The organism is Ruminococcus sp. OA3 (assembly GCF_022440845.1).
GTDB lineage: Bacteria > Bacillota > Clostridia > Lachnospirales > Lachnospiraceae > Ruminococcus_G.
This window is the reverse complement of sequence record NZ_JAKNTO010000001.1, coordinates 172377-287719: the sequence shown is the minus strand read 5'-3', so window position 1 is coordinate 287719 and position 115343 is coordinate 172377. Positions and strand designations below refer to the sequence as shown.

At 45.5% G+C, this 115343-nt stretch carries 111 protein-coding genes, 1 pseudogene, 4 CRISPR repeat arrays and 1 riboswitch (2 of these 117 cut by a window edge); of the genes and pseudogenes, 88 read left to right on the top strand and 24 right to left on the bottom strand.

Annotated elements, in window-relative coordinates; translation table 11 throughout:
- The 3 genes in view from cas4 (MCG98_RS01415) to cas2 (MCG98_RS01405) are tightly spaced (at most 19 nt apart) and all read left to right on the top strand, a layout consistent with a single transcriptional unit that may run on beyond the window.
- On the top strand, window positions 1-263 hold the 3' portion of the coding sequence (cas4, locus tag MCG98_RS01415) for a CRISPR-associated protein Cas4 (RefSeq protein ID WP_240300092.1). 232 nt of this gene lie to the left of the window's left edge; 263 of the gene's 495 nt are visible here — the last part of the coding sequence; its start codon lies beyond the left edge, outside the window; its stop codon occupies window positions 261-263.
- Window positions 264-282: 19 nt separating this feature from the next.
- Window positions 283-1281, top strand: coding sequence for a type I-B CRISPR-associated endonuclease Cas1b (gene cas1b, locus MCG98_RS01410; RefSeq protein ID WP_240303359.1), 999 nt, complete (start codon window positions 283-285; stop codon window positions 1279-1281).
- Entirely contained in the window at window positions 1281-1571 is a 291-nt protein-coding gene (gene cas2, locus MCG98_RS01405) for a CRISPR-associated endonuclease Cas2 (protein WP_240300091.1), read from the top strand. Before cas1b ends, cas2 (MCG98_RS01405) begins: the two co-directional genes overlap by 1 nt.
- A gap of 180 nt (window positions 1572-1751) precedes the next feature.
- Window positions 1752-4709: direct repeats of the CRISPR family, unit length 30 nt; unit sequence GATAAACCACAACATAAGATGTTTTGAAAT.
- A 199-nt stretch (window positions 4710-4908) separates the two neighbouring features.
- Here the strand turns inward: cas2 (MCG98_RS01405) and MCG98_RS01400 are convergent.
- Window positions 4909-6150: pseudogene (locus MCG98_RS01400) on the bottom strand (IS256 family transposase).
- Window positions 6151-6445: 295 nt separating this feature from the next.
- Between MCG98_RS01400 and MCG98_RS01395 the strand changes: the two are divergent.
- A complete protein-coding gene (locus tag MCG98_RS01395; protein ID WP_240300090.1) occupies window positions 6446-7654 on the top strand; it encodes an IS110 family transposase in 1209 nt (402 codons plus the stop codon).
- A 401-nt stretch (window positions 7655-8055) separates the two neighbouring features.
- On the opposite strand, the gene MCG98_RS01390 is transcribed toward MCG98_RS01395, so the two are convergent.
- The 6 genes from MCG98_RS01390 to MCG98_RS01365 all read right to left on the bottom strand — a co-directional run bounded on the left by MCG98_RS01390 (window position 8056) and on the right by MCG98_RS01365 (window position 15854).
- On the bottom strand, window positions 8056-8238 hold the full coding sequence (locus MCG98_RS01390; RefSeq protein WP_240300089.1) for a hypothetical protein: 183 nt from the start codon (window positions 8236-8238) through the stop codon (window positions 8056-8058).
- A complete protein-coding gene (locus MCG98_RS01385) occupies window positions 8239-8544 on the bottom strand; it encodes a transposase (RefSeq protein WP_345891701.1) in 306 nt (101 codons plus the stop codon).
- A 289-nt stretch (window positions 8545-8833) separates the two neighbouring features.
- Window positions 8834-9439 carry a restriction endonuclease gene (locus MCG98_RS01380; protein ID WP_240300087.1) on the bottom strand — a complete coding sequence of 202 codons (606 nt, stop codon included), beginning with the start codon at window positions 9437-9439 and terminating at the stop codon, window positions 8834-8836.
- Window positions 9440-9704: 265 nt separating this feature from the next.
- Window positions 9705-12191, bottom strand: a complete 2487-nt coding sequence (locus MCG98_RS01375; protein ID WP_240300086.1) for a restriction endonuclease-like protein — start codon at window positions 12189-12191, stop codon at window positions 9705-9707.
- On the bottom strand, window positions 12166-15231 hold the full coding sequence (locus tag MCG98_RS01370) for a DUF3578 domain-containing protein (protein ID WP_240300085.1): 3066 nt from the start codon (window positions 15229-15231) through the stop codon (window positions 12166-12168). The genes MCG98_RS01375 and MCG98_RS01370 overlap by 26 nt, the downstream gene beginning before the upstream one ends.
- A gap of 137 nt (window positions 15232-15368) precedes the next feature.
- A complete protein-coding gene (locus MCG98_RS01365; protein ID WP_240300084.1) occupies window positions 15369-15854 on the bottom strand; it encodes a GNAT family N-acetyltransferase in 486 nt (161 codons plus the stop codon).
- A gap of 212 nt (window positions 15855-16066) precedes the next feature.
- Here MCG98_RS01365 and MCG98_RS01360 point away from each other — a divergent pair, with 212 nt between their 5' ends.
- The 6 genes from MCG98_RS01360 to MCG98_RS01335 all read left to right on the top strand — a co-directional run bounded on the left by MCG98_RS01360 (window position 16067) and on the right by MCG98_RS01335 (window position 22241).
- Window positions 16067-17098, top strand: a complete 1032-nt coding sequence (locus tag MCG98_RS01360; protein WP_240300083.1) for a helix-turn-helix transcriptional regulator — start codon at window positions 16067-16069, stop codon at window positions 17096-17098.
- A gap of 379 nt (window positions 17099-17477) precedes the next feature.
- Window positions 17478-18659, top strand: coding sequence for a toll/interleukin-1 receptor domain-containing protein (locus MCG98_RS01355; RefSeq protein WP_240300082.1), 1182 nt, complete (start codon window positions 17478-17480; stop codon window positions 18657-18659).
- 24 nt (window positions 18660-18683) lie between these two features.
- A complete protein-coding gene (locus tag MCG98_RS01350; protein WP_240300081.1) occupies window positions 18684-20705 on the top strand; it encodes a DUF262 domain-containing protein in 2022 nt (673 codons plus the stop codon).
- A gap of 28 nt (window positions 20706-20733) precedes the next feature.
- Window positions 20734-21186: a YaiI/YqxD family protein gene (locus MCG98_RS01345; RefSeq protein ID WP_240300080.1), complete on the top strand. Its 453-nt coding sequence runs from the start codon at window positions 20734-20736 to the stop codon at window positions 21184-21186.
- Window positions 21187-21263: 77 nt separating this feature from the next.
- On the top strand, window positions 21264-21803 hold the full coding sequence (locus MCG98_RS01340; RefSeq protein WP_240300079.1) for a carbonic anhydrase: 540 nt from the start codon (window positions 21264-21266) through the stop codon (window positions 21801-21803).
- 171 nt (window positions 21804-21974) lie between these two features.
- The gene (locus MCG98_RS01335) at window positions 21975-22241 is read left to right on the top strand and encodes a CD3324 family protein (protein WP_240300078.1); all 267 of its coding nucleotides are present in this window, start codon (window positions 21975-21977) and stop codon (window positions 22239-22241) included.
- Between the two features lie 236 nt (window positions 22242-22477).
- Here the strand turns inward: MCG98_RS01335 and MCG98_RS01330 are convergent, their stop codons facing one another.
- Genes MCG98_RS01330 through MCG98_RS01320 form a run of 3 tightly spaced genes read right to left on the bottom strand, consistent with a single transcriptional unit; the run spans window position 22478 to window position 25695 of the window.
- Complete coding sequence (locus MCG98_RS01330) at window positions 22478-23416, bottom strand: DMT family transporter (RefSeq protein ID WP_240300077.1); 939 nt, start codon at window positions 23414-23416, stop codon at window positions 22478-22480.
- A gap of 14 nt (window positions 23417-23430) precedes the next feature.
- Window positions 23431-24255 (bottom strand): AraC family transcriptional regulator, encoded by an 825-nt coding sequence (locus tag MCG98_RS01325; protein ID WP_240300076.1) that lies wholly within the window; start codon window positions 24253-24255, stop codon window positions 23431-23433.
- Between the two features lie 39 nt (window positions 24256-24294).
- Window positions 24295-25695: a Sapep family Mn(2+)-dependent dipeptidase gene (locus MCG98_RS01320; protein ID WP_240300075.1), complete on the bottom strand. Its 1401-nt coding sequence runs from the start codon at window positions 25693-25695 to the stop codon at window positions 24295-24297.
- Window positions 25696-25930: 235 nt separating this feature from the next.
- Between MCG98_RS01320 and MCG98_RS01315 the strand changes: the two genes are divergently transcribed.
- From MCG98_RS01315 to MCG98_RS01275, 9 genes are read left to right on the top strand one after another with little or no spacing between them, the layout of a single operon-like run.
- Entirely contained in the window at window positions 25931-27139 is a 1209-nt protein-coding gene (locus MCG98_RS01315) for an ABC transporter substrate-binding protein (RefSeq protein WP_240300074.1), read from the top strand.
- A 10-nt stretch (window positions 27140-27149) separates the two neighbouring features.
- Entirely contained in the window at window positions 27150-28217 is a 1068-nt protein-coding gene (locus MCG98_RS01310) for a uroporphyrinogen decarboxylase family protein (RefSeq protein ID WP_240300073.1), read from the top strand.
- A gap of 36 nt (window positions 28218-28253) precedes the next feature.
- Window positions 28254-29132, top strand: a complete 879-nt coding sequence (locus MCG98_RS01305) for a branched-chain amino acid ABC transporter permease (protein ID WP_240300072.1) — start codon at window positions 28254-28256, stop codon at window positions 29130-29132.
- A 16-nt stretch (window positions 29133-29148) separates the two neighbouring features.
- On the top strand, window positions 29149-30153 hold the full coding sequence (locus MCG98_RS01300; RefSeq protein WP_240300071.1) for a branched-chain amino acid ABC transporter permease: 1005 nt from the start codon (window positions 29149-29151) through the stop codon (window positions 30151-30153).
- A complete protein-coding gene (locus MCG98_RS01295; protein ID WP_240300070.1) occupies window positions 30146-30913 on the top strand; it encodes an ABC transporter ATP-binding protein in 768 nt (255 codons plus the stop codon). The genes MCG98_RS01300 and MCG98_RS01295 overlap by 8 nt, the downstream gene beginning before the upstream one ends.
- 9 nt (window positions 30914-30922) lie before the next feature.
- The gene (locus MCG98_RS01290; RefSeq protein ID WP_240303358.1) at window positions 30923-31624 is read left to right on the top strand and encodes an ABC transporter ATP-binding protein; all 702 of its coding nucleotides are present in this window, start codon (window positions 30923-30925) and stop codon (window positions 31622-31624) included.
- A 15-nt stretch (window positions 31625-31639) separates the two neighbouring features.
- A complete protein-coding gene (locus MCG98_RS01285; RefSeq protein WP_240300069.1) occupies window positions 31640-32671 on the top strand; it encodes a Gfo/Idh/MocA family oxidoreductase in 1032 nt (343 codons plus the stop codon).
- Between the two features lie 3 nt (window positions 32672-32674).
- Window positions 32675-33721, top strand: coding sequence for a Gfo/Idh/MocA family oxidoreductase (locus MCG98_RS01280; RefSeq protein WP_240300068.1), 1047 nt, complete (start codon window positions 32675-32677; stop codon window positions 33719-33721).
- A complete protein-coding gene (locus MCG98_RS01275) occupies window positions 33718-34992 on the top strand; it encodes an L-serine ammonia-lyase, iron-sulfur-dependent, subunit alpha (RefSeq protein ID WP_240300067.1) in 1275 nt (424 codons plus the stop codon). The genes MCG98_RS01280 and MCG98_RS01275 overlap by 4 nt, the downstream gene beginning before the upstream one ends.
- 66 nt (window positions 34993-35058) lie before the next feature.
- On the opposite strand, the gene MCG98_RS01270 is transcribed toward MCG98_RS01275, so the two are convergent.
- Window positions 35059-35943, bottom strand: a complete 885-nt coding sequence (locus MCG98_RS01270) for an AraC family transcriptional regulator (protein WP_240300066.1) — start codon at window positions 35941-35943, stop codon at window positions 35059-35061.
- A gap of 264 nt (window positions 35944-36207) precedes the next feature.
- Between MCG98_RS01270 and MCG98_RS01265 the strand changes: the two genes are divergently transcribed.
- The 12 genes from MCG98_RS01265 (at window position 36208) to MCG98_RS01210 (ending at window position 47664) form a co-directional block, all read left to right on the top strand.
- Complete coding sequence (locus MCG98_RS01265) at window positions 36208-37593, top strand: glycoside-pentoside-hexuronide (GPH):cation symporter (RefSeq protein WP_240300065.1); 1386 nt, start codon at window positions 36208-36210, stop codon at window positions 37591-37593.
- A gap of 84 nt (window positions 37594-37677) precedes the next feature.
- Window positions 37678-38466, top strand: coding sequence for a TIM barrel protein (locus MCG98_RS01260; protein WP_240300064.1), 789 nt, complete (start codon window positions 37678-37680; stop codon window positions 38464-38466).
- Between the two features lie 21 nt (window positions 38467-38487).
- On the top strand, window positions 38488-39624 hold the full coding sequence (locus tag MCG98_RS01255) for a Gfo/Idh/MocA family oxidoreductase (protein WP_240300063.1): 1137 nt from the start codon (window positions 38488-38490) through the stop codon (window positions 39622-39624).
- A 13-nt stretch (window positions 39625-39637) separates the two neighbouring features.
- Entirely contained in the window at window positions 39638-40705 is a 1068-nt protein-coding gene (locus MCG98_RS01250) for an alcohol dehydrogenase catalytic domain-containing protein (RefSeq protein WP_240300062.1), read from the top strand.
- 17 nt (window positions 40706-40722) lie between these two features.
- Window positions 40723-41586, top strand: a complete 864-nt coding sequence (locus MCG98_RS01245) for a transketolase (protein ID WP_240300061.1) — start codon at window positions 40723-40725, stop codon at window positions 41584-41586.
- Window positions 41587-42534, top strand: coding sequence for a transketolase C-terminal domain-containing protein (locus MCG98_RS01240; protein WP_240300060.1), 948 nt, complete (start codon window positions 41587-41589; stop codon window positions 42532-42534). It abuts the gene before it with no gap.
- A gap of 17 nt (window positions 42535-42551) precedes the next feature.
- A complete protein-coding gene (locus MCG98_RS01235) occupies window positions 42552-43706 on the top strand; it encodes an iron-containing alcohol dehydrogenase (protein WP_240300059.1) in 1155 nt (384 codons plus the stop codon).
- Between the two features lie 153 nt (window positions 43707-43859).
- Entirely contained in the window at window positions 43860-44678 is an 819-nt protein-coding gene (locus MCG98_RS01230) for a MerR family transcriptional regulator (RefSeq protein ID WP_240300058.1), read from the top strand.
- Window positions 44675-45490 carry an ABC transporter ATP-binding protein gene (locus tag MCG98_RS01225; RefSeq protein ID WP_240300057.1) on the top strand — a complete coding sequence of 272 codons (816 nt, stop codon included), beginning with the start codon at window positions 44675-44677 and terminating at the stop codon, window positions 45488-45490. The genes MCG98_RS01230 and MCG98_RS01225 overlap by 4 nt, the downstream gene beginning before the upstream one ends.
- A complete protein-coding gene (locus MCG98_RS01220; protein ID WP_240300056.1) occupies window positions 45487-46206 on the top strand; it encodes an ABC transporter permease in 720 nt (239 codons plus the stop codon). The genes MCG98_RS01225 and MCG98_RS01220 overlap by 4 nt, the downstream gene beginning before the upstream one ends.
- Window positions 46207-46324: 118 nt before the next feature.
- Entirely contained in the window at window positions 46325-46948 is a 624-nt protein-coding gene (locus MCG98_RS01215) for a CatB-related O-acetyltransferase (RefSeq protein ID WP_240300055.1), read from the top strand.
- Between the two features lie 17 nt (window positions 46949-46965).
- Window positions 46966-47664 (top strand): conjugal transfer protein, encoded by a 699-nt coding sequence (locus MCG98_RS01210; RefSeq protein ID WP_240300054.1) that lies wholly within the window; start codon window positions 46966-46968, stop codon window positions 47662-47664.
- Between the two features lie 26 nt (window positions 47665-47690).
- On the opposite strand, the gene MCG98_RS01205 is transcribed toward MCG98_RS01210, so the two are convergent.
- Window positions 47691-48251, bottom strand: coding sequence for a uracil-DNA glycosylase (locus tag MCG98_RS01205; protein WP_240300053.1), 561 nt, complete (start codon window positions 48249-48251; stop codon window positions 47691-47693).
- 400 nt (window positions 48252-48651) lie between these two features.
- Between MCG98_RS01205 and thrS the strand changes: the two genes are divergently transcribed.
- Together thrS and MCG98_RS01195 are read left to right on the top strand one after the other, a co-directional pair.
- A complete protein-coding gene (gene thrS, locus MCG98_RS01200; RefSeq protein WP_240300052.1) occupies window positions 48652-50574 on the top strand; it encodes a threonine--tRNA ligase in 1923 nt (640 codons plus the stop codon).
- Window positions 50575-50635: 61 nt separating this feature from the next.
- Entirely contained in the window at window positions 50636-51340 is a 705-nt protein-coding gene (locus MCG98_RS01195) for a DUF434 domain-containing protein (protein ID WP_240300051.1), read from the top strand.
- Window positions 51341-51649: 309 nt separating this feature from the next.
- Here the strand turns inward: MCG98_RS01195 and MCG98_RS01190 are convergent, their stop codons facing one another.
- Both MCG98_RS01190 and MCG98_RS01185 read right to left on the bottom strand, forming a co-directional pair.
- Window positions 51650-52417: a hypothetical protein gene (locus MCG98_RS01190; protein ID WP_240300050.1), complete on the bottom strand. Its 768-nt coding sequence runs from the start codon at window positions 52415-52417 to the stop codon at window positions 51650-51652.
- A gap of 6 nt (window positions 52418-52423) precedes the next feature.
- Window positions 52424-52624 carry a helix-turn-helix transcriptional regulator gene (locus MCG98_RS01185; RefSeq protein ID WP_240300049.1) on the bottom strand — a complete coding sequence of 67 codons (201 nt, stop codon included), beginning with the start codon at window positions 52622-52624 and terminating at the stop codon, window positions 52424-52426.
- A 236-nt stretch (window positions 52625-52860) separates the two neighbouring features.
- Here MCG98_RS01185 and MCG98_RS01180 point away from each other — a divergent pair, with 236 nt between their 5' ends.
- The 25 genes from MCG98_RS01180 (at window position 52861) to MCG98_RS01060 (ending at window position 75456) form a co-directional block, all read left to right on the top strand.
- A complete protein-coding gene (locus MCG98_RS01180; protein ID WP_240300048.1) occupies window positions 52861-53574 on the top strand; it encodes a LytTR family DNA-binding domain-containing protein in 714 nt (237 codons plus the stop codon).
- Window positions 53571-53825, top strand: coding sequence for a hypothetical protein (locus tag MCG98_RS01175; protein ID WP_240300047.1), 255 nt, complete (start codon window positions 53571-53573; stop codon window positions 53823-53825). The genes MCG98_RS01180 and MCG98_RS01175 overlap by 4 nt, the downstream gene beginning before the upstream one ends.
- A 39-nt stretch (window positions 53826-53864) precedes the next feature.
- Entirely contained in the window at window positions 53865-54908 is a 1044-nt protein-coding gene (locus tag MCG98_RS01170) for a sensor histidine kinase (protein ID WP_240300046.1), read from the top strand.
- A 366-nt stretch (window positions 54909-55274) separates the two neighbouring features.
- The gene (locus tag MCG98_RS01165) at window positions 55275-56075 is read left to right on the top strand and encodes a hypothetical protein (RefSeq protein ID WP_240300045.1); all 801 of its coding nucleotides are present in this window, start codon (window positions 55275-55277) and stop codon (window positions 56073-56075) included.
- A gap of 210 nt (window positions 56076-56285) precedes the next feature.
- Window positions 56286-57398: a site-specific integrase gene (locus tag MCG98_RS01160; protein ID WP_240300044.1), complete on the top strand. Its 1113-nt coding sequence runs from the start codon at window positions 56286-56288 to the stop codon at window positions 57396-57398.
- A gap of 171 nt (window positions 57399-57569) precedes the next feature.
- A complete protein-coding gene (locus MCG98_RS01155; protein WP_240286086.1) occupies window positions 57570-58049 on the top strand; it encodes a hypothetical protein in 480 nt (159 codons plus the stop codon).
- Between the two features lie 26 nt (window positions 58050-58075).
- Window positions 58076-58327: a hypothetical protein gene (locus tag MCG98_RS01150; protein WP_240286084.1), complete on the top strand. Its 252-nt coding sequence runs from the start codon at window positions 58076-58078 to the stop codon at window positions 58325-58327.
- Window positions 58328-58381: 54 nt separating this feature from the next.
- Window positions 58382-58627 carry a penicillin-binding transpeptidase domain-containing protein gene (locus tag MCG98_RS01145; protein WP_240286082.1) on the top strand — a complete coding sequence of 82 codons (246 nt, stop codon included), beginning with the start codon at window positions 58382-58384 and terminating at the stop codon, window positions 58625-58627.
- Between the two features lie 2 nt (window positions 58628-58629).
- The gene (locus MCG98_RS01140) at window positions 58630-58977 is read left to right on the top strand and encodes a penicillin-binding transpeptidase domain-containing protein (protein ID WP_240286080.1); all 348 of its coding nucleotides are present in this window, start codon (window positions 58630-58632) and stop codon (window positions 58975-58977) included.
- A gap of 260 nt (window positions 58978-59237) precedes the next feature.
- A complete protein-coding gene (locus MCG98_RS01135; protein WP_275891353.1) occupies window positions 59238-59474 on the top strand; it encodes a zinc-binding dehydrogenase in 237 nt (78 codons plus the stop codon).
- Window positions 59471-60046: a hypothetical protein gene (locus MCG98_RS01130; RefSeq protein WP_240286078.1), complete on the top strand. Its 576-nt coding sequence runs from the start codon at window positions 59471-59473 to the stop codon at window positions 60044-60046. The genes MCG98_RS01135 and MCG98_RS01130 overlap by 4 nt, the downstream gene beginning before the upstream one ends.
- Complete coding sequence (locus MCG98_RS01125) at window positions 60015-60362, top strand: AraC family transcriptional regulator (protein WP_240300042.1); 348 nt, start codon at window positions 60015-60017, stop codon at window positions 60360-60362. Before MCG98_RS01130 ends, MCG98_RS01125 begins: the two co-directional genes overlap by 32 nt.
- Window positions 60363-60778: 416 nt before the next feature.
- A complete protein-coding gene (locus MCG98_RS01120) occupies window positions 60779-62083 on the top strand; it encodes an MFS transporter (RefSeq protein WP_240300041.1) in 1305 nt (434 codons plus the stop codon).
- A gap of 145 nt (window positions 62084-62228) precedes the next feature.
- On the top strand, window positions 62229-62804 hold the full coding sequence (locus tag MCG98_RS01115; protein WP_240300040.1) for a TetR/AcrR family transcriptional regulator: 576 nt from the start codon (window positions 62229-62231) through the stop codon (window positions 62802-62804).
- Window positions 62801-63313: a GNAT family protein gene (locus MCG98_RS01110; protein ID WP_240300039.1), complete on the top strand. Its 513-nt coding sequence runs from the start codon at window positions 62801-62803 to the stop codon at window positions 63311-63313. Before MCG98_RS01115 ends, MCG98_RS01110 begins: the two co-directional genes overlap by 4 nt.
- A gap of 251 nt (window positions 63314-63564) precedes the next feature.
- On the top strand, window positions 63565-63981 hold the full coding sequence (locus tag MCG98_RS01105; RefSeq protein ID WP_240300038.1) for a YjdF family protein: 417 nt from the start codon (window positions 63565-63567) through the stop codon (window positions 63979-63981).
- Between the two features lie 575 nt (window positions 63982-64556).
- Entirely contained in the window at window positions 64557-65120 is a 564-nt protein-coding gene (locus MCG98_RS01100; RefSeq protein ID WP_240300037.1) for a hypothetical protein, read from the top strand.
- Window positions 65121-65247: 127 nt separating this feature from the next.
- Window positions 65248-66317: a CRISPR direct-repeat array (repeat unit 19 nt; unit sequence GCTCCCGCGAAGGAGCGAC).
- Window positions 66318-66732: 415 nt separating this feature from the next.
- Window positions 66733-68883 (top strand): CRISPR-associated helicase Cas3', encoded by a 2151-nt coding sequence (cas3, locus tag MCG98_RS01095; RefSeq protein WP_240300036.1) that lies wholly within the window; start codon window positions 66733-66735, stop codon window positions 68881-68883.
- 29 nt (window positions 68884-68912) lie between these two features.
- Window positions 68913-69572, top strand: a complete 660-nt coding sequence (gene cas5c / locus MCG98_RS01090; protein WP_240300035.1) for a type I-C CRISPR-associated protein Cas5c — start codon at window positions 68913-68915, stop codon at window positions 69570-69572.
- The gene (gene cas8c, locus MCG98_RS01085; protein WP_240300034.1) at window positions 69569-71344 is read left to right on the top strand and encodes a type I-C CRISPR-associated protein Cas8c/Csd1; all 1776 of its coding nucleotides are present in this window, start codon (window positions 69569-69571) and stop codon (window positions 71342-71344) included. The genes cas5c and cas8c overlap by 4 nt, the downstream gene beginning before the upstream one ends.
- 3 nt (window positions 71345-71347) lie before the next feature.
- A complete protein-coding gene (cas7c, locus tag MCG98_RS01080) occupies window positions 71348-72238 on the top strand; it encodes a type I-C CRISPR-associated protein Cas7/Csd2 (RefSeq protein ID WP_240300033.1) in 891 nt (296 codons plus the stop codon).
- A gap of 5 nt (window positions 72239-72243) precedes the next feature.
- The gene (gene cas4, locus MCG98_RS01075; RefSeq protein WP_240300032.1) at window positions 72244-72912 is read left to right on the top strand and encodes a CRISPR-associated protein Cas4; all 669 of its coding nucleotides are present in this window, start codon (window positions 72244-72246) and stop codon (window positions 72910-72912) included.
- On the top strand, window positions 72909-73940 hold the full coding sequence (gene cas1c / locus MCG98_RS01070) for a type I-C CRISPR-associated endonuclease Cas1c (protein WP_240300031.1): 1032 nt from the start codon (window positions 72909-72911) through the stop codon (window positions 73938-73940). The genes cas4 (MCG98_RS01075) and cas1c overlap by 4 nt, the downstream gene beginning before the upstream one ends.
- Before the next feature lie 120 nt (window positions 73941-74060).
- On the top strand, window positions 74061-74351 hold the full coding sequence (gene cas2, locus MCG98_RS01065; RefSeq protein ID WP_240300030.1) for a CRISPR-associated endonuclease Cas2: 291 nt from the start codon (window positions 74061-74063) through the stop codon (window positions 74349-74351).
- 170 nt (window positions 74352-74521) lie between these two features.
- Window positions 74522-74866: direct repeats of the CRISPR family, unit length 21 nt; unit sequence GTCGCTCCCGCGTGGAGCGTG.
- Window positions 74867-75210: 344 nt separating this feature from the next.
- Window positions 75211-75456, top strand: coding sequence for a hypothetical protein (locus MCG98_RS01060; RefSeq protein ID WP_240300029.1), 246 nt, complete (start codon window positions 75211-75213; stop codon window positions 75454-75456).
- 256 nt (window positions 75457-75712) lie between these two features.
- Here the strand turns inward: MCG98_RS01060 and MCG98_RS01055 are convergent, their stop codons facing one another.
- Both MCG98_RS01055 and MCG98_RS01050 read right to left on the bottom strand, forming a co-directional pair.
- Window positions 75713-76300, bottom strand: a complete 588-nt coding sequence (locus MCG98_RS01055) for a cytidylate kinase-like family protein (protein WP_240300028.1) — start codon at window positions 76298-76300, stop codon at window positions 75713-75715.
- A gap of 30 nt (window positions 76301-76330) precedes the next feature.
- The gene (locus MCG98_RS01050) at window positions 76331-77716 is read right to left on the bottom strand and encodes an MATE family efflux transporter (RefSeq protein WP_240300027.1); all 1386 of its coding nucleotides are present in this window, start codon (window positions 77714-77716) and stop codon (window positions 76331-76333) included.
- 214 nt (window positions 77717-77930) lie between these two features.
- Between MCG98_RS01050 and MCG98_RS01045 the strand changes: the two genes are divergently transcribed.
- The 9 genes from MCG98_RS01045 to MCG98_RS01005 all read left to right on the top strand — a co-directional run bounded on the left by MCG98_RS01045 (window position 77931) and on the right by MCG98_RS01005 (window position 84366).
- Window positions 77931-78839, top strand: coding sequence for a restriction endonuclease (locus tag MCG98_RS01045; protein WP_240300026.1), 909 nt, complete (start codon window positions 77931-77933; stop codon window positions 78837-78839).
- A 60-nt stretch (window positions 78840-78899) separates the two neighbouring features.
- Window positions 78900-79238, top strand: a complete 339-nt coding sequence (locus MCG98_RS01040; RefSeq protein ID WP_240300025.1) for an MmcQ/YjbR family DNA-binding protein — start codon at window positions 78900-78902, stop codon at window positions 79236-79238.
- Window position 79239: 1 nt separating this feature from the next.
- On the top strand, window positions 79240-79626 hold the full coding sequence (locus tag MCG98_RS01035; RefSeq protein ID WP_240300024.1) for a (deoxy)nucleoside triphosphate pyrophosphohydrolase: 387 nt from the start codon (window positions 79240-79242) through the stop codon (window positions 79624-79626).
- 78 nt (window positions 79627-79704) lie between these two features.
- Entirely contained in the window at window positions 79705-80136 is a 432-nt protein-coding gene (locus MCG98_RS01030; RefSeq protein WP_240300023.1) for a hypothetical protein, read from the top strand.
- 173 nt (window positions 80137-80309) lie between these two features.
- Window positions 80310-80954 carry an endonuclease III gene (gene nth / locus MCG98_RS01025; protein ID WP_240300022.1) on the top strand — a complete coding sequence of 215 codons (645 nt, stop codon included), beginning with the start codon at window positions 80310-80312 and terminating at the stop codon, window positions 80952-80954.
- Window positions 80955-81017: 63 nt separating this feature from the next.
- The gene (locus MCG98_RS01020; protein ID WP_240300021.1) at window positions 81018-81287 is read left to right on the top strand and encodes a DUF3795 domain-containing protein; all 270 of its coding nucleotides are present in this window, start codon (window positions 81018-81020) and stop codon (window positions 81285-81287) included.
- A gap of 345 nt (window positions 81288-81632) precedes the next feature.
- A CRISPR array of direct repeats spans window positions 81633-82399; the repeat unit is 33 nt; unit sequence GTCTTCCTTCTCACGAAGGAAGTGGATTGAAAT.
- Window positions 82400-82786: 387 nt separating this feature from the next.
- The gene (locus MCG98_RS01015; protein ID WP_240300020.1) at window positions 82787-83044 is read left to right on the top strand and encodes a TfoX/Sxy family protein; all 258 of its coding nucleotides are present in this window, start codon (window positions 82787-82789) and stop codon (window positions 83042-83044) included.
- A gap of 18 nt (window positions 83045-83062) precedes the next feature.
- A complete protein-coding gene (locus MCG98_RS01010; RefSeq protein ID WP_240300019.1) occupies window positions 83063-83389 on the top strand; it encodes a hypothetical protein in 327 nt (108 codons plus the stop codon).
- A gap of 104 nt (window positions 83390-83493) precedes the next feature.
- Window positions 83494-84366 (top strand): AraC family transcriptional regulator, encoded by an 873-nt coding sequence (locus MCG98_RS01005; RefSeq protein ID WP_240300018.1) that lies wholly within the window; start codon window positions 83494-83496, stop codon window positions 84364-84366.
- A 48-nt stretch (window positions 84367-84414) separates the two neighbouring features.
- Here the strand turns inward: MCG98_RS01005 and MCG98_RS01000 are convergent, their stop codons facing one another.
- The 6 genes from MCG98_RS01000 to MCG98_RS00975 form a co-directional block, all read right to left on the bottom strand.
- Window positions 84415-85467 carry a uroporphyrinogen decarboxylase family protein gene (locus MCG98_RS01000; protein WP_240300017.1) on the bottom strand — a complete coding sequence of 351 codons (1053 nt, stop codon included), beginning with the start codon at window positions 85465-85467 and terminating at the stop codon, window positions 84415-84417.
- A 37-nt stretch (window positions 85468-85504) separates the two neighbouring features.
- Complete coding sequence (locus MCG98_RS00995) at window positions 85505-86896, bottom strand: MFS transporter (RefSeq protein WP_240300016.1); 1392 nt, start codon at window positions 86894-86896, stop codon at window positions 85505-85507.
- Window positions 86862-88268 (bottom strand): APC family permease, encoded by a 1407-nt coding sequence (locus MCG98_RS00990; protein WP_240300015.1) that lies wholly within the window; start codon window positions 88266-88268, stop codon window positions 86862-86864. Before MCG98_RS00990 ends, MCG98_RS00995 begins: the two co-directional genes overlap by 35 nt.
- An 18-nt stretch (window positions 88269-88286) precedes the next feature.
- A complete protein-coding gene (locus MCG98_RS00985) occupies window positions 88287-89669 on the bottom strand; it encodes an MFS transporter (protein ID WP_240300014.1) in 1383 nt (460 codons plus the stop codon).
- Window positions 89670-89861: 192 nt separating this feature from the next.
- A complete protein-coding gene (locus tag MCG98_RS00980) occupies window positions 89862-91328 on the bottom strand; it encodes a helix-turn-helix domain-containing protein (protein WP_240300013.1) in 1467 nt (488 codons plus the stop codon).
- Window positions 91329-91402: 74 nt separating this feature from the next.
- A complete protein-coding gene (locus MCG98_RS00975; protein ID WP_240300012.1) occupies window positions 91403-92050 on the bottom strand; it encodes an ECF transporter S component in 648 nt (215 codons plus the stop codon).
- A 136-nt stretch (window positions 92051-92186) separates the two neighbouring features.
- Between MCG98_RS00975 and MCG98_RS00970 the strand changes: the two genes are divergently transcribed.
- On the top strand, window positions 92187-93182 hold the full coding sequence (locus tag MCG98_RS00970) for a hypothetical protein (RefSeq protein ID WP_240300011.1): 996 nt from the start codon (window positions 92187-92189) through the stop codon (window positions 93180-93182).
- Window positions 93183-93196: 14 nt separating this feature from the next.
- Here MCG98_RS00970 and MCG98_RS00965 read toward each other — a convergent pair whose 3' ends face one another.
- Window positions 93197-93574, bottom strand: a complete 378-nt coding sequence (locus MCG98_RS00965; protein ID WP_240300010.1) for a BlaI/MecI/CopY family transcriptional regulator — start codon at window positions 93572-93574, stop codon at window positions 93197-93199.
- 174 nt (window positions 93575-93748) lie between these two features.
- Here MCG98_RS00965 and recQ point away from each other — a divergent pair, with 174 nt between their 5' ends.
- From recQ to MCG98_RS00950, 3 genes are all read left to right on the top strand, one after another.
- Window positions 93749-95650, top strand: a complete 1902-nt coding sequence (recQ, locus tag MCG98_RS00960) for a DNA helicase RecQ (protein ID WP_240300009.1) — start codon at window positions 93749-93751, stop codon at window positions 95648-95650.
- Between the two features lie 124 nt (window positions 95651-95774).
- Window positions 95775-96272 (top strand): flavodoxin family protein BilS, encoded by a 498-nt coding sequence (gene bilS / locus MCG98_RS00955; RefSeq protein WP_240300008.1) that lies wholly within the window; start codon window positions 95775-95777, stop codon window positions 96270-96272.
- Window positions 96273-96357: 85 nt separating this feature from the next.
- Window positions 96358-97419 (top strand): M23 family metallopeptidase, encoded by a 1062-nt coding sequence (locus MCG98_RS00950; RefSeq protein ID WP_240300007.1) that lies wholly within the window; start codon window positions 96358-96360, stop codon window positions 97417-97419.
- Window positions 97420-97435: 16 nt separating this feature from the next.
- On the opposite strand, the gene MCG98_RS00945 is transcribed toward MCG98_RS00950, so the two are convergent.
- Window positions 97436-98095 carry an ElyC/SanA/YdcF family protein gene (locus MCG98_RS00945; protein WP_240300006.1) on the bottom strand — a complete coding sequence of 220 codons (660 nt, stop codon included), beginning with the start codon at window positions 98093-98095 and terminating at the stop codon, window positions 97436-97438.
- Window positions 98096-98242: 147 nt separating this feature from the next.
- On the opposite strand from MCG98_RS00945, the gene MCG98_RS00940 reads away from it, so the two are divergent.
- From MCG98_RS00940 to MCG98_RS00860, 17 genes are all read left to right on the top strand, one after another.
- Complete coding sequence (locus MCG98_RS00940; RefSeq protein ID WP_240300005.1) at window positions 98243-99412, top strand: Gfo/Idh/MocA family oxidoreductase; 1170 nt, start codon at window positions 98243-98245, stop codon at window positions 99410-99412.
- Between the two features lie 108 nt (window positions 99413-99520).
- Window positions 99521-100429, top strand: a complete 909-nt coding sequence (locus MCG98_RS00935; RefSeq protein ID WP_240300004.1) for a M14 family zinc carboxypeptidase — start codon at window positions 99521-99523, stop codon at window positions 100427-100429.
- A 104-nt stretch (window positions 100430-100533) separates the two neighbouring features.
- A complete protein-coding gene (locus MCG98_RS00930; RefSeq protein WP_240300003.1) occupies window positions 100534-101559 on the top strand; it encodes a helix-turn-helix transcriptional regulator in 1026 nt (341 codons plus the stop codon).
- Window positions 101560-101640: 81 nt separating this feature from the next.
- The gene (locus MCG98_RS00925) at window positions 101641-102138 is read left to right on the top strand and encodes a DUF2284 domain-containing protein (protein WP_240300002.1); all 498 of its coding nucleotides are present in this window, start codon (window positions 101641-101643) and stop codon (window positions 102136-102138) included.
- Entirely contained in the window at window positions 102138-102725 is a 588-nt protein-coding gene (locus MCG98_RS00920; protein ID WP_240300001.1) for an HD domain-containing protein, read from the top strand. Before MCG98_RS00925 ends, MCG98_RS00920 begins: the two co-directional genes overlap by 1 nt.
- Before the next feature lie 18 nt (window positions 102726-102743).
- The gene (locus MCG98_RS00915; RefSeq protein WP_240300000.1) at window positions 102744-104405 is read left to right on the top strand and encodes a site-specific DNA-methyltransferase; all 1662 of its coding nucleotides are present in this window, start codon (window positions 102744-102746) and stop codon (window positions 104403-104405) included.
- Window positions 104406-104407: 2 nt separating this feature from the next.
- Window positions 104408-106609 carry a DEAD/DEAH box helicase family protein gene (locus MCG98_RS00910; RefSeq protein WP_240299999.1) on the top strand — a complete coding sequence of 734 codons (2202 nt, stop codon included), beginning with the start codon at window positions 104408-104410 and terminating at the stop codon, window positions 106607-106609.
- Window positions 106610-106611: 2 nt separating this feature from the next.
- Window positions 106612-107115: a DNA-deoxyinosine glycosylase gene (locus MCG98_RS00905; protein ID WP_240299998.1), complete on the top strand. Its 504-nt coding sequence runs from the start codon at window positions 106612-106614 to the stop codon at window positions 107113-107115.
- 181 nt (window positions 107116-107296) lie between these two features.
- Window positions 107297-107947: an aminodeoxychorismate/anthranilate synthase component II gene (locus MCG98_RS00900; RefSeq protein WP_240299997.1), complete on the top strand. Its 651-nt coding sequence runs from the start codon at window positions 107297-107299 to the stop codon at window positions 107945-107947.
- A complete protein-coding gene (gene pabB / locus MCG98_RS00895) occupies window positions 107892-109268 on the top strand; it encodes an aminodeoxychorismate synthase component I (RefSeq protein ID WP_240299996.1) in 1377 nt (458 codons plus the stop codon). The genes MCG98_RS00900 and pabB overlap by 56 nt, the downstream gene beginning before the upstream one ends.
- Window positions 109240-109980: an aminotransferase class IV gene (locus tag MCG98_RS00890; protein WP_240299995.1), complete on the top strand. Its 741-nt coding sequence runs from the start codon at window positions 109240-109242 to the stop codon at window positions 109978-109980. The genes pabB and MCG98_RS00890 overlap by 29 nt, the downstream gene beginning before the upstream one ends.
- Window positions 109981-110053: 73 nt before the next feature.
- Window positions 110054-110150, top strand: a riboswitch (THF riboswitch).
- Between the two features lie 135 nt (window positions 110151-110285).
- The gene (folE, locus tag MCG98_RS00885; protein ID WP_240299994.1) at window positions 110286-110843 is read left to right on the top strand and encodes a GTP cyclohydrolase I FolE; all 558 of its coding nucleotides are present in this window, start codon (window positions 110286-110288) and stop codon (window positions 110841-110843) included.
- 7 nt (window positions 110844-110850) lie between these two features.
- Complete coding sequence (locus MCG98_RS00880) at window positions 110851-111339, top strand: HD domain-containing protein (RefSeq protein ID WP_240299993.1); 489 nt, start codon at window positions 110851-110853, stop codon at window positions 111337-111339.
- Between the two features lie 19 nt (window positions 111340-111358).
- Entirely contained in the window at window positions 111359-112165 is an 807-nt protein-coding gene (folP, locus tag MCG98_RS00875; RefSeq protein ID WP_240299992.1) for a dihydropteroate synthase, read from the top strand.
- A gap of 81 nt (window positions 112166-112246) precedes the next feature.
- Window positions 112247-113065: a 2-amino-4-hydroxy-6-hydroxymethyldihydropteridine diphosphokinase gene (gene folK, locus MCG98_RS00870; protein ID WP_240299991.1), complete on the top strand. Its 819-nt coding sequence runs from the start codon at window positions 112247-112249 to the stop codon at window positions 113063-113065.
- 88 nt (window positions 113066-113153) lie between these two features.
- Entirely contained in the window at window positions 113154-114305 is a 1152-nt protein-coding gene (locus MCG98_RS00865) for an exonuclease SbcCD subunit D (RefSeq protein ID WP_240299990.1), read from the top strand.
- Window positions 114302-115343, top strand: the start of a protein-coding gene (locus MCG98_RS00860; RefSeq protein WP_240299989.1) for an SMC family ATPase. It continues 1436 nt past the right edge of the window; only the first 1042 of its 2478 coding nucleotides appear in the window; it begins with the start codon at window positions 114302-114304; the stop codon falls past the right edge of the window. Before MCG98_RS00865 ends, MCG98_RS00860 begins: the two co-directional genes overlap by 4 nt.

Sequence of the window (115343 nt, the reverse complement as noted above, 5' to 3'; positions counted from 1 at the left end):
TAGAGGCATCAAAATGGCAGCTGTTGTATTATCTAAGTGTTCTGAAGGAAAAAGGGGTTACCCGTAAAGGCAGACTGGAATTTGTTGAGAAGAATAAGAAAGAAAATAAGGTATTGTATCTTGAATTGACAGAGGAATTGGAAGAGCAGCTTCGGAAATATGTGAGAGAAATTGAAGAGTTACTGCAAAGTGAAAAGATTCCGGAGTGTGTTTACGCGCCAAAGTGTAAGAAGTGTGCGTATTATGAGTACTGTTATATTTAGAAATAGTGGGGTGAAAAGATTGGGAAGTACACGATATATTATGTCTATGGGTGAGCTTACAAGAAAAGATAATTCTCTGTGTTTTCGAAAAGAGGGAAAGAATGTCTATATTCCGGTTGAGAACACAAAAGAAATTTATTGTTTTAATGAAGTCAGTATCAATACAAAATTATTGGATTTTTTGTCTCAGAATCATATTATTGTTCACTTTTTTAACTATTACGGAGGTTACAGCGGTACCTTTTACCCAAGGGACCATTATTTAAGTGGAAAACTGGTAGTGAAACAAGCGGAAAAATATCAAAATGACAGGATGGACATTGCACGGTCAATTGTCCGTGGTATTGGTTTGAATATTTATGAGGTATTGTATCATTATTATAAACATGATAAGAAAGAGGTAAAAAGAACAATTGATTGGATTAAAACAACATTTTTGGGGCAGGTGGAACAAGTTGATGACATTAAAGAATTATTGGCTTGTGAAGGTGAAGTTTGGATAAGATTCTATAATGATTTTCAACATTTTTTGCCTGAAGATTTTGTGATGAACAAGCGGGTAAAACGGCCGCCAGACAATCCTATGAATGCAATGGTTTCTTTTGGAAATACATTGCTCTATACGAAAACAATTTCTGCAATTTACCAGACACATTTAGATCAGAGAGTAAGTTTTCTTCATGAACCGTCAGAAGGCAGATTTTCGTTGAGCCTTGATATCAGTGAGGTGTTCAAACCGGTTATTGTTTTTAGGACTATTTTTGAGTTGGTTAATAATCGCAAAATACAGGTTGAAAAACATTTTGACAAAAGGGTAAATTATTGTATGTTGAATGATGAAGGAAGAAAGATATTTATTGAGGCATTTGAAGGGAGGCTGGAAAATGTGTTTATGCATTCTAGATTGAAACGGAAGGTTTCGTACAGAACAGCGATAAAGCTGGACTGCTATAAACTGATTAAGAACATATTGGAAGATAGAGAGTTTCTTCCGTTTTCTTTGAAAGAAGGGATCTGATGAAAAAACAGCTGAATTATAATTATGCGTTTGTTTTTTATGATGTTGGGGAAAAACGGGTGCAGAAGGTGTTTAAGGTATGTAAGAAATATCTTTCTCATTTTCAGAAGTCCGTGTTTCGCGGAGAGATGACTCCGTCAAAATTTATACGACTGAAAAATGAGCTTAGCACAATTATAGAGGTAGAAGAAGATTTTGTATGTATTATCAAGTTAATGAATGATAATGTTTTTGGTGAGGAGGTGTTAGGTAATGGGAAGAATGATACAGGGGAGGACTTAATGATTTAGGGTATTTTTACCAAGTGATTTTTATGGGGAAAGGCTTAAAGATATGATAAATACTGGGAAAGATGGTGAAGTGGTGTTGGAGATGGAAAAGGAGGCTGACACTTGGTAAAAAATTGAAAAGTGACGGTTTTTAGGGTATAATAAAAACATATAGGAGATGAGAAGGGCGCAAATGCGAGGGATAAACCACAACATAAGATGTTTTGAAATGGCAGACAGTCTATAATTGCCGTAGCGTTTTCGTATGATAAACCACAACATAAGATGTTTTGAAATGTGAAATCACAGACAGCTTGACCAGGAGGATATTTGATAAACCACAACATAAGATGTTTTGAAATTAAATTAGGATCACCGTCCAACCAAAGCGTAGTCACGATAAACCACAACATAAGATGTTTTGAAATGGAGATTGGAAAGAGCTTTATGCGCGCTTAGATTCGATAAACCACAACATAAGATGTTTTGAAATTGAAGCTGTATAAGCAGCTGAGAACAATGCAAATAGATAAACCACAACATAAGATGTTTTGAAATATAAGTATGTAAGCTCTACTATCTCTTCTTTGCAGCGATAAACCACAACATAAGATGTTTTGAAATGCGGATTAATAAAAAATGCGCGCGCGAAATTAAACGATAAACCACAACATAAGATGTTTTGAAATGTGGTTAAATGATTCTGCTACGGCCGCAGGGTTGAGATAAACCACAACATAAGATGTTTTGAAATCTGGAATAATCACGGAGAAATGGACAAGTGGATGGGGATAAACCACAACATAAGATGTTTTGAAATTTCAAGATCCATCGGATACTATTTATGTGAAATTTGATAAACCACAACATAAGATGTTTTGAAATGTAACTTTAATTTCTTTTTTCTTCCGTGGCATCGGTGATAAACCACAACATAAGATGTTTTGAAATGATGACAATTTCCCGGATAATCCAGATATTCCTGAGATAAACCACAACATAAGATGTTTTGAAATTCACCGCCAGTTCCATTAAAAAGCCAATCTTCAGATAAACCACAACATAAGATGTTTTGAAATGTTTGAAGGTGTAGCTTGTCTTTTTGGCTTCTGTGGATAAACCACAACATAAGATGTTTTGAAATAAAATTTGAAAACATGGTTTTGTATGCCAGGAAGACGATAAACCACAACATAAGATGTTTTGAAATGCCGATGAATGATTTAGATGGTGGTGCTGTTGGTGATAAACCACAACATAAGATGTTTTGAAATGAAGCAAAAACACTTGCAACTGAAATTGAAACATTGATAAACCACAACATAAGATGTTTTGAAATTCTTGCGTCCGCCGGAACCGGTGAATATATATTTGATAAACCACAACATAAGATGTTTTGAAATTTGGGGTGATCACTGGTGCTTCTGCTGCATTGATTGATAAACCACAACATAAGATGTTTTGAAATGATTTTTGAGCACTGAGAACTGTTTCCAACTGGATAAACCACAACATAAGATGTTTTGAAATCGTTTTGATATCCACATTTTTACACCACCTTTCTCGATAAACCACAACATAAGATGTTTTGAAATATATGTACAGCACGTTGGGCGTTTGCATAGTATATGATAAACCACAACATAAGATGTTTTGAAATCTATCAGAGTCTTTATCTGTAGCCATAAGAAAACGATAAACCACAACATAAGATGTTTTGAAATCGATAGAAAACTATCCTTTTTAATTAATGGAGGAGATAAACCACAACATAAGATGTTTTGAAATAAGAAATTTCATACATTTTAGAAAAATCGCTTGCAGATAAACCACAACATAAGATGTTTTGAAATCGTAGCTTACGCTTATCCCGTATTTCGCGGCGATGGATAAACCACAACATAAGATGTTTTGAAATTTTACATTAGGCACAGGTTTGGTACTACTTTGATGATAAACCACAACATAAGATGTTTTGAAATAAAAGATTGTAATTGACGATGAGAGTGTGAATATCGATAAACCACAACATAAGATGTTTTGAAATTCGTGTGTCATCTTGCGCGGTTCTACGCGTTCCCAGATAAACCACAACATAAGATGTTTTGAAATATCCGAAGGCTATCGGCTCCGATCGGTTCAATTTGATAAACCACAACATAAGATGTTTTGAAATCATGGCTGACAGTCCAGCTTGTCGCATAGGTACATGATAAACCACAACATAAGATGTTTTGAAATGAAGAAAACTTGATAGATTACTAGGAAAGGAAGTGGGATAAACCACAACATAAGATGTTTTGAAATGTCCTTCGACACTGGGAATTGACGTTAAGAAGCTGGGATAAACCACAACATAAGATGTTTTGAAATCTGATGATTTGGCATGGAAGGTACAGCGAGATCTGGGATAAACCACAACATAAGATGTTTTGAAATCCCGAAAAAAGAATTGAAGAAATCGAAATACCAGGGATAAACCACAACATAAGATGTTTTGAAATAGATAATATTACAAGACTCGATGGATATTATCTGAGATAAACCACAACATAAGATGTTTTGAAATGGAGCAATTGACACAGCTTACAAATGGCGCGATAGGGATAAACCACAACATAAGATGTTTTGAAATGGAGGTATGTGAGGCTGAGATATTTCGACAGCTTGATAAACCACAACATAAGATGTTTTGAAATGATTATACCGCTCTATCAAGAGGAGGTCGACCGGAGATAAACCACAACATAAGATGTTTTGAAATTACACCGACTGTGATTGCGCGTCGTCCTCCTCTGCGGATAAACCACAACATAAGATGTTTTGAAATTCCCACATGCCCCACTCTGAAAAAAGCTCAACATGGATAAACCACAACATAAGATGTTTTGAAATGCATCTATTACTTTCCGGTTGTCGATTGTGGAAGATGATAAACCACAACATAAGATGTTTTGAAATTTTAAACTATCAACACAAGGGCAAGAGCCAATAGGCGATAAACCACAACATAAGATGTTTTGAAATAAAAATAGAATCTGGTGATTCTAACGGATCTTTCGAGATAAACCACAACATAAGATGTTTTGAAATAGTGGGATGTAATTCTCTGGCTGTGTCGTATTTCTTGATAAACCACAACATAAGATGTTTTGAAATGTTACAAGCAAGAGGGTTTCCCACGACCGGCGCATTGGAGAGTGTGAAGAAAAGTCTGTAAATGCTGATCTTCTATGGTAATAACTGGGCTGAAAATTCCTTGCTGGACTTTCAGCCCTTGTTTTATATATAGCAGTAACTATCGTTGCATGTCAAGAACAGGCGGATCAGCCGCCTGTGGAAAATAAGGCAGATTGGATTATTCCGGCAGCCGCCCTTCGTACATGATGCTCAGTTCCCCATAAACCTGTCCCCAATTCCTGAGTGGCATCGTCCATTTCTTTGTAGCTTCAAACGTAGACAGGTACAACGCTTTCAGTAGCGCGGTATCGCTTGGAAACACGCTTCTCTGGCGGTTTAGCTTGCGATAAGTGGCGTTCAGGCTCTCAATGGCGTTGGTCGTATAAGTGACCTTTCTGATCGCTGTAGAAAACTTGAAAATCGGGGATATGGCATCCCAGTTCTGTTTCCAGCTCCTCATGGAATTGGGAGATTTTATACTCCATTTTTCAGTGACCCGTTCCAGGGCGTCCAGAGCTTTTTCTTCCGTTGGTGTCTGATAGATTGTTTTAAGATCCGTACAGAAGGGATTTCTATCTTTGTCTGACACGTATTTCATGGTATTACATACCTGATGCACGATACAGCGTTGATATTCGGTCTTCGGATACGATGCTGTGATTGCCTCTTTGATGCCACTGAGTCCATCTGCACAGAGGATTAAAATATCTTTCACTCCCCGATTTTTTAAGCCATTTAGTACAGACAGCCAATATTTAGAACTTTCGTTTTCTCCAACCCCGATGGTCAGGACTTCTTTGCGTCCCTCCTGATTGATGCCAAGAATCACGTAAGCCGCAAGCTTGCGGATGACTCCATTATCACGAACCGAGTAATGAATGGCATCTATGTAGAGAACCGGATATACCTCTGAAAGTGGCCGGTTCTGCCAGTCTTCAATTTGTGGCATGATTTTATCGGTAACATCTGAAATAAAGCCTTCCGATGCCTCAAAGCCATAAATGTCCTCTAGCGTATCAGAGATCTGCCACGTGGTCATACCTTTGGCATACATAGAAATGATTTTTTTGTCGATACTGGAGATATCTTTCTGGCGTTTTTTAACCATCTATGGCTCGAATGTGGACTTACGGTCCTGAGGGACCTGAATGTTCATACTGCCATAGCTGCGATTGATTCGCTTAGATTTATAACCGTTACGGTAATCATCTGTGTCCGAACGTTCTGATTTCTCATAGTCCAGATGCTCATCCATCTCTGTTTCCATCATTTCTTTGATTGTGCCGCCAAACAGGTCCTTGAGTGCATCCTGAATATCTTCGGCGGACTGGATGTCGTACTCTTGAAGGAGCTGCTGGATGATGTTCCTTTTTCCATCTGTCATTTGTACCTTGTGTACTTGTTTCTTTTCTCTTGCCATAATAAAAAGGCCTCCTACTACAATAAGTTTATGGTTAATAACCCTTACAGCCAGTAAGGAATTATCCAACTTATTGCTCAGGCTGTATAATGATGGAGCAATTGGTATATCGGAGGCCTCCTTGGACTTCACATCCGTATCATAGTCTGATATCCAGCATCTCATTTGCAGCATTCGTTTTATGCAGGTTGAACTGCCTTTGGTACGTTCGTGTCATCTCACAGTAGATACAATAGGCAATGAGTAAAACTGGTGCTTATCCATTGCAATACTATTTTTAAGGAGTGGCAAATATATGAACGCAGTAGGTATCGATGTTTCTAAAGGCAAAAGTATGTTTGTTATCTTGCGCCCATTCGGTGAGATTGTTAAATCTCCATTTGAAATCAAGCATTCCTCCAGTGACATAAGTTCATTGGTAAATCTGATTAAGTCCGTAGACGGTGAATCTCGTGTTGTAATGGAACATACAGGACGCTATTATGAAGCCTTGGCTCATCAGCTTTCAAATGCCGGTATTTTCACTTGTGCTATAAATCCTAAACTTATCAAAGACTTTGATAATGATAGTCTCAGAAAAGTCAAATCTGACAAAGCGGACGCTGTTAAGATTGCCCGCTATGCCCTTGACAAGTGGGACAACCTCAAACCACATAGTGTTACGGATGAAATGCGCAACCAATTAAAAACTATGAATCGCCAGTTTGGCTTCTACATGAAGCACAAGACGGCAATGAAAAATAATCTCATCGGTATTCTTGACCAAACATTTCCTGGAGTAAACACCTTCTTTGATAGCCCCGCACGTAGTGATGGTAGCCAGAAATGGGTTGATTTTGCATCTTCTTACTGGCATGCGGACTGTTTTCGTAAAATGTCTTTAAATGCCTTCACAGAGCACTATCAGAATTGGTGCAAACGTAAGAAGTATAACTTCAGCAAATCAAAAGCTGAAGAAATCTACGGATTGTCCAAGGAACTTGTTCCTATACTTCCAAAAGATGAGATTACCAAACTTATTCTTAAACAAGCCATTGATCAACTTAACGTTGTTTCTAAAACTGTAGAAGAATTTCGAAGCATCATGTATAAAACAGTATCAAAACTCCCAGAATTTCCTGTCGTTATGAATATGAAAGGTGTAGGTCCATCCCTTGGTCCCCAGCTTATGGCAGAGATAGGAGATGTGTTACGCTTTACTCACAAAGGAGCGCTCACCGCTTTTGCGGGTGTTGATCCCGGTGTAAATGAATCAAGCTTTTATGCACAAAAAAGCGTGCCTACTACCAAACGAGGATCTTCTGAACTTCGTAAAACTCTGTTTCAAGTCATGGATATATTAATAAAAACAAAGCCACAAGAGGATTGTGTTTATAAGTTCTTGGATAAAAAGCGTGCTCAAGGTAAACCCTACTATGTTTACATGACTGCTGGTGCGAATAAATTCTTACGAATCTACTATGGACGAGTGAAAGAATATCTAATAACACTTCAAGAATACTAAATCCCATACCAACCTTTATAAGACCAGCACTGGCGTGGTGGTCTTTATGTAATACCTATTTTTAAATAAAAATAAGTCAAGACAAACTTAAAAAAATTTGACTTGACTTTTTATTTGCAGTCTATGATTTTTATTTTGCCATAGAAGACCTTATAAAACCTTAATCACAGAAAATATTTCGCATGTTCCCTAAAGAGTTTGATAAATTGATTCTTTGCACCGCCTTTACCAGCCTTTTTAGAATTAATGCGGTTGCCGATAAGAGGCATTCTTCCGTTGTTTTCTGAAGGCCTCTTTTTTGGATTTTGTTCAATTTATGTTCTCGCTTTAAACCGCAAATGTTCCCTCAGCGCATATCTGTCTAAGCCGCATGACCCTTAGATAATCCCTGCTTCCCACTTTTAGGCCACATGACTGGTATCAAATGTCATCTCAGTCAGATACCCCAGTCCCTTTTTTCGAGCCTGGTGGATATACCCACACTCTGGATCGGTCTGACTTTTCAAAACTTCTTTTTCTGTTTTTACATTTTCTGGTTTCTTATAACCCGGCACAGAAGAAAGCTCCGCTTCCAGCTCTTCCATCTATTTTATGGTGGAACGATTAACTGTCTCAATCGCCCCATAACGGCTGTCCCCGAATACAATTCCAAGCTCTATACATTTCAGTATAACTTCATTAAAAATCTCTCGAAATATACCGGCATCCTTAAAACGCCGTTTTCTATTCTGGCTGAAAGTTGAATGATCCGGCACTCTATACATGAGATCCATTCCACAAAACCAGTGGTAAGCAAGATTTAGTGATACTTCCACCTCAAGCCTTCGCTCTGATTTGATCCCATAAAGATAGCCGATCAGCAGCATTTTTATCAGAATAACCGGATCAATAGATTTTCTTCCAATATTGGCATAGTAAGGAACGGTTTTTCATATATAAAATCAAAGTTTACACAGTCCTTAATTTATTTCAAAAGATGATCCTCTGGAATCATAGAATCTATATCAAAAAATACCATCTGGATTTGTCCATTTTGTATTCCGTCATAAAAAGTGACCTCCTGCAATTGATATAATAAGTATACCATACAGAAGGTCATTTTTCTTTAGTTTGTCAACAGGTCCAATCTGAAACAGTCTCGAAACAGATGAAACATAATAAATTTTTCTGGCACAATACTTATTCCAGCAACCGCCTTATCAAACCATGTAAATCATAATCTCCACCAAAACAGAAGAAACTTTCCCCTTGCTGTGAACAGTATTTTTTTTCGCACAATGCACGTATGATATTGGCCGCATTTTTATTAGTATTAAATAAATTTGATATTGCAGGAGCAGTTATCTCATACATAATATATTGAACCTGATCATCAGGCAGAATTCTTGCCAAAGCGATACCCTTTGCAGAGGCGTATTTTAAGGCACTTTTTTGAAAGGTTCCCTTACTTGTAATCATGACTCCTTTTGTATTATCAGGGCCAATCTGCTGCAATTTAGCATGAAATTCTTCGACCTCATCAACGGAAACGGGACCAGAGTAATCTTTGCATTCGATGACGATAATGAGTGCAGGGCGAAGCCCTTGCTTAAGATCAGGGTTTTCAAGATATTTTTCAACAGAAATTTCACATTCAATATTGGCCTCTCTGTCTCTTGAGTAGTATTTTGCCTTTTTGTGGACTTTTATATTGGGTGCTGATACTAAAAAAGTATTTGATGTTACAAGGTCCTGTATAATTTTAAACACTCTATTCTCAAATGCAACCCCCGTATTTTTAGACATATTTTGTTGCCTCCTTTGCAGATATAAGATTTTTGCATAAAGATATTTCATTTTGTATGTAATTTATAGCTAAACGGATATGTCTGCTTACACAGGTATCACTATGAATAAAAATCAGCTGCTCCGTACCGATGGTATTCCCGCATACTATAACCCGTATTCACAAACCAGCCTTTCGCTTACTTGCTCATATGGGGGCCGCTCAATGTCTGTGCGTCTATGCAAGCTTGCTTGTTCATCTACAGTTCGGGGCTTTCACGGTAAATCAATCACCCAAAACCACCGCTCGAATCGCCCCAAACACTTCACGTGGTCGCTTTTTAAAGTCTTCAATGACAAAACGATGATCACACCCATCTGGTGTAAGCACAACGATTTCTTCGCCTATTATCTGGATAAAACTGCCATTGAATTGGAATCTTTTTACCTCATCCTTGAATGTATCAATATCAATTGACTTAGAAAGACGTTTCAGCTCCTGATAAAGTCTTAATACTTCCGTGGAGCGGATCAGTAGCTCGGGCACAGATTCACTGGTTTTTAACAGGAATAAATTTGTATAAATCTGAACACGCAGCCCGGATTCCAAAACTTTTATTGGGGTGTCTAAAGATATCCACTCTTTAACAAAGAATTGATAATACTCATCATTTGGATTGCCGTGATGTGGAATCGCAGTAATTTGTTTCCGAGTGATTTTTTCGGTGCGAATAACCTCACCGTAAACGAAAATGCCGGAATTCGGTTTTCCGAAGACATTGTCAGGTTGGTACAATGCTACATAATGTATTGGTAATCGATTCATGGCAACTCTTTTAACGGGTATATGATAAAATCGATGAGCAAGGTTAATGGTTAATTGGATTGCGTTGCGGACAATCCCTACCATTACATCACGATTGTCAAGATCGATCTGAGCAAGTTTTTCCGCAATGCCAGTCGGGAGGGTTGCACGTTCTAAGGCAGAGTCGGGCGAATCCTCAATCAGGTTGTCTAACATTTTTGCAACTAGCCCTGTGGCACTTGGAAGGAAGGGAAGCCCGCCAACATTTACTGTCTCGATGCTCTCGTAGAATTTATGGTGTTGATATTCTTCCTCGTTGTGATAAGGAAAGAGAACATAGGCACCGAACATGGTACGTTCAAATTCTGGTCTTGTGCTGTTATCGCGAACAATTGCATCGCGATATCGATGCATGGTATTGATATCCTCCTCCTCCGGACCGGGCGTTTGATAGGTTGCCTGGTAAGAAGTTGCATCAAGCGCCGGGTTGATACGATATTTGGCATCAAAGATATATTGATACTTAGTATTGGAACCCTTCTTTTTTAGGGAAAGCACATTGTCGGGCCGCTGTGTGACGGTTGGTAGACTGGATGCTTTTGGATTATAGGCAAGGTGGATCCGTTCGCCAGTCCGGGGATTTTCATAAGTGACGGAAGAACCGACTCCTTTACGCAAGGTAATGAATAAGTTATTACCAACTGTTTTAATAATATCTTGTTTTATGAGGTGATATCTTTCCTTCAAGATACTGTTTAATTTGATAAAACACCAGTATTCGTAGAGTAATGCAACGTCTTTTACGGAAATACTAAAAACATCACTGTCCAGCGATAGACCATGCTGCATCATGATGTAGTATTTATATAGTTCGCGGTATCCCGGGGCCATGGTAAAGACCATAGACATCTGTGTTGAGACATTAAAGTCTGATACATTGTTAAAGAAAGTATGACTGACGCGACGATCAATACTTTTTATCATCGCATTGATTGTGTCTACGACGTCAGAATCTTTTTGGCGTTTCAGGTTTTGATAATGTGAACGCAGCGTTTTTAATCGTCTGGTGGTTGTACATAAAATAAATTTTGCAAATTGGTTTTCCGGAGTGTCATATGTTACATGTTTTTGAGTTGCCAAAGCGCAATCGACTCGAAACTTTCCCTGGGCATTTTGAATGTGTGCTGGATGTTTTTCAAGCCAACGCAATGTTTTTGTATTAGATCTTCGGATCTTGTGAGCAGGGAGAATCTCTGACTGTGTGTATAGGGTGTGGTGTGGGTGAGCTATCACAATGTCAGCGGCCGTGATAAATAAGTCATAAATGTGGCGGATGATGCTAAAAAATTCTGTGGGGCTGTTACCGAGCATTTCATTTAAATTACCTGAAAAATAAGTCTTTTTTAGAAACTCAAAAGCAAGATTATAGATTTCGTCGGTGACGTCTGCCATCAATTGTAGATAATCGTCTCGATATTGTAACTTGGTTGGAAAAACCTCCAGGTTAATCGTGAGATATGGGTTCCCATTTAGGCGTATTACAAGATCACTTTTACCAATTTCATTGCCGAAGTTAATGATGCCTGATAGCATTTTACCTGAGCGGCCGACAGGGCTGATTTTATTACGGAGCCCCAGGTTTTCGTGCCAAAACTCTGTGACATCTGCACTGTTATTTTCAATAATTATTTCATAATTTTGTTGTTCGTAAAATATAGGATAAGTATGATGTATTATACGATGGCCATCTGAATTTGCGTGCACGAAAGATACCTCAGCATCGAGGTCTGGGGCAATCTCCAATTGGAAGCTGTCCAGACATGTGATTCGAAAATCAGAAGTCTCTTTTGGGTGAGCAGAGACACCGATACGGGGATGTACGGCGATTCCCTTGAACGTAACGCTCACTTTTTCAGTTGAGATAAAAATCAGCTCTTCACGATTAGAGCCAGTAGGAAGTGTAGCCATCCTCCTCAAATCTCCTTGTCATAAATGCAATTTTTTCAGCACTTTTGCGGTAAGGCACAGTGTCCTGAGTTTTCAGATAGTTAAACATGTTCTCGCTAACCGTATGATTGGCGTTCTGTGTTATTTCAGATTGGTTAGCAACACAGATTTTAAATAAAGCAAGCAACAGATTTTTAATTGACAGGCTGCTCCCCTGGATGCGAGGCAAAATCTTTTGCAGTACTGCAAGATCCATAGCGACAGATGCATCCAGTAGGGAGTATTTTTCGTTGTATAGTAAATAGAAACAAATTTCGTCGCGCACACGGTATCCAATCTGCGCGTTCACATTTTTTAAGGCTTCATTCATTTGTTTCAAGATAGAAACGGCGCTTAATATTGTATCTTCACCCTCGGGACACTCTGCCAACACTAAGTAGTCGCTCCTTAAAAAGCGATTGTCTAACACCGAAATATCGGCGATTCCCAGGGTTTGATGGAGGTCCAGATTGACATAGGAAAATTCGATCGTATTAGCACGGTCCAACACTTTTTTACTAAATGGGAACGTGGTTTCATCCATGTTCACTGTTCCGATAATATAGAGATTTTCAGGAAGAAAAAGTTTTCCGTGTGCTGTAACCGCAACGTCGCTCTCCGCTATCATATCTGTGATAATCTGACCATTCTCAAAATGACGTGTCTCAATGATCGATAGAATATCACTCAGATAATATTCTACTCTGGCTAGGTTCATTTCATCTAAACAGAGAAAGTAAGGTTTCGTCTGGTCTGATATGGCGGTTTTCATAAATTCAGTGAGCGCACCCGGAATATATTGTCCGTTGAGATCGACGTAGCCAAAAAGGTCCGTGGAATCAGACCAATCTGGTCGCACAGGTACTAATTTATATCTGCCGTTGTCCACAGTGGCACCTATAGCTTCCGCAAATAGTTTGACGAGTTTTGTCTTCCCCGTTCCCGAAGTACCTGCCAGTATGACAAAAGGTTTCGCTTTAAGGCTTAAATAAAAATTCTCAATAAACCCGTCTTCATAGGAAAAACCTTTGGCGGAAATATACTGAGAAATCCGGGTGAGTTCATCTGAGATATTGTATTCTTCTGTAGATTCATCGGTATCTGTCATGTCTAAATACTCTTCCATTGTTATTTGGTGCCAGAGGTCGTGTAACGCATACACATATTCTTCTTGTATTTCAATACCAGAAGCCTGCGGACTCCAGCGTTGCAAGGGGAGTTGCTCTTCCAAAAGTGCTAAAGGTAACAATTGTTCAAAATGAAAATTCAAAATTCGGTCAAAATTCACATCAACAAATCTTGCCGTAATGTTTTGGGCGCGTTTTTCTAAATCCCAATGCAAATCCTTGTAGCTCTTCCGAATGATAGTTCCAGAAGCTATGATTCCTCTAGGTTCATCGCCAAGTTTCAAGAGAAAGATAGAATCCCCAATTTCGGGGGTTGTATTGTTACAGCTCCACGGTGTGACTACTTTATGCCCATCTTTAGTCTGTTGGGCAAAGCTTTCGTAACCATCCCATATCCAGTTATCGGCATTCCAAGTTAATAACCACGCTTTCTTTTTTGGTCGATGTTGTGCTTGTGTCTCCACGTATTCTTGATAGCGGTTAATCATGCTAAAAAGATCAGCGGTCAATATATCGGTTGGTGGAACCTGCCCTTTGTGATAAGCTTTATAAAAAATGCAACCATGTTCATAAAATTCATTCCCAAGGTTTAGGTCTGTCCCAGTAGAAAATGGTCCTGCGGAAACAGTCGTCAGTACGTTTGCAGTCATCTCGTGTAATTTCAGAATGGTTTTTCGCTTTCCTAATGAGTTTATGTAATTGTTACACCCTTGGTTCAAAGTCAAATAAAGGGTATTACCGTCTTCCGATAACAGATACACGATATAGACGCCATGTTGGGCGGACGCTGTAATTCGCTTGTCAAAGATGCAGATCCAGGGAACGGTTGCCCAGTTTCCCTGGCCGATACTTCCTTTTACAAGATAAGTTTCATTATTTAAAAAAGGGAGTGTCAATATGACTTTAGGAATAACTTGACGTATCAGTTTACCAATACGATTGTTCCTAAACGCCTCATGTTCTCGACAATCCTTATAGTGTTCCAACATATAGTCAAAAAGGTTTTTTAAATCTGTTTGCACATTAGCACCATCAATTTTATCAAAATATTTTTGTATCTTTAAGCCTAAAAGTTCTTTCAGCTGTTTAAAATCTTGTTCATTCATGTCCGCCATAAGTTCCGGTGAGAACATCAGATAATCGATATTATCCATCTTTTTGATTTGAAGAAAACCCTTGTTACTAATTGCTTTAAACGGGTTGTCTAAAATTACTCTGAGGACATCCTGGATAGAACTCGATTCAATATTCGCAATCCGCTGATCCACGTCGACATCGGGAACTTTTCCTTGACTTTTTCGGTTCTCATAGAAGTGTTTAAAGCGATCCACAACTTGATACAGTGAGCACTTACCAGTATGATCCATAAGCGTCAACATACTTTCCAAAAGAATTAGTTTATAGGATCGCTGATATCCGGCAAGGCTGTCAGCGGAACCAATATATTGGAAAAAATTAAGTTTTACCTCTGTTTTTTGAGGCTGGCACTCAAAACGTATGGTGCCATCGTCAGTGATATAGATCTCGATATATTCTTTCCGGGATTCTGGAATGGTAATGGAGTGTCCCTTTTGGGTACTGTTCTTTTGCTCAGCAATTACTGAAACACTGGAAATAAATTGTTCTTGTAGTTTGGACGCAATTGGTGAATTTGAGGAGTAGCGGATTTGTACAACCTCATTTCTGGGATATTTAGTAGAATCAATAGCTACATTTGTAAGTCTCGCTTCATAGCGTTTTCCATCGAGCAGAATGCTTACCGTTCTCTTTTCACCTTTGGTTAAAGTATATCCCAATCCCTCAAATAATTTTGCTTGTAAATTTACGGGGATAGTGATTCCGTAATTTAAAGTAGATTGATCAACTTCTTTCTGGTAGATATAGGTATCGGACATATTGTTACCTCGTTTATAAAATCTGCGGTTACATAAGACATATGCACGCTCACGTTGTTACTCACAGTATACCAGATATTACCTGAAAAGTCATTTTTCTACACAATATTTGTTTCGCTATTATGGATAAAAAAAGTCTATGAGAACTTAGCTAAATCAATCACCATAACAAACTCCTCCCCCCGATCCTCCACAACCCGGAATCCAACCCGCAGGTACATCTTCACGGCATAATTTGCCTTCTGGACCGCCAGGGAAGCGCGCTTATATCCTCTGTGCTTTAACAGTGTGAGCATTGCCCGCATCATGGCCGTCCCAATCCCAAGACCCCGATATTCCTTATAGAGCGAAATGGCAAAAGACGGCGTCCGGTCATCAACATGACCGTAGTCGTCCATAATGCGCACCCAGACGGCGCCCACAATCTTCTCATCGACTTCGGTAACCAGCCCGATATCGTCCTTCGATTCACCGAAATGATCAACATAGACCTGAAGATCAGGAGACATGAGGATGGAACGGGGAGGGGGTTCAACGCCGTCCGGTACAAAAATGGCCTCATACAGAAAATCATTTAATAAAGGATACTCGGATTTCTGGATACGTCGTATGGTATATGTCATATTAAACCTCTCTCAATTCTATTGATCTCTTTACCTTATTTTACCACACGGTACAAGACATATCAGAAAAATCTGATACTATCAGCCAAAATATAAATAACAGTTAGTTTTTCTAAATAAACATTAACGCCTGTTCAGTTGTGAAACACATGAATGTCTGCTATGCTGAAAATAATAAGGACCAGTGCGATCATCGTGAAGGAGACAAGTCTATGCAGATAGGTGAAGTAATAAGAAAATACAGGAAAAGTAAAAATATGACGCAGGAGGACATGGCGAAGCGTCTCGGGGTCACGGGACCGGCGGTCAACAAATGGGAAAATGGAAATTCATTCCCGGATATTTCACTGCTGGCTCCGATTGCCAGGCTGCTGGGTATTTCTCTCGATACCCTGTTGTCGTTTCGGGAGGAGCTTACCGTAGAAGAAATCAATCATTTCGTGTTGGAAATGGATGCGAAACTCAAAGAGGAGTCTTATGAGCAAGTTTTTCATTGGACAAAAGGGATTCTGGAGAAGTATCCGAACTGTCCTCGGCTGATCTGGCAAATGGCACTCATCCTGGATTCGTGGCGGCTGACGAAGGGTATTCCGGATACAGAAAACTATGAAGGTTATATCCTGGAGTGGTATGTCCGGGCGCTGGGAAGTGAGGATGAGGACATTCGGTACAGTGCCGCCGATTCGTTGTTTGGGTTTTATTTAAGAAAAGAAGAGTATGAGAAGGCCGAAGAGTATCTGGCGTATTTTTCAAAGCAGAATCCAGAGAGAAAAAGAAAGCAGGCGGTTATCTATAGTAAGACCAATCGCACGGGTGAGGCGTACAAGGCATATGAAGAACTGTTATTTTCAGGATACCAGATGATGAATATGGTATTTCAAAGCATCTACATGCTGGCTATGGAGGATGGAGACAGGGAAAAGGCGCATATGCTGGTGGAAAAACAGCGGGTGTTGGCGGGGGTCTTTGATATGGGAAAATATCATGAGACTTCCTGCAGGCTTGATCTGGCGACGGCGGAGAAAGACGCGGATACGGTGATTGACACGATGGAGGAGATGATAGCCAGTGTCGGCACAATGGGAGAATTTTGCAGATCTCCCCTCTATGAACATGTGGCATTCAGGGAATTACGACTGGAATTTCTTGAGGATATGAAGCGAAGTTTGAAAAAGTGCTTCCGTGATGAGGAAACATATGGTTTTCTGATGGATGATGAACGATGGCAGGAATTAGTAAGATAATGTGCCTCTTCCTGAATATTTTTAATACTAAAGTTCGGACAGTATGCTGACGGTGTGCCTGAAATGATCATGGAAAACCAAACAGAAATGCGGTATAATGATGACATATAAATCGTATGCCATCTACAGCAACAAAAGTTGCTGTGCCGCTGCTGTGCAGCGGATGATACCTGGAAGCCACGGCTGGCCCAGAAAATGCCGCTGCGCGTCGCTTTCTGGTTTGCACACGTGGTATAATGATGACATATAAATCGTATGTCATCCACAGCAACAAAAGTTGCTGTGCCGCTTCGCGTCGCTGCTGTGCAGCGGATGATACAGGACAGTCTGCGGTTTGAAAAGAAAAACGGAAGGGTCATGTGAAAGGTACCAAGAACAGATGAAAAAGGTATTTGTTACGTATGCCTGGGGGACACAGGAAGAAAATGAGAGAGTTTATTCTTTTGTGAAAATGCTTCGCGAGAATGGTTATGATGCAACCTGTGACCAAAAGGAGCTGCAGGAGAGCACAGCGCCTTCATTTACACAGATGATGTCCCGGGGCTTACAGTCTGATAAAGTTATCATTATCCTGTCGGAATCATATAAGCGCAAAGCAGATGAGCCAATGACCGGTGTCAGTAAGGAATATGAGGTCATAGCCTCCGAATGGCGAAAGCCCGGGAACAACAGGAAATTTATTTTCGTCTCATTTGAGGGATGCAGTCAGGAGAAGCTGGATAGCATTGTGCCGGTCATGTTCACCGGTATTAAGCTGATAGATCTGGCAGAAGATGAAAAGAAAGGTTTCCTGGAATTGTATTCCTGCTTAAATGAAGTTCCACAGATCGAATTCGGAGAGGTAAATGATAAAACACCTGATTTGCAGCCGAGAGAGCTTCCCAGGTTTTCCCTTGGCCATGCGAAGACGCTTACTGTTTACAGACAGAGTGATGATGCGTATGTGCCCAATGATGATCTTCATCTTATATATGAATGGCTTGTGGATGGGACCAGGTCTTTCAAAGTGAAGATCCGGGATTGTGATTTAGAGGAGAAAAAAGTTCAGCGGGATAAGCTGCAGGAAAGGGCTGTTCTGGGAGAACGCCTCAGTAAAGAAGAAGACCAGTGGTTTGCCGCACTTAATGCGCAGATGAAGTGCGAGGAAGCGGACCTCAGAAACAAAGAAAAAGCCCTGGAGATATTTTTCTCACACAGGGAATTTGTTCAATATATGGGATACAAAACGGCAGAAAATGTGTGCCGGATTGTGAAGGCCGTAGTCCAGCCGTCAGGGGAGGAAGAAGGGACTGTCACTCCGGTTTCTGTTGAACTGTTTTATGAAGGGGAAGATAAAGAAAAGATCGTGCCGGGATTCTTTGGCGCTGCTATCGAGGGCGCATTCCTGGATGAAATATTCTTTACAGCGCTGCAAAGGCGGAAGGCAGGCATATGGGATGTGGGAATGGACAATGTTTCTTTTCGGATCCTTCCGGAGTTGTTATATTTCCTGGCGGAACACGGATATGAGGGGCTGGAGGAATTGCGAAGGCTTGAGGATTATCGGATGGGCCTGGCATAATACGACGAAAGAGAGAGATGTGCGATGTACGAAATCAGACCGGAGACGGTAAAAACGTTTATAACGGATCGAAATGTCAAGCTGCCGAGGTTTCAGAGAAAGCAAACCTGGGACGAAAAAAAGAATTTTCAGTTATGCATCAGCCTGTTCAAGGAATATCCGATCGGTGTCTGCATACTCAGTGTAGATGAAAGCAAGGGCAAGACGGTAAGATGGCTGCTTGACGGACGGCAGAGGAAAAATGCACTTACGATGATTCACGATGATCCGGAAAACATTTATAACTGGGCAAAAAAGTTTATTCGATTTAAAAATTCTGATCAGCCGAATGAGCTGGAGGAAAAGTACTGGGAGAAAATAAATGAATATATTGAAGCGGATGCGGATGAAGAATTCGAGGTATCTTTACGTGAAAATAGTGATGACGACAGCGAAGGAAACGAGATAAATGCAGAAGAGAATATTGATGAGTCTACCTATGGGTTAGAACTTTTGCTGGAGATCATAAAGATCATTCACAATAAACAAAAAAAGAACACCGGATTTACGAAGCCTTTTGACGTTACAAAGTATGTAAACAGATTACCGTACGTAGAGACCGAAAACGGAGATGTGAAACTCTCATCACGCAAGGTGAAAACATTTATTGATGAGTATACAAAATACTGTGATGACGAGGATATCGAGAGCCGGGAGGAATCTTCATTCTACCAGTTCATTGAATTGAGGTGTGATGTAAAAGATGCCAGACAGCTAAAGGCACTGATTCATGAGAAGTGGGATATGATAACTGAGCGAATGCTGATCGTTGATAAGATGGATTTTCAGCTTGCCAACAGCAAAATTGGCATGATAGAAGTTAAGAATCTGTCTCCTTCAGATTCGCAGAAGATTTTTAACATTATTAATTCAGAGGGGGAAAAACTGACTGCAGTTGAGATTTTGTCCGCAAAACCACATTGGAATATATCCGTGGACCATCCGTCTCAGGCGACTGTCAATGCCATAAAGAAGCTGTATACAAAGATCGGAACCGTTCAGACAGATGTTGTGCGCTGGGATCTGCCGGCGACGCTGTTAGACAGGCTCGGCAGAAATATTGTGCTAAAACAGTTTACTGATTCAAAAACGGATTTTGAAAAGGAGCTGACGTGTGGGTTTAAAATACTGGCGGGAATTTATGCCGGTGGTGTAAAAAAAGAAGATATTGAAAAATTGAGTAAGAGAGAAGACATTGACTGGAGTTCCGATATTGAGAAGCTGATTTATGAGCTTGAGTCTATGCTGAAACTCATTTCATCCTTTGAGTATTTCAAATACTTTAGATCCTGGAATGCCTCTGTTATGGAGCTGACAAGTGATTCGATTGCATTAAACTTCATGATTCTTACATACAAAGACTGGATCAGAAAAGGGAAGCCGGTTGGTGACTCCAGGGCAAAACAATTTCAGAAGAATTGCTTTATTTTATGGGACAAATTGATATATGAATATATTAACAGACAATGGAGGGGGTCCGGTGATTCTAAAATAGCCGGTAATATTTTGAATCTGGAAAGGGAACCTGATTTATATGAACCCGTTCCGGCTTATAAATGGGAAAGCCTGCTGCGGGATCAGATCTTTGCAGAGAGTGTCATTGAGTCAGTGGATATTACGCTGGCGCTTATGAAACCACTGCTGTATCATTTTTACTGCCTCAAATGCATACAGGGCCCCGATACGGACTATGGGTTAGAGGTGGATCATATCATGCCGCAGACGTTATTTAATGAATCTTCTATTGTGCGCAAAGATGTCATACAGAACAATCTGCTTAATTTGGGCCTGCTGCCTAAAAATGAAAATATTGCAAAAGGCAATAAAAAGCTGATTCTCATCGACAGCCAATGGCTGAAAGACCAGATCGTAAAGTATGAATTTATACCGGAAGAGATGTTTTTGGAATATTCCAATGTCAATAATTATCAGAAAATGTTTGACACACGTGAACAAATATTTCTTGAAGCATACACCGAAAAAAGAGATAATATGCTGAATAATTAATATTATCCGAGAGGCAGAAGGAAAGCGTATGAGAATATTAGTGGATGCGGATGCATGTCCCGTGACACATATCGTAGAAGAGGTCGCTCAAAAACATGGAATGGGGGTCATTCTTTTCTGCGATACCAATCACATCTTACACTCTGACTACAGCGAGATCAAGGTCATCGGCGCCGGTGCTGACGCCGTGGATTTTGCACTGGTCTCTGCCTGCAGAAAAGGGGATATCGTCGTGACGCAGGATTACGGCGTGGCGGCGATGGCTCTGGGGAAAGGCGCCTGCGGCATCCATCAGAGCGGCAGATGGTATACAGAAGAGAACATCGATCAGATGCTGATGGAGCGGCATCTGGCGAAAAAGGCGAGGCGCACCAGGGCGAAACATCATCTCAAAGGCCCGGCAAAAAGAACGGAGGAGGACGATCAGAATTTTTTGAGTTCTTTGTCAAAGCTGATTGACAAAGTTTCTGACAGCCAGTGATGATGTGATGGACCTGTGGAAAAACGTCTGATAATATGCTGACATAAAGTACAGAACACACAGTGAGGTTGAATAAAATGATAGAAGAAATACTCCAGTACAACAAAGAATTCGTAAAGTCCAGGGCGTACGAGCCTTATGTGACTAATAAATATCCGGACAAGAAACTGGCGGTTCTCACCTGTATGGATACCAGACTGATTGAGCTTCTTCCGGCGGCACTGGGGATCCGCAACGGGGATGCAAAGATCATAAAGAATGCCGGGGGCGTCATCACCCATCCGTATGGAAGCGTGATGAGAAGCCTGCTGGTGGCGATACTGGAACTGGGAGTGGAAGAGGTCATGGTGATCGGACATACGGACTGCGGAGTGCAGGGCATGGACGGCGGTGAACTCCTGAAGAAACTGGAGGAGCGCGGGATACCAAAGGATCGCATGGATGTTATCTGTCACAGCGGGATAAAACTGGAGGAATGGCTCAGTGGATTTGGCAGTGTTGAAGATTCTGTAAAAGAGACGGTACTGAACTTAAAGCAGCATCCGCTGATGCCGGAAGATATCACGGTCCGTGGATTCATTATGGATTCTGTGACAGGGGCATTATCAGCAGTATAAATGCATTCTCTGGAATGGGGGAAGAAAGAAGGGATCGGATGAAGAAGAGAAATCAGGTTTTTCTCCATGCAAAGCCGGCGGGCAGCGACATTTGCATGGAGTAGTCTAAAAGTCGCTGCGTAATTATGCTGGCTTTGCTGCTTGACTGAGATTGATCAGGGAGGAGCCCGCATGAAATATGTAAACGCAAAGGCTGTGCTTCCCGAGAAACTGGTTAAGGAACTGCAGGGTTATATACAGGGTGGATATCTCTATGTGCCCGCGGAGCCTGGACGGCAGAAGAGGGGCTGGGGCGAACTGACCGGTTACCGGAGGGAATTGCAGCTGAGAAATCAAAAAATTATCGATGCTTATCACGGCGGATGGTCCGTGGAAGAACTGGCGGAAGAATACAATCTGTCTGTTCATGCCATTCGTAAAATCATCTACCGGGCATAAAAATAAGAGGCCAGGAATGGCCTGTGTTTGGTAAACCAGAGAACAGTGCAATGCCGGATATGGCATTGCGCTGTTTTTCCGTTTCAGAAGCTTTATAATATGATGTTGGGGCAAAAGGTATTTTGCCCCCTGATGTCTGCGGATTTCTCCGCACTTCGTACTCCCGCTTCTTAGCTTCGACAGGCGCTAAACAAGTGCCCCTGGCATCATAATATAAATATCCGTGTGGCGATCCATCATTTAACGGCAGCTGTTTTCGGTCCGCGGTTTACAAAATAAATACCGGCACATACGAGAACAAGGGAAGCAAAATTTCGGAGGGACACGATCTTCTCGCCCAGGATGATTCCGCTCAGCAGCGTTCCGAAGACGGGAACCAGGAAGTTGTAAATAGCCACGCTGCTGGTGGAATATTTTTTCAGTAAGATACTCCATACGGAGAAGGCAACTGCAGACAGCAGAATCATATAAGCTAAAAGTCCGATTCCCTGTGGGGTGACGGTTGTGAGAGAGCCGCCGCCGGAATATCCCATAGCCAGCAGCATGAACCCGCCGAGCAGCATCTGCCATCCGGTGATCATCATGGGCGCGAGGCCGTTGTCTGTCAGACGTTTGCACACGGGGGCTGCGAGACCTGTACAGATCGCAGACAGCAGCATCAGCCCCTCGCCCATAAAATGAACGCCTGACTCGGCGGTGCCCGAACCGTTCAAATTGATCAGGATAACGCCCGCAAAACCGATGAAGCAGCCGATTCCTTTTAATCTTGTCAGCTTGTCATTTTTAAATAAATAATGTGCCCCAATCACAGAGAAAAAGACTGCGGATCCGGTGATGACAGAGCCCCTCGTGCCGGTGGTGTGAGACATGGCGATATAAAATAAGGCATATTGCACTCCGGTCTGCAGGAGCGCCATGACAATCACGCCTCCCCACTGTCCCCTGCGGGGAATGATATTCTGACGTCCGATAACCCTGGCAATGATCAGAACCAGAAGACCGGCAAGGCTAAAACGCCATCCGGCAAAAACCAGTTTCTGAAAGGTAGCGTCACTGCTGATCTGAAACAGCTGATATCCCACCTTCACACAGGGAAACGCACTTCCCCACAGTAAGGTACACAGAAGCGCCGGAAAAAATATCCCGGCGTTAAATTTTTTTTGCGTCGGTATCATAACTTGTACTCCTTTTAATAATGCCTGGAACGATATGTATTTGGTGTCGTTCCGGTTTTTTTCTTAAAGACATTCAGGAAATAATTAAAATTTTGGTAGCCCGTCATTTTTGCAATCTGCTGGACGGAATAATCGGTATCACGGAGCAGCATCTGGGCTTCACTGATGCGCAGCTGAATCACATACTGCATCATGGAAATATTCCGCTGATCTTTTAAAAGATGAGACAGGTAGTAGGGGCTGATATAAAAATTGTCAGCCACGGACTGCAGACTGATCTTCTCACAGTAATGCGTATGTATATAGGCGATAATATCATCCGCCAGCTGCTGGACCCGCGTGCTGGATTCCGGGATGCTCTGTACGGGCTGGGCGTTTCGGCGGATGAGCTGCAGCAGTGTTTCCAGCGTGTTTGTGCATATAAGCTCCCAGCCCGCTTCACGTGACAGGTACTCGCGTTCAATCAGCTGAAACAGGGAGGTCAGGATGCGGGGAGTATCGAGACTGATCACCGGATGATATTCCGGCGGCAGCAGCCGGTCCGTATTTCTTAATTTTAATACATATCGCTCCATTTTGCCACATCGTTCCAGCGCCTGATAAGATCCCTCATGAGCGATCGCCTTCTCCAGGAAGATAAGTGCACCGCTTTGTGCCTGAATGGACTGACCGCCTATGCTAAGAGCGGCCTTGCCCTTCTGCAGATAAACCAATTCACAGTATTCTTCATGGGAGTGGAGCGGGACCTCTTTAGCCTGAAATTCATGATGAAATTTGCATATATTTACAGATGAAGTGTCGTTGTAAGTCTGAAAGTTTTGTTCTCTGATTTCCTGCATAATCTTTCACCTACTGTCGTTGTGATTACTGAATAATAGTTAAAACATCGTGTCAATGCGGTGCAATGATAACGCATATATTTTTAATGCGTTCAGTAGATCCTGAATACGTACTGCTTCATTTGCCATATGGCCGCGTCCCCATCCGAGGGGTGTGGGCAGGTCGTCTCTGTTAGGACCGAACGATATGGCGTTGGGTAGCTTCTGCGCATAAGTGACGCCGCCCATCGTATATTCATGGAGGCTGGTACCGAGTACGTGATTGACAATGGAAGTCAGTACGGGTGTCAGTGGTTTCAGACAGGCTTCCGGCGTATGGGGAGGCGTGTCGGAGAGAAGGCGGCAGCTGATGCCTGCCCTGCCTGCCGTTTCGCACACTCTCTTTGATACCTCTGCCCCCGTCAACTGTGAGATATACCGGACATTAATGATCTGACGCATGGTACCGTGCTGAATGCCGACCGTACCGCAGATATGTGTTGAATAGCCAAATGTTTCATCCTGCTCATCCAGCCCAAAAGGGGCACCGTTATAAGACTGATACGTATCTCTCAAAAAACGGATATAAGGGGCAGACGAACCGACAAGCTGATGAGAGAGCAAAATATCAGCCAGCAGTGGAATAGGGGAACGGCTTCCCTCTGGAAAAGCGGCGTGGCCGCCCAGTCCGCCAATGTCGATTTTTACGTAGGGATCCACCGGAATTACGACACATCGGGAATCCTTATCCAGGCGCTCCATCACTTCTTCAAGAGTAAGATCTTTTAACAGCGCGAAGGCACAGCCTGGTATCATGTTGGCGGCGAGACCGGAACGAAAATCCACCAGATGCTCATCGCATATCGGACAGGTCAGTTCAAAGTTAGCGCTTCCTTTTTCGCCAATGCATACGGGGAAACTTGCATCGGCGACCAGAGAGAGCTCCGGCGCTTTTTCGTGCCGGAGAAAATAATCCATGTCCTCCATCCTGGCTTTTTTGCCGCAGCCGAAGACTACCAGTATCGTGTGGTCAAGCGTAATCTCCAGATCTTTCAGGCACCGCAGCAGATACAGCATGGATACGGCTGCCCCCTTATTATCTTCTGAGCCGATTCCGATAATGTAACCATTTCTTTCCACTGCCTCAAAAGGATCCTGAAGCCACATATCTGAAACCGGCGTAGTATCCAGGTGTACGAAGATACCGATCGTTCGGTCCGTGCGGCCCTGTAAAACTGCACTGCCGCAGTAATAATCATAATTTCTTGTTGTAAGCCCGAGATCACCAGCCAGCTCAAGCATGTAATCCAAAGCACTGGCACAACCGGCTCCAAAGGGATATTCCTGAAAAGTACAAGGTGTTGAAATACTTTGCACGTGAATCAGACGCTTAATATGGGCAACCATTTCCTCTTTATGCGCTGAAATCCATGCATCGATTTTATTTTCTGACGAATACACTTGTACTACCTCCTTCTTTATATAGTTTTTGCGAATAAAAAATAAGGCATGTATTATCTAAGAGATTAAATGAATTAAGAATTAATGTCAATTACTTTGCAAATATGACAACAAGAATTGTGAATTATTGCGGCGATTCGGCATGATTTTTATTATTATTAATGCTAGAATAAAGCCAATTAAGAGGCAGCAGCCTCTGGAAGCACGGTGTTATAAAACAAAAGGAGGACGAAAGATGAAAAAACTTGTAGCATTTGCTTTGACTGGTACCCTGGCAGTTTCTATGCTGGCGGGATGCGACCAAGGAAGCGATTCCGGAAACAGTACAAATGAAAACAGCAAATCAGAAAATTCCGGTGATGCATCGGGCAGGCATACGATCGCCGCATCCATCCCGCTGACCGGCAACCTGATGCAGTACGGTATCAGTTATCAGAATGCCCTGAAAATGGCAGTGGAAGACTTTAATGCGGCAGGAGGACTGGACGGAGAAGATGTGATCCTTGAAATCAATGATGATAAGGGTGACCAAAAAGAAGCGATTAACCTTGCAAACAAGATTATTGAGGAAGATGATGTATTTGCAGTCGTCGGTTCCTTTGGTTCATCCGTTTCCATGGCGGCAGCTCCGGTATACCAGAAGGCTTCCATGCCGATGGTCTCCCCGAATACTTCTCATCCGGACTTCCCGGGTATGGGGGATATGCTGATTCCCGTTTCTCCGGTTGCGGATATCGAGAGAACAGCTACCGCTAAAATGCTTTACGATCAGTTTGACGGAAAAGATCTCGCGATCCTGCACCAGAATACAGACCTTGGTGTGACAGGCGCCCAGATCCTGACGGAGGTATACGAGGAGCTTGGCGGCAAGGTTGTTATGACGGATAACTTTGTGCCCCAGCAGACTAAAGACTTTACCCCGCTGATCTCCAAGATCAAAGAAGCGAAACCGGGGATTCTTTATATAGACGGTGAGTATAATGACGTGGCTAACATCCTGATCCAGATTGACAATATCGGTCTCGACGGCGTACAGATCGCGGGTCCCGGCAACGTATTCAAGCAGGAGTTCCTGGACATCGCAGGGGAAAAGGCAAACGGCATCGTGCTGGCGGGTACGACACCGGTTTACCTGGACTCTATCATGCAGGTTGCGGATTACACCGATTATCTGAAGGACTTCACAACACGCTACAACGAGAAATATCCGGACACCCCCTGCGACGGGTTTGCCGCCTCTGCATACGATTCTGCGATGCTTGCCATGACGGCGGCAAAGAATGTCGGAACCGATGATCCCAAGGCGCTGGTTGAAGAAATGCTCACCGTTCCGATCGAGATTACATCAGGAAAAAATATGTCATTTGAAAACGGAAACAATGTGGTGAAAGACGTATTTGTGTATACCGTGATTGACGGCGAATTTGCTCCCTATGATTATTGATGAAAGGAATATGAACAGACTGATGACTAAGAAAGAACGAATTCAGGCAATGATTGACAACAGACCTTCCGACAGGATTGGCGTGTCGGGTTGGCTGCACATGCCGATGGTAGACCGTCATGTAAAAGACTTTGTAAAGGCGACGATCGATTTTACGGACAATAATGGCTGGGATTTTGTAAAGCTGATGAGCAACGGACATTATTTTGCCGAGGCATACGGTGCGAAGATCCGCTGGAGAAACGATCCCGGGGAATGGTCCGGAGAGTTCCTGGAATATCCGGTGAAAACACCGGAGGATCTGGCGGCCCTTCCGGTCCTTGACCCGGATGAAAACCCGGTGTTCCAAAGAGAAATCGCGATTGCAAAGGGTGTCTGTGAACACTACAGAGGCGAGGTCCCCGTATTGGCAACGATCTTTACACCATTGACGTGGATGCAGGAGATGCTGCACTCATGCAACCCTGCGCCGGCTGTGCAGATGATGGTGGAACATCCAAAAGAAGTACACAGGGCGCTTGAAGCGCTGCTGGAAACCAATAAAAAGCTGCTGGACCGTATGATCGCGACAGGGGTGGACGGAATTTTCCTCTCCACACAGTGGGCGAGCGGGGCGCTTGTCACAGACGAACAGATCGCGGAATTCTGCCGGCCGTATGATAAAGAATTACTGAGATATATCAAGGACCGCACCTGGTTTAATATGATGCACCTGCATTACTGTGAGAAGCTTCAGTTTGAAGAATTTCTGGACTACGAGGGTATTCAGGCATTTAACTGGGAGAACTGTACTAAGATTGCAGATATGTCCAGGCTGACATCCATTAAAACGGTTCGTGATATGTATCCGGATAAGGTGCTGATCGGAGGCATTGATCAGCATCATGACTTTGTGAATGCAGACAACGACAGAGAGGCGATCAAAGACGTACTGCGCCGAAGGCTCCTGACGGCTCTGGAGGAATGCGGGGATTATCGTTTTATTTTCGCGCCGGGCTGTGCACTGCCGCTGGATGTGGACCGGTATGTGTTCACTCTGATGCAGGAGGTCGTACAGGAGGAAGGACTTGTAAAGTAACTGTTCATATTTATCTACTAAGGATGGTGCACAAAGATGCTGTTGGAACAGATATTAAACGGATTGACCATTGGCAGCACTTATGCGTTGGTAGCGATCGGATTCTCGATGGTGTTTGGCGTGTTGGAGCTGGTGAATTTTGCAAATGGATCGGTATATATGCTGGGCGGTTATATCACGCTGATGGTCTATCTTGGCCTGGACGGTCATTTCCTGCTGGCGTTTACGATCAGTATCATAGCGACCGGTGCAGTGGGATTTTGCCTGGACCGCTTTGGCCTTCGGCGCCTTCGAATTAAGAAGGCACCAAAACTGACCGGTCTGATTACGACAATGGGGATAGCGACGGTCATAGACAATGTAATTTTACTATTTTTCGGAAGCCAGACGAAACCATACCCCAACATTATTGATTTTGGCAAAATCAAAATCGGAAATACCACGGTCAACTCCAGTCAGCTGATTATCCTGGCTGTTGCGCTGGTATTGATGGTACTGCTATCGGCAGTCACCTATAAAACAAAGTTTGGGAAAGCGATGCGGTGCACGGCGCAGAATGCGGATGCGGCAAAACTGATGGGGATTAATGTGAATCTTATCATCTCCCTGACTTTTGTCATCGCTTCGATGCTGGCGTCCATCGCCGGCACTCTGGTGGGCATGTATTACCAGTCCATTGATATCAATACGGGCTTTGCCGTGGGCATGAAAACGATGGCATCCGCCGTACTGGGCGGTGTCGGGATTCTTCCGGGTGCGATGGTGGGCGGTCTTCTGGTCGGCCTGTTCGAAACATTGGGTGCAAGTTATATCAGCTCCGGCTACCGGGATGCCATTGCGTTTGCGATTTTGATTCTTGTGATTCTGATCAAACCCGCCGGTTTATTTGGGCGGAAGAAAATCAATAAAGTATAAGGAGGGGGCGGCTGTCATGAATCAAATACTGAATTTTTTTGCAAAACATATGAATAAGCTGGCTGTGCTGCTGGTGGCGGTACTGGCTGTCTTCCCACTGATGACCAATTCCTCTTACATGCTGCGTATCGTGACCATCTGTATGATGTATGTCATGATCGCGCTGAGTCTTAATCTTTTAACCGGCTTTCTTGGGCTGATGACCATGGGACATGCGGCTTTCTGGGGAATCGGCGCTTATGCGGCAGCGATCCTCTCAACGCGTGCCGGACTTGGCATGGGAACCTGTATGATCGTCTCGGCGGTTGTCGCCGGACTGTTCAGCCTTCTGCTTGGACTGCCGACGCTGCGCCTGAAAGGGTATTATCTGACGGTCGTGACACTGGGATTCTGTGAGATCGTAAGACTTGTGGAGATGAATTCCATGAACCTGACGAGAGGACCGCTCGGCATTGCGGGTATCCCGTCACCCAATCTGTTCGGCATCCAGTTTACCAGTAACCGTTCGATCTTTTATGTGATGCTGGTTCTGGTCGTGCTGGCGGCGGTGATCGTGTACCGCATCGTTCATTCCCGTATCGGACTTGCGGTTATGTCGATCCGCGAGGATGATCTGGCGGCGTCCGCCATGGGGGTCAATGTGTTCCGCTATAAGATCATGGTATTTATCATATCATCCATGATCGTAGGCGTGGCAGGCGCATTTTACGCGCATTATATCAACTTTATCGACCCGTCCAGCTTTACGACGGCGGCATCCATGGACATGCTGATCATGGCGATCTTCGGCGGTCTGGGCTCGATTCCGGGCACGATCCTGGGAGCGTCCGTGCTGACGATTCTGCCGGAGACGATCCGTGCGATGGCGCAGTACCGAAACCTGGTCTATGGAATCATCATTGTCGTACTGATGATGATAAAGCCGGATGGTATTCTGGGAAATGTAAACTTTAAATATATCAAACAGCGTTTGACGCTGAATCACACGGAGAAAAAGGCGGGTGAAGGTGCAAATGAGTAGTGTATTGAAAGTAACCGGCGTCACTCAGAAGTTCGGAGGGCTGAAAGCGCTTTCCAATATCAATATGCAGATCGAACCCGGAGAGATTGTCGGCATTATCGGACCAAACGGCGCCGGAAAGACGACGCTTTTCAATATTGTCACCGGAATCTACACGCCGACGGAGGGAAGAGTCGAGCTGGACGGCGAGGACATCACAGGAGTAAAGCCGTATCTGATCGCCCGCCGGGGTTTTGGGCGCACCTTTCAGAACATCCGGCTGTTCGCAAAACTGAGTGCGATGGATAATGTGATTCTCGGGATGCACGGCCATACGAAGGTCAATCTCGCTGATGCGATCTTTCATACGCCGAAAAAGCGCAGGGAAGAGGAAGCATGCAGCAGACGTGCAGAGGAATACCTGAAACTGATGAATCTGTGGGATGACCGTTTCGCACTCGCGTCCTCGCTTCCGTACGGCAAACAGCGCCGGCTGGAGATCGCCCGCGCCCTTGCCACGAATCCCAAGCTGCTGCTGCTGGATGAGCCTGCGGCAGGCATGAACGAGCAGGAGACGGAGGAATTGCTGCATATGGTGAGGGAACTGCGTGATCTGGGTTATACGATCCTTCTGATTGAGCATGATATGAAATTTGTCATGAACGTATGTGAGCGGATCTATGTTCTGAACTACGGCGAACTGCTCGCGGAGGGGGACCCCACTGCGGTGCGCAATAATCCGATGGTGATTGAGGCATATCTCGGAAAGGAGGATGACTGACATATGGCAATGCTGCGACTGGAACATGTCATGTCAAATTATGGAAGCATCAACGCCCTGCGGGATATCTCCTTTGAAGTCAATGAAGGCGAGATCGTAACGCTGATAGGTGCGAACGGCGCAGGAAAGACCACGACGATGCACAGCATTGCAGGTCTTAAAAATATCAATGGCGGAAAGATTTATTATGAGGACAAGGATATTTCCAAATGGGAGGCGCAGACTAAAGTAAAAAACGGAATCGTGCTCTCACCGGAGGGACGTCAGGTATTCCCAGATTTTACGGTGCTTGATAACCTGCTGATGGGCGGATATCTTCAGAACAGTGAGACGAATGAGGAGACGCTGAAGACCGTGTATGAACTGTTCCCGCGTCTCAAAGAGCGGGAAGCGCAGGCTGCAGGGACCTTGTCCGGAGGCGAACAGCAGATGCTGGCCGTCGGCCGTGCCCTGATGGGCAAACCCCGGCTTTTGATGTTGGATGAGCCCTCTATGGGACTTGCCCCGTTGGTGGTGAAAGAAATCTTTTCACTGATCCGGCGGATCCGTGATATGGGTACAACGGTTCTGCTGGTTGAACAGAATGCCAGGGTGGCGCTGAAGATTTCGGACCGCGCTTATGTGCTGGAGACAGGAAAAATCGTACTGAGTGGTATGGCGGAGGAACTTCTCCATTCGGAGGAGGTTCAGAAAGCATACCTCGGTATCTGATCAGGAGGAAATAAGATGGTAAATGTTTTGATTATCGGATGCGGCGGCATCGCCGGGTTCCGTCACATACCGGCTCTGAGACAGAATCCCGACGCAGTGTTATCTGGATTTTTTGACGGGACGCCGGGGCGGGCGGCTCAGAAAGCAGCCGAGTTTGGCGGGAAGGTTTTCTACACTTTGGATGAGGCTCTCGCAGATCCTGGGATTGATGCAGCTGTTATCTGCACACCCACACGTTCACACTGTGACCTGGCTGTCCGGGCACTTGCGGCGGGCAAACACGTCCTATGTGAAAAACCCATGGCAGTCAGTGCCGATGACGCGAGAAAGATGATTGCCGCATCTGAAAAAGCAAATAAAAAGCTGATGATTTCCCACAACCAGCGCCGGTATCATCCGCATATAAAGGCAAAAGAGCTTCTCGACAGGGGAGAGATCGGACGGCTGCTGACTTACCGTACCTTCCTTGGCATACAGGGACCGGAGTATGCGTCTGTGGACGGTATCAACAATGCGTATTTCAGCCGTGCGATGAGCGGACGCGGGGTTATGAGCGACGTCGGTTCCCACAGGATTGACCTTATGCATTATATTGTGGGCTCGCGCTATCAACGGGTGCTGTCTTACACACCGACACTGGCAAAAGTGAAGCCTGACGGGACACCGATCGATGTTGATGACAATTCCATGTCGATTGTTGAGATGGAAAATGGTGTGGTCGGGCTGATTGTGAACAGCTGGACCAGTATGAGCGGAAATGACCGCATGACACAGTTCTTCGGAACAGAGGGTGTGATCACGCTGTACCGCGAAGACCATCCGGTGGTCGTCGAGTATAAGGATGGAACGACGGCGTATTATGATTTTCCGGAGAATCCGGATCAGAGCGTCACCCTGCTGACAGACATCGACGAGTTGTTTATCCGCTGTATTGAGGAAGATACGAAACCGTTTGTGACGGGGGAAGACGGACTGGAAGTGGTCCTGACCCTGGATGCGATTGAGGAGTCGAATGCGTCCGGAACGTGGGCAAAGATTCGGCGGTAAATGATGCGGGAATTAAAAATTGGCGTGATAGGAACAGGGAGAATCGGGGCAGAGCATATACGCGGGATACAGAGACATCTGTCCGGTGCCTGTGTTGCCGCGGTCGCCTCCTCATCACCAAAGCGGGCGGAAGAGGCGGCTGAGTTATACGGCATTCCGGGAGTCATGACGGCGGAGGAGCTGATCATGGACGCCGGCATTGATGCCGTCCTGATCGCGGCGCCCGGCGCTGTGCATGAACAGTATCTGCTGGCCTGTCTGGAATGTGGAAAGCCGGTGTTCTGTGAAAAACCGCTGGCTGATACGAAAGAAAGCAGCAGGATGATCCTGGAGGCAGAAGTGAAGGCAGGCAGGCGGCTGATACAGCTGGGATTTATGCGGCGGTTTGACCGGCATCACAGAGAACTGCGGGAACTGGTGTGTTCCGGGAGCATGGGACATCCGCTGATGGTACATGCGGTTCACCGGAATCCGCGGGCTGGCGAGGGTTTTGACGACCGGATGGAGATCATGGATGCCGCGATTCATGAGATCGATGTGGTTCCGTGGCTGCTCGGAGGAGATCCCCTGGCTGCCTGCCGGGTGCTTCATGGAAGAACGGCTTCCTGTGCTGAAGGAAAACTGTACGATCCGCAGCTTGTGATACTGGAGACAGTTTCCGGAGTATTGATCGATCTGGAGGTTTTTACGCACTGTGATTATGGATATGACGTAAGCTGTGAGGTGGTATGTGAGCGGGGAACAGTCTCACTCCCGGCATCCGTCTCGAATATTGTCAGGCAGGGAGCTTATCGGCGGGTACGGGAATATGATTTCTGGAAAGAACGTTACCGGGCGGCATTTGACATGGAGCTGCAGCGCTTTATCGATGGTGCCCGGGCGGGGGTACTGGAGGGTCCGACTGCCTGGGATGGCTATGTGGCGGCGGCAGCGGGAGAGGCATGCCTGCTGGCACAAAAAAGCGGGAAAAGACAGGAGATTTGTTATATGGAACAGCCGGCACTGTATCAGGGCGCCGAAGGTTTTGCAGATGAGAGGATGAAAGTATGAAAAAGAGCATGTATGACGGTTATATTCAGGTGTTAAATGAGGAGCTGATCACAGCGCTTGGCTGTACAGAGCCGATTGCGATCGCCTATGCGAGTGCGACGGCAAGAAAATATCTGGGCTGTATGCCGGAACGTATCATCGCTCACTGCAGCGGTAACATCATTAAAAATGTAAAAGGTGTGACGGTGCCGAATTCCGGCGGACAGAAAGGTGTGGAGGCTGCGGCGATTCTCGGGGCACTGGGAGGAAATGCCGAAAGACAGCTGGAGGTGCTGTCCACAGTCACGCAGGAAGATATTGACCAGTCAAAAGTTCTGGCGGGCGAGGGATTATGTGAGGTGGAACTGGTAGAAGGAGTCGCCAATCTATATATTTGCCTCGAGGCCTTCTGCGGAGACGACACCGCGGTCGTAGAAATTGTGGATAAACACACAAATATCGTAAAAATTTCCAGGAACGGTAAAAATCTGCTGAATAAAGATTACCTTCTGGACCGGGGAGATGCAAACCACAAAAGGGATTTTATGAGTGTCAACGGTATCCTTGACTTTGCCGAAGCAGTACAGATTTCCGATGTCAGACAATTGCTGGACCATCAGATCGCATGCAATATGACGATCGCCAGGGAAGGTATGAAGAACCCCTATGGAGCAAATATCGGCAAGAATATCCTGAACCTGTACGGCAGCCAAAATGTGGAGGTGAGGGCAAAGGCCTATGCGGCGGCAGGGTCAGATGCGCGTATGAGCGGATGCGACCTGGCTGTTGTGGCAAACTCCGGCAGCGGGAACCAGGGAATCACAGCCAGCGTACCGGTATATCAGTATGCCAGGGAATTGAAGGTATCAGATGAAAAGATGTATCGCGCACTGGTGATCAGCAACCTGATTGCCGCCCATCTGAAGACGGGTATCGGTTCGCTCTCTGCATTCTGCGGTGCGGTGAGTGCAGCCACCGGAAGCGGTGCGGGCATCACCTATCTGCGGGGCGGCAGCCGGAAGCAGATCATGTTTACGATCAGCAATACCCTGGGAATTGTTTCCGGTATTGTGTGTGACGGCGCGAAACCATCCTGTGCGGCCAAGATTGCGGCGGCGCTTGATGCGGCGATACTTGCCGACAAAATGGCATTTAACAATGATTATTTCAAAGGAGGAGAAGGAATTCTCACAGACGATATCGAGGGCACCATCCGCAACATTGGGCGGCTGGGCCGGGAAGGCATGCAGAATACGGATATGGAAATATTGAATATGATGGTGGGAAAATAAACCGCCTGCAGATCACAAGCACCTGCGCGCCGGCATAAACTGCCGGACAGCAGGTGCTTTTCTCTTCTAATGGTGCTTGGAGCGGTACGCCTTCGGCGTCACTCCATACTGTTCTTTAAATTTCTTTGAAAAATAACTCGTATTATTAAATCCGGTGGTGTAACAGATATCCACCATGTTTTTGTCGGTTGTGAGCAGCAGCTGGGATGCCTGCAGCAGGCGAAATTTGTTGATGTATTCCACGGGCGTTATCTTTGACAGTTCGGAAAAGCAGCGGAAGCATTCGCTCTTGCTGATATTTGCAGCAGCGGATACGTCCTGTATCGTTATCGGCTGCGAATAATTCTGATGGATATAATTGAGCATGTTTTTCATGCGCTGTTCTCTCAGAAGTTTGCCGCTGTCTTCGGAATCTGCAGTCTGTCTGGGGAACAGTGCCAGAAGGCTGCGCCATATCCCGATCATATTTTCCAGCATAAACAACTCATAGGCAGCGTGTGTACTGTCGGTATAGTACATCCGCTTTAAAAATTCCAGAATCTTGTGGCCCTCCTTGCGCTCCGGAGTGATGACAAGGGCGTCCGGCCGGCGGGTCGTCAGAGGAAGTGCATACTTTTCACAGTTCGCACTGTTCATGAGGTCGATCAGAAGCTGTGGCGACAAGACGACATCATAGCCGATGGTTCCAGGGGACTGTTCGCTGGCAAGGTGAATTGCTTCCGGTGCGATATAGATAGCGCAGCCCTCTTCCACCACATAGGAGACGCCGTTCACTCTGTATTTGGCACTGCCTTTCAGAACGATCTGCAGTTCGAGCTCATGGTGCCAGTGGCTGGGGAAACTTCCGTCTGGAAAAAGGTCAAAATGATCCACAAATTCTGATACCGGAAACATCTGATTCGGGTGTGCCAATTCTTCCATCATGGCGTGATTTACAATCATGTTTTCCATAGGACTGTCCTCTTCCTTTGCTTTGTTCTGAAATTCCATTCTGTACAATATGCCTTGCGAATGACATGGCGGATGATAAATTTCGGGTTAATTTGCATAAAAAATATAACAATAGTTCCAGAAAATTGGGAGGATTGTTATATGATTGGAAACTAAATTGACTGAAGGATCTGACGACGGATAGTACAATACCATTATAAACAGGTTGCCGGCAATTTACAAGACAGTTAGTAAAAGCATGAAAAGTGAAAGGGGTTGTTTTTGATGGACGATGTTTCAAAAGACCGACAAAGCAGAGAGGATCATATCGTCAGCTTCCGCGAAAAGATCTGTTACGGTCTGGGGGACTCGGCGTGCAACGTCGTATATGGATTGTGCAGCACGCTGCTCACATTTTTTTACACGGATTATGTCGGGATTAACGCTTTCGTGGTAGGTATGGTCTTTCTGGTCACCAGGCTGTTTGACGGTGTCTCAGATATCATTATGGGATTTATCACGGATTGCACGAAGACGAAGTACGGCAAGGCGCGGCCATGGATCTTATGGATGGCGGTGCCGTATGCGATCACATTTGTCCTGCTGTTTCTGGTTCCGCCAAATGCGTCGCAGACGCTGCAGGCGATCTACATTTTTGTCACCTATAACCTGGTAAACACGGTGGTATACACCGCATTAAACCTTCCATATTCCACGATGGCCTCTCTGATCACACGTGACCAGAAGTCACGTGCATCGACACAGGCATGGCGTATTTTCTGCGGCCCTATGGGGAAAATGCTGGTAACGGTCTCCACGCTTCCGCTGGTCAGGCTTTTTGGCGACACGCAGCGAAGCTGGATTATCGTCTCCTGTATTTTCGCGGCGATTGCCCTGATACTGCTGCTGGTATGTTTTTTTAACATTGAGGAGCGTGTTGTAATTGAGGCGGCAAAAAATCAGAAGGTTTCAGTGGGTAAGAATCTGAAGGCACTGTTTTCCAATCAGTACTGGGCAATCTGCCTGGGACTGTGGGGCGTCATGGTCATGATGAGCACGGTCAGCGGCACCATAACCACGTATTACTGTAAATACATACTGGGAAATCAGGATCTCTACAGCCCAATTTATGCGGCGGAACTGATCGCGCAGAGCATTGTTGTCCTGATCGTACCGTACTTCGTCATGCGGTTCGGCAAGCGCAACCTGACTCTTGCTGGCATCCTGCTGGTGATCGCGGCACAGTTGGTATGGATGAGCAATCCGCTGAACGTCACTGTGGCCATGGCAAGCGCTGTGCTTCGCGGCATTGGTGTAGCGCCCCTGTGGGCATGCGTGTTTCCAATGATCGCAGACTGTGCGGAATTCGGACAGTGGAAGACGCATATCCGGCAGGACGGCATGATCTTCAGTGCCGCTTCGGTTGGTTCGAAGCTCGGCGGGGGTCTGGCTTCAGCCGGAATCGGGCTGCTGATGAATTCGGTCGGCTATGACGGCCTTGCTGCCGCGCAGAATGTGAATGCACTTGGTATCATAAAGGGAATATGCATGTATGCACCGGTCGTATTCTCGGTGATCATTGCAGGACTGTGCCTGATGTACAAACTGGATAAGCTGTACCCGACGGTTATAGCAGATCTTCGGGAGAGAGATAAGCAGGGAATATTATGAATGTTTTCAGGATTGTGAGAGCATAGGGTGCGGAACAATCCGTGGTATCGTAATTATAGAAAAAACAAAAAAGGAGATTTCATTATGATCGATTTTGCAATTAATATTGAACCGCTGTATCCGGGGATGGATATCTGCGAGAAGATAGCGAGAGTCGGAGCCGCCGGCATCCATGCCGTAGAATTCTGGAGCTGGGATGACAGGGATCTTGCGCAGATAAAAAATACATGCCGGGAACACGGCGTGAAGGTGAGGGCTTTCAGTGCGACGAAGTCGTATTCTCTGTGTGACGGGGAACACAGCAAAGAGTATCTGGACTGGATCAGGCAGTCTGTCGGCGCGGCAAAAGAACTTGACTGCGACACGCTGATCCTGTTTCCGAATCATTTTACACCGGAGGGCTGTTCGGATTTTCGGAATAAGTACAGCCATGAGGCGATGATTGCTAATATCACACACAACCTTACCTGCATGGTACCAATGCTGGAAGAAAACAAGATCACAGTCCTGCTGGAGCCGCTTTGCAGTGTGGGCAGCGACGCCGGAATGTCCGTGACGGATACGTCTGTCGGAGCGGATATCGTGCGGGCCGTGAATTCCAGGCATGTTAAGCTGCTGTGCGACGTATTTCACATGCAGATGATGCATGGAAACCTGCTGCAGAACATCACAGAAAATCTGGACATTGTGCCGTACATTCACATTGCCGATGCGCCGGACCGCCATGAGCCGGGGACGGGAGAGATTAATTTTGACTTCCTGTTCAGGAAGATCAAAGAGAGTGATTTTGACGGAACCGTATGCTTTGAATACTTTCCGGAGGGAGATACAGAAGCCGGGTTTGCGGCTGTCAGAAAATGTTGTGAAATATAATAATTTCAGGAGGATTGAAAAATGGTAAAAGAATTAACATATGGAATGGTCGGCGGAGATTTAAGAGCGTTGATTGGAGAGTGTCACCGCAAGGCGCTGGGACTGGATCCAAGAGCAAAACTTGTATGCGGATGTTTTTCGGCAGTTGATGAGCTGAATGATGAGTGTGCCGGGGCTTATCACGTAGATAAATCCAGAGTATACTATGATGCCGAAAAAATGGCGGAGGCCGAGGCAGGGAACATCGATTTTGTTTCCATCTGTACGCCAAATTTCGTACATTACTCTGTGGCGAAGACATTTCTGGAGCACGGCATCAACGTTGTCTGTGAAAAGCCTCTGACATTGAAGGTTGAGGAGGCGGAGGATCTGGCGCGGATCGCAAAAGAAAAGAATCTGGTGTTCGCTGTGGATTACTGCTATTCCGGATACGTGATGTGCAAAGTAATGAGACAGATGATCGCCAGGGGAGATATCGGTGATATCATCTCCGTCAATGCGGACTATATGGAAGGTTGTTTCCTGGATCTCCTTTCGGAAAAAGAACAGATCAATTCCAGGATCTGGCGGACTGATCCCAAGTACAGCGGTATATCCAATACCTGTGCGGACGATGGTACACACGTGGAGCATCTGGTAAATTATGTGACGGGACTGAAGATCAAAAGACTGCTGGCGACGGCCGATACTTTTGGCAAAAAACTGGACCTGAATGACAATATTATTCTTGAATATGATAACGGTGCGCATGGTGCCTATTGGTTTTCACAGGTTGCCTGCGGCTCACCGAACGAGATCAATCTGCGCATCTACGGTACGAAGGGGTCACTGGAATGGCATCAGACGAGACCGGATGAGGTCCGCTTTGCAAGAAAAGGGGAGGCGGCACAGACACTCTGCCGCGGAGGCGACGGGATTGACGTACCGGCAGGCAGTCTGTCACGCGTTCCGTTCGGGCATCCGGAAGGATATTATATTGCAATCGCGAATATTTACAAAAACGTCATCGACACCATCCTGAAGCTGAAAAACGGTGAGACCCCGACGGAAGAAGACCTGGACTTTCCGGATGTGGAAACGGGTGTCAGCGGCGTAAAGTTCTATTATGCAGTCATCGAGAGCGCGCAGAACAATTCCAAATGGGTTGACGTAGAATAGGAGGTGACAGAACATGGCTGATATGCAGAAAGCGATCATTTATAAAGGTCCGGGTGAGTTTACATATGAGAAGCGACCAATTCCGGAGATGAAACATTGTGATGATGTAAAAATAAAAATTTACGGATGTGCGGTGTGCGGCACAGACGTCAATATTTTTGCAACGCCGCAGAAACATCCGTGCAGAAAAAATATTATTTTCGGACATGAGTTCTGCGGTGAGGTAGCGGAAGTGGGAGAACATGTCACCAGCTTAAAGCCCGGGGACAAGGTGATCATCGATCCGCATGGTCCCTGCGGGCACTGTGACAACTGTCTGGCGGGGCTTCCGGAGGCATGTGACTCCGTATTTCTGGGCGTTGACTCCGGATTTGAGGGACAGGCGCTGACGATGGGGGTATTCGCTGACGGAGGACTGACAAACTATGCGGTCTTGCCGCAGAAATGTGTCTATAAGGTAGGCGCGGATGCAAGTCCAGAACTGATGGGCATGGCTGAGCCGCTGGCCGGCTGTGGATATGCACTTGAGAAATTAAATGTACACGTGGGAGATACGGCATGTGTTCTCGGTGCAGGTCCGATCGGACTGATGTTTGTGGCTCTTTTAAAGGCAAGCGGCTGCAGAAAAATTATCGTATCGGAACCGATAAAATACCGGAGAGACAAAGCGGTGGAAATCGGCGCGACACGTGTGGTGAATCCTGATACAGAGGATGTCGGAAAAGTTGTTTTAGAAGAGACGGATAATCTCGGCGTGGATCACTGCATCGAGGCGGTTGGGGGGCTGATCGAGGAATGCATTGAATATGTACGGCCGCGGGGAAAGGTTCTGCACTATGGGCATGATGAACTGGTTCGGCCGGAGATTCATGTGGGTACGCTTCTCAAAAAAGAAGTTGAGCTTCACGCGGGTTTCCTCGGAAAATATTATATGAGAAAAGTGGGTCAGATTATCGAGTCAGGCGTACTTCCCCTCGATAAGATTCTGACACATGTTATTCCGGCATCCCGCTATCGGGAAGCGCTTGATCTGGCGGCCAGCTATGAGTGCGGCAAAATTTTCGTTTCGATCGATTTTTAGAAAGGGGATATCGGAAAATGGCAGATAAGAAGGAAGTGTTACGTTTACAGGAACTTGCACATCGGGCACGGTATGATCTCTGCAATCTGTGCGGCGAGTACAGCGGCAATATCCATATGGGCGGGGATATGTCGATGCTTGATGTGCTGACCTGTCTGTTTCAGCACACGATGCATGTTGATCCCAGGATGCAGGAAGATCCTGAGCGTGACCGTTTTATCCTGAGCAAGGGGCACGGCGCAGTCGGCATGTACATTGTGATGGCTTTAAAAGGATTTTTTGATTATAAAGAAATCTGTGAAACCTACGGACAGGTGGGCAGTAAATTTGGGCAGCATCCCTGTAAGACCAGGCTGCCGATGCTGGATGCGTCAACCGGTTCCCTGGGGCATGGGCTGCCGATCAGTGTCGGTCTGGCGGCTTCGGCGAGGCAGAAGGGACAGGGGCATCGGGTCTTCTGCATGATGGGGGACGGAGAGACCTGCGAAGGTTCGGTATGGGAAGCGGCGTTGACAGGCAGAGCACTGAGGCTGGGGAATCTGGTGGCCGTCGTGGACCGCAACAGACAGCTGATGACCAGCTTTTCCGAAGACTCGGTTATGATGGAACCTTATGCAGATAAGTGGCGTGCGTTCGGATGGAATATCATTGAGATCAGTGACGGCAATGATATGGACCAGGTTGTGGATGCGTTTGACAGGCTGCCGGACTGCGAAGGGGACGTGCCGACTGTCGTGATCGCGAATACCGTTAAGGGCAAAAACATTTCCTTTATGGAACGCCAGATCAAATGGCATGCAGGCAGTCTGAATGAAAAAGATTTGAAAACAGCTCTGGCTGACCTTGATGCTGCCTTAAAAGAGCAGAGAAAGGAGTTATAGATGAAGCAATCATATACACTTGACGAATATAATTCAGCAAGATCTGTAGTGGGGGATACGATCACTGAACTTGGCGGGAAGGACGAACGCGTATGGCTGCTGACTCCTGATATCGGTTTTGGGTGTAAGGACTTCCAGGAGAAGTATCCGGACCGTTTCATTGACACCGGCATCGCGGAGCAGAACGTTGTCGGTGTTTCATCGGGGCTGGCATATGACGGGAACATCCCATTTATCATCGGCATGATGCCGTTCATGAGCATGCGTGCGCTGGAGCAGGTGCGTACGGATCTCTGTTACCCGAATCTACCGGTGCGGATCATCGCAAATTATGCAGGTCTCACGGGGAATGGCGGTTCTACCCATTATGCAATGGAGGATATGGCGCTGTATTCATCACTGGTCAATATGACGGTCTGTGCCGCGTCGGATCCGGTACAGCTTGGGCAGATCATCGAGAAAAGTTTAAACTATGACGGACCTCTTTCCATACGTATCGATCCGGGGAAAGAAAACCGCATCCTGTATGGTGCAGATGCCAGCTTTGAGATTGGCAGAGGCTATACGGCGAGGGACGGAAAAGACATTGCCGTGATCGCCTGCGGTGAGATGGTCGACTATGCGCTGCAGCTGTATGAGGAGGCTGAGAAGCAGGGAATCAGTGTGCGGGTCATCGATATGTTTACGGTGAAGCCTCTGGATGAGGAACTTGTACTGAAAGCTGCTTCGGAGACTGGAAGGATCATCGTCTGGGAGGATCATTTGATGAAAAACGGTCTTGCGAGTGCGGTGGCTGATGTACTGTGCGACAACGGGATCCGTGTAAAATCATTTAAAAGATTCGGTGTTCCCCAGGTCTATCCGGGCTTCGGCAGTGCGGAAGAACTGTATCATCTGTATCAGTATGATGTTGAGGCGGTTATGTCCTACTTGAAAAGTCTGTTTTGAAAAAGGAGTTTAATATTATGAGTGCTTATATATGGAATACGTTTTGTCCCACACTTTTTGGGACCGGCGCCTCAAAAGAAGTCGGAGATAAGGCGAGGGAACTTGGAATGCATAAGGTTATGGTCTGTACAGAGCGTGCGCTGTGCGAATTCGGAGTCGCCACACAGGTCATTGACGTTCTGGAAGAAGCCGGGCTTGAGGTCTTTGTGTTTGATCAATGTGTGGCGGATGCACCGAGTGATATCTGCGATGAAGGCGCCGCTTACATCAGAAAGTATGAGATCGACGGCGTCGTGGCAGTCGGCGGCGGCAGTACGCTTGACACGGCAAAGGCGGTCTGCATCATTATCAGCCAGAACGGAACGACGATTCGTGACTATTACAGCATCGGTGAGGCGGAACACGAGATGAAGCTGATCACGCTTTGCACCACGTCCGGTACGGGAAGCGAAATTTCTCAGTGGGCGGTGATCGGGGATGTCATAACCGGTGCCAAGGAAATGCCGATCTACAAGCCGGATATGGCGATCGTGGACCCGGTGCTCACCTACTCGCTCCCGGCGGGCGCGACGGCGTCTACCGGAATGGATGTGCTCGCGCATTGCGTGGAGGCGCTTACCAACAGAAATTACAATCCCTATGGCTATATCTTCGGCAAAGAGGGGATTAAGCTCACCCTCAGATGGCTCCCGACCGCAGTAAAAGAGCCGGAAAATGAGAAGGCGAGAGAGATGATGGCGCTTGCAGCCAATCTCGGCGGCATGGCGATCTCGGCCTGCGGCTGTCAGATCGGACACAGTTTTGCACAGACATTTGGTGCGAAGAATCATATTCCTCACGGGCTTGGATGCGCCTGGGGGCTCCCGGGGGTCCTGACATATACGGCAAAGTACGGAGAGAGACAGAATCTCGAAGAGGTTGCAGAAGCCATGGGGATCGTATCCAGTGAGGATATGGATACGATGAAACTGGCTGAGATCCTGGCTGGAAGAGTTGTCGAATTGATGGAAGAACTGGAGATCAAATCGATCAGGGAATCGGGTTATACACTTGCGGATTGTATGAGCGTGGCTGACAGGTTTGAGCATGACGGAGCTTTTGGCAATTCACCGGGAGAGCCCGGCATGAAAGAGATTGCGGAATATATTGAATATACGTATCAGGTATATTAAATGTTGTATAGTTTTAGCATATAAGACAAAGCAGCGCAATGCCAATCGCGGCAATGCGCTGCTTTGCTGTCTGCAGAAGTTCCAGAAAAAGGCTTGCTCGTGACGCGGCGTCATATATTATAATGGATTTAATCAAAGGGAAGGAGAGCTGCTATGAGCAAATATAAAGCGATCCCCGAAGGATATATGACCGTTGGAGAACTCGCAAAAAAGATGGATGTTACCGTGCGCACCCTGCAGTATTACGACAGGGAAGGCGTACTTTCACCGTCGGCAAAGAGCGCGGGAGGGCGCAGGCTTTATACGGATAAAGATCTGGTCAGGCTTCACCAGATTTTATCTCTGAAGTCTCTGGGATTCTCATTGGATGATATTAAAAACCATCTGGTTTCTCTCGAGACGCCTGAAGATGTTGCGGGGGCGCTGGCTGATCAGGCGGCCGCCATACGGAAAAAGATCGAAACTCTGTCAGAATCCTTAAAAGAGATCGAGATACTGAGGGAGGAAGCCCTGCAGATGCAGTCGGTGGATTTTAAGAAATATGCGGATATCATCACGAATCTTCGGATGAAAAATGAGTACTACTGGATGATCAAGCATTTAGACGACCAGGTACTTGATCATTTTCACGGGCTTTTCAATATGGACAGCGGCCTTGCGATGCTGGAGACACTTACCCGCCTGTTCGATGAAGCGGTACAGTTTCAAAAAGACGGGGTGCCTCCCGAGAGTGAAGAGGGTCAGCGTTTTGCAAGAGAATACTGGGATATGATCATGGAGTTCACAGGCGGTGATGCTGCCATGCTGTCAAAGCTTATGGAGATGAACGAATCTATGGAAACGGATCATGTCATGACCGGGGATATGGGATGGAAACAAAAACAGGAGATCGCCAATGAGTTTATCATACCGGCGTTGGAGGAGTATTTTGATAAAAGAGGGCTGGACCCTTTTCAGGGGGTGACAAAATGAGTTACGCGATTGAGATTGACAGTCTGAAGAAAAGTTATGGTGATCATACGGTGCTCAAAGGCCTGACGTTTGGCGTCAGGGAAGGTGAGATATTTGCTGTGCTTGGAGTAAACGGTGCAGGGAAGACCACGACCCTTGAATGTATCGAAGGACTGCGCAGGTATGACAGCGGAAAGATTGCGGTGAACGGGAGAATGGGCATTCAGCTGCAGTCGGCGTCGCTCCCGGCATGTATCAGGCCGATGGAGGCAGTACAGCTGTTTGCGAAATGGAATAAAACACAGATAGATTATTCGATGATTTCCGATCTGGGGATACAGGAGCTGGCGAAGAAGCAATACGCAGAGCTGTCCACCGGGCAAAAGCGGCGCCTTCACCTGGCACTAGCCCTGATCAGTGATCCGGATATCGTGTTCCTTGACGAGCCGACCGCCGGACTGGACGTTGAGGGAAGAGTCAAACTTCATGGCCAGATACGCAGACTGAAAGAGCAGGGAAAGGCGATCATCCTGGCGAGCCATGATATGGCGGAGGTCGAAAGTCTGTGTGACCGTATCGCGATTCTGAATGATGGCCATCTTGTATTTTTGGGTACCGTTGAAGAATTGTCAGCAAAAACAGGCAGCCGCTATATCATTGACATTACAACAGGAGAAGGCGATCAACGTTTTGAGGCAGACAATATCGGGGATACCATGCTGACGCTGCTGGAAGACTTTAAACGGCGCGGGATTGAGATATCAGATATCAAAATAGACAGAGGAACGCTGGAACAGCATTTTATCGACATAGCGGGGAGGAATGGAGAATGAGCGCATTTTTCTACGGACTGGCACTGCAGTGGAAACTGGATATGAGAAGTAAGACACTTTTGATCACCTGTTATGTGGTTCCGCTTTTGTTCTTTGCTGTCATGGGCGGGATATTTACATCCATGACACCGGATACCAGGAATACGCTGATTCAGTCAATGACTGTGCTTGGGGTGTCAACGGGTGGGCTGATCGGTCTGCCGCCCTCTCTTTTGGAAGTATATGGAAATGACATTAAGAAAGTTTACAAGGCGAACGGGGTTCCAATGTATCTCGGACTGGTTTCAATGTTTTTATCAGCGCTGCTCCATCTGATGCTGATGAGCACGGTTATATATATGATTGCTCCCATCGCTTTTGATGCAAAGCTGCCCGAAAGCCTGCCATTATATTTTGTCTCACTCCTGATTTTTACGGCGGCGACAATAAGTATAGGAAGTGTTTTAGGGCTGCTGATCAAAAACCAGGCAAAACTTACCATGATCTCACAGATGATCTTTCTCCCGTCTATCATGCTGTCGGGGATTATGTTTCCTGCGGATTTACTTCCGCATGTTTTTGAGATTGTGGGAAACGTATGTCCGGCCGCATGGGGATATCGATTGATGACGGACAATGGCCTTGTTTTCACAAATCTGTGGCCCCTGCTGGTGATCTTTCTGGGTGCAGCGGTGATATGCGGCTTTTTGCTGAAACGGCTGCAGGTGGAATCCTGAAGGAATACATGTAACCACAGATTGATACAAAACATTACCGAACCATTCTGTATCTTGAGCCGATGAGAATAAGTGCGTACAATAAAGTCAAAGCTATAAGAAAAAAGAGGTGACTGTCATGTCCGACAAACGAATTTATCCCCGCACCGGGGACAGAGATACTGTTTATCTGAAAAATGTGGTGACAAATCCGAATATATCGGTTGGAGATTTTACAATGTACAATGATTTTGTCCATGACCCTGTACTGTTTGAAAAGCAGAATGTATTGTACCATTATCCTGTGAATCACGATAAACTTGTGATCGGGAAATTCTGTTCCATTGCCTGCGGGGCAAAGTTCCTGATGAACAGTGGTAATCACTCAATGAGCTCGCTGGCTGCATATCCTTTTCCGCTTTTCTATGAGGAATGGGGACTTGACCGTGGAGATGTTGCGGCTGCATGGGACAACAGAGGGGATATTGTGATTGGGAATGATGTCTGGATCGGGTATGAGGCGGTGGTACTGTCGGGTGTGACTGTGGGTGACGGAGCGATTATCGGAACACGCGCTGTCGTCACGCGCGATGTGGCGCCGTACACGATTGTCGGAGGAATTCCCGCCAAACCGATCAGGAAACGTTTTGCGGAGGATACAATCGCCAGATTACAGGATATCCGCTGGTGGGACTGGCCGGCTGAACGGATCAGGAAAAATATCGGCGCCATTCAGTCCGGAAGCCTGAATGAATTACAGTAGAGAAAAGGGGAAAAGAGATGTGTACACGGTTTGTTTACAACGGCGATGATATGATCACGGGTTTTAATTTTGACATTGATCTTGCAGTGTGGGACCATAAAGTGATAACAGAGAAGGAACGGTTCTATATTGGCATTCGGATGCCCGATCACAGGTACCATTCGTTTCATGGGGTCAATGCCAATGGAAATGCGGGAACACTGCTCTATGTGCATGGAAATGAGAAAGGGCAGTATTGTGGCGGTGACCAATGCTGTTCGATCGCAGATCTTACGGAGGCTTTTGTAAGGGCGGAGATCTCCCTGGATGATGCGCTTTACATCGCAAGGAACAGGAGTATTGTGTATGCGCGGGATGCGACGATGCAGTCCATGCTATCCGACAGAAGCGGGCGTGTGCTGATTATCGAACCGGGCATCGGGTACCGGCTGGAAAAAGAAAGGTATTCTCTTATAACGAACTATTCTCTGCTCAAACCGGAGGAAACACGGCCATATATAGTCGCCGGGGATGACAGGTATGAACGGGCGAAAGAATTGTTGGAACCGGCCGGCAGCAATTTTTCTGTTGCCGATGCAATGTCAGTGCTCAATGCGGTAAGGCAGGAGGGGGCATGGGCTACCCGTGTGTCTTTTGTATACTCGGTGAGGGAGCAGAAAGTTTATTATGTGTTGCATCATAATTTTGACCAAATTGTAGAATACCGGTTTCATTGACGAAAACGGCTATAAGCGACATGTACTCATTGCTGTCTGCAGTTCCTCAGTTTTTCTGCGATGCTCAGAAAATCCTGCCGGGTTTCTTCCCGCTTACCAGGGTCGCGCAGGATGGCAGAGGGGTGGTAGACAGCGGTAAGGTCGTAATTTTTCCGGTGAATCCATTGTCCATGCTGTTTGGTAATCCGGTAGTCGATAGACAGGATGCGCTGAGCAGCAACCCGTCCAAGGCAGACGATGATCCTCGGCCGTATCAGGAGTATTTCATATTTAAGATAAGGGATACAACTTTCTTTTTCGCTGTCCTGCGGGTCACGGTTGCGTGGCGGATGGCACTTTAGTATGTTGGTGATATAAATGTCTTCCCGGCTGATGCCGCAGTCGCCGAGAGGCTGGTCAAACAGCTGCCCGGCAGGACCGATGAATGGGATGCCTGCTCTGTCCTCTTCGGCGCCCGGTGCCTCTGCGATAAACATAAGATCAGCCTGAAGATTGCCTCTTCCCATGACGGGACGGATTCTGGAGTGCGATAGCCCGCAGCGGCAGCAGAAATTGACGAAAGTATTTAATTCTTCCCAGGTATACATAGAGACTCCTTTCACAGATTCTGTCAGGTTTTTATGAATATTATACCAGAACCGAAGAGGAAAAACCATTCGCAAAACCTTGACACTTGCTGCGCCATAAACTATAATTTATGTCAAACGTAGAAGAGAAGAGTACGGTATGCAAAGTTCTCAGAGAGAGATACCAGATGGTGTTTTACCATGGGCTGCGAGTATCTTGGCGGAACATATCAGGAAGACCATCTCGGAGTGACCCTAATCCGGTCCGGTGATTCCGTTATCATCACAGATGAGATGTTCTGTGCATTTTGTACGGAATAATAAGGGTGGAACCGCGAATGATATTGTTCGCCCCTTGCGTTAGATAGAAAGCGCAGGGGGCGTTTTCTATTGGAATGATTTCTGAAAGGAGAAAACAAACATGAAAGTAACGTTAAAAGATGGTTCCGTCAGGGAATATACGGAAGCAAAAAGTATTTTAGACATCGCAAAAGACTTGAGTGAAGGCCTTGCACGGGCTGCATGTGCAGGGGAGGTGGATGGAGAGCGGGTGGATCTGCGCACGATCGTTGATAAAGACTGCTGCGTCAGCATTCTTACCTTTGAAGACAAGGGGGGAAAAGATGCGTTCCGCCATACGGCAGCACATATTATGGCGCAGGCGGTCAAAAGGCTCTATCCGAATGCAAAGCTGGCGATCGGTCCTTCCATTGATGATGGATTTTATTATGATATTGACAGTGACGAGGTGCTGACTTCAGAAGACTTTCCGGCGATTGAAGCGGAGATGAAAAAGATCGTTAAGGAAAACCTTTTGCTTGAAAGATTTGAGCTTTCAAGGGAAGATGCCATTCGTTTTTTTGAAGAGAAGGATGAACATTATAAGATAGAACTGATCCGTGACCTGCCGGAGGACGCGGTGATCAGTCTGTACCGTCAGGGTGATTTTACAGATCTCTGTGCGGGTCCGCATCTGATGTCTACAAAACCGGTGAAAGCGTTTAAACTAATGAAGATCGCCGGTGCATACTGGCGCGGCAACGAGAAAAATAAGATGCTGACCAGGATCTATGGGACTGCTTATACGAAGAATGCAGACCTCGAGGCATATGTGGCGATGCTTGAGGAGGCGAAGAAAAGAGATCACAGAAAACTGGGCAAGGAGCTTAACCTGTTCATGTTTTCGGAAGAAGGGCCCGGTTTTCCGTTCTTTTTGCCGAAGGGAATGGTCTTAAAGAACACCTTGATGCAGTATTGGCGCGAGATTCATGAACGTGAGGGGTATGTCGAGATTGCAACCCCTGTCATGCTGAACCGTCATTTATGGGAAACTTCCGGGCATTGGGACCATTATAAAGAAAATATGTATACGACGGTGATCGATGATGAGGATTTTGCCATTAAGCCTATGAACTGTCCTGGCGGTATGCTTGTTTATAAATCACAGCCCCATTCCTATCGGGAACTGCCGCTTCGGCTGGCTGAGGTTGGACTGGTGCACCGCCATGAAAAATCCGGTGCTCTGCACGGACTGATGCGTGTCAGATGCTTCAGCCAGGATGACGCCCATATATTCATGACTCCGGAGCAGATACGTGATGAGATTAAAGGGGTTGTCCGGCTGATTTCTGAAGTATATCAGCTGTTTGGCTTCAGATACCTGATTGAATTGTCCACGCGTCCGGAAGACTCCATGGGGAGCGACGAGGACTGGGAGATGGCGACAAATGGTCTCCGTGAGGCACTGGAGGACATGAACCTCGAATATATCGTCAATGAAGGGGACGGCGCTTTTTATGGCCCGAAGATTGATTTCCACCTGGTGGATGCCATCGGAAGAACGTGGCAGTGCGGTACGATTCAGCTGGATTTCCAGCTTCCGCAGAGGTTTGGGGCGGAATACATCGGAGCCGACGGAGAGATGCATCGGCCGATTATGATCCACCGCGTATGTTTTGGTTCAATTGAGCGGTTTATCGGCATTCTGACAGAACATTTTGCCGGAAAATTTCCTACATGGCTGTCACCGGTGCAGGTTAAGGTGCTGCCGATCTCTGACAAATACTCTGCGTATGGCCATCAGGTGCTTAAGCGTCTGAAAGAGGCGGGAATCCGCTGCGAAATTGATGAGCGTGCTGAGAAAATCGGTTATAAGATACGTGAAGCCAGAAATGAGAGGGTGCCTTATATGCTTGTTGTCGGGCAGAAGGAGGAAGAGAACGGTCTTATTTCGGTGAGAAGCAGGTTTGAAGGGGATGAAGGCCAGAAAGAGCTGAATGATTTTATTGATACGGTAAAGGCTGAGATTGGAACTAGAGAGCGTAAAGAAGAGAAGGCGGAATAAATTTTGGGATGGCAGGCGATCTTTCCGGATTGTCTGCCATCTTTAAGGGAAGTATAGTTTTATGAGAAAAATTAAAAGAGGCAGCAGTCCAAACGATATCCGGGAATTTGACCCGCGGTCCATTGAGACATTAAAAACAGCATCAAAACACATTTGCTATTTGCTGAATGAAGGATATCAGATAAAACATGCATCAGTTTTTGTGGGAAATCATTTTCTGCTGTCAGAGCGCCAGCGTCTGGCTGTGGTACGTAGTATCGCATCCGATGTACAGCTCAAGCAGCGCAGGGAAAAGGAATGTTTAAAAGAGTATTTAGCCGGTAAAACAATTCACATTGATGGCTTTAACTGCATTATCACACTTGAGATCGCGCTGTGTGAGTCCCTGCTTTTACGATGTATGGACGGTACGATCCGTGATCTGGCGGGGCTGCGCGGAACTTACCGGGTGATTCAAGAGACGCCTGAGGCTATACGTCTGATCGCTGATACGCTGAATGATCTGGGCGTCAGGAAGGCGATGTTCTATCTGGATGCCCCGGTATCTAATTCCGGCAGGCTGAAAAGTCTCATTGCTGATGTATGGGAAGACTACGAAACCGGGCTGGATATTCAGGTGATCAGCGATGTGGACTGTGTGCTTCAGAATCAGGAATGTGTGGTTACTTCAGATTCTGTGATACTGGAACAGTGTAAGAGCTGGTTTAACCTCATCAATTTATGTGTTGGAAAGACGAAGGCAGTACCGGCTAAAGTATGGCAATAACATTTATACAACGTCATTCAATGCACCGCGTTTCTGTGCCGCGTCGCTGATCAATGCATACGCTGAATCACACCGTTAAATACCAGAGAATACAGAGAAGCGAATACATTCTTGGCAATTCTTAACAGTATCGCTGCAACTATGCCAAATACGTCGGAGGCGATTGTAAGTGCACCGAAGGTATTAAACACTGTCTGCCAGGAAGACTGCAGAATAACCACGCCCATATCAATGAAGTAAAATACAGTGTAAAAGTAAAAGACACTGGTTAGTGTAAGGATTAAAAAAGAATGATACGGTCCCGCCTGATCAAAGTTTGTCCATCCACTGTTTTCGGATTTCGCGTGCTTCAAGGACTTCATCAATCTTTTTTCTGATATACTGCAGTTCTTTTGTGCTGTAAGAGAATTCATCCCAGTCGCTTTTCACACAGGCGGTGTAAATGCTGTGAATATCTTCTTTCATTCGTTCCAGCGGGGAGGGCTTCCGCTTTGGTGCAGGAGTTTCAGGCGGAAGGTCTCTTCTGGCATAATATAAAACAGGAAAATCATAGTTTACCCGCTGTATAATGCGGGGATATGTACTGCCAGAGTCCATGAGCTGAAAGTTCTCTTTTTCCGATTCCACACAGACCTGGTTTACACAGTCGATAAACTGGTCCAGATACTGGATATCAATCGAAATATCCTGCTTCTCATCTGAAACGATCTTCTGCTTTGTCAGGTATTCCAGGAGCAGACGGTAATATCCGCTGAATCGGTCACCTCTGGGACCGCGGTATTCATCAAGTTCGATACTGCCATTTTCGATCTTGAGATAGCAGATCCTTTCCAGCCCACCGGTATTTTCAGCTGATGGGACGTGAAGGTTCATGCGGTTTCTTGTCTTATTGTTATGTTTGGGCAGAGCGATTTTAGCCTTAAGATTTAGTAATCTTTTTTTAATCCAGTCCTCCAGTTCCAGCTTTGCTACATTTTTTTCCAGTGTATAATTTAAACGAAAATTTTCATTTGCTGTATTTAACAGCATTAATTTCTCCTGCATTTCAACTGCGTCAAACACTGTCCAATCATCCATCAGCATTTAATCCTCCTCTTCTTCGTATAAATCATCAATTGAAATCCCGAGTATTTTTGCCACTTTGCGCTGATACCTGGGACCGATGGTGCATATGCCATTCTCCCACCGCCAGACAGATTTTGGGGAGCAGCCGATCAGTTCTGCAAATTCTTCTATGGAAAGGTTGTTTGCCTTCCGGAATGCTTTGATTACCTTACACTTCATGTATCTTCTCCTTTTACGCTTGATAACTATGTGAATTATATAGTTGTCTCTTCCTATTTACAAGGACACTTATGACTATTTTTGCATTTTAGTGTCTTTTTTTGAAATAGATTGGTCTATCTGTAGATAATAGGGCACCTTACTGACCGATGAAATGACAGAGACGAAACGTATTGCGGTCAAGATGTTCGTGCGCTATAATAATTCCAAAAATACGTTTAAAAGGAAACAGACATATGATGCAGATCGCTATTTGTGATGATGAAAAATTTTACAGAGACCGGATCAAAGCACTGCTGGACAGGTATCTTGGAGACCGAAGACTGGAATTTACGATTACCATGTTCGGTTCGGGAAAAGACTTTCTGCAGCAGAGTGAGAATCTGGTGAAATATGACATTGTCTTTATGGATATCAACATGGATGAGATGGACGGCATAGACACGGCTATGCGGATCCGCGCATTTCATTCGAAAACGTATATTGTATTTGTGACGGCATTTATCAGTTACGTGCTGGAAGGATATAAAGTAGATGCAGTTCGATATATCATTAAGGATACACTGGAGGCAGCAGTTCCGGAGTGCATGGATGCGGTAATGCACAAAATGAGGCTGCAGCAGGTCTCATTTCCTTTCATGGAGGGAGAGCGGAAGCTGTATACAGATAATATCCTCTACGTGGAGAGCAGAAGGCATAAATCCGTGTTCTTTTATCTGGAATCTAATATTGTGAATTACCAGATATATGATAAACTTGACTGCATCGAACAGAAATTGTCAGTGTATGGATTTCTGCGCATTCACAAGAGTTACCTGGTGAATATGAAGCATTTACAGAAACTCAGCAACTATACGGCTGTGCTGGACACCGGGGAAGTTCTGCCGGTTCCGCGTCTCAGGTATCAGGGGGTGAAGAAGGCGTATGTGGCATATAGGGGAATTGTATGATAGATCAGGTATTTAAGAGCCTTGCATTATCACTGATGCTGGCGGTCAGCTGCCGGCTGTTTTTTGAGACATTGATACCAAAACGGATATGGACATACAAATGGGTGGAATTTACGATTTTACCCGCGTTTGCTCTGGGAATTATGATCATTGCGTTTACAGAGATTCTGCCGTACATATTTCAGCCGATTCGTGTGATTGTGGTTTTCTTTATTGTAGCGCAGATATATTATCAAGTCAGCGTTCTGTAGAATCTTGTTCTGTCTGTGCTTTTATGTGCAGGTTTTTGGATGGCGTCCGCTGCGTCTGCCGCTGTTTTCTACGCTTTGCCCGTAGACCATACGATTTCAGGAGAAGTAGTTGAAGGGGCCGCAGACGTGGTGCTGCTGGGTCTGCTGCTGATCTTTCATTACCGGTACAGGAAACGCAGTTACATACTGGATAGGACCCGGTGGATTCGTTTTGGGTATATACCGGTCATCAGTATAGTGGTGATTATGGCGCTGACTGTGATGACATGGCAGGATGATCCTTTTAATTCAAATGTACGTGTGATCGTTGTATTAATGTTTGCGGTGATTAACGGAATCATTCTGTATTGTATAGGAAATATACTGGAAAAAGAATCGGACATATACAACCTGCAGTTGCTGCAGGAGCGTACGCAGAATCAGATGAATATATATCAGAGTATGCTAAGAAGCTATGAGCGGCAGAGGAGGTACCTGCATGATTATAAGAACCAGCTGAACTGTATTCAGGGGCTGTTGTCTGAGGGGAAGACGCAGGAGAGCATTGACTATATTGCACAGCTGACAGGAAGCCTGCAGAAAAGTGCAGACTATATAAACACAAACCACACGGTTGTCAATGTGGTACTGAATCAGAAGTATCAGTATGCGCTGGAAAAAGATATTACGATGACGTTGTCTGTCAATGATCTGTCTGGGCTTACGTTTGGCGAGGAGGACATCGTGATCATACTTGTTAATCTGCTGGATAATGCCATTGAAGCCTGCGAGGAACTGGACGGCGGCAGAGTGATACAGTTTAAGATGACGCTGGAGCCAGAGCAGCTCATTCTCTCGATCCGCAATCCTGTAAAAGTGCCGTTCATTATTAGAAATAAAAGGCTTCTTTCAACGAAAAGAAAATCATCGGGCCATGGAATCGGACTGCAAAATGTAGATGCTGTTATCAGCAGACATGGAGGCAGCAGTGTTATGCAGTGTGAGAACGGCTGGTTTTATTTTTCGGCGGTGATACCCGTCTCGTGTATATTTACAAAAAAAGAGGGGGAGTGTAATGCTAAAAACAAAGCTGCGAAAATCTAAAGAGGGGTTGAGTTATTTGGATATCTGTCAGATATCACCCGAACCAGAAAGCAACAAGATGTTGACAGAGGGGTGCTTTCTGAGCACAAGAAAATCATGCCTTTCCGCTGCGGTTAACCACGCAGCGGATTTTTTTGACGCTTGCCCCTTTTCTTGAAATAACAGCCAACGTGCCGGTCTTATTCCATTCATTTTCTCATGCGATAAACGGCAATGGATATTCAGCTTGTCTGTCTCTTTTGCAGTCCATATGTTAAAGCGTAAGACTTTTTTTGATGTCTGACCGTCGATTTGTGCTTTGCCTGTTGTCTGTCGAAAGCGGGTAAAATACAATGGTTAAAGCGAGGAAAAAAGGAGGCAAATGGGATGAAAAAATTAATAAGGAGTGTATTTTCAACGTTGCTTTTGTGTCTGTGTCTGGCTGCCTGTGTACAAAAATCTAAAATTGAGACATGGAAAACACCTGAAAAAGCAGCGGAAAGCGTAATGCATGCGCTAAAAACACTGGACTTAGAGACACTTAATGAAAGCGGTGATGATTACGTCAGTACTGAGAGAAACTGGATTGGATTTCCGACGAGAAAAGAATACAGGGTGTTTAATGAGTTGCTGCAGCCAGCGCTGTTTAAAGGCAGAAAATATAAAGCAAATAAAAAATTTGCGGAAAAAATCGTGGAGAATCTGAGCTGGGAGATCAGCGAGGTTCAGGAAAACAAAGACCAGGCAGATATTAAGATGAAGATAATGAATGAGGATATGTCTGATGTCATGGGATACTACATGATCGGTATCATGGAACGGATGCTCAAAGCTGAAGGGAGCGGCCTGAAACAGATGATCAGGGATTTGTCCAATATCGATTATGATAAAGGCGGTGTTCTTTCGTATATGGACCGGGCTGAAGGAATATCTTCCACAGATGTGACGGTCAGGGCCTATCAGGGGGATGAAGGATGGAAGCTGCATATCAGTGATTCTTTTATCAATGCGTTTATGGGCAATCTGGACGCGAATCATCTTTCTGAGGATGTGGAGAAGCATCTGTGTGAACTTGAAGATGAGTATGAACAGGTTATTGCAAAAAATAAAGAGTTAAATAAGAAAAGGACTCGGTGGGAGTGTGACATCCCGCCGGGTCCTTCTAACGTTCAGATATATCTTGTTTAAAAAATTTATTTCACAATATGATATATATTGCGTGAAAACGCCTGAAATGTAATAATTTTATTTAAAATGTACCATCAAAAAGGCAGTTTGTCAACTTTAGGCGATTGGTCTTAAAAGGATTAGTACCTGAAAAGTCCAATATCAGAGGGCTGCAGAAGGCGGATTTTTAAGCCGTCAAATGAGCCGTCACATAAAAAGGAGGAATTTTATATGCCAAGAAAAGGTGAAAACATTTATCTGAGAAAAGATGGACGCTGGGAAGGGCGGTATATCAAAGGGCGCAGACCGGATGGAAAGCCTTTGTTCGGTTCTATTTATGGAAAACAGTATGGACAGGTAAAAAAACGTCTTGTCCTGATTAAATCGGAGATTTATAAGGATCACACTTCTCTGTCGGTTTACGGTAACGGAAGTTTTCATGACTGGGCAGAATTCTGGCTGGAAGTATATGTCCGTCCTCATGTCAAACCAGGGACTTACGCAGGATACAGACGCAACTTCGATAATCACATAGATCCTGCGATAGGAAAGCTGAGTATATCCGGAATTACACCCCAGCATATACAGGAAGCAGTCTTTCATCTGAAGACACAGCTTGCACCCAGTACTCTGCATGGTATCTGCAGGCTGATGAAGGCAATTTTCGCAGCGGCCTGTCAGAAAGGACTGATCTCTGCCAGCCCGTTCCAGGATATTAAAATGCCTAAAGCATGCACCCGCCCGCCACGTGTCCTGAGCTCCGGAGAGCAGAAACGACTGGAGAAAAAGCTTTTTGAGACGAGAGAGCTGGAATATTTGCTGGGACTTTACACAGGACTCCGTGTAGGGGAGATCTGTGCACTCAGGTGGGAGGATATTGATCTGGAAAATGGATACCTTTATGTAAAACATTCGATACAGCGGATTCCGACAGAACATGGCAGACGCAAGACCAGACTTGTTCTGGGGAGTCCGAAGTCAGAACATTCTGTTCGGGAAATTCCGCTTCCACGTTTTTTACTGGCCATACTAAGAGAAAAGTGGCAGGAAGACAATGCCAGATCCTGTGATTTCCTGTTTGCCGGAATGAGTGGGGGCTACAGAGATACTCGTACCATGCAGCTTAGGCTTGCAAGGATCTGCGATGAGCTGAATATCAAAGGTGTTCATATGCATACGCTGCGGCATACTTTTGCAACCCGCTGTCTGGAACATAATATTGGACATGAAGTACTCTGTGAAGTGCTCGGGCATTCTTCACCCCAGATTACACTGAGACATTATTCACATTGTACGCCAGAAAGGATACGCCAGAGCATGGAGCGTATGGAACTGGCGCTGTAAATACAAAAAAATAAGCCGTCAAAAGTGGTCCTTTTATATTTTGAGAACAGCGTAAACCAAAGAGAAATTTGTTTTTTAAATAATATATATCATATTGCGAAAATCTCCTGTGGCTTTTACAAAAATAGTATATCGCAAATACCCTCAAAATATATATGCGGGAGGTAATGAATGAACAAAGAAAACATTGTACTGGACAATTCTAATACGTACAAGGCAGCAGATGCGATGATAGCAGTTACATTTCGTGAGCTGTCTGGTGTTAATTCTAAAGGTGTGATCTCCAATATACATATTTCGGACAAAATTTCTTTTTCAAACTATGGGGACATGCTTCTGAAAATAGAACAGATCTATGATTTGCTCGGAATGCGGGAGACTTCAGGCTGCCTGCGGGGAAATACCTCAGAAACAAAGTGGCAAAAAAGAACTTTGGATTCAGTGGAAGACTGGCGCAGGGAGGAGGATGAGTGGCAGAATTTTCACCTTCTTCACACATGCAGGGATCCCGTAGTCTATGTACAGACGTTATACTGGCAGAACTACAGCTGGCAGGGGTATATACTCGGCAGGGGATATAAAGACAGGATTTATTATCGCAGTGCACTCGAATTACTGCATATTATTGATAACATTATACGGGGAAAATAACGTCTTCGGCTGTGGAGGATTATATAATGAAAGTAAAAAGACTGATGGATGATTTATGGGATTTGGTTGGAAGTCCCTATATGTCGGATCTCAGATACAGTCCGTGGAGGCAGGCAGCACAGAGATATATTTCAGAACTGGAAGAGTCTGTGTATTCTCTCGGTGAGTGGAACGATACAGCATATTATTTGTCAGGAAAAAACATACAGTTTACGGACGCTGCTGCGGCTAAGAGGTATCTGCTGAATGTTCAATCAGATGAGGCGGAAAAGTTATAAGACATTCGTGGCCTTTTTGTTATCCGGTTAGTGTTAACAGGTGTTAAAGCCTATATGAAAAACGGCAGTCTGGGAGAGTACGATGAAAAGAAAAGTTTCTGGTTGCTTAATAAAAATGTGGATTACAATGCTGTGTTTGGTGGACTGTCAGGCTGTGCTGTGATCTGGCACCCTCAGGATGATAGATTTGAAGTTTATAATCGGGAAATGTGTGTGAAGCAAGCGTCCCCCTGCTCTACCTTTAAGATCATTACAGCGCTGATGGGGCTGAACAATAACGTGATAGAAAACGAGAAGTGACGATGAAGTATAACGGTACACAGTATCCGTCTGCGGACTGGAATGGTTTCTGGTTAGGATCATCATTGAAGATATCACCGCTTGAGCAGGTGAGCGTGCTTGCCGGTATTTTTGAGGGAAACGGCATGTATGACAATAAAGATATTGATATTCTGGAAAAGATCATGCAGGTGGAGGACGGCGGTTCTGTCTATGGAAAAACGGGGACGGGCAGTGAAGGAGAAGCGTGGTTTGTGGGATTTGCAAAACTGGATGATCGGAATGCTTATTTTGCAATCTATCTGAATGATGTACACAACAGGGATCGGGTTTCCGCGGCGAAGGAGATTGCTACTGGGATTTTAAAGTAACGGAGATTCATTATAACTTGTAGTAAAAGTGTTTCCTGACAAATGAATGGGCTCTTTAACTGCGCTGGGTGTCATAATTATACCTGTTTTAAAAATAACTCTGGACTATAAAAAAGAACTATTAGAACAATTAAAAGAGGATTTACAGTACATATTAGCAATATTATAATTTGTTTTGATTAGGTAAAAGACAGACAAACGAAAGGTTTACAAATTCGTTCGCCTGTCTTTTTATTTTTACTTCAGAATGGTAGCTTAACCTGGCGAAAGAATTCGGCGCTACGCATACCTATAATGTGTCGGGAACGACGGTCGAAGAACGCGTGGAATTTATTGAGCAGATTACAAAGGACAGAGGCGCTGATGTCGTGATCGAATGTGTGGGAAGACCACAGATGTTTGCCGACAGCCTGAAATACGTCCGCAAGGGGGCACGGTCCTGTTTGTTTTGGGCTGTGTCTTCGGCTGCTGCCAAAATGTTGGAGGGACGCAAATGATACATATCCCGATGAATCAATACGAAAAGTACCAGTATGATTTTAGATCCTATTCAATGTTTAAGAACGTTGAAGTGCCGAAGGTTGCATGGATATTTATCGCAGATCAGGAGCACGGATGGGAACATACATTCCATATGTATGAAGAGATTGGGGTGCTGTCCTTTATTCTGGAAGGAGAGAATCAGATCAAGATTGAAAATAAAAATTTCCATGCCGGCAGGAATGACCTGACAGTGTTCAACCCTAAGATAGTGAGGGCGGAGAGGCAGAGTAAGTCCCCCTTTTCGGAGGTATCAATTGGTCTTACAGATATACACCTGTCGCCATTTGACAGGGATATGATACTACCGACTCCCATCACACCGGTGTTTAATTGCTTTGAATACAGTGAAATGCTGCGAAAGTGCTTTGAACTGATCGGGGCAGAGGCAGTAAAGGGCGATTTTGAATCAGGCATGCGCTGCTTTGACACTATCATGTTTGCACTGCGTGTGATTCTGAATTATATCTATCCCTTGAATCTGCAAAAATATACCGATGAAAACAGGGCTGGAGACGATTGCGGCTGATCTGTATTTCAGAACGCATTACATCTCCCATGAATTTAAAAATTTCTTTGGGATGGCACCGATACAGTACCTGATTTCCAGGAGAATCGGAGAGGCGCATGCACTCCTGCTTCAGGCGGATATGCCAGTCAGTGCTATAGCGAGGAAAGTAGGGTATACCAATATCAATAACTTCTATATTCAATTTAAAAAACCAAGGGGATTTCACCGAGTGAATTCCGGGTGTCCTCCAAAGGGGGCTGCCATCGACAGAATGGTCATGGCGGGAATCTGCGGTACGGACAAACACAGTTACAAGGGTGAGAGTGTCCAGTAGAAAGGAACTAAAAATGAAATTGATATTTCGTACCCTGTTATCCAGGGGCATGTAAATGTATTTATCATTGAAGAGATCGACGAGGTGGGCTCCATAACCCTTGACTTTGACGGCAATATTTTAAAGCCGGGGGACAGTTTGTGAGTCATCAGTTCCCGGTTGAGAAGGCGGAAGAAGCGGTGCTGACGAGCATGTCAAAAGACAGTATGAAGGTTGTGATAAGGTTTTAAAAATGTGTTGTACATGCTATAATGGAGCAAAATGACAGGAGGAATGTGTGAAAATGAAATTATGCATTGCTGCAGCTCTGTGCAAAGTCTGAAGTGGGCATTTTGCATAGAGTGATCCGATAAATTTCGCCCATAAGACTTTGCTGTTTCCTGCTGATTTTAATGAAACAAAGGAGCAAAGTCAAAATGAAAAATTTTAAAGCTACATTTCAAGAACTGAAAAGTTTTCTGCTGCTATGGTCTACGCAGTCATTATCAACTCTGGGAAGCTCAATGACGAATTTCGCACTGGTCATCTGGTCTTATCAGGATAAGGGGTCGGCGCTTACGACAGCTCTGCTGTCCGTCTGCTCTTATGCGCCTTATGTGCTGATGAGTATTTTTGCAGGCGCTTTCAGTGACCGGTGGAACAAAAAAGTCATCATGCTGGCAAGTGATACTTTTGCAGCAGGCTGTACAGTGGCAGTGCTGGTACTGCTGCAGACCGGCAATCTGGAAATCTGGCATTTATACGTTCTAAATGCGCTGAATGGACTGATGAATACCTTCCAGCAGCCGGCAGCTGATGTGACAGTCAGCCTGCTGACGCCTAAGAAGCACTATCAGAAGGTAAGCGGAATGCGGACGTTTTCCAGTTCGCTGACCAGCATTTTAACTCCGGTCATTGCAACCGGGCTGCTGGCATTTACAAATATTCAGACGGTGATCGCGGTTGATTTGACCACTTTTGGACTGGCCTTCGGCACACTGATGTTTGGAATAAAGGTTCCGGATATGAAACCCGCGGAAGAAGGAAAAGAGAAGGTGCTGCAGGCGGCAAAGTCCGGACTGCGGTATTTAAAACATAACCGGGGGATTCTGGATCTGATTTTATTTCTTGCGGCGATCAACCTCACTGCCTCCATGTATAACGCGGCGCTTCCGGCGATGCTGTTATCGGTAGATGGAGGAGGTGAAAATGCCTATGGCATGGTAAATATGGTCTCAGGTCTTGCCATGCTGGCAGGAAGTATTGCGGTGACGATGCTTCCAAAGCCTCAAAGCCGTGTCGGGGTTATATGTAATGCATTGCTCATGGCTATGAGTACAGAAAATTTTTTCCTGGCTCTTGGCAGGAGTCTTCCTGTCTGGTGTGTGGGTGCTGTGCTTGGATGGGTCAGCGTTCCGCTGATGAATGCCAACATGGATGTTCTGTTCCGAAACTACATTCCACTGACGATGCAGGGGCGGGTATATGCGGCGAGAAACACACTGCAGTTTTTTTCGATTCCTCTGGGATATACTTTAGGCGGCTATTTAGTAGACGGGGTATTTGAGCCATTTATGAAAGCACAGCCGGTGGATTCATTTTTTGCAGAGGCGTTTGGGAGAGGTAAAGGTTCCGGTGCGGGGATGCTGTTCTTTGCGCTTGGAGTCTTCGGAGTGGGAACCTGCCTTGTCTTCAGGAAGGATCCTCATATCTGGAAACTGGAACGAAAAAAGAGAGATTAATTGACATAAAACCCTGTGAAGGATTCTCGCCTTCATAGGGTTTGCTGATTTTAACGAAAAACATTGCCGCCATCGGTTTTTCTTGACTTTGCGACAGAAATGTCGCATAATAGAAAGAGACACATGTGTCGCAAAAGGAGGGGGCATGGGAATCAAGGGAGTGAAAACAAAAGAATTGATCAGACATCAGGCGTATCGGCTATTCGCAGAGAAGGGTTTTTCCGCCATTTCGATGAAGGACCTCTGTGAAGCGTGCGGCCTGAGCAGGGGAGGATTATACCGGCATTACGGCAGCACGCAGCAGGTATTCGAGGATATTTTGGAAGAGACTTTGAAGGCGGATGAGGAAATGGTGCAGGAGTCCATGAAAGAGGGGGCATCTGCGGGAGAGATATTGGAAGGTCTGCTGGAACGTATGAGGCAGGAGATGCTGGATGAGAAGCATTCGCTGAGTTATGCGCTCTATGAGTACTCCGTTAAATGTGACAACCGTTTTATGATTGAACAAAACTGCAAGGCGAAGCAGAAATGGCAAAAACTTATCGAATACGGAATCCAAAGAGGTGAATTTGCAGCTGTGAATGTGGAACAAATGACAGATATCATTCTTTATGCGTATCAGGGGGTCCGCATGTGGAGCCGGATGGTAAGGCTGGAGGAAAAGACAGCACAAAATATTGTCGATAGGATCAGAACAGATCTGGAAGGGGAAGGCGTATGAATTTTGAATTGCAAAAATGGAAACTGGAACACATCACCGATGTGGCGCGGTATGCGGATAATGAGAAGATTGCAGCCAATCTTCGGAATGTATTCCCGTATCCCTATACACGGCAGGACGCAGAGGACTATGTGCGTTCCTGTGCGGAAAATACTGAAGAGAGGCAGTTGTGCCGGGCGATCGTGGCGGAGGGCCACGCGATTGGAAGCATAGGGGTTTTCTGTGGAAGCGATGTGTATGAGAAAAGCGCAGAACTTGGATACTGGCTGGCAGAAGATTTCTGGGGTAAAGGGATCATGACTGAGGCGGTAAGGGGAATCTGCCGGGAAGCGTTTGCTGCATTTGATATTGTGCGGATTTATGCCGAACCTTTTGCACACAATGCCGGTTCACGGGGTGTGCTTGAGAAAGCAGGGTTCACTCTGGAGGGGATTATGAGAAAAGGCGTCTTTAAGAATGGAAAGGAATGTGATTACTGCATGTATTCTCTCCTTAAAGAGGAATGTTAAAAGAATTTTCAAGTGGTGTTAAACGGCAAATTGCGGTATAATCATTACAGGCACCGTAAGCCTGTGAGCTGTGCGCAGCCAGCAGGAAAAACGGTCAGGCAAAGATAAAAACACAACGTATGGTGTTACCATACAGACCCGGTAGGTAGTCCGGGCGTAAACAGTTTCTCACGGATACTGTTTATAAGTAACCTTCCTCCTTAGGTCGTCCATTCTTTGTCCATTATGAGCATATTTAAGGAGGAATCATTATGGACAGGGTATCGGTAACAGTCAGTGTGTTTTTTGAGGAACCATTCTGGGTAGGTTTGGTCGAACGGATTACCGACGGTAAGTTGGTCGTTTGCAAGGTAACATTCGGAACAGAACCCAGGGACTACGATGTGAACAGGTTTTTGCAGGAAAACTATTACAGGTTGCGATTCAGTCCGGCTGTGGAAAATGCTGTAAAGGATTTTCACGTAAACCCAAAGCGGATGCGGCGGCAGATTAAAAAACAGTTGAAGGATGTTGGGACAGGAACAAAATCTCAGCAGGCACTGAAATTACAGCAGGAGCAGTCCAGAACGGAAAGAAAAGTATCTGGAAGAGAGAGGAAAGAAGCTGAACAGCTGCGTAAGTTTGCGTTAAAACAGCAAAAGAAGAAAGAGAAGCACAGGGGCAGGTAACTGCCCCTTTGTTCTTTTTCTGCCCTCTCACTTCGTCTCAACAGAATTAATGCGAAATCTTTGAGAGAAATTCCAACACCTTTTTATCGACGGCCTCTGCTGGCCATGTTCTTCGTGAGAAACAGGAAAGCCAAAATCTGAAGATACTTGCAGTATGATATGCCGTGCCGTTATACTGACTGATTATTTGCGAGAGCAAAGAAATCTGCATGATATTTCAAGATCACCAGGCAACAGCGAAAAGTTGTTATCATAAAACAAAAGACGTTTTTGGGGATAGTTTAGCAATATGCAGGGATATCCAGTTTACGTCTGAACCTGTAGTTATTAATAGAATTTATTTCTTGATAGAAGCAATATTTCCGCCTGGTTTGCTGCAAAGGAAGACCGAAAGTTTGTAAAATGGAGGCAGAGAGAATACGGAACGACACGCTGAGAAAGCAGATAGCGGATGAACTTCTCACGATTTCATCAAAGTATGTTGCAATGGAACTGTATTTTTGTAAATGACCAAGGTGAAAATGATAATTTACATATGAAATTTTAAGTGAATTTAAGACAGGAGGAGGAAGACAATGGAAATTAGCTATTGTGTTCCAATTTTATATCTTTACGAATATCAGCATGTGACGCAGGAGATTGCAGGCAGGAAGAATGACGAGGATTTGCGGTCAGTAAAGTTGCCGTATATGAGAGAGGCAGACAAGAAGGAAATGCCTCAGAGGTTGTATGGGGGAGTGGGAACGTATAAGACAGTCAGAGACGGAGAGATTTACTTGTGTACACTGCTAAATCCAGAGACTGAAAAGGTGGCGGCTTATTCCATAGGAGTCTATCGGTCGGCAGAGTTGGTGGGAAAAGCTTTGCAAAATTTGTTTCAATCACATCGGCAGCCAGAAGAGGCAGTGATTATTCGCAGCAGTCAGAATTCTTTATACAGTACTGAGGTGTATAGAAAGATCTTGTCTGAGTATCATGTGGTATCAGAGATGACACAGAAAGGGACGAGAGGCGGCGTAGCGGCAGTCAGTATATTTTTTTCCAAGCTGATGCGTAAGAAAGGAAGGTATGAGTTTCAAAACTGGCAGGAGGCAGTGGATTGGCTGATGTGGTATTTGTGGGAGGATTATTTGGGGTAAAATCGGCTATTTAGCATGTTGCAGTGGGAGTCAAAATGGTAAGATAGATGAGCTGTCTTTCAGAATTCTGAGGCTTATTTTCTCGATGGAGGACGGGTATACCCGTCGGAACACCGTCCCACTTACGATTTCAATCCAGGCTCCCGGGAAGGAGCGACTGTAATCAATCTGAAGCTTTCTGATATCATGTTTATTTCAATCCACGCTCCCGCGAAGGAGCGACGGAAGAATACCTTACGTTGGAGGAAGCGAAACGCAAATTTCAATCCACGCTCCCGCGAAGGAGCGACCTAAGAAAGTTGGCAGTAAATAGTGGCTATAACATTTCAATCCACGCTCCCGCGAAGGAGCGACAAATTCGAAGAGTATTAACTTGTAACTTATAGAAATTTCAATCCACGCTCCCGCGAAGGAGCGACGATTCCGGAAATGCCCAAACCAAGAAGCAAACAAATATTTCAATCCACGCTCCCGCGAAGGAGCGACTGTGCGCCCTTATACCGATCAACCCGCATCTTATAATTTCAATCCATGCTCCCGCGAAGGAGCGACCGCATTACCGCAGGCAGGCCGCAGAGCTTGTACGATTTCAATCCATGCTCCCGCGAAGGAGCGACCATTGAAAATTTTGAGGGTGACGGTTTCAACCAATTTCAATCCATGCTCCCGCGAAGGAGCGACCTGGACAAGTGCCGATCGGCACCGCAGCATGGCATTTCAATCCATGCTCCCGCGAAGGAGCGACGATTTTTTTGGTTTGCAGGTTGCTTATGCACAGATTTCAATCCATGCTCCCGCGAAGGAGCGACAAAAAATCAGCAAGTGCACAAACATACGCATACATTTCAATCCATGCTCCCGCGAAGGAGCGACAGGTTAATCCGGCAGCCATTAACGGGCTTTTGAATTTCAATCCATGCTCCCGCGAAGGAGCGACTAAGGATAGAATCATCCCGCTTGCGACTGGATTATTTCAATCCATGCTCCCGCGAAGGAGCGACCCGGAACGTTTCTTTGCCCCGGATAACTTTTATAATTTCAATCCATGCTCCCGCGAAGGAGCGACGAAGTTTACGTTTCCCCTTTACATTGAGTACAAGGATTTCAATCCATGCTCCCGCGAAGGAGCGACCCGTAGCAGGCATGCTATCGTAAGCGGGACGATGATTTCAATCCATGCTCCCGCGAAGGAGCGACTGCAATTATACACAAAAATTCCGAATGGATTTATTACTTTTTACCAAATTTTTTAGTAATATCATTAAATTTACTTTCAAATTTAATTAAGTATTTAGATGCTATACTAGTTTTTGTACACTTTTGTGGTGCGAATCAACCGGGTTATTTATGTTTGCTTCATGTTCGCACTAAAAACTGCACTTATCTTAATGGTATACTAATAGATGATTTTATAATAATAGTTGTTATTATATTTGAAAAGATGTTCAGAATCTATCCGGACGTGTAAGATTAATTTTTCATTAATACTATATCATAAAATCATTTAAAATAGAATGTTTTTTGGCATTATTTTCCAATATATGTTATAATTAATCAATGAAAAATGTGCAAATTTACAAATGATTTGGATGGCAAGGGAGAAAATACAAAAGTGAGGTACTTAGCCCATATCAGCGACGATAAATTCAGAGAACAAACATTAAAAGATCATTTAGAAGAAACTGCAAAATTGGCAGGTGATTTTGCATCTGTTTTCGGATGTAAAGAATGGGGAGAAGGGTGCGGACTGTTTCACGATCTTGGAAAATATTCGGACAGTTTTCAGAAGCGGTTGCACGGCGGTCCAATCACGGACCATGCTACTGCGGGTGCCGTGGAACTAAATGAAAAAGCTCATAATCTGATAGGAGCGTACTGTGTCTCAGGGCATCATTCTGGTCTTTTAGACGGTGGAACAGTTGGTGATGCAGGCGGTGAAGCCACCCTCTGTGGAAGACTGCGGAAAAAAGTTGATGCCTATCAAATATACAGTCAGGAAATTTCTATTCCATCCTTTCCCGCGATACCGTTGCGCCCGTTGGGAAAGGGTGGTTTCAGCATGTCTTTTTTTATTCGGATGCTTTTTTCCTGTGTGGTAGATGCCGATTTTTTGAATACAGAGGAATTTATGAAAGGGAAATCCCGGTGTATCCAGTACGATTCTATTGATATTCTGTTTAAAAGATTACAAGAGTACATAGCTCCATGGCTGAATAATCCGGATAAAGATACGGTCAATGGAAGGCGAACAGGTATTTTAAAAGCATGTCTGGAAATGGGACCAGAAAACCAGGGACTTTTTCAGCTGACGGTACCAACAGGTGGAGGGAAAACTGTTTCTTCTCTGGCATTTGCACTGCGGCATGCGCTGGAACATCATTTGGAACGTATTATCTATGTCATCCCATTTACCAGTATTATTGAGCAAAATGCCCAGGTATTTAAAGAGATTTTAGGAAGAAAAAACGTTTTGGAACATCACAGCAATGTGGTCTGTGAGGATCCAAAAGAGCTGCAGTTATGGCAGCTGGCAACGGAAAATTGGGATAGTCCGGTGGTGGTAACAACCAATGTACAGTTTTTTGAATCCCTGTTTGCTAATCGCACATCGCAATGCCGGAAACTGCACAATATTGCCAACAGCGTAATCATCTTTGATGAGGCGCAGATGCTGCCGGTGCCATATTTAAAGCCGTGTTTACAGGCGATCAGTGAATTGACGTACAATTATCACAGCAGTGCAGTGATTTGCACGGCTACACAGCCCAGTCTGCAGCCGTTTTTTCCGACACAGCTTTCGATACGCGAGATATGCCCGGACGTGAAAGGACAGTATGAGTTCTTTCGACGTACTACGATTCAAAACATTGGAGAATTATCAGTGGATGAGTTGACTGGACATTTACTTCAAGCTTCACAGGTGCTATGTATTTTGAACAGCAGAAAACGGGTGCAGCGGATTTATGAGATATTAAAAGAACCGGGAACCTATCATTTATCCACTTTTATGTACCCGAATCATAGAAAGAAAATTTTAGAGGAAATAAAAGAACGGCTTCGGGAGGGATTGCCATGCCGTCTGATTGCAACAAGTCTTGTGGAGGCGGGGGTGGATTTTGATTTCCCAATGGTATATCGAGAGATGGCTGGAGTGGATTCTGTAATACAGGCAGCTGGCCGGTGCAATCGGGAGGGTAAAAAAGAAAGAGACAAATGCAGGACCGTCGTTTTTACGATGGAAAAAAGTGAAGATATTCATATTCCGGGTGAGTTGAAACTTCCCATTGCTGTGGGGAATGAGATTTCGGGAGAGTATGAGGATATTGCTTCACTGGAAGCTATTTCTGAATATTTCAGAAGGCTGTTCTACTATAAAGGAGAGTCTCTGGATCAGAAGAAGATCATAGAACAGTTTGAGCAGGGAGCACGTTCCTGTATGTATCCCTTCGCCTCAGTCGCAAAAAGTTTTCATTTAATTGAAAATAGAACAAAGACTATTTTAATTGATGTCAAGTCGGAAGCTGAGAAAATTGCGGAACGCATACGATGGGGAGAACGCTCCAGGCAGTTGCTGCGAGATGCGGGGCAATATTGTGTCAATATATATGAACAGGATTTTCAAGCTTTAAATGGAGCTGGATTGCTCGAGCAGATAGAAGAAAAAGAATCATTAGAACTGTATGTGCTGAGAGACCGGGGGCTGTATACCTGGGAAAAAGGATTGACCATCAATGTAAGCCGGGGTGAGGCGGTGATATTTTAATCTCATCAAATACATGAAAGGAGGAAGGTATGAGCCGAGGAGTTAAAGTTAGGGTCTGGGGAGATATGGCATTGTTTTCCAGACCGGAGATGAAGGTGGAACGGTGTAGCTATGATGTGATCACACCGTCTGCGGCGCGAGGGGTACTGGAAGCAATCTATTGGCACCCGGGTATGATTTGGAGAATTGACCGGATTCATGTCAGAAAGCCAATCCAGTTTACCAGTGTTCGCAGAAATGAAGTGAAAAGCAAGGTACAGGCCAGCAGTGTTTTAAATGTAATGAATGGAGGAAATAAGGATTTATACATATGCAGCAAGGATGACATCGTGCAGCGGGCGGCAGTGCTGTTGAAAGATGTAGAATATGTGATCGAGGCACATTTTGATATGTCGGGTCAGGCTAACGACAGCGATAATCCGGGGAAATTTAAAGATATTATTATGAGAAGACTACGGCGGGGAGAATGTTATCATACACCATATCTGGGATGCCGGGAATTTCCGGCAAATTTTGAACTGTTTGAAGAAGATCCGGTCGTTACGGCATATGAAGGACAGGAAAAAGATTTGGGATACATGCTGTATGATTTTGACTACTCCAATCCAGAGGATATTCAGCCAATGTTTTTCCGGGCGGTTATGAGAAGTGGCGTTCTCGATGTGAGGGATTGTGAGGTGGTTCGATGATCCTGCAGTCTTTGGTGCAGTATTACGAAGCTTTAGTAGAGAGAGGAGAGGTGACGAAACCGGGATGGTGCAGGGCGAAGGTATCCTTTGCATTGAATCTTTCTGCGGAAGGGGAGTTGATAGGAGTTCTTCCGTTAAAGGTTTTGGAAGAGCGCGGAAAAAAGACGGTTATGGTACCTCAACAAATGGTGGTTCCGGAGATGATATCTCGCTCATCAGGGGTAGCGGCTAACTTTCTGTGTGATAATTCCAGTTATTTACTGGGGATAGACAACAAAGGAAAACCGGATCGTTCGAAGGAATGTTTTTTGTGTGCTGCGCAGAAACATCAGGATGTTCTGGGTCAGGCAGACAGCAAAGCAGCGCGGGCAATCATACAGTATTTTGAAAAGTGGCAGCCGGAAAAAGCAGCTGAGTGTGACATATTGAAGGAAGATCTGGAAGATATTATCGAGGTTGCCAATCTGATTTTTTCCGTTGAAGGTCGGTTTGTACATGAGGATTCGGAGGTAAGACGGGCGTGGGAAAAATATGAAGATCATGATGGGCATGCGAAATCGGGGACTTGTCTGGTGACAGGTGATAAAACACAGATTGCCAGAACCCATGGGTTGATCAAAGGTGTTCCGGGAGCGCAGCCCAGCGGGGCGTCACTGGTATCTTTTAATGCGCCGGCCTTTGAATCTTATGGAAAAGAGCAGAGTTACAATGCTCCGGTTGGAAATTATGCGGTCTATGCGTATACAACAGCATTGAATTATCTGCTGGCTGATCGAAGGCATGCCACTGCTATAGGGGATACGATGATCGTATATTGGTCGGAAGATGGTGAGGAAGTCTATCAAAATGTATTTGCCTGTGCCACAGAGCCGACAATGGAAAATCAGGAGATTGTCGACGGCGTATTTAAAAATCTGGCGATGGGCCGTGCGATCGTAGTGGACGAGGTAGAAAAGGCATTATCTCCGGAACAGAGATTTTATATCTTAGGGGTGTCTCCCAATGCTGCCAGAATCGCGGTTCGTTTCTTTTATCAGGACAGCTTTGGGAATATTTTAAAAAATATCAAAGCGCATTACGGGAGGATGGAAATTGCGAAACCGGAGGCAGACCAGATGGAGTACCTGGGTATTTGGAGGATGCTTCAGGAGACGGTTAATAAAAAGTCCAGGGATAAAAAACCTGTTCCCAGTCTGCCGGGGGCAGTCTATCAGTCAGTGATATCAGGCGGTCGCTATCCGGCCTCCTTGTATCAGGCGGTTTTGGGAAGAATTCGTGCAGAGCAGGATGACAGCGACAGCCGTATTTACAAAATTACACGGGGTCGTGCGGCAATCATAAAGGCATATCTGTTGAAAAACGGGCATCAGAATAAGGAGGAAATTACTATGGCGCTTAATGAAAACAGTACAAATGTAGCCTATACACTGGGCAGGACGTTTGCAGTGCTGGAAGCAATCCAGGAGGAGGCGAATCCGGGAATTAATGCCACGATTAAAGACCGGTATTTTAATTCGGCGTGCGCGACACCGGCTTCGATTTTTCCAGTGCTATTCAAGTTGGAAAACAGCCATATTAAAAAAATAAGCAATCCAGGCATCAAAATCTATTATGAAAAAATGCTGGGGGAGCTTCAGGAAAAAATTTATGTCAGTGATGAGCAAAAGGATGCTTATCCCAGACGTTTATCTTTGGAAGAACAGGGGATGTTTGTTCTCGGATACTACCATCAGACAAGAAAACGCTATGAAAAGAAAGCGAAGGAGGATTAAGATATGGCAGAAGCAATTAAAAACAGGTATGAATTTGTTGTATTATTTGATGTGGAAAATGGAAATCCCAATGGTGATCCGGACGCGGGGAATCTGCCCAGAATTGATCCGGAGAGCGGATATGGCCTGGTGACGGATGTTTGTTTAAAGAGAAAAATCAGAAATTATGTGGAGACAGTAAAGGAAGATGCACAAGGCTATAAGATATACATTAAAGAAGATGTTCCGCTGAATCGCAGTGATAGTTCAGCATACGAATTTCTCGGAACAGATGAGAAGGGAATTAAGGATTTAAAGAAAAAAGACCCTCAGGTGGACAGTAAAATCCGTGATTTCATGTGCCGCAATTTCTTTGATATCCGAACCTTTGGTGCAGTTATGACCACGTTTGTAAAAGCAGCACTGAACTGCGGACAGGTGAGGGGACCGGTGCAACTTGGTTTTGCAAGGAGCATTGACCCGATTATCAGCCAGGAAGTAACAATAACCCGTGTAGCGATTACGACAGAAAAAGACGCAGAAAATAAGAAAACGGAGATGGGAAGAAAGAATATTGTACCTTATGCATTATATCGTGTGGAGGGATATATCTCTGCAAATCTTGCACGCAAGGTGACCGGATTTTCGGAAGAGGATTTAGAGCTCCTGTGGGAAGCTATCATCAATATGTTCGAGATTGACCATTCTGCTGCCAGAGGAAAGATGGCTGTTCGAGAGTTAATCGTATTTAAACACAGTAAAGAACTGGGCGACTGCCCGGCATACAGATTGTTTGATGCTATTGAAGTGGAAAGAAAGGAAGATGTGATTTATCCGAGAAAATATTCGGATTATACGGTCTCTGTTCATGAGGAACAAATTCCGGACAGTGTGGAAGTATCAAGAAAGATGTGAGGTCGATGGCAGAGTACAAGGAAGATGATTTTCTAATGCTCTCGGGAATTCAACATTTCGCTTTTTGCAGGAGACAATGGGCGTTGATTCATATTGAACAGCAGTGGCAGGAGAATGTGTACACGGTAGAGGGTCAATTGCTGCACAAACGGGCGCATGATTCTTATTTGACAGAGAAACGCAGCGATGTCATTGTCAGTCGTGGAATGCCAATTCACTCCAGAGTGTTAGGAGTCAGTGGAGTTTGTGATATTGTGGAGTTTCATAGGGCAGATGATGGTGTACAGCTCTATGGGCACCGTGGTCTGTTTCGTGTCTATCCCATAGAATATAAAAAAGGAAAACCTAAAGATACAGACATTGATATTTTGCAATTGACAGCACAAGCCATGTGTTTGGAAGAGATGTTCTCTACGGTGATTACAGAAGGAGCACTTTATTATGGAGAAACAAAGCGCAGGGAAAAAATCGAGTTTACGGATGAACTGAGGTTACAGGTAAAAAATAGTTTTGAAGAAATGCATCAGCTCTATCAAAAGGGATATACTCCGCGGGTAAAATGGTCGAAAAGCTGCAATGCATGTTCTTTGAAGGACATCTGCATACCCAAACTTGGAAAATCTGCTTCGGTTAATACATATATCCATAACATAATTACGGAGGATGAAAAATGAAAAAGTTACTGAATACATTGTATGTGACTTCTCCGGACTGTTATCTATCTTTAGATGGAGAGAATATTGTTGTGTTGGACAAGGATATAGAAATGGGGAGGGTACCATTACATAATTTGGAGGCAGTGGTATCCTTCGGTTACCGAGGAGTAAGCCCCGCTTTAATGGGAGAATGTGCCGACAGAAACATAGCACTCTGTTTTTTGTCACCACAGGGCAGATTTTTGGCACGCGTCACAGGTAGTGTGAAAGGAAATGTGTTACTTAGAAAAAGACAGTATGAGGTATCGAGAGATAAGACCATCAGTCTGAAAATTGCTCAAAATTGTATTTTAGGAAAAATCTATAATTCGCGGTGGGTGTTGGAACGTGCCATCAGAGATCATGGACTTCAGATTGATCTGGACAAAATGAAAAATGCATCTGTCATTTTGAAACAATCACTTGAATATATAATGGCTTCTCAAACAATCGATCAGTTACGCGGTTATGAGGGGGAGGCCGCCAGCGTTTATTTTGGAGTCTTTGATGAATTAATCCTGCAGCAGAAGAAGGAATTTATTTTCAATGGAAGGAATAAAAGACCACCCATGGATAATGTTAATGCGATGCTGTCTTTTGCGTATACGCTGCTGACCAATATGGTGGCTTCGGCGTTGGAAAGTGTTGGATTGGATCCGTATGTGGGGTTTATGCATACAGACAGACCTGGGAGAGTTTCATTAGCGCTGGATCTGGTTGAGGAACTTCGTGCTGTTTTTGCAGATCGTTTTGTCTTAACCTTAATTAATCGTAAGATGCTAAGTGGAAAAGATTTTACCAGAAAAGAAGATGGTGCAGTTATCATGAATGATAAAGCCAGAAAAATGTTCCTTTCAGAGTGGCAGAATAAGAAAAAGGAGATGATAACGCACCCTTATCTCAAGGAAAAGGTAGAATGGGGAATGGTTCCATTTGTCCAGAGTATGTTGTTGGCCAGGCATTTGCGAGGAGACCTGGATGCATATCCACCATTTTTCTGGAAGTAAAATCTTTATAGAAAAATAATGTATGATAAATTTAGAATAGTAGTTTCTCAGCTGTGAAGATAAGTTAAGTAACTTCTATTCATAATGATGCAAAATGGAACAGTATGAATAGGGGGCCATATGCTTATATTAATTACTTATGATGTCAGTACTGAAACAGAGACAGGGAAACGTCGTTTGCGAAAAGTGGCAAAACAATGTGTAAACTATGGGACAAGAGTACAGAACTCGGTTTTTGAATGTATACTTGATAATGCGCAATATGTTATGCTTAAATCTGCTTTGTCGGAGATTATTGATAAAGAGGTAGACAGTCTCAGGTTTTATAACCTGGGGAATAAACATAAGACAAAGGTTGAGCATATTGGCGTTGATAAAGGAATCGATGTGGAAGCACCGTTGATTTTATGAGTGCGAACAGTAAGTAATCATGAAATGTCATGGGGATTCGCACTGCAAAAATAAGCTGGTTGTTGTAAATATACAGCATTATATCTTAGTTTTTATGCTGGTTTTATGATAAATGTCTTGGCGTTGCATAAATGTTTTAATTTTAAATGATTTTTTTGTGCATTATTGCTGTCGCTCCCGCGTGGAGCGTGGATTGAAATCGATCAGCTTCGGTTTTCATCGCATAGAGGATAATGTCGCTCCCGCGTGGAGCGTGGATTGAAATAGACAATCTTGCAGACCATGCAGGAAGAACAGTCACGTCGCTCCCGCGTGGAGCGTGGATTGAAATTGAGCGTACAAAGATCAGAGAGGTTATGCGGATCCGTCGCTCCCGCGTGGAGCGTGGATTGAAATGTTTTGATACTTCCGCCAGAATATCCTCAAACATGTCGCTCCCGCGTGGAGCGTGAATTGAAATTGCTTTAGCAGCTCCTCACGGAAGTCCTGCAAGGGTCGCTCCCGCGTGGAGCATGAATTGATTTTTTTAGGGGAGGGATAAAGTACAGGAACATCCGAATTGTGAAAAAATGATTCTTGCAGTTGCACAGACATTAGATGGTATCGGTTACTTTTTGGGAAAAAAGAAGCGAAGCAGTACGATGATAAACTATGAGAATGTATGAATGTTTGGTGAAAAGCCAGGATTTAGACATTGTACAGGCAGCGTTGAATTTTTTGTTTACACTTTTTTTAAACAGAAAAGATTATGCCAAAGCGCAGGAATATCTTAATCAGATTCCAGGATGGAGTTTTAACGAGGAAAGATTTCAGGCAACACTTTACAGAAAACAGGGAGAGATATACAGGAGGCATACGAGTGCCACGAGAAATTATCTTCAATGGATATGCAGATATATCCTGGGCGTTGCAGGGGATCTATGTGATGGCTATGGAAGAGGGAGATATCGAAAAGGCACGCTGGATCGTTGGAAAACAAAAAAGTCGGGCACACTTGCTGGAAATGGGGCTATACATGGAAGTTTCGCCGGAATGGGATCTGGCAGTGACAAACAAGGATAAAGATAAGATGCTTGACATTCTCTCTGAAGGGTATATGGTGTAAAAACATTGACGCTTATAAAGACTCCAGACTGTATTACTATATAAAGCATGCAAAGATCAGTATGAATGGGATTGCACTCATGTTGAAAAAGGATTTGAAAATGGCACCAGTATTGAATTTCTAAAAGAAGACAGACGCTATCTGAAATTGATACGGGAACTTGACAGATACGAAAATGTGAAGTCATCTGTTTGACAATAGGTATTAGTAAAAAAGGATATGCCAGAACGGGGAGGCATATCCTTTCTCAAAGCATTTAGTACACGAGTCCAGTGATAATGTCTATACACTTGTCAATTCCCAGTCTGCTGCTGTCCAGAGTCAGGTGGTAATTCTGTGATTTTCCCCATTCCTGATCAGTGTAATATTTATAATTGACGGAGCGTTTTTTATCTTTGTCGCGCAGGCGTTTTTCGGGTGACATATCACGCTCTCCATATTTTTCAACAATTCTTCTGGCACGGTCTGCCATTGGTGCATGAATAAAAATATTCCACACATTTTCCATATCCCTCAAAATGTAGTCTGCACAGCGGCCCACAATAACACAGGATTCTCGTTCTGCGATAGACAGGATCAGTTTTTGCTGTGCGATCCACAGATAGTCAGCCGCTGAGACACCCGACTGGTCCCGGCCCACGAATGCATAGGAAAAAATGTTTCCGGTAGGTGAATATTCCCCGGCTTCAGCGATATATTCCGGAGTGTACCCGGTGCTTTCTGCGACCTTTTCAATGATTTCCTTGTCATAATAAGTATATCCCAGCTTTTCTGCGACCTTTTTGGCGATTGTACGGCCGCCGCTTCCGAACTCTCTGCTGATCGTAATAATATTGTTTTCCATATTATTTTCCTCCTTGCTATTTTGTTTTCATTATACACCGGATGTCTTGATTTTTCTTATATATATTTTTTTCATAAAGAAGCAGGCAATGCCTGCAGTCAATGCTTCGGCGATGATAAATGTTATCCATACGATATCAGGAGCCCAAACGGTAAAAGCCCATGCGACCGGAAGTACAAATATCAGCTGCCTGAGCAGAGAAAGAACCAGCGATTCAATACCGCATCCAAGAGCCTGAAAAATTCCCTGAAATGCGATATTTGCACCAGCAAAAACAAAACTGACAGAAACGACGCGCATGGCGGTAATGCACAGATCTTTTGTCTGGGCGGACAGTGAGAAAAGTCCGGCCAGCGGTGCAGCAAAAGTTTCAAGGGCAATCAGGCATACGATCATAATCACGAATGTATACAGCATTCCAAACTTCATTCCGTCTTTTACGCGTCTGCGGTCTTTCATCCCATAATTAAAGGAGACGATTGGAGTAATCGCATCGCGGAGACCGAAGGCGGCGAATAGTACAAACTGCTGTATTTTATAAAAGATGCCGTATGCGGTTACATAGGAACTTCCGATCCTTCCGAAAATAATATTTATCCCATAATTCATAATAGACATGACACCCTGGGCAATAATGGCAGGAATTCCGATGGCATAGATTTCTCCAACGATTCTTCTGCGCAACTTTAGGTTTTTGAAGTGAAATGGAATTTCCCTGTTTAATTTAAAGTGAAAACCTGCGGCAAGAATAAGGGAAACAATCTGTCCAATAACAGTTGCGTAAGCCGCGCCACTGATACCAAAAGCGGGACAGCCGAACAGACCATAGATCATGATTGGATCCAGGATAATGTTTGTTACCGCGCCTGCAACCTGGGCAATGGTGGAGAACAGAGATTTACCAGTAGCTTGCAAAACCTTTTCAAAGATAGAGAAAAATACAATACCGAAGGAAATGATGCAGCATATCCCCAGATACTGGTCTGCCATTTCCCTGACAAGCGGATCCGTTGTTTGTGTTGCAATAAATGCATCCGTGCCGAAAATACCAAAAATTAAAAATATTGCATAAATAATGCCCGCCAAAGTCATGGCGTTTCCTGCAATCGTGCCTGCTTTCTCGCGATTTCCCTGCCCAAGTGTCCGCGCGAGCAGTGCATTTGTCCCGACACCAGTCCCTATACCGATGGCAACCATCAGCATTTGAATCGGAAATGCCAGTGTCAATGCGGTGACCGCTGCTTCACCCATGCCGGATACAGCGGCAGTGTCAGCCATGTTGGATACAAAATAGCTGTCTACAATATTATAGACTGCCTGCAATACCATTGATAAAATCATGGGTATGCCCATATTCAACATCAGTTTACCGACAGGCAGTGTACCCATTTTGTTTTGTGTGACTTCTTGATTCATGATTGACCTCCTTGTTATAAAAACAAAAAAAGTGCGTGAATCCATCTGGATTTACGCACTTTTTGCTACTCGATACCATTATTTTATCAATGCATTTTTAAAATGTCAACTCCTTTTTCTTATAGAGAAAATGACTGGTCTGCGTTATAATGTCTTATAAGGGAGTAGCAAAAGAGAAATTTAGTCGCATCAAAATTCAAGGAGGGCGGACAGTATGCCAAATAACATACCGGGATATTTTGAAATGCATAAACCTTTTCTGGAGGTTTTAAAAGATGGGGAATGTCATGAACTGAAAGAAATTAAAAAATATGTTGCAGAACTTTTGAAACTTACAGAAGAAGACATGGCAGCGTTGCTGCCAAGCGGCAGGCAGAAGGTGTTTGCTAACCGGATCAGTTGGGCAGGTACATATCTAAAGAAGGCCGGTTTGATCAGCAGTCCAGGACGCGCAGTGTTCGTTATTACAGAAGAAGGAAAACGGGTATTGCAGGAAAATCCTGAGGTAATTGACAATGCATATCTTTTGAGATATGAAAGTTTCCGGGAATTCTGGCGTGGAGCCTCACCTCAGGCAGAAGCACCGGAAGAAATTGCAGAAGTGGAAACACCGGATGATATTTTCGAAGGAGCATTTCAAAAAATCAGGGAAAACCTGGCTGATGAAGTACTGAATGAGGTCATGAAGCTCTCTCCGGTAATGTTTGAAAAAATGGTTCTTGATCTGCTCCTAAAGATGGGATATGGTGCATTTGAAAATGCAGGGCAGCTGACGCCGGCAACCGGCGATGAAGGAATTGACGGTATCATCATAGAGGATAAACTTGGGTTTGATCTGATTTACATTCAGGCAAAGCAGTGGGATCTAAGTAGGACTGTGGGAAGACCTGAGCTCCACACTTTTGCCGGGGCGCTTGCCGGTAAAGGTGGGAAAGGTTTATTTGTCACGACAACAAAGTTTTCGGCTCCGGCTAAGGAATATGCCGGTCAGCAGCATATTGTATTGATTGATGGAAAAAAACTTGCGGAATTGATGATAGAATATAATTTTGGTGTAAGTGTAAAAAAGGTTTTTGAAGTCAAAACGCTGGACACGGATGTATTCAATGAATACTTAGAATAACAGAGCCATATATGAAAGAGATAGTTTGCTTTTTAAGACGCAGGCAAATGGGTGAAAAGAATGTTATTAAGACAGGAAGTCATCAGATATTGTATGACATTTAATGGAGTTTATGAGGATTATCCGTTTAAGGACCATACCTGGACTTGCATGAGGATTCGTAAAACGGGCAGGATTTTTGCCTGGATATATGAACGCAATGATTGTATATGGGTTAATGCGAAATGTGATCCGCAGTGGAGGGATTTCTGGCGGGATGCTTTTCCTTCTGTCGTACCGGCATATCATATGAATAAAGAGCATTGGAATTCGATTATTCTGGATGGCACAGTACCGGAGAAAGATGTAAAACGGATGATAGCTGAGAGTTATGAGCTTTGTAGCAGGAGAAGAAAATAGTATGAAAACAATTAATGTTGTGGCAGCCATCATTATAAAAAACGGTAAAATATTTGCTACGCAGAGAGGTTATGGAAAGTTTAAAGACGGGTGGGAATTTCCAGGCGGAAAAATTGAAGAGGGTGAGACTCCCCAAGAGGCATTAGAGCGCGAGATTAAAGAGGAACTTGATACGGTAATTGAAGTAGAGGAGCTGGTTGATACAGTTGAATATGATTATCCGGAGTTTCATCTGAGCATGAAGTGCTATTTATGTAACGTTATACAGGGAACACTGAAACTCTGTGAGCATAAAGCTGCAAAATGGCTGGGTAAAGAGGCGCTGAACAGTGTGGATTGGCTTCCGGCGGATATTGCGTTAATAGAGAGGCTGAGGCGGTTGCTTTGACACTGTGGATTTAATTATGTGCATATTTTTAAGACCAATGCACATAATAAATCAAAAATCAGAAAGAAGGCACAGAATATGGAGGAACAAACAAAGAGACTTCTGAAGGAATGCAACCGAGGCTGCAAAATGGCTATCGACAGTATGGATCAGATCAGTGCATACGTAGAGGATGAAACTCTGGGAAGGGTTATTGATAATTATAAAACCGAGCATGAAAAAATAGAGGGAGAGTCCGCTAAACTTCTGGGCCAGTACGGAGAGCAGGAACAGGAGCCGGGGGCAATGGCATCAACTTTTGCATGGGCCACCACAGAGATAAAAATGCTGGTAAAGGATGACAACAATCAGATTGCAAAGATCATGATGAATGGTTGCAATATGGGGATTCAGTCTATCAGTGAGGCCATGACTCAGAACAAAGAGGCATCAGAGGACAGTCAGATGGTTGCCAAAAATCTGGTGCGGATGGAAGAAGATTTCATGGGAGAGCTGAAAGCATTCTTATAGGATCTGGAAAATAAGAGCTATGTTGTCTACTTGCATTTGTTGTGATAAGATAGTTGCATGGGACATAGAAAAAGCCGATAATTGGGCGGAGAATCTGTTCATCAGATGGTGAACTGGCGCGTTCCAGTAATCGGCTTTTATTTTTCTATTCGTCGATACGATAGGAGGTACATATGACAAAAGAGAACCTGGCAATAGAAGTGGTAGCACGTCTGAAAAAGGAATATCCGGACGCCGGATGTACACTGGATTATGATCAGGCGTGGAAACTCCTGGTCAGCGTACGGCTGGCAGCGCAGTGTACAGATGCAAGAGTCAATGTAGTTGTTGAGGACCTGTATGCGAAATATCCGGATGTAGACGCACTGGCAGACGCAGATGTGGAGGATATTGAGCGAATTGTCCGTCCGTGCGGACTTGGAAAAAGCAAAGCACGTGATATCAGCGCGTGCATGAAAATACTGAAAGATGAGTATGGAGGAAAGATACCAAAAGATTTTAAAACTTTATTGAAACTTCCGGGAGTGGGACGCAAAAGTGCAAATCTGATCATGGGTGATGTTTTCGGAGAACCTGCGATAGTGACAGATACGCATTGTATTCGCCTGGTTAACAGGATCGGTCTTGTTGATGGAATAAAAGATCCAAAAAAAGTTGAGATGGAACTTTGGAAGATCATTCCGCCTGAGGAGGGCAGTGACTTTTGTCACCGTTTGGTTTTCCATGGAAGAGACATTTGTACGGCAAGGACGAAACCTCACTGTGAAAGGTGCTGTCTGTCTGAGATCTGTAAGAAGAACGGGGTGGAACAGGGGTAATAAAAAGCAGCTTAAAGGTATACAGTGAAAACAGACACAGAAGATGAAGAGAGGCGGAACAAGATGTTTGAATCGAGATGCGGAGTCAGGTGTAATTCCTGCGAACGTAAGGAGCAGGTGCATTGTACTGGTTGTATTACGATGGAAAAGCCATTTTGGGGCGGGGAGTGTCAGGTGAAATTCTGCTGTGAAGAAAAAACGCTGGACCACTGTGGAGTATGTCCAGATTTTCCATGTAAGATGCTTTCCTCAATGGGAGCAGCGCAGGGTTTTGACCCTGCTCAAAAACTGGAGCAGTGCAGACAGTGGGCCCAGGAATCTGAAAGCAGATAGGGGAATGCGGATGGTGTATTGTGTATTCGTGAGTGGCAGAAATGCGGATTTCTAGGATCTGTGTCGTGAATGGAATGGTTTTCTAAATGGATTGGGTGTCCGATGAGATTGAAACTTATGTGCCAGCTGGGTTGGTAAACCCTGAAACTATAGAGATAAAGATAAAGTATTAGAAGTGCGAATTTGAAGTACACATAAAAAACCGGGGAGATTCGCACCTTAAAAACGGTGATTTTTTCGCCGGAAACGTGTTCCATTTATTGATTTAAGAAAAGAATGACGAAAAAACAGACAAATATCACATTATGTAAGGGAAATGTGATATGATATTTGTGCATAATTGCTGTCTTCCTTCTCACGCAGGAAGTGGATTGAAATCTGATAAAACTCATCAAAACTAATATCCTCGAAAGTCTTCCTTCTCACGAAGGAAGTGGATTGAAATCGGACAAGCTTCACATTCTTTGGAGCAACCGGAAGTCTTCCTTCTCACGAAGGAAGTGGATTGAAATTTAAAGCTGATATGTTGAATGGTGGTATTTCTAGTCTTCCTTCTCACGAAGGAAGTGGATTGAAATCGGAAGAGCCTCCGCAGGAAAACGCTCCGGACGCGTCTTCCTTCTCACGAAGGAAGTGGATTGAAAATATGGATAAATGTACACTCACGTTGTGGGAAATGGGTCTTCCTTCTCACGAAGGAAGTGGATTGAAATCTCATGGAGCATCTCTTTATCCGATGTATCCAGGTCTTCCTTCTCACGAAGGAAGTGGATTGAAATGTAAATGGTTCGACCATCATTTCAGGCTTTTCAGGTCTTCCTTCTCACGAAGGAAGTGGATTGAAATTCAAGATTACTAATACGTGAAGTATTAGAACCTAGTCTTCCTTCTCACGAAGGAAGTGGATTGAAATACAAAAATCAGAGGGTAATGATACATCATAACCGTCTTCCTTCTCACGAAGGAAGTGGATTGAAATATCCTGATATCCGCAACGGGCATGATGCTCCTGGTCTTCCTTCTCACGAAGGAAGTGGATTGAAATTATAAAATTATGCGGGAGCTGTCTTCCATCGGCAGTCTTCCTTCTCACGAAGGCAGAGGATTGAAATTTTATGATGACCTGTGTTGGTATTTATGCGGCATTGCCTGCTTTCGTGAGAATGAGGGGGATAATCGGACGCTTTGAAGTGAGCACGGAATTCAAGAGATTTCATTTATCATAAGGCAGTTAATTAATACAGGAGTATACATGTTACTTTGGAGTATAAACGTCTTTTCATGAAAAGAAATACAGCGAAGCATCAATACACAAATCCAGACATCTTCTCCTTTAGATGAAAAAGTCAGGGTGTTAATTGTATATGTTACAGAATTTTGAACAAGTCTATTCCCAGATTGAGAACACACAATGTCACTAATTAAATATCCAAATAAGTTTACATAATAGTAACAAGACACCATTACGGCATCTGATAACGTTACATGGGAGGGCTATTATGGGTGAATTATCAAAACTGCCAAACATAGGAAAGGTAGTAGAAGAACAATTGAATCAGGCCGGAATCACCACCTTTGAGGAACTGAAAGCACTTGGAAGCCAGCAGGCGTGGCTGCGGATTAAGGCAATCGATGACTCCGCATGCATCCATAGACTGTATGGGCTCGAAGGGGCCATACAGGGGATAAAGAAAACACAGTTGTCGGATGAGAAGAAAAGGGAGTTGAAGGAATTTTACAACAGGTTCAAGGGATAAATGAAAGGTCGTGGCTTCATGGGATTTGCAATATGGTTGATCTCGACCTGGGGGTGTGCGGCACTCTTTCTGGGGATCGGGATTTTTGCGGGCAGCCGCGAAGAACCGATGTGGTTCTGGACGGGCTCAACAGTTCCGGCCGGGAAAGTGCGAGATATTCCGGAATATAATAAGGCAAATGCACGAATGTGGAAAATCTACTCTGTTCCATACTGGATTTGTGGACCGATTTTTTATTGGTCAGTAATGCTGGCAGTTGTTATTTTGATATTTGCATGTTTGATGGGAAGCGCGTGGCTCATATGGTGCTATCATCAGATTGAAAAGAAATATGTCATGAAATAGCAGCAAAGAACGCATTTTTAACACAGACAGGTATCCGCACGGAAAGTCAGGAAACAGACACGAAACTCCGATATACTGAAATCAGGAAAGAGGAGGAGAAACAGATGGAATGGATTTCAGGGCTTCAAAAGGCGATCGATTACATTGAAGAGCACTTGACAGAAGATCTCGATTTTGCGGAAATAGCCGTGCAGGCGTATTCGTCAAATTTTCATTTTCAGCGGGTGTTTTCGATTCTCTGTGGATTTACGCTTGGAGAATACATTCGCTGCAGGAGGCTGACACAGGCAGGCAGTGAACTGGCATCGACAGACGGCCGTGTGATTGATGTGGCACTGAAGTATGGGTATGACAGCCCGGAAAGCTTCAGCCGTGCTTTTGTGAAGTTCCACGGTATCAAACCCACCCAGGCTCGTTCAAGGAAAGCAGAACTGAAGTCTTTCTCCCGTCTTTCTATAAAACTTATATTAGAAGGAGGAACAAAGATGGACTACAGGATTGAGAAAAGAGATGCGTTTTCAGTGGTGGCGAAAAGAAAAAGGTTTAGCGGAGGGAGTGAGATCACACAGCAGAGTATCCACGAGGCATGGGAAGGGTGCAACACGGACGGAACAATTGACAAGCTCTGCCGGTACGTAAAACCGGACGGCGTTTTTGGAGACGCAATTGTTGGAATCTGTTTCGATAATCCGCATGAGGGAGATTTCGACTATGCAATCGGCACTGCCTGCGAGGAGAGTGAAGTGGCAGAAGGACTGACTATAGAGAAGATTCCGGCAAACACATGGGTTGTGTTTAAAGGACAAGGCAGGATGCCGGAAGCATTTCAGGAGCTCTATAAACAGCTTTATACGGAATTCTTTCCGACCAGTAATTATCAGCCGTCAGGAGGCATGTGTATCGAGGTGTATCCAAGTGCTGAAGTGCATTCTGAGGACTTCACATTTGAGATTTGGTTTTCGGTTACACCAAAATAGATTAAAGAGATGCGCAGGGACTATAGTAGTTCCTGCGCATTTGCAATACTATGAGATCTGCTTTTCAGCATTATTTGCCAGATTATACACGTTGTTGCTGGATGCGGTATGTTTGACAGGGGTTACGCCGGCTTTTTCCATCAGCGGGCGATTATATTCATCCAGACAGTCCAGCCAGATCTGTTCACGCTCCGGGAAACGGTCCAGGAAGCCACAGAGTGCGACCCACTTACCGCCCGGTGCCATAATATTCAGGGTTTCGTTGATGGAATCTTTGATCTGTTCTGCCGTGGCGGAGGGGTTATCTAGTACTGCCTGGTTGCTGAAACCGCCGCATACTGTCAGACGGTCACCGAATTGCTGTTTGACCTTAAGCGGATTATTCTGAATCTGGACCGGGTTAAGGGCATCGATTCCCATATCGACCAGCTCAGGAATGAGATCATGGATTTTACCACAGGAATGGTGCTGATAGATCATGCCAAGTCCTTTTACAGAATCAATGACCCGCTGCAGATGAGGCTTTATGATACGCTGCCATTTGTCAATGGGCATAAACAGGCCGGTATTGGTGGAATAGTCATCATGAAACTGCAGCATATCAGGCTTATAGTATTTTGCAATGCGCTCGATGAGTGCGATCTTGTAGTCTGCCATAGCTCCCATAAAATCAGAACTGGCTTCCTCGTCCGTCATGATATTGACAAGAGCCTCCTCAAATCCGCAGAACATATGCAGGCTTTCGAAGCATCCGTTGATCAGGATGATGTTGGAGAGCTTGTTTTCACGGTCCCAGCCTGCGGTGTCTTTGGCAGCCCAGCCTTCCCAGTCATATTTATCCAGATCGGGAAATGTTACGACATCTCTCCAGCACTCAATGTCCCTGATTTTGGGGTCTGTCTCTACTGGCATCGGGCCGGGCTGGTCTTCGCGGTAAATATATTTTACACCGAACCAGTCTGTTGTAATGCCGTATCCACGGGCGCCTTCTTCGATAACAGTCGGGATGCAGGTGTCCTGTCCCGTGGATGGTGATGGTACCCATGGGGTTTCCTGATGATTAAATGCGAGTAAATGACATTCTCTTTCTGTGATTTTCATAATGATACCTCCGATTTTTTATTAGATTGGTGTCAGGTTAAATGATTTCTTTTGTGGTCTGGCGCTTCTCAACAATGGCTGTCAGTTCTGCAACCTTTTTCTCGGTCAGATTATATCCGAAGAATATGATCAGACAGGAAAGGATTACGCAGATACCGGATGCAAGACACATAATGCCTGAGATACCCTTTGCTACGGATGCACTTGCCGCCTGTCCGGCGGTGTAGCCGATGGCGGACAGACCAACGGGGAGAATGATACTCTTGATCATGGAGCCAAATTTGATCGGGATATTCAGCATACTCATGATAAAGCCGCGGGCATTTTTACCGTCCTTCCACATGGTGTAGATAACGGTGTCAGTGGTCATCGCGGTTACAACGGTTCCGATCATGCTTCCGAAGAAGAAGGCAACCGCCATACAGACGATGAACAGCGTGGTTCGGCCTTCATCCGCGACGAAAAACATGGCAACTAAAATTGCGCCGTAGATGAGATTGCACAGGCAGTAGGTTGTCTTTTTACCAAGACGTCGGGAAACCTGATTGACTAAAATGGCTCCGATGACTCCGGTCACAGTCTGGATCGTCATGTAGACAGACATGGATGCGGAGTCTTTCAATACATTTTCAAAGAAGTATGCGGCGGTTGAGCTTACCAGAAAGACAGCCGTATAGCGAAGGAGGTCTCCGAAAGAAACAACCAGAAGCGGCCGGTTTGTGAACAGAATACGAAACATTTCTCCGATAGAAAGCTTACTGCCCTGTGAAATCTGTTCGGTAGCCGCAATGGGGGCATCTTTTGTCAGCAAAAACATGATGTAGTGAGTGATGGCATTGACCAGGCAGAAAAAGAATGCTGCTCCCGTATATCCTGCTGCAGTGTTACCAAGAAGTTTACCGAACAGTGTGATGCAGGGAATTCCCAGCAGGGAGAACAACAGCTGTCCAATAACAGCACCCTGATTCCTTCTGGCGCTTAACAGTGTTCTGGTATCGACGTCGTCTGTGATCTGGGAAATGTGTCCGGTTACTGCGGCGCTTACGACATCCTGGAATAACGTCTTGATACAGAACGCGATGATGACAATTGCCGCGGCTGCGATGGAATCTCCCATATCGAAAAACATTAATGTAAAGAACACGAGTATGATGGGAGTACAGATGACATACCATGCGCGGTATTTTCCAAGTTTTTTGAATTCGCATTTTTCCAGCATGATACCGGTCACAAACACCCAGACAAGATCCACAGCGGCAGTGCTGGTGAGGATAAAGGTGACGACACCGAGCGAAAAGCCGCAGATATCAGTCAAAAAATAGGACATATAAAACAGTTCCAGGTAAATAAACAGGTTAAGGCCGATGTTTGGTACGATAAATGCGTTGACAAGTTTACCAGGTAGTTTTTGATGTGGTTTTTGATTCATAGTGGTTCCCCTCTTTCGTTGGTTTGTGGTTTGGTAATCCGGATTTATCATCAAAGGATTTCCGGCGATACAGTCGCCCTGCGGCAAGTACGGCTATGACGATTGCTGCGTACGCGATGATAATGATATTGGACCATGCCGGGTTGTTTGCAAACAGGGAGATCACCTGTGTGGAAAGGACCAGGTAGGTGATGATGACCATGAGCTTCAGACGCCATGCCGGGTATTTTCTGGCGTATTTTGAAGAACCCCATAGTTCAGGATACTTTTTCGGCAGACTCAGGATCCCCGCCATTGGAATACAGGTGCCGAGAATCGTCAGCCCGACAGCCATCTTGGACAGAATCGTCAGGTCTATCCCGGCGACAGTGGGAACGGCGCCAAAGCAATAGAAGATGGTCATCAGGATGTAGGGGGCTCCGAAACGGTTGGTTTTGGCCCAGCTTTCTGGAAAACATCCCTTTTCGCATGCCGCAATCAGGGAATTTGAATACCAGACAAAACTGGAATTCAGGGTCGTGATCAAAGCACCGAGGCAGGCACCGATGATAAAAAATGCATACAGACCGCCACTGCCAAGAACCGCAGATGCAGCTGTTGTCAGAGGTTTCCCCGCTACCTCTGAGACAGGCATCACTCCGCTTGCCACAATACCCATCAGCATATATAAAAGACAGACGCAAAGTGTGACACCGGTGATGACCTTTACCATGATTTTTGAGGCGTTTTTGATTTTGGGTGCAAAGTCTGTGATGATATAGGAGCCGCCTACCGCAAAGTATAAAAGCGAGACTGCCGAATAGAACCCGCCGAAGTCCCCGGTAAAGAAGGTTTCGCTGGAAGTAAACTCACGGAAATCCACCTTCCCTAGCCCGCGCAGAACGAAGCACAGGATTCCTGCGATCAGAATCAGGCATAGGACATTCTGAAACCGGGCAGCTGTTTTGACACCGAACAGGTTTATGATATAAAACAGTGTCAGAACAGAGAGTGCGGTGAGTTTAAGACCTGCAGGATGATTCAGGGAAGGAATCAGGCTGGCCAGATATTGGGCGAAGGAGATTCCAAAGATGGCAATCGTCATGCGTCCCAGAAAATAAATGTAGGCGTAAAATTTCCCCACATCTTCATGAATAAGCTCACTGGAATAAGAAAATGCAGCGCTTGTGCGGGGAAGCAGTGTACTCATAATGAAAATTGGGCGAAATGAGATCAAAAATAACAATGCGCTTACAAGAAACGCCAGCACGATACTTCTTCCTGTCATGGCGATACCGATGCCGGTCTGTGTGATGATGCCGGAGCCAATGGTAAAACCGACGGCGAGGCCTGTCGTCTCAAGACAGGAAAGTTTTTTTTCCTGGGAATTCATGCAGATACCCTCCTTTTGTCAGACTGCTTTGCGTGCGGTGATCTCTTGTGTCATTTGTGTAACCTTCTGTTCATTCAGCCGGTAGCCGAAACCGAAGATCAGGATTGTTAAAAGAAGAAAAACGGCAGGGTACAGGTTCATGAGCATGGAAATACCGCTGATCTGTGAAGCGGTTGGGGCTGAGTTGGCTGCGTAACCGGCAACTGCGAGCCCGGCACCCAGTACGGCACTGCGGAGCACCGCGCCTGCCTTGATTGGGACATTCAGCATACTCATGATGAAACCGCGGGCGTCCACGCTGCTTTTCCATTCATAATAGATAACAGTATCTGCCAGAATGGCTGTCAGTGTCGCCATTGTGATCTGCATAAAAAAGTTTACAAAAATGTGGAAGCCGATAAAACTTGCCACCTGCCTTCCAAAAAAGTAGCAGAGTACCAGAGCCAAAGTCATAATACACAGGGAGCCCAGATATGCCGGTTTCTTGCCGAATTTTTTTGCTGCTGTGTTGGCAGATAAGGACCCTGCAAACCCGATGATGCGTGTGATGACGAGGTAGGTTGTCATGGCCGCCAGGTTCTGAAGAACCACAACAAAATAATAGTAGGCCGCTGCAGACATAAGAAAATAAGCAAGGTAACGGAATGTATCAGCCGCAATCAGTATCAGCAGCGGGGGATTGCGAAAGACAGCCGCAAGCATTTGTGAGAGCGGAAGCTTTTTTCGTGGTATATTGGCAGCATCATTTTCGGCTCCGCCGCTCCCGGATACAGAGTAGCCCTTTGTAACGGTGAAAGCCAGGAAATAGCACACAAAATTTATAATTCCGAACAGGATGGCCGTCAGAGAATATCCCAGGATCTCATTGCCGCAACGTGCAGTCAGCCAGGTGATAAGCGGCAGTGCGATGATGGAAAATACAATATTGCCAAGAGATAAAAACTGTCCTCTTCTGGAGGCAAGGATCATTCGCTCATCCTGGTCATTGGACAGGTCGCTCACAAGACTCACTGAGGCAGAGTATGCGAGATCCTGTGCAAGTGTCTTGATAGAAAATGCAGCAATTACGATGCCGGCGGCCAGGGCTTCGGAAGAACCGATTTTTGAGAATTCCATAGCATAGGTGAAAATCATGACCGGGGGTCCGATTACGAGCCATGACCGGTATTTACCCCATTTCAAGCTGCTGCGTTCGATCAGCCAGCCCGTCAGTGGCACCCAGATACAGTCGATGACAGAAGTCAGGGTAAGGATAAAGGTGGCTGTGCCAATCGAGAACTTTGCGCAGTCTGTGAGAAATGCCGCCCAGTAATACAGTTCCACATTCACAAACAGTGTAAAGCCAAAGTCCCCGAATCCGCTCAGATTCAGGACTGCCCGGCTTAATTTTTTATCGCCCATATACATTTCCTCCCTCTTTTGTGTGGTGCGAACTGTTGATGATCTTTGTTATTTTCAGTATAACATTGTGGAAAATGACGAACTACGGTCTGGGAATACGAGAAAAATGAAGTAAAACAGAGAAGATTCGTATTGAAAATACAAATGTTTTTGTGAAATGAGGGGCTGCCATACTGGCAGCCCCTCATGTTATCACGGCAGAAAAGGAGAATTTATCCCGTTTAGATAGTACAGCCGCAGTACGCGGATGGACATTTTTATAAAATCTCTGGTGTAAATGTCCTCGATATCGCAGGTCAGAACTTCAGTGATTTTGTGGATACGATAGACGAGGGTATTGCGGTGGATATATAATTCACTGGCTGTATTCTGCAGTGAACGATCGTTGTTCAGATAGGTGAACAGGGTATTTATCTTTTCGCCGCCAGTTTCCGAGGCGGGGTTCCAGAGTTTCCGTACATCGGGATGACAGAGACAGACTGCTTCTTCCAGAGACTGAACCCGTATCAGATGTTCCAGCGCGTAGTTATAGAAACGATGCAGTGTTTCAGCCGGGGCCAGCAGACTGCCGTAATAGATGGCGGCAATGGCCTGGCCATAATAATAGTGGAGTTTTTGGGTCCCCGTAAATGGAAGACTCAAGCCGGTGTTTATACGGTATTTCTGTGAAATATCACAAAGTGCAGCGGCAACATCGTCCTTGCTTCCGGAAGCGATCCGGTACATTACAATTATTTTTTTGCCGCAGATTGTTACCACGCTGTCGGAAAAAAGAGACTGCAGCAGCCGATAGATGATCATCATCTTCTCAGAAGAAGTTTCTTCGGGAGATGAAAGAACCGCGATATGAAATGAATCTGTTTCATTCCACTTCATATAGAGCATCCAGTTTTGCAGTTCAGACGGACTGTTCTCCTGCTGGAGCATCATTTTAAGAAGAATATTCTGTGTTGCCGGATAGGCGTGTTCCTGATTGATGCGGCCAAGTACGAAAGAGAGCAGCCTGACGATGTAATTCAGACAGATCACATCGCCGCTGTTAATCTCACGGTCTTTTGCGATGACATTGATTCGGCCGCAGCAGTCATTGCCGCTGTAGATGGCAGCTGACAACATATCCGTGTCGATGATTTTACCGGAAAAATGATACAGCTGTGCATCACCGCTGAGGTAATAATTATTCTTCTGCCCTTCTGAGAGCAGATACTGTATGGCCTCCACAGAACTGTGGCCATGACGGCAGAGATACTGCCAGTCTTCATTCACTTCATTTTCCCCGTATTGTTCGCTCATGAAAAGCACCTTATAACTGCCATCCAGCAGAATGACAGGATTGTGAAATACAGGCCAGCTTTCATCCACGATCGTACGGTAATCCAGTTTTTGGGAAGCCTCTTCCAGGGAATCCTGCCATTCACGGTAAAAATCAAATGTGCACTGGACCATTTCAAAAACAACTTCGCAGTTCATATCGTGAAACAGCAGATAATCATTCTCTGCAGCACAGACAGTATCTTTTCCCTTTTGATAGACATGGACGCAGTTTGTGGCGTATGCACGGCGTGCACTGGAAAGGATGGCAGGGGCATTTCCGGAAATGTAAAGTTCAGGTTCCAATGCGCTCAGACGGTTGGCAATCATCCAGAGGTTCAGTTTCATAATCTTTTACCACATCCTTCGTTTTTGTCTGAATCTTATCATGAAAATTTCAAAAAGTCAAAACGGATATAAGGTCAGACCCATCCCTTCATTGCCAGCATAAGAAAGATAATCGTGATCAGCAGAACTGCGGAGACGATAATGATTCCCATATGCCGTTCGCGGACAGCAGGAGTTGTGGATGATTCCAGAAGTCCGGCTTTGCGCAGAGCGGTTACGACGGGTTTATAGATCAGCAGTGTGATGGCAGTATTCAGGCCGCCCTTTAACAGATTGAACGGCAAAAATGCCGGAAGGAGCAGCTTGACGACCGCCTCTCTCGGGTATCCCATATAGAGGGGAGCGATCAGGTAGTTCCAAAGCAGGATGACTGCGGTGGTAAGAAGGCATCCTGTTACCAGCCCTGTGACAGCGCCTTTTAATGTATGTTTCTTTTTGTAGATAAATGCTGCGGTACATGCAAAACAGCAGCTGGACAGGATATTCATGATGCAGCCGATGGGTCCTGTTTCACTGACGGTGATCATTTCCAGGAAAGCAACGATCACAGAAATAATAAAGGATGCCATCGGGCCGAAGATAAATCCGCCGATGGTGATGATAACATCTTTGGGGTCATATTTCAGAAATAATACGACGGGAAACCGCCCGATTACCATGACAGCATATGCGATCGCGCAGAACATGCCGATCATGGTGATTTTTTTTGCTTTTGTATTCATTATTACAAGCCTCCTCATTTACTGTTTTTTATACTAGCGGACGGCAGGCGGGAAGTCAAGATTAAGATTCTGTCTTGTGACTTCAGGAGGCATGTGCTAAACTGGGAGAAACTGCTGAAAGGAACAGGTAGACAATATGTATGAAGATATCGTAAAGGCGCTGAATCAGGATATCGCACAGATTTTAAAGAAAAAGGAAGCGCCGGCGAAGACATTCGGCGAGCTTTCAAAAGTCAGAGAAAAAGCGGAGAAATCCCTTCCTTCAGATAGTACGGAACAGGGAAAGGTTCTGGTAGTTCTGCATGAAATCATGGGGAACCTGCAGTTTTCGCTGAAAAACCCTCAGGAGGCTGAAAAGCTGTATCGAACCATGGTGGGGATCGGTGCAGAGATGTATCGGAAAGACAAACAGCAGTATGATATTCTGTTTGCCCAGACTAATTTGCGTATGGCGGTTTTTTATAAAGATCTGATCAATATGGGCATTGTGACGCCTCAGCCAAGGAAGCTGAATGAGGCGCAGCAGAAAGCTTACGATGCGAGTGAGAAATTTTTCAGGAATGCCATAGCTGCATGCCTTGACAAGATAAAAGCAGGAAACCGTGTTGCACTGGAGCTTCAGGGGAAATGTATGGGGAATCTGATGGTCTTAAAAGGGGCTGTCGGAGAATATGAAGAGTCAATACGAATCGGGGAACAGCTCATTAAACTGGAAAAAGCTATTTTTCAGGTCACAGATGATGCACCGCATGCCATTGAACTGGCACAGTGGATGAATACTCTTGCATCCATTTATTCTTTCCATAAAGATCATGTAAAAGCGCTGGAGATGATGGAAGACTGTATCTACGCACTGGAAGACAAAGAGCAGGAAAATCCTGTGGCGTTCGGCGTTCGCCTTGCAAGCTGCTATGTAAATCTGGGAAATGCCCGTTATCTGGTACCTGAGGAGCAAAAGCATGCTGAAGAGGCCTATCTGACAGGGCTTGAAAAGTACAGAAAGCTGAATGAGCAGACAAACGGACAGTTTGAAAAAGATGAACAACAGGCCTGCTCAGTCATTGGCAGCTACTATCAGAGGACAGGTCAGAAAGACATGGCGATGGAATATCTGGAGAGAGGGAAGCGGTAGCGTGGCATGTGTCATCAGCGCTTGCGCAGACTTTTCCTTTGTTCCTGAATCAGGCGCAGCAATTCATCCAGTGCATCTATATCCTGTTCCTTTCTGATCAGATCAGCTAAGAGACGGCCAGGGGTAAGCGATGTACCTTCAATCTGTGAATGCATATAATCCTCATGTGTTAATACCGGCCGGTAGGTTCGTGTCAGCACTGTTCTGTGATATACGATATCTGCCACCTGGATATAGGAATTTTCAAGGAGCTTTTTTAATACGGCCTGAACTGTGTTGGGTTTTAACTCCGGATTGATGGATGGTATATCTGCAGCGCTCAGTGCTCTGTCGGTGCTCCACAGGACATGCATAACTTCCAGTTCTCGATGAGTTAATTTGATTTTTGGCATAATCCACCTCCTTTAGATTCATTATGTCATCAAATCAGAAATAAAACAACAAAAAAATATTTACAAAACGATGACAAAGAAGAAAAATGCCCGGAAAAGCTATGGGTTTAAAACATCCGTTTAAGTCTGAGAATATTTTTATCACAACACCATAATAAAAAAGGAGCATGAAAGATGTCTTCAGAAAGTACAACAGACAACGCTTTAGCACAGGCAAAAAAAATACTGAAAAAATATTTTGGATATGAAGATTTCCGTGAGGGTCAGGAATCACTCGTGAAAGCTGTAATGAGCGGGCAGGATGTACTCGGAATAATGCCGACAGGAGCCGGGAAATCACTCTGCTTTCAGATTCCGTCTCTTTTGATGGAGGGTATAACGCTGGTAGTGTCACCGCTGATCTCCCTTATGAAGGATCAGGTGAGTGCATTAAATCAGGCGGGCATCCATGCCGCATTTTTAAACAGCTCGCTGACAGCAGGGCAATACAGGAAAGCGCTTGAACAGGCGAAAGCCGGCCGTTATAAGATCATCTATGTGGCACCGGAAAGACTTGAGACCGAAAGCTTCCTGAACTTTGCGCTGTCCCCACAGGTTAAAATCCCATTTGTGGCCGTGGATGAAGCGCACTGTGTATCCCAGTGGGGACAGGATTTTCGTCCGAGCTATCTGAAAGTATTGGATTTTCTGGACAGACTGTCTGAGCGCCCGGTGCTGGGGGCGTACACGGCAACTGCCACACAGGAAGTCCGAAATGACATTCTGAAGATTCTGAGGCTGAGAGATCCGATGGTTATGGTAACCGGGTTTGACCGGAAAAATCTGTTTTTTTCTGTAAAAAAACCGGTAGATAAATATAGTGAGCTGGTAGCTGAACTGAAAGGACAGGAGACAAAGACACTCAAGCCCAGCGGGATCATCTATTGCCTGACACGGAAGACGGTGGAAGAACTGTGCTGGAAACTCAGGGAAGAGGGGTTTTCGGTTACGCGGTACCATGCAGGGTTGTCTGATGGAGAGCGCCTGCAGAATCAGGACGATTTCATCTATGACCGCAGCAGTATTATGATTGCCACAAATGCATTTGGAATGGGGATTGATAAATCAGATGTGCGTTATGTGATTCACTATCAGATGCCTAAAAATATGGAGAGTTATTATCAGGAAGCGGGCCGCGCCGGCAGGGATCAGGAGCCCGCAGAGTGTATCCTCTATTATGGTGCTGTGGATGTGCAGACAAACCGGTATTTTATCGAACATAATGAAGATAATCAGGAACTTGATGAGCTGGCGAGACGCAGAGTGCAGGAAAAAGACAGAGAGCGGCTGAAGGCGATGGAACTGTATTGTTTTACAAGTGGATGCCTGCGCAGGTATATTTTGAATTATTTCGGGGAGTCCGGCGGGGAGGAATGCGGGAATTGTCAGAACTGTCTGACGGAATATGAGACCCTTGATATCACCAGAGAAACACAGGCTGTGATACGGTGTGTTGCTGAGAACCGACAGCCATTTGGCATGATGATGGTGATTGACATTTTGCGGGGAGCTAAAAATCAGAAGATCCTGAGCCGTCATCTGGATGAGCACCCGGAGTATGGAGTGCTGTCAGACGTTTCCGTCCCCATGCTGAAACAGATCATACAGGAACTGATCCTGAAGGAATGCGTAAAAATGACGGAAGAGAAATATCCGGTTCTGTGTCCGGGACCATCGGCACAGAATTATCTGACGTCTGAATCGTGCGTGGGGATGCGGATGGCACCGTCTGAAAAAGCAGCGCCAAAGGCTCTGAAGAAAGGCAAAAAAGCAGGAGCGGCGGCGGCACTCGCGGAGAAGGATCTGCCATTGTTTGAAGCACTTCGGGGGCTTAGAAAACAGATATCCCAGGATGAACATGTACCCCCCTATATGGTTTTTTCGGATAAGACGCTGGTGCAGATGAGTATTTTGCGGCCGGTGGATAAAGATGAGATGCTGCAGGTCAGCGGTGTTGGTGAGTTTAAGTTTGAAAAGTATGGTGAACAATTTTTGAAGTTGATTTCTTCCAGGGAATCATTTACGGATGCCAACTGAAGTGTTATAATTTACTATGAAAGTTTCGGAATAATCGACTTTCATTCATAATGATGTCTGCGCCGGCAGACATATCCGTTTAGAGAAATATTCCAGTATATCGTTCAGAACAGGAGGATAAAAAATGAAATATTCAATGTTTTATGTATCAGTTACAGGCAATACAAAACAGCTCGCCGAAGCAGCGGAAGAAGTGTTTGTACAGGAGACAAAAGTCGAAGACCCGGCGGAAGCAGATCTGGTCTGTGTGGGTTTTTGGACAAATGAGGGGAATGCGACTGAAGAAGTCAGAAAGTATCTTAAAACGCTGTATAACAGAAAAGTCTTCCTTTTTGGGACGGCAGGATTCGGTGACAGCAAGACGTATCTGGACGGCATCCTGAAAAATGTGGAAGACAGTCTGAATGATACGAACGAAGTGGTCGGAGGATTTATGTGTCAGGGCAGAATGCCGAAGGAAGTACGTGACAGATATAATAAACTGAAGGAAGAAGTACCGAATCAGGGAGCACACTATGATCTGATGATATCTAACTTTGACAAAGCGCTGTCACATCCGGATGCGGATGATATCCGCGCGTTGAAAGAGGCAGTCAAAACTGCAGCAGAAAAATTGGGATAGCACTGACGAGGCAGGACTGAAAGGTTCTGCCTTTTTTCTGTCAGGCATATACTGCCATTAAGACCAGAAATATGGGCTTGTTTTTATGAAAAAACGAAAATATTGGAAGGGTGTAGTTTTTACGGTTGGGGCGCTGCTGATCTTTTCAGCCGTCAGCCGGATCATGAGGAATCAGCAGCAGTATGAGAGTATGCAGGCAAATACAGAATCCGAAGAGCAGTATATCAAATGGGTGGAGTTTGGCGTTCCTTACGAGGCGCTGGATGCGGCATATCAGCTGGATGTAAAGACGGAGAAGGAACAGGTTCATTTGAACTGGGTAGAACTGCTGGCATATCTCGGAGCGAAATACGGCGGGGATTTTTCCGGTTATAAGCAGGCTCATATGACGGAACTGGCAGAAAAGCTTGTATCGGGGGAAACGACGATGCAGGATACGGTAAAAGATATGAAATATTATTCATATTACCGGGAAGCCTATGGTGCTGTGCTGGACGGATGGGTCGGGGAGTATCAGATTGAACAGGAGGGGGAGAACGGAGAGAAAGAGTGGGCTAAGGTATACGGTCTGAAAGCTTTCAGCCCGATCGCCAGGGATTTTCCATATCAGGATTACGATGATTTCGGGGCATCCCGAAGCTACGGATATCGCAGAAATCATCTCGGGCATGATCTGCTGGGACAGGTAGGGACACCGGTCATTGCTGTTGAATCCGGATATGTGGAAGCGCTGGGATGGAATCAGTACGGCGGCTGGCGAATCGGGATACGCAGCTTTGACGGGAAAAGATATTATTACTACGCACACCTGCGTCAGAACATTCCTTATGCGGAAGACCTGGAAGAAGGTTCGGTCGTGCAGGCTGGGGACGTAATCGGATATCTGGGAAGGACCGGATACAGTGCCACAGAAAATGTTAACAACATCGATTCGTACCATCTGCATTTTGGCATTCAGTTGATTTTTGATGAGTCCCAAAAAGAAGGAAACAATGAGATCTGGATTGACTGTTACCAGCTGGTTCGGTTTCTGTATAAAAACCGTTCTGCTGTGCAGCGAAATGATGAGACGAAGATGTGGACGCGGATATATCAGATAAAAGATCCGGCGGTAAATGATTATCTGATAGCAAAAGAGCAGAAATAATCTGCCTGTTCTTTTGCTATCTGTCATTGGTAAGATCACCGTTCCCGCTGACGGGTATCACCGGTCCCAGATATTTTGGCTTTGGTTTCAGGCAGGTCATAACAACTGCCTTATCCCGGGAGAGGAGTTCCCGGATGTTTCGGTGCATGCGCTTTGCATACGGACGCCTGTCGGCACAGACACCGTATGCCGAGAGTCCAAGACGGCGGGCTGTATAAAGGGAACGGTAGAGATGATAGCGCTGGGTGACAATGATAAGGCTGTCCGCCTGAAAGATATCTCTGGCCCGGTACATACTGTCATACGTATTAAAACCGGCGTGGTCCATAAAAATATCTCTTGAAGGAACGCCGCAGCGCATGGCAAAATCTTTCATGACATTGACCTCATCATAGTCCTGTCTGCCATGGTCACCACTGACGATAATCTTGGGGGCAACGCCGCGCTGGTAAAGGCTGACTCCGGTCAACAGACGGTCGTGCAGCATGTGGCTTGGTTTCTGGCCTTTCCAGACAGCGGCTCCCAGAATGAGGATACAGTCGGTACCTGTTTCCCTGGCAGCAGAATCTTCTGTCAGTATGAAGTTTTTTGACGTGGTTGTTATATACAGGCTCACCGCTGCGGTCAGCAGCAGTATCAGGGCAGCCAGAATTAATAGAAGAAACAATATTTTCATAATATCTATTATAGCATACATTCAGATAAAAGAAATGCGAAATAAAGCAAGAATTAAATATCATTCTGAAAATGGATGCTGTATAATGAAAAATACAAAGCATTTGGGGTGTTTTTGTTTAAAATACGAATAAGAGAGGGTAGCAGAATGAAAAAATTTAAAGTAGGAGTTATCGGGGTCGGGGACATCAGCCGTGCTTACCTGAACAATCTGAAAAAGTATTCAGATGTTGTGGAACTGTATGCATGTGCGACCAGAAGTCTGGAGAAATCCGGAAAGAAAGCGGAAGAGTATGGGTTTACAAAACCATATGGTTCGGGAGAAGACCTGATTGCGGATCCCGAGGTCGATATCGTCTTAAACCTGACTACGCCGGACGTGCATTATTACTACAATCTGGAAGCCTTGAAGGCTGGAAAACATGTGTATTCCGAAAAACCGCTTGCAGCCACATTTGCACAGGGGCAGGAGATCATGGCTCTTGCAAAAGAAAAAAATCTCTATGTTGGCTGTGCGCCCGATACTTTTATGGGAGGCAGACTACAGGAGTACAGAAGCGTTCTGGATAGCGGAACGATCGGAAATGTCATCGGCGGTATGGCCAGTATGGTGTGCCGGGGATGGGAATGGTTCCATCCGAATCCCAGCTTTTATTATCAGCCGGGGTCAGGACCGCTGTTCGATATGGGACCGTATTATCTGACTGCACTTGTGTCACTTCTTGGTCCGGTGGAAAGTATCTGCGCCATGGGCACGCGGGCAGAAGATGCGCGGATTATTCGAAGCGAAGCACAAAAGGGCAGGGAGATACCGGTTAATGTTGACACGCATATTACCGCAAACCTGAAGTTCAAAAGCGGGGCTGTCATTAATCTGTGTGTGAGCTTTGATGTCTGGGAATCAGAGATGCCGCGTATGGAACTTTACGGGACAAAGGGAACGCTGTGTATGCTGGAACCAGATCCGTGTGACGGGCCGAATCTGTTCGGGGGAAAAGTTCTGCTGAGGACACAGAAGAATTGCCGCTGGCTTGCCATGCCCCGCTCCGAAGAGATGCTGAAGACTCAATGGGAGGAGATTGAAGTCAGACATCCATATAATTCCATCAGTCAGGCAGAGAACAGCCGGGGTATCGGAATGGTGGATATGGCATATGCGATCGAAGAAGGGCGGATTAATCGGGCTTCAGGGGATATGGCACTGCATGTTCTGGAAGTGATGGAAGGAATCCTGCGCTCGGCAGAAGAAAAGGTCTTCGTCAGTACGTCTACAGATTTCGCGCTTCCGAAAGCAATATCGGAGGATGGCAGTTTCTAGGCCGCATGAAATAAAAATAGAGGTGCTGTTTCACGATATATCCGGTGGAACAGTGCCTCTTTTATGCATATATTTGTACGGAATGGGTTACGCCGGGAGTATTTGAGAATGTCAGAAGTGTGTTTATATGAATGGTTAAAAGAAAAACTGGATCAGCTTGTATACAGCAACCCTGAGAGGCTGCAGGTGGAAGCGCGTGCAAGAACAGCTGATGGACGGGAGATTCTGGAAGCGGTACTTGGCAGCACGCAGTCCAGGTATCATATTCTGATTCAGGCAGCAATCCATGGAAGAGAGTATATGAACGCTCTTCTGGCGGTGCAGCAGATTGAGGAAGCACTGAAAAATTACAATGAGCTGCTTGAGCAGGTGTGTTTTCACGTACTGCCGATGTCAAATCCGGACGGAGTTGTCATCAGCCAGCGGGGAATCGAGGGGATACGGCATGCCGGAATTCGGAAAGAACTGGAGCAGTGTTACCAGAATGACATGTGTACGGGAAAAGCAGAAAAAAACAGGAAGGAATACTGGAAAAGGTGGAAAGCCAATGCCCGCGGTGTAGACCTGAACCGGAACTTTGATTCGGGATGGGAACTCTTTCAGGGAGTCTCAATACCATCTGCGGACCACTATAAAGGACCGTATCCGGAATCTGAGCCTGAAGTGAGAGCGATCCTTTCGGTAGCAGAGGAGTATCCGCTGACCTGCACCGTCTCCTATCACTCCTCAGGAAATGTCATTTACTGGGACTATGGCTGCGGCGGTGAGCTGCTGGACCAGGACCGGAAACTGGCTCAGACGGTCAGCCGTGTGACCGGATATGAACAGGTGTCCAGTGTACAGGATGCGCAGGACGGCGCAGGCTGCAGTGATTACTTTGTCCTTGAGCGGGGAATTCCATCGGTGACGATTGAGAACGGAGCGGGTGAGTGTCCGCTGTCCATGGAAGAGTATCCGTCCATCTGGTCCGCCAACCGGTTTTTGTGGCCGGCGCTTGAGCGGCTTTATGCCCGATAATAGTGCTGGCTTAACGGTCGTGTGCCTGTTTTACGGCAATTCATTGACTTTTGTGGACAGAATTGATATAACGGCTTTATCATCTTCTGAAGGGAGTCAAATTGATGAAAGAAAAAAGTACATTTGGAAAGTTTATCATTAAAAAGAGAAAAGAAAAGGGGCTGACACAGAAGGAACTGGCAGAGCTGCTGTTTGTGACTGAGTCTGCCGTATCCAAATGGGAGAGAGGAGTTTCTTATCCGGACATCTCACTGGTGTCAGATATCTGCGAAGTGCTGGGAATCACGGAACACGAACTGGTGACGGCGAGTGAAGATGTAAGGCAGCGTGAAATGGAACGGCAGGCGCAAAAATTCCGTAATATGGTAAAGGCATACGCCTGGGTTTTTTATATTCTGTATGGAGGAGGCCTGCTGGCCTGTCTGATCACGAACCTTGCGGTCAATCACAGACTGTCCTGGTTTTTTATCGTGCTGACAGCGGTGCTGACGGCCTTCTCACTGACGAGTTTGCCACTGATATTAAAAAAGAACAGGGCGGTGTGGACTCTGGCCACCTTTTATGTATCGCTGAACCTGTTGTTATTTACCTGCTGTGTCTATACCGGAGGCAACTGGTTTGGAATCACGTTTATCTCAATTCTGTTTGCAGCGGTAGTGATTTTTCTTCCGTTTATACTGCGTGCATTGCCGCTGCCGGGAGGTCTTTATCGGCACAGGACACTGCTTTGTTTTACCGTGGATACATTTCTTTTGTTTCTGCTGATACTTGGAGCGTGCTGGTACAGCAATACAGCAGACCAGTTTCTGAAGACAGCGTGTCCGATTACCGCGATTGGTTTGATATTCCCATGGATTCTTATGCTGGTTATCCGGTATATCAGATTAAATCCGTTGTTCCTCACAGGAATCTGCTGTTTTCTCACAGGAATATACAGCTATCTGGTCAACGGGGCTATCAATGGTGTATTAGAGGGGATACCGTTCGCACTTCCTGTACATAATTTCAGCAGGTGGTCAGATCCCTACATCGACGGCAATATCAAACTTATTATTTTGATTTCCTGTATCTGCATGGGGGCAGTTTTTGTCGTCGGGGGTATTGCACTCGAAGTCAAAAAACAAAAATAAAAGAAAACAGCAGTATTGTAACCATATGAAAATCGAAGTATAATCGGTATATGAGAATTTCATTCAGACAGGAGGGTAATTATGACGGAGCTTCAGAAAATGGCAGAGGCAGTGGGCTTTACCCATACGGCAGAGATTCCTGTATCCGAGCTTGAGTTTAACCCGGATTACCGAAAATACTGTGAAGATAATCTGTGCGGGAATTATAATGTACTTCCGGCGTGTCCTCCGATATGCGGAAGTGTGCAGGAGATGAGAAAAAAGGCGGAGCGGTATGAAAAGGCATTGATTCTGCAGACGGTGTGGGAGGTAGAGGATTTTAATGAAGAGCGTACTCTCAGGAAAAAGAAGCAGAAACATAATGAGATGACAAAAAAGCTGGTTCGCCGGTTCAAAGAACAGGGGATCGAGGGCCTTACCATGGCTGCTGGTCCGATGGGAAAAGACTCCTGCCTGTCTGCATACTGCATTGACGCCAGAAAAATGGCGGAGACAGCCGGCATGGAATACTGGACGGGGAATAACAGGATCGCTTATTTTACATTATTTTTGCATCAGAGACAAAAAGGAGAAGACTGATGATTTCACAGATTACGAGAGAACAGGCATTAAAGCTATTGACAACTTATAACCAGGATGCATTTCATATCCGCCATGCGCTGACTGTGGAAAGTGTGATGCGATGGTATGCGCGTGAACTGGGATATAATGAGGAAGAGGAATACTGGGGGATTACCGGGCTGCTCCATGACATTGATTTTGAACGGTGGCCTGAAGAACACTGTAAAAAAGCGCCGGAACTCCTGCGGGAAGGCGGTGTGGGGGAAGATATGATTCATGCCGTATGTTCGCACGGATATGGACTCTGCACAGAGGAGAAGCCGGAGCATCAGATGGAGAAAGTATTGTTCGCGGCAGATGAACTGACGGGACTGATCGGGGCCGCGGCCCTGATGCGCCCTTCCAAAAGCGTAATGGATATGGAAGTAAAGAGCCTGAAAAAGAAATTTAAGGATAAAAGATTTGCAGCGGGATGTTCCAGAGATGTGATAGAAAAAGGGGCGGACCTGCTGGGCTGGGAGTTGAATGATCTGTTTGAAAAGACGATTCTGGCGATGCGCGCCTGTGAAGAGGCAGTGAACGAGGCGATGAAACAGTACGAATAATGCGAAGGAGAAAAGTTTATGTCTACAAATCTGTCAAAACAAAAGCGGGAGGAACTGCTGGAGAAGATCCAGGACATCAGAACGTTTCTCGCTTCTACGAATGAAGGAGAAGACACAGGCAGGTTTCTGACGTACTTGAGTGAACTTGAGAAACATGTAAAAAGCCAGAAGTATGGAATGGTGTTCGAGCGTCATCTGGAACATGTGGAAGAGAAACTTCGCAGCCACGTGCCGTATCTGAAGGAAGAGAAAAGTCTGCGGATCAGCCGCAGCAATAGATCAAATTATCTGATCGAGGGGGATAATCTGGCCTCACTCACACTTCTGCAGAAAACACACAGAGAGCAGATCGATCTGTGTATCATCGATCCTCCGTATAACCGGGGAAAAAATGATTTTATTTATGATGATGACTATGTGGATACGAACGATGCGTTCAGACACAGCAAATGGGCATCCTTTATGTATTCACGGCTTGTCCTTGCACGGAAGCTGCTCAAGCCCGAGGGGTATATTTTTCTGAATATCGATGAAAATGAACTGACCACGCTGAAAATGCTGTGCGACCAGGTGTTTCAGGAACAGAACTTTGTCGGTATTTATCTGTGGGAGAAGACATCCACGCCTCCGGCACTGTCGAAAAAGGTCAGAAAAAAGCTGGAGTATATCCTCTGCTATGCAAAGTCACTGGACTCCCGTCATCAGTTTTCACAGGGAAGCATAGACGGTGACGATGCTCCCCTGTTAAATACGGGGAATGGTGTCAAGACTTTGACATTTCCCGCGGGCAGCGTGCGTTTTAAAATCAAAGATGGGATTTATAAGCCAAAGACAGGCATGAAGATCCGGCTGGAGCAGCCGGTGGAGGTAAAAGGCGGAGTTAATATAACACCGCTTGTTGCTTCCGGAGAGTATAAATGGGTTCAGGAAACTCTGGAGAAGGAGATACACGAGGGGACTTATTTTCTTGTTAAGACAAGTAAATTTTCTATCCGGTATCAGCGTACGGGACAACTGTCCCACAAAACTCCTCAGAATCTGCTGAATGCAGGTCTCGGTGTGGGGACGAATGAGGATGCACAAAAGGAGCTGAAGGCGCTTTCACTGCCGCAGTTTGATTATCCGAAACCAAGTTCTCTGTATGCCTTTTTAATTGACATGATCAACCGGGAAAACGATATAACGGTACTTGATTTCTTTGCAGGGTCAGGTACGACCGGACATGCCGTCATGAAAAAGAACAAAGAGGACGGCGGAAACCGCAGATTCATTCTCTGTACGAATAACCAGGAGAACCTGTGCAGAGACATTACTTACGAACGCCTGAAACGTGCGATGGAGCTGGAGGGGTATGAGGAAGGGCTGTCTTATTTTAAGGTGGGATATCTGCCGGTAGAAGGACGCATGTTCTATGAATATGCCGAAGAGCTGATCGGTTATCTTCCGGAGCTGATCGCACTGGAGCATGGTTCGTTTGGGGGAGAGGCAGAGAATACCTTTCTTGCAGCCACTCAGGAGGAGGTGGACGCATTTTTTGCTGAGTACGTGGAAAAGGAGGGCTGTGAACTTTACATCGGACCGGATGTACTTCTCACAGGTGAACAGGAATACCAATGTCTGGAATTCAAGATACAGGTACATGAGGTTCCAGACTATTACTATCATGAACTGGAGGGATAAAAGTGCAGATCAGACTGGCAAATTTTCAGAGAGAAGCAATTCGCAGGCTGCTTGATGCCATGGATGGAGAAACACAGAATATTGTGCTGAAGAGCTGCACAGGAAGCGGGAAGACGATCATTCTGACCCATTTCATGGATACGTACTGCAGGGAACACGGAAAGTCGGTGTTTATCTGGCTGACGCCGGGAAAAGGCAATCTGGAGGAACAGAGCAAGGGAAAGATGGACCGTTATATCCACGGGAGCCATACAAAGCTGTTGTCAGATGTCATGTCAGAAGGCTTTGCGGAAGGCGACGCCTGCTTTATCAACTGGGAAAAGCTGACCAAAAAGGATAACAACGCGCTGAAGGAGACTGAGCGCACTAACTTTCTGGAGCATATCGGGCATGCACTGGAGGAAGGGCTTTCTTTTGTGATCATCGTGGATGAGAGCCATCAGCATGATACAATAAAAGCCGGCGATATCATGGATTTTTTTCGTGCGGGGAAGATCATCCGCTGTTCGGCGACACCGAAGAAATATAAGAATGCAGAGCTGATCGAGATACCGGAAGAGGACGTGATCGCTGAGGGGCTGATCAAAAAGGTACTGATCATCAATGAAGACTTTGCGCAGAATATCAGTGTTGAAAGCCAGACCGGATATCTGCTTGACAAGGCACTGGAAAAGCAGCAGCAGCTCCATGCGGAATTTCTGCGCAGAGGAAGCAGTATCCACCCTCTGATCATCGTACAGATTCCCAACCGCTCGGATATACTGGAAGACGAAGTGGAGCGGTATTTTGAGGCAAAAGGCCTTACATACGAAAATGGCCGGCTGGCGATCTGGCTGTCCAACCGCAAACAGAATCTTGAAGGAATCGAAGAACCGGATGCGAAGCCGGCGGCGATTATCATCAAGCAGGCGGTGGCCACAGGATGGGACTGTCCTAGGGCGCATATTCTTGTGAAACTCAGGGATAATATGAGCGAGACATTTGAGATTCAGACGATCGGCAGAATCCGCAGGATGCCTGAGGCAAGGCATTATGAGAGTGAATTGCTGGACAGTTGTTATCTGTATACCATGGATGAGAAGTTTACGGAGGGTGTCCGCACGTATCTGGGAAAAAATGCACTGGATGCCATGAAACTGTACGTTAAACCGCTGAACTATGAATTTGTGCTGAAAAGCGAGCAGAAGACCTCAGTGCCCATTGCACGGGACGCAGTGCAGGCGCTGCGTGCTGTCCGGGAATGGTTTCATAAGGAGTACGGGACGGATGCAGGCATTTCTGAGAACAGGACACGTCTGGAGGCAAACGGATATATCTTCGATGCGAACATCAGGAACTATACGATCTCCGGACGCGTTATCACACTGGAACAGGCAATCGACGCACAGCGTGAGGGGATGAATGTCATTACGATTGACGTGCCTCTGGACACTCATAAACACGGGCGCGATTATCATCACCATGTAGCGGATATCGGAAGAAAAGTGGGACTCACTTACAGCCAGATGAATACGATCGTTCGCAGGCTGTTCGATGCGAACAGCAGGGACTCACAGAAGATCCTGCTGCTTACGACCCGGGAAGTCTATGCATTTGTACTGAATAATATTGAGCGGCTTAAGTATGCCGTCCGCCATGCCATGGCGGAAATCATGCGTCAGCCAATACTGCAGGCAAATGCCAGGACGATTGTGGATTTTACGATTCCGAAGACATGTATGTTCACGTATGACAGTACCGCAAAAGTCCAGGAAGAGCTTACGAAAAATGTCTACAAAGGCTATCTCTCATCGGCGGAGCCGCGGTCGGCATCTGAAAAGGATTTTGAATTATTCTGCCAGGATTGCAAGCCGGTGGACTGGCTTTATAAGAACGGAGACAAGGGCGCAGAATATTTTTCGATCGTCTATGAGGATAATTTTGGAAAGCAGAGATCCTTCTACCCGGATTATATTGTGAGTGTCAGAGGGGAGCTGTGGATCATCGAGACCAAAGGCGGATTTGACCGTACCGGAAAGAGCGAAGACATTGACATTTTTTCACCCCGGAAATTTGAGGTGCTCAGTAAATATATCACCACCCACGGACTTAAGGGAGGCTTTGTCCGCATGGATAAGAAGAGCCGGAATCTGTGCATCTGCATGGAACGGTATCATGATAATATTGAAAGCGATAATTGGAAGATATTGAAAGAGGTATTTTGAAGATGCCAGAGTCAGTTCAGGTGACACATGATTTTGAACCGGTTTTTGATGAACGTTCCAGAATCCTGATGCTGGGTACGATGCCTTCGCCCAAATCACGCGAAGTCGGTTTCTATTACGGACATCCCAGAAACCGTTTCTGGAAGGTGATGGCGGATGTCTGCCAGGCTTCTTTCCCTCAGACGAAGGAAGAGAAGATTGCGTTTGCACTTTCACACCGCATTGCCGTCTGGGATGTTCTGTCGGGCTGTGAGATCTGCGGTGCAGATGACAGCAGCATCAAAAATCCAGTGCCGAATGATATGAGCCGGATCCTGGAACGGGCAGACATTCAGGCTGTATTTGCGACCGGGACGAAAGCCGGGGCGCTTTACAGAAAGTACTGTCAGCAGGAGACAAAACTTCCGGTGACCATACTGCCATCCACAAGCCCGGCAAACTGCCGGATTTCATATGAACAGCTTTACGAGGCGTACAGGGGGATTCTCCCATATCTGAGAACATGAAGAACAGAGGATTTTATATCTGGACGAATCCGTATGTGTATGGTATGATGCAAATGAAATAACGAAGGTGTGCCCAAAGTAATTTGGAAGACTGCCGGAAACAGACATGAAGAAACATGTCTGTTTCCGGTTTTTTGTTTGTCACATGATAAACAAACTGGTACAGCAGGAGGGAACGAAAATGTATGTAATGATTGATAATTATGACTCATTTGTTTATAACCTGGCAGTCTATCTGCGGGAACTGGACCGGGACGTCATGATAATCAGAAATGACAGAGTAAGTGCAGAGATGCTGGAAAGTATGCGCCGCAAAAAACAGCTGGAGGGAATCATTATATCGCCGGGTCCCAAAAGCCCCGCAGACTGCGGGGCATCGGGGGAGATTGCGCGCTGCATGGCAGGCAGGGTACCGATTCTGGGGGTGTGCCTGGGACACCAGATCATCGGACATGTATTTGGAGCCAGGGTGGAGAAAGGTCCCCGTCCCATGCATGGGAAGGTGACAAAAATTGAGCATAACAGGAGGGGGCTGTTTCAGGAACTTCCTACGGAATATGAGGTGACGCGCTATCATTCGCTGATTGTGTGTGAGGACGGATTCCCAGACTGTCTGAAAGTCGACGCGCGTTCTCTGGACGGAACAATACAGGCGATCAGCCACCGAAAGTTTCCGGTGTACGGGGTACAGTTTCACCCGGAGGCGGTGCTGACACAGTATGGCCATGAGCTGCTGCATAATTTTATTAAAATCTGTGAGAAATGGTGGAGAGAATATGAAGACACTGGTAAAAGCAATAGAGACTTATGTACCGCTGGCCGTGCTGTTTGAAAGCTGTCATGAACAGACGCAGGCAGTATTTTTAGATTCCTCGCTGCAAAATGACCTGGGGAGATATTCTATCGTCGGGCTGCAGCCGTATCTGACTTTCTGTGAAAAAAATAAAGTCTGTTACCGAAATGGCGAGCCGCTTGCGGTGTCGATGGAAGAAGCATTATCAGAATATCTGCGGGAAAACAGGGAAGAACATGACACGGGGCTTCCGCTGATCTCTGGGGCCATCGGATATCTGACTTATGATTATGGCCGAAAATTCGAAGGGATTGAAAGCAGACATGCCCCAGACGTTGTTATGCCGGAAGCGTGTTTTACTTTTTACGATGTGCTGTTGGTTGAGGACTGCAGGGACAAAAAACTTTACGTGACGGTCAGAGGAGAGCTGTCGGATGCGCAGCAGACGGCTTCCGGAATCGACACCTGGGTGAAGAATGTGAGTTACAGTGGATATATTCCCCCAAAACAGGTACGGCAGGCGGAATTTACAGCTAATTTTGAAAAGGAAGGGTACAAATGTGCAATTTGTGATATGATAAAGTATATAACTGAGGGTGATATCTATATCGCGAATATGACACAGCAGCTGTCAGCGAAAAGCAGCAGACCTCCATACGAAACGTTTCGATATCTGCGGACCCACAACCCCTCTCCTTTTGGCTGTTATCTGAATTATGGGGATTTTCAGATCGTCGGTGCATCTCCTGAGCGGTTTATGCGTATGAAGGATGGATGGATCGAGACACGGCCAATCAAGGGTACTCGCAGGAGGGGCCAAACGCCCGGGGAGGATCTGGCGCTTAAGCAGGAACTTGCTGATTCCGAGAAGGACAGGAGCGAACTTCTTATGATCGTAGACCTGGAACGCAACGACCTGAATCATGTCTGTGAACCCGGAAGTGTGAAAGTGACAGAACATTTTGCAGTGGAGACATATGCGACAGTCTTCCATCTGGTAACGGAGATCATCGGGAAGCTGAGAGAAGGCCTGGATGTCATGGACCTTATCCGGGCAGCATTTCCCGGAGGCTCTATTACCGGCGCGCCGAAAATTCGTGCAATGGAGATCATTGATGAGCTGGAACACAGCAGACGCGGGCTCTATACCGGGTCTGTCGGTTACCTTTCTTTAAATGGGGACTGTGATATGAACATTGTGATAAGGACGGCTGTTTATCAGGATGGGATCTACCATCTGGGGGTGGGCGGCGGTATTACCTGTGAATCAGAACCGGAATTTGAATATGAAGAAACATTGCAAAAGGCAAAAGCGGTATTGGAGGCTATTTATGATAACGACGGCAGTGACGATGGATGACGGATTTCATTTTGGCATCGGTGTCTTTGAGACGATTGCAGTAGAAAATGGGAAACCCGTCTTTTTAAGAGAACACTTAAGAAGAATGGAACGCGGTATCCGGGAACTTGGGATTGACAACCCGACATGGAAAGACGAAGTGAATGCCAGAAGCATTTCACGGTATCTGAAACAGAATCTGATAAAACGGGGAGTCCTGAAGATCAGTGTAACAGAAAAAAATGTAATATTTGCATCGCGTGGAAATACTTACAAAGCTGCTGATTACGAGCGCGGTTATGCTCTGGAGATCAGCAGGGTGAAAAGAAATGAGACATCACCGTTTACTTATGTCAAGTCTCTGAACTATGGAGATAATTACCATGAGAAGCGCAGGGCGCTCCGGGAAGGTTACGATGAACCGGTGTTTTTGAATATGAAAGGAGAACTGACAGAGGGGGCCACGACAAACATTTTCTTTGTAAAAGGGGGAAGGCTTGTGACACCGCATGTTTCCTGCGGGCTGCTCCAGGGCGTGTTCCGTGACTACCTGATCAGGACATATGACGTTGAGGAGCGCATTATATACCCGGACGAGGTGCAGGAATTTGACGAGGCTTTTGTTACGAACAGCCTGGTTGGCATTATGCCGGTCGCACGGTTTGGAACGACGACATTTACCAGCCGGGTATTTTCAAGAAAATTGCAGGAAAAGTATCGAAATGTAATATAATTTGGAAAATACAGATACTCCTTGCGCTTTTAGATTTATGTGCTATAATTGGGATTAAATGAAAAGGATAATATGCAAAATAGGATTTCATGCGTCAAGTGTTCAGCGGATGGGGAGTTGCCGCCGAAACGAAAAGCTCGTCTTACGATATGAGATCTGCACCCGTTGCAACAATAGAGGATAACATCTCATATTGTGTAGGGATATTTTTAGTCATATGTCTGTCACATTATGGAGATGTTTTTTCACTTTATGGAAAGCAGTCTCCAGAACATATGAAAAAGAGCAAAAAGGAGCCTGTTTTTATGATGGATAAAGAAAAGATTGAAGCGGCAGTCAGAATGCTGCTCGAAGGAATCGGCGAGGATGTAGAACGGGAGGGGCTGCTTGAAACACCTTCCAGAATTGCAAGAATGTGCGAAGAAATTTACGGCGGATTGTATGAAAACGCTGCAGAGCATCTGTCCAAGCAGTTTTCCGTGGATAACAATGAGATGGTCATTGAAAAGGATATTACCTTTTACTCCACATGTGAGCATCATCTGCTGCCATTTTATGGAAAGGCGCACATTGCCTATATCCCAAATGGGAAGGTCGTAGGTCTGAGCAAACTGGCACGGACTGTCGATGTCTATGCAAGAAGACCACAGATTCAGGAGAAGATGACTTCCCAGGTGGCTGATGCCCTGGAAGAGAGTCTGGATCCCAGGGGAGTTATGGTTATGATCGAAGCAGAACACACCTGTATGACGATGCGCGGCATCAAAAAGCCGGGCAGCAAAACCGTGACAACTGTGGCAAGGGGCGAATTTAAAAAAGACTTTGAACTGCAGAAGATGTTTATGCAGATGGTAAAAGGTTAAATAAAATATGGCCAATGATATGAAACGCGTGAATGATATCTGGAATCACCCCGTTTATCAGGCACATTTAAAGAAAGTACTCTTCTGGGAAAAAGAGAGGAAATTCTGCCGCCATACGGTAGAACATTTTCTGGACACGGCAAGGCTTACTTACATATATTCGCTGGAAGAGGGGCTGGGTATCCCGAAGGATATCATCTATGCCGCTGCTCTTCTGCATGATATCGGAAGACATCAGCAGTATGAGGAGGGAATTCCCCATGAGAAAGCCAGTGCAGCCATTGCAGCTGAGATTCTGCCGGAATGCGGATTTTCAGAGACGGAGTGCGAATGTATTCTGGATGCAGTTGTAAGCCACCGGAGGAGGGCGGGTCAGTCCGACTTTGGCAGGGTTTTTTATAAGGCAGATAAGATGTCACGCTGTTGTTTTTCCTGCCCGGTGCAGGAAGAGTGTGACTGGCCTGAAGAGAAGAAAAACCTTCAGATTCAGTATTGATATTATAAAGGAGCCGGAAATGAAGATTGGACATCAGGAATTTGACGTAAAGAACAAAACATATATTATGGCGATCTTAAATGTGACGCCAGATTCATTCTCGGACGGCGGGAAGTGGAATGAGATGGATACTGCGCTTGGCCATGTAGAGAAAATGATACGGGACGGAGCTTCCATCATCGACGTCGGAGGAGAATCGACCAGACCGGGTTATACAAAGATCTCTGATGATGAGGAGATCGGACGTGTGCTTCCGGTGATCGAGGCTGTAAAACAGAGATTTGATATTCCGGTGTCGGTGGATACTTATAAGCCGGGTGTTGCCACTGCGGCTATCCAGGCGGGAGCGGATCTTATCAATGATATCTGGGGCCTGAAATATGATGAAGAAATGGCGGATGTTATTGCCAGACATCAGGCGGCATGCTGTCTGATGCATAATAAGGATGAAGCGGTCTATGGAGACTTTTTCCGGGATATGTTGTCAGAAGTACAGGATTGCGTGAATATCGCAAGACGGGCAGGAATTGCTGACGACAAAATAATTCTGGATCCCGGAGTCGGATTTGGCAAGACGTATGAGATGAATCTGGAAGCGATCAGGCGTCTTGAGGAGTTTGCGGGACTCGGTTTTCCGGTACTTCTCGGCACTTCCAGGAAATCCGTGATTGGACTGGCCCTGGACCTTCCGGCGCAGGAGCGTCTGGAGGGAACACTTGCAACTACGGTGCTGGCGGTCAGGGCAGGCTGTGCCTTTGTCAGAGTACATGATGTAAAGGAGAATTACAGGGCGATACGGATGACGGAAGCTATTCTTGGAAAGTAGACTGCCTGTGAGGAAAAATTGAAAGAAAACTTTCACCCATCCCTGATTTTAGACGCAGTAAATGCGGCACGAGAGGAAACCATGGATAAAATACACATTAATAATTTAGAAATTTTTGCAAAACACGGGGTATTTCCCGAGGAAAATGTGCTGGGTCAGAAGTTTGTCATCTCAGCTGTTTTATATACGGATACCAGAAAAGCAGGAATGACGGATCTTCTGGAGGAATCCATTAACTACGGAGAGGTCAGTCATTTTATCAAGCAGTTTGTGGAGCGTTATACGTTTCAGCTGCTGGAGACCGTGGCGGAACGCCTTGCCCGGGAGATGCTGCTGAAAATCAAACATCTGCAGGCGGTACGGCTGGAAATTCAGAAGCCCTGGGCGCCGGTTGGACTGCCACTTGATACAGTATCGGTAGAAATTTTCCGAAAATGGCACAGCGCCTATATTGCACTTGGCTCCAATATGGGCGATAAAGAGAGATATCTCAGCGCAGGAGTAGAAGGGCTTCAGAACACAGAAGGGTGTATTGTGGAGAGAGTTTCTGATTTTATAACCACTGCACCGTACGGCGGGGTAGAACAGGATGATTTTTTAAACGGAGCAATGAAGATCCGTACCCTCCTGACACCGGAGGAACTGCTGGATCGTCTGCACGAGATTGAACAGGAGGCCAACAGGGAACGTGTCGTGCGTTGGGGACCGAGGACACTTGACCTCGATATTCTGCTCTATGACGATCTGATACTCGATACAGAGGAATTGCATATACCACATGTTGAAATGCATAAACGTGATTTCGTATTAAGGCCACTGTGCCAGATCGCACCGTATGTGTGTCACCCTGTACGCGGGCTTACGGCTATACAGCTGCTTGATATAATTGAACAGAACTGAAAGATAATGAAGCTGCTGCAGCTCCCGGCCCGGGACTGCACAGCTTTTTCTATCTGGCACAATACAGGAACAACCGGGAGGATTCGTTATGAGATTTTTTCATCTGTCAGACCTGCATATCGGAAAACAGCTGCATCATTACAATCTGCAGAAGGACCAGACACAGATACTGCATCAGATTGCAGAATATGCGAGGGCAGAACAACCGGATGCAATCGTGGTCGCAGGCGATATTTATGACAAGGCGGCTCCGTCAGGAGAGGCGGTAGCCATTTTCGATCAGTTTTTAACAGAACTTTCCAGGATACGTCCGCAGATTCCTGTCCTGATCATCAGCGGAAATCATGATTCACCGCGACGGCTGCAGTATGCAAGCTCGATTCTGCAGGACAACCAGATCTATATTGCAGCTGTACCACCGGCAACGCCGCAGGACAGACTGACAAAGGTAACGCTGGAAGATGCTTACGGGGAGGTCTGTTTCTACCTTTTGCCGTTTGTGAAGCCGGGATATGTGCGCCAGGCGCTTGAGGGAGAACGGGCAGACAGTTATGATGAGGCGGTCAGAAAACTGATCAGAAGAGAAGAGATTGATTTTGATAAAAGAAATGTGCTGGTCTCTCATCAGTTTTATACCGCGGGCAGCCATGCCCCTGAACTGAGTGACTCGGAGACGGTTCATGTGGGGGGTATGGATAATGTGGATATCCAGGCAATTACAGGGTTTGACTATGCTGCGCTGGGACATATCCACGGGGCGCAGAAAGTGAAAGAACCATGGGTACGTTACTGCGGGACTTTGCTGAAATACTCTGTCAGTGAATGGAAGCAGGAAAAGGCACTGCTTGAGGTGACTTTGAACCGAAAAGGAGAGGAGCCAGAGTTCCGGACACTTCCGCTGTCGCCGCTGCATGATGTCACACGCAGAAAGGGTACTCTCGCTGAGCTGCTTGAGGAAGAGCGGTGTGAGGATTATGTCAGTGTCACATTGACAGATGAAGGAGAGTTGTATCAGCCCCGTGAACTACTGGAACGTGTATTTCCCCGCATTCTGGAAGTGAAAGCGGAAAACAGCAGGACACGCAGTCTGCTGGATGAAGTGGCCGGGGTGCGTTGGGAACAGGATCCCGGAGCGGCCTTTGCAGGTTTTTTCAGGCAGATGCAGGGTCGTGAGATGACGGAAGAAGAAAACAGGATCATGAGGAGCATACTTGATCGGGCAAAGGAGGAAGTGGTATGAAGCCTGTGAGATTGGTCATGTCTGCATTCGGGTCTTATGCCAGCGAGACAGTCATTGATTTTTCAAACGTGCAGCAGGGAGTTTTTCTGGTCACAGGTGATACGGGAGCAGGGAAAACTACGATATTTGATGCCGTTACGTATGCATTGTATGACCGCACCAGCGGGCAGAAAAGGGACGGCGGCATGATGCGCAGCCAGTATGCGGATCTTTCCGCCAGGACATATGTGGAATTTACGTTCTGTTATCGTGGAGAAGAGTATACAGTCCGGCGGAATCCGGAATATCTGCGGGAAAAAAAGAGAAGAGATGCAGACGGTAAGCGTGGGCGGACGACAGAGCGGGCGAAAGTTGAACTGATCATGCCCGATGGCAGTGCATATGAGGGTAACAAAACGGCGGTTAACCAGAAAATCGTGGATATCATAGGACTGGATGTCCAGCAGTTTACGCAGATGGTCATGATCGCGCAGGGGGATTTTCTGCGCCTTTTGCACGCCCAGTCACAGGAGCGGGGACTTATTTTTTCAAGGATCTTTGATACCGGTATTTACCGGAGAATACAGGATGAGCTGAAGAAGGAAGCCAGGGAGAGCCAGGAAGAGCTTTCAGAGAATAAGAGGAATGTCAGACGGGAGATGGAGCACGCAGTATGCCCGCCGGATTTTACTCGCCAGGAGGAGTGGGAGCAGGAGTTAAGGACGGAGCTGGAACCCGATTTTAATCTGATCCTGCCCATGCTCCTGGAGATGACCGACGACGGAGTTAAGCGGATGAAGCGGTTGTCAGTGTATATTGAGGAAAACCAAAAGAAATACGGGCAGGCGGCCGCTGCACTGGAAGCCGTACGCGCGGTCAATCAGCTGTTTGAAGGCCTGAAACAGGCGGAAGAAAGAAAGCGTGAGCTTTCAGAGAGGCGGAAGGCGATGGAAGAGCTGAAAGTCAGGATGGAGGCAGCGAAAAAGGCAGAAAAAGTACAGTTTTTTGAACAGGAATGCGCACAGAAGGAGGCGACCATCAGGAGACTGTCCACACAGG

Coding starts and splice junctions, on each gene's coding strand:
- MCG98_RS01035 (WP_240300024.1), top strand. CDS start 79,240: ATGAAAACAATTAATGTTGTGGCAGCCATCATTATAAAAAACGGTAAA.
- MCG98_RS01175 (WP_240300047.1), top strand. CDS start 53,571: ATGATAGATCAGGTATTTAAGAGCCTTGCATTATCACTGATGCTGGCG.
- MCG98_RS00890 (WP_240299995.1), top strand. CDS start 109,240: ATGATAACGACGGCAGTGACGATGGATGACGGATTTCATTTTGGCATC.
- MCG98_RS01040 (WP_240300025.1), top strand. CDS start 78,900: ATGTTATTAAGACAGGAAGTCATCAGATATTGTATGACATTTAATGGA.
- MCG98_RS00935 (WP_240300004.1), top strand. CDS start 99,521: ATGTCAGAAGTGTGTTTATATGAATGGTTAAAAGAAAAACTGGATCAG.
- MCG98_RS01055 (WP_240300028.1), bottom strand. CDS start 76,300: ATGGAAAACAATATTATTACGATCAGCAGAGAGTTCGGAAGCGGCGGC.
- MCG98_RS01305 (WP_240300072.1), top strand. CDS start 28,254: ATGCTGTTGGAACAGATATTAAACGGATTGACCATTGGCAGCACTTAT.
- MCG98_RS00940 (WP_240300005.1), top strand. CDS start 98,243: ATGAAAAAATTTAAAGTAGGAGTTATCGGGGTCGGGGACATCAGCCGT.
- MCG98_RS01300 (WP_240300071.1), top strand. CDS start 29,149: ATGAATCAAATACTGAATTTTTTTGCAAAACATATGAATAAGCTGGCT.
- MCG98_RS00865 (WP_240299990.1), top strand. CDS start 113,154: ATGAGATTTTTTCATCTGTCAGACCTGCATATCGGAAAACAGCTGCAT.
- folE (WP_240299994.1), top strand. CDS start 110,286: ATGATGGATAAAGAAAAGATTGAAGCGGCAGTCAGAATGCTGCTCGAA.
- MCG98_RS01335 (WP_240300078.1), top strand. CDS start 21,975: ATGAAATATGTAAACGCAAAGGCTGTGCTTCCCGAGAAACTGGTTAAG.
- MCG98_RS01180 (WP_240300048.1), top strand. CDS start 52,861: ATGATGCAGATCGCTATTTGTGATGATGAAAAATTTTACAGAGACCGG.
- MCG98_RS01125 (WP_240300042.1), top strand. CDS start 60,015: ATGAAAACAGGGCTGGAGACGATTGCGGCTGATCTGTATTTCAGAACG.
- MCG98_RS01145 (WP_240286082.1), top strand. CDS start 58,382: ATGAAAAACGGCAGTCTGGGAGAGTACGATGAAAAGAAAAGTTTCTGG.
- MCG98_RS01050 (WP_240300027.1), bottom strand. CDS start 77,716: ATGAATCAAGAAGTCACACAAAACAAAATGGGTACACTGCCTGTCGGT.
- MCG98_RS00970 (WP_240300011.1), top strand. CDS start 92,187: ATGTATGAAGATATCGTAAAGGCGCTGAATCAGGATATCGCACAGATT.
- cas7c (WP_240300033.1), top strand. CDS start 71,348: ATGGCAGAAGCAATTAAAAACAGGTATGAATTTGTTGTATTATTTGAT.
- MCG98_RS01240 (WP_240300060.1), top strand. CDS start 41,587: ATGAAGCAATCATATACACTTGACGAATATAATTCAGCAAGATCTGTA.
- MCG98_RS01105 (WP_240300038.1), top strand. CDS start 63,565: ATGGACAGGGTATCGGTAACAGTCAGTGTGTTTTTTGAGGAACCATTC.
- nth (WP_240300022.1), top strand. CDS start 80,310: ATGACAAAAGAGAACCTGGCAATAGAAGTGGTAGCACGTCTGAAAAAG.
- MCG98_RS01130 (WP_240286078.1), top strand. CDS start 59,471: ATGATACATATCCCGATGAATCAATACGAAAAGTACCAGTATGATTTT.
- MCG98_RS01235 (WP_240300059.1), top strand. CDS start 42,552: ATGAGTGCTTATATATGGAATACGTTTTGTCCCACACTTTTTGGGACC.
- pabB (WP_240299996.1), top strand. CDS start 107,892: ATGAAGACACTGGTAAAAGCAATAGAGACTTATGTACCGCTGGCCGTG.
- MCG98_RS01375 (WP_240300086.1), bottom strand. CDS start 12,191: ATGGCTACACTTCCTACTGGCTCTAATCGTGAAGAGCTGATTTTTATC.
- MCG98_RS01100 (WP_240300037.1), top strand. CDS start 64,557: ATGGAAATTAGCTATTGTGTTCCAATTTTATATCTTTACGAATATCAG.
- MCG98_RS00965 (WP_240300010.1), bottom strand. CDS start 93,574: ATGCCAAAAATCAAATTAACTCATCGAGAACTGGAAGTTATGCATGTC.
- thrS (WP_240300052.1), top strand. CDS start 48,652: ATGAAAGTAACGTTAAAAGATGGTTCCGTCAGGGAATATACGGAAGCA.
- MCG98_RS01230 (WP_240300058.1), top strand. CDS start 43,860: ATGAGCAAATATAAAGCGATCCCCGAAGGATATATGACCGTTGGAGAA.
- MCG98_RS01390 (WP_240300089.1), bottom strand. CDS start 8,238: ATGGAAGAGCTGGAAGCGGAGCTTTCTTCTGTGCCGGGTTATAAGAAA.
- MCG98_RS01160 (WP_240300044.1), top strand. CDS start 56,286: ATGCCAAGAAAAGGTGAAAACATTTATCTGAGAAAAGATGGACGCTGG.
- MCG98_RS00945 (WP_240300006.1), bottom strand. CDS start 98,095: ATGAAAATATTGTTTCTTCTATTAATTCTGGCTGCCCTGATACTGCTG.
- MCG98_RS01110 (WP_240300039.1), top strand. CDS start 62,801: ATGAATTTTGAATTGCAAAAATGGAAACTGGAACACATCACCGATGTG.
- MCG98_RS01165 (WP_240300045.1), top strand. CDS start 55,275: ATGAAAAAATTAATAAGGAGTGTATTTTCAACGTTGCTTTTGTGTCTG.
- MCG98_RS00990 (WP_240300015.1), bottom strand. CDS start 88,268: ATGAATTCCCAGGAAAAAAAACTTTCCTGTCTTGAGACGACAGGCCTC.
- MCG98_RS00900 (WP_240299997.1), top strand. CDS start 107,297: ATGTATGTAATGATTGATAATTATGACTCATTTGTTTATAACCTGGCA.
- MCG98_RS01010 (WP_240300019.1), top strand. CDS start 83,063: ATGGGATTTGCAATATGGTTGATCTCGACCTGGGGGTGTGCGGCACTC.
- MCG98_RS01150 (WP_240286084.1), top strand. CDS start 58,076: ATGAAAGTAAAAAGACTGATGGATGATTTATGGGATTTGGTTGGAAGT.
- MCG98_RS01290 (WP_240303358.1), top strand. CDS start 30,923: ATGCTGCGACTGGAACATGTCATGTCAAATTATGGAAGCATCAACGCC.
- MCG98_RS01265 (WP_240300065.1), top strand. CDS start 36,208: ATGGACGATGTTTCAAAAGACCGACAAAGCAGAGAGGATCATATCGTC.
- MCG98_RS01185 (WP_240300049.1), bottom strand. CDS start 52,624: ATGAAGTGTAAGGTAATCAAAGCATTCCGGAAGGCAAACAACCTTTCC.
- MCG98_RS01275 (WP_240300067.1), top strand. CDS start 33,718: ATGAAAAAGAGCATGTATGACGGTTATATTCAGGTGTTAAATGAGGAG.
- MCG98_RS01330 (WP_240300077.1), bottom strand. CDS start 23,416: ATGATACCGACGCAAAAAAAATTTAACGCCGGGATATTTTTTCCGGCG.
- MCG98_RS01020 (WP_240300021.1), top strand. CDS start 81,018: ATGTTTGAATCGAGATGCGGAGTCAGGTGTAATTCCTGCGAACGTAAG.
- MCG98_RS01340 (WP_240300079.1), top strand. CDS start 21,264: ATGATAGAAGAAATACTCCAGTACAACAAAGAATTCGTAAAGTCCAGG.
- cas2 (WP_240300030.1), top strand. CDS start 74,061: ATGCTTATATTAATTACTTATGATGTCAGTACTGAAACAGAGACAGGG.
- cas2 (WP_240300091.1), top strand. CDS start 1,281: ATGAAAAAACAGCTGAATTATAATTATGCGTTTGTTTTTTATGATGTT.
- MCG98_RS01225 (WP_240300057.1), top strand. CDS start 44,675: ATGAGTTACGCGATTGAGATTGACAGTCTGAAGAAAAGTTATGGTGAT.
- MCG98_RS01365 (WP_240300084.1), bottom strand. CDS start 15,854: ATGACATATACCATACGACGTATCCAGAAATCCGAGTATCCTTTATTA.
- recQ (WP_240300009.1), top strand. CDS start 93,749: ATGTCTTCAGAAAGTACAACAGACAACGCTTTAGCACAGGCAAAAAAA.
- MCG98_RS01285 (WP_240300069.1), top strand. CDS start 31,640: ATGGTAAATGTTTTGATTATCGGATGCGGCGGCATCGCCGGGTTCCGT.
- MCG98_RS01015 (WP_240300020.1), top strand. CDS start 82,787: ATGGGTGAATTATCAAAACTGCCAAACATAGGAAAGGTAGTAGAAGAA.
- MCG98_RS01045 (WP_240300026.1), top strand. CDS start 77,931: ATGCCAAATAACATACCGGGATATTTTGAAATGCATAAACCTTTTCTG.
- MCG98_RS00880 (WP_240299993.1), top strand. CDS start 110,851: ATGGCCAATGATATGAAACGCGTGAATGATATCTGGAATCACCCCGTT.
- MCG98_RS01370 (WP_240300085.1), bottom strand. CDS start 15,231: ATGTCCGATACCTATATCTACCAGAAAGAAGTTGATCAATCTACTTTA.
- MCG98_RS01310 (WP_240300073.1), top strand. CDS start 27,150: ATGAACAGACTGATGACTAAGAAAGAACGAATTCAGGCAATGATTGAC.
- MCG98_RS01030 (WP_240300023.1), top strand. CDS start 79,705: ATGGAGGAACAAACAAAGAGACTTCTGAAGGAATGCAACCGAGGCTGC.
- MCG98_RS01115 (WP_240300040.1), top strand. CDS start 62,229: ATGGGAATCAAGGGAGTGAAAACAAAAGAATTGATCAGACATCAGGCG.
- MCG98_RS00905 (WP_240299998.1), top strand. CDS start 106,612: ATGCCAGAGTCAGTTCAGGTGACACATGATTTTGAACCGGTTTTTGAT.
- MCG98_RS01140 (WP_240286080.1), top strand. CDS start 58,630: ATGAAGTATAACGGTACACAGTATCCGTCTGCGGACTGGAATGGTTTC.
- MCG98_RS01005 (WP_240300018.1), top strand. CDS start 83,494: ATGGAATGGATTTCAGGGCTTCAAAAGGCGATCGATTACATTGAAGAG.
- MCG98_RS00930 (WP_240300003.1), top strand. CDS start 100,534: ATGAAAGAAAAAAGTACATTTGGAAAGTTTATCATTAAAAAGAGAAAA.
- MCG98_RS01315 (WP_240300074.1), top strand. CDS start 25,931: ATGAAAAAACTTGTAGCATTTGCTTTGACTGGTACCCTGGCAGTTTCT.
- MCG98_RS00975 (WP_240300012.1), bottom strand. CDS start 92,050: ATGAATACAAAAGCAAAAAAAATCACCATGATCGGCATGTTCTGCGCG.
- folP (WP_240299992.1), top strand. CDS start 111,359: ATGAAGATTGGACATCAGGAATTTGACGTAAAGAACAAAACATATATT.
- cas5c (WP_240300035.1), top strand. CDS start 68,913: ATGAGCCGAGGAGTTAAAGTTAGGGTCTGGGGAGATATGGCATTGTTT.
- MCG98_RS01345 (WP_240300080.1), top strand. CDS start 20,734: ATGAGAATATTAGTGGATGCGGATGCATGTCCCGTGACACATATCGTA.
- MCG98_RS00950 (WP_240300007.1), top strand. CDS start 96,358: ATGAAAAAACGAAAATATTGGAAGGGTGTAGTTTTTACGGTTGGGGCG.
- folK (WP_240299991.1), top strand. CDS start 112,247: ATGGATAAAATACACATTAATAATTTAGAAATTTTTGCAAAACACGGG.
- MCG98_RS01195 (WP_240300051.1), top strand. CDS start 50,636: ATGAGAAAAATTAAAAGAGGCAGCAGTCCAAACGATATCCGGGAATTT.
- MCG98_RS01000 (WP_240300017.1), bottom strand. CDS start 85,467: ATGAAAATCACAGAAAGAGAATGTCATTTACTCGCATTTAATCATCAG.
- MCG98_RS01395 (WP_240300090.1), top strand. CDS start 6,446: ATGAACGCAGTAGGTATCGATGTTTCTAAAGGCAAAAGTATGTTTGTT.
- MCG98_RS01355 (WP_240300082.1), top strand. CDS start 17,478: ATGAAAAAGGTATTTGTTACGTATGCCTGGGGGACACAGGAAGAAAAT.
- MCG98_RS00980 (WP_240300013.1), bottom strand. CDS start 91,328: ATGAAACTGAACCTCTGGATGATTGCCAACCGTCTGAGCGCATTGGAA.
- MCG98_RS01250 (WP_240300062.1), top strand. CDS start 39,638: ATGGCTGATATGCAGAAAGCGATCATTTATAAAGGTCCGGGTGAGTTT.
- MCG98_RS00915 (WP_240300000.1), top strand. CDS start 102,744: ATGTCTACAAATCTGTCAAAACAAAAGCGGGAGGAACTGCTGGAGAAG.
- bilS (WP_240300008.1), top strand. CDS start 95,775: ATGAAATATTCAATGTTTTATGTATCAGTTACAGGCAATACAAAACAG.
- MCG98_RS00925 (WP_240300002.1), top strand. CDS start 101,641: ATGACGGAGCTTCAGAAAATGGCAGAGGCAGTGGGCTTTACCCATACG.
- MCG98_RS01170 (WP_240300046.1), top strand. CDS start 53,865: ATGGCGTCCGCTGCGTCTGCCGCTGTTTTCTACGCTTTGCCCGTAGAC.
- MCG98_RS01270 (WP_240300066.1), bottom strand. CDS start 35,943: ATGGAAAACATGATTGTAAATCACGCCATGATGGAAGAATTGGCACAC.
- MCG98_RS00995 (WP_240300016.1), bottom strand. CDS start 86,896: ATGAATCAAAAACCACATCAAAAACTACCTGGTAAACTTGTCAACGCA.
- cas8c (WP_240300034.1), top strand. CDS start 69,569: ATGATCCTGCAGTCTTTGGTGCAGTATTACGAAGCTTTAGTAGAGAGA.
- MCG98_RS01210 (WP_240300054.1), top strand. CDS start 46,966: ATGTGTACACGGTTTGTTTACAACGGCGATGATATGATCACGGGTTTT.
- MCG98_RS01350 (WP_240300081.1), top strand. CDS start 18,684: ATGTACGAAATCAGACCGGAGACGGTAAAAACGTTTATAACGGATCGA.
- MCG98_RS01220 (WP_240300056.1), top strand. CDS start 45,487: ATGAGCGCATTTTTCTACGGACTGGCACTGCAGTGGAAACTGGATATG.
- MCG98_RS01190 (WP_240300050.1), bottom strand. CDS start 52,417: ATGGATGATTGGACAGTGTTTGACGCAGTTGAAATGCAGGAGAAATTA.
- MCG98_RS01295 (WP_240300070.1), top strand. CDS start 30,146: ATGAGTAGTGTATTGAAAGTAACCGGCGTCACTCAGAAGTTCGGAGGG.
- MCG98_RS01245 (WP_240300061.1), top strand. CDS start 40,723: ATGGCAGATAAGAAGGAAGTGTTACGTTTACAGGAACTTGCACATCGG.
- MCG98_RS01205 (WP_240300053.1), bottom strand. CDS start 48,251: ATGTATACCTGGGAAGAATTAAATACTTTCGTCAATTTCTGCTGCCGC.
- MCG98_RS01155 (WP_240286086.1), top strand. CDS start 57,570: ATGAACAAAGAAAACATTGTACTGGACAATTCTAATACGTACAAGGCA.
- MCG98_RS01325 (WP_240300076.1), bottom strand. CDS start 24,255: ATGCAGGAAATCAGAGAACAAAACTTTCAGACTTACAACGACACTTCA.
- MCG98_RS00985 (WP_240300014.1), bottom strand. CDS start 89,669: ATGGGCGATAAAAAATTAAGCCGGGCAGTCCTGAATCTGAGCGGATTC.
- MCG98_RS01120 (WP_240300041.1), top strand. CDS start 60,779: ATGAAAAATTTTAAAGCTACATTTCAAGAACTGAAAAGTTTTCTGCTG.
- MCG98_RS01380 (WP_240300087.1), bottom strand. CDS start 9,439: ATGTCTAAAAATACGGGGGTTGCATTTGAGAATAGAGTGTTTAAAATT.
- MCG98_RS01215 (WP_240300055.1), top strand. CDS start 46,325: ATGTCCGACAAACGAATTTATCCCCGCACCGGGGACAGAGATACTGTT.
- cas1c (WP_240300031.1), top strand. CDS start 72,909: ATGAAAAAGTTACTGAATACATTGTATGTGACTTCTCCGGACTGTTAT.
- cas4 (WP_240300032.1), top strand. CDS start 72,244: ATGGCAGAGTACAAGGAAGATGATTTTCTAATGCTCTCGGGAATTCAA.
- MCG98_RS00920 (WP_240300001.1), top strand. CDS start 102,138: ATGATTTCACAGATTACGAGAGAACAGGCATTAAAGCTATTGACAACT.
- MCG98_RS01360 (WP_240300083.1), top strand. CDS start 16,067: ATGCAGATAGGTGAAGTAATAAGAAAATACAGGAAAAGTAAAAATATG.
- MCG98_RS01280 (WP_240300068.1), top strand. CDS start 32,675: ATGCGGGAATTAAAAATTGGCGTGATAGGAACAGGGAGAATCGGGGCA.
- MCG98_RS01260 (WP_240300064.1), top strand. CDS start 37,678: ATGATCGATTTTGCAATTAATATTGAACCGCTGTATCCGGGGATGGAT.
- MCG98_RS01255 (WP_240300063.1), top strand. CDS start 38,488: ATGGTAAAAGAATTAACATATGGAATGGTCGGCGGAGATTTAAGAGCG.